Raw genomic sequence first — 115,343 nt, forward strand, 5'->3', positions numbered from 1 at the left:
TGACTATGCCTCCGGCGGCTCCTCCTACAACACCAACTCCAACACCTACACCCACACCAACACCTACAACTCCAACACCCACACCTACAACACCCACACCCACACCAACCACCCCAGTACCCACGACTCCTACCACTCCGCCACCAGCACCCAAATACCAGTTGCACACAACCGCGCTGATCATCATCGCTAACGAGGAATTAACGCGCATACAGTTGTACAAGGCAGGTGTAGCAGACATAGCAGCCATCACACCTGCTAGGTGGAAAGACCTTAATGGAACGCCCGTTAATGGGTTCCACTTAGTATTGGAACCAGACCCCGCGAAGCCCAGGCTAACCATACAGCATATTATCATAAACACGATGAGAGAGCCATTTAACATACCAGAGGTTAGGCAGGCACTTGCATGGGCCGTACCGTACGATACCATTCTTTCGCAGATATTTGGAGGACTATACACAAGGCTGTACACCATTGTACCCAAGGGGATGCTAGGATGGACTGATTATAACATTGTTAAGTACGAATATGACAGAGCAAAAGCCATGGAAATAATTAACGCGCTTAAAGGAAAGGGATTCGATCCCTCAAAATACACTATAACAGTAATTTACAATCTAGGTAACACGGCCAGAGCGCAGATCGCTGCGTTATTGCAGAACGAGTGGACGAGGCTTGGCTTTAAAGTCTACGTAGAGGTTTACAGCTGGCCAGAGTACTTGGATAAAGTAGACCACTTCAACTTTGACGTAGCATTACTAGGCTGGATACCGGACTACCTAGACCCAGATAACTACCTCATGCCGTTCGTATGGGGCGGGGCCGAGTTCAAGGATTTGAAGTACTGGGAGAACGTTACGCCGGGAGACGTTGGTAAGTACCTATCCAAGGTTGAAAGGGTTGTTGATACGCCAAACTACGTTGTAGTAATTGGACCACAAGGTACCGGAGCCGCGTACACGGGACCGACAAACAAACCGCTACTCGTGGTGGGCTATGTATTAGATGAAGAGAAGACAGCGAAGAACTGGGAGAACCCCGTATCAATGGTCACTATCGGCGCACCGGGCTGGAAAGACATACCTGCAAGTGCCCTGTGCAAGATATCCCAACAAATACTCGATCCGAAGATTAGAGAAGCTGTAATAAACGCGGCCGTCATAGTGTTCAACAACGAAGCACCGATGATAATGATGGGCCAGGCAATAACCGGGAGAAACTATGGTAGCTGGGTTCTAAACATGTACTACCCATTAACGAAGTTTGCAAGATACGATCTCGTCTACGAAGATCCCAACGCACCCGTAGTTGACACCGGTGTACTAGGCATAAAGAACGACCCCTCAACCTTCGTCCTGGCGTACTTCGGCTGGCCCGATACCTTCGACCCAGCTAAGAGCTACGAGAGCTTCGGCTGGGAGATCTTCGACCAGATCTACTCGAAACCTATAACGTACTACTATGAAAACACGGAGCCCGAACCTGAACTGGCAGTAGCGTGGGCTTTCAGCAAGGATGGCATGGAGCTCTACCTCGTAATTAGGGGTAACGTCGTAGCGTACGATCCATGGAACAAGAGAACCTACCCGATCGACGCCACTGACGTGCTATTCAGCTTGTGGAGAGCCGTGAGACTAAACCTGCCCGGAGGACCTCAATGGATGATTAACAATTTCGTTGACGTTAACGCATCGCAGGTACTAACCGAAGACGAGTTCTCGCGGATACTTCCACAGGGATTAATTGCAGTATACCACGGTAGAAGCGTCGAAGTTAAAAGCATACAAGAACTACTCTCCGTGTTCGGTTACAGCGGCCCCACAGCTGGTGTTGTTAAACTACAAATGTTATTCCCATACTCACCTATACTACACATATTAACAACAGCTGTGGCAAGCGTCATTCCAATGGAGTACGCGCTTGCTGAAAACTATGAGGCAGCTATAAGGGAATCCAACTACGGCAAGAATCCGGCCGCATGGGCTAAATACGTTATCGAAGGCGAAGAGGACGCAACATATAGGAGGCTAAAAGACTACCCAGTGTCAACCGGTCCGTACTACGTTGAAACGTACATGGAAGACGCGTACATAGTCCTGCGAATTAACCCGTACTACTGGAACGCGACACTCTGGGAGCAACTATACGGGTATAAGCCTTAGATTTTGGCTTTTTCATCTGTACCTATTTTCTCCCTTCCACCTCTACTCCAGTTCAATTTAGATAAACCGGCCCCAAAACCCCCTCTTCGTACCTTTATAAACTGTCATGTCAATTAGGTATAAGCAGATATCGGTAAAGGTATGCAGAGGTGGCGTTGTAGGTGGGGTTGGGGAGGTTCATTGCAAGGAGAATAGTCACGTTTATACCAACCCTGATAGGGGTCCTGCTTCTCACTTACATGATCGCATATGCCATTCCAACCGACCCCGTCAGGGCGTGGGTTGGGGAGAAACTACTAAATCCCGAAACCCTCGAACGCGTGAGGGAGAAGTATAAGTTTAACGCGCCGTGGTACGAGCAGTTTACCTTCTTCGTGCAACAACTACTTACAGGGCAGCTGGAAGACCCCGTAAGGCACAGAAACGTGTTTACAGAAATATATTCGAGGTTCACGGTTACTGTTGAAATAGCGGTGATCGGGTTCTTATTCCTGGTGGCGATAGGGCTTCCACTGGGTGTACTGGCGGCCGTTAAAAAGGACTCACCAATAGACTTCGCCGTGAGAGTAATGGCGCTCGTAGGTAGCTCGCTCCCCGCATTCGTACTCTACTACTTCTTGATACTATTACTATTCGTTTACTTCAGGACGACGTACCTTGCAGGTATACCGAACGTTTCCCTCGCCTGCAGGGAATTCATATCAGGGATACCGAACAGTGTGCCCGTGCTCGGAAACGTAGTATCGGCCATAGGGTCCGTACCAATGTTCGGGGCCATGATGTGCAACGAGTGGTGGGTTGTCGGAGAAACATTCAAGCGCTTCTACCTGCCGGGCCTAGCACTAGGCCTTTTAAATGGAGGCTTCATCGCGAGAATTACGAGAAACAGCCTCCTCGACGCCCTTAGCTCCGAGTACATACTATTCGCAAAGGCCCGGGGACTGCGCAAACTCACAGTCTGGAAGCACGCTCTTAAAAACGCCATGGTACCCGTCGTAACGGTGCTCGGGCTAAACTTCGGCGGCCTCCTGTCCGGCGCGATCATAGCCGAGACGGTCTTCAACATTCCGGGTATAGGCAGGTACATGTACGAGTCCATTACGAGGCTAAACTTCCCCGTGATCATAGCGTGCACGTTCCTGATAGCGTTGATTTACGTTACGGTAAACTTAATCGTAGACATCCTGTACGCCGTGATAGACCCGAGAATCAGGTATTAGGTGGTAGAAAATGCTTGTGTACAGGATCTTTAAGAGCCTTATATGGCTGTACGCGGGGCTCAGAGAGAGGGTATCACCAGGCTGGATGCAGAAGAACTCATCTAGAATAAGGGAATGGGAGCTAATGGCCTATGCCTACAGCAAATCCCCGGTTGGCGTGCTTGGAGGTACAATGGTATTCGTAGTATTCATACTAGCCGCTATAGGCCCGTTTATATCGTGGGAGCCTTACTGGGAGTACAAGATAATATATGACGAGTCTCTACGATATCAGCCTCCATGCTTGCCACCGTGGTGCACAGATAGACCAATCTTCGGCACAGACGAGTGGGGTAGAGACGTGGCAGCGATGTCGCTCTACGGGTTCAGGATCTCGTTCGTAATATCAATAGTAGTGGTGTTGCTCGGGGCCCCGCTAGGCATAGTTCTTGGGCTCATAGCCGGCTACAAAGGCGGCATAGTAGACGAAATCGTCATGAGAGTAACGGATATATTTCTCGCGTTCCCAGGACTGGTACTGGCCATAGCGTTCGCGTCCGTGCTTCCACATAGAATTAGGGGCTTCTTAGAGGAGAATGTCGTGGCGAGAACGGTGTTATCGGCCCTCTTCGGCCTTAGGGAAAAGGAGTACGGACAGCTGGCCGCGCTGATCTCCATCTGGTTCGCCATGGTCATAGTATGGTGGCCGGGCTACGCGCGAATAATACGTGGTAGCGTCTTATCAGTTAGAGAAATGCCGTTCATAGAGGCGGCGAAGCTATCGGGGCTATCCACGTGGAGCATACTCTTCAAGCACATCCTGCCAAACGTGCTGTCTCCCGTAATAGTCATGATGACGTTTGATATTGCCACGGCAACGCTATTTGCAGCCGCCTTATCGTTCCTCGGGCTTGGACCGCAAGAACCGGTCCCGGAGCTGGGGTTCTTGATCTCCAAGGCAGGTCAGTTCTTCCCGGAAAGAAGTACGCACGTCGTAGTGTACTTAGGCCTAATACTTCTAACAATGGCGCTTGGCTGGAACCTGCTAGGAGATGCCCTGAGAGACATCTTGGACCCCCGAACCAGGAGGGCTATAGAGTACCGCGAGGAGAAGGAGAAGAAGGGGTGATGCCTCGGTGTCCGAGGCGTTTAGCCTAGGCGAAAACGAGGTCTTAAGAGTGGTAGACCTGGAGGTGAGGTTTTACACCTATGCCGGAGTAGTACACGCCGTCTCCGGCGTATCTTTTTACGTCAAGGAAGGTGAAGCGGTTGCCCTAGTAGGGGAGACAGGCTGCGGTAAAACAGTTACCACCAGGGCTATTACGAGGCTCATAGAGTCCCCCGGTAGAATAGAGCGTGGCATGGTTTTATTTAGGCGTAGGAATAAAAAAGTCGTAGACCTCCTCAAGATCAGCGATGAGGAGCTGAGGGAAATTAGGGGTAATGAAATAGCGTACGTGTTCCAAGACCCCACCTCGGCATTAGACCCTCTCTACACCATTGGCTTTCACATACACGAAACGGTTACCGCGCACAAGTCCAAGATCAGTAGAAAGGAGACCTTGAAGTACGCTGTAGAATTACTGAGGAAAGTACTAATACCGAGCCCGGAGGTCAGGGTCAAGAACTACCCCCACGAAATGTCTGGGGGTATGAGGCAGAGAAGCGTAATTGCAATAAGCCTGTCGAACATGCCCAAGCTACTAATAGCGGACGAGCCAACGACAAATCTCGACGTAACTATCCAGGCACAAATCCTAGACTTGGTGAGAAGGCTTCAAGGGGAGTTTAAGATGGGCATAATACTGATTACCCATAACCTAGGCATAGTGGCCGAGACCGCTAACAGGGTGTACGTCATGTACGCTGGTAAAGTGGTGGAAGAAGGGCTTGTAGACCAGGTTTTCTACAACCCGCAACACCCATATACAAGATTACTTCTACGTTCTGTTCCAAACCCGCTAAGGAGGATCGAGAAACTCGAATCCATTCCAGGAGTAGTACCGTCGCTCATAAATCCCCCGAAGGGGTGTAGGTTCCACCCGCGCTGTCCATTTGCCACCGGAAAGTGTATAGTCGAGGACCCACCAGGATTCGATATAGAGAAGGATCACAAGACTTTTTGCTGGCTCTTGGAGAAGAGGTAGATAGGTGTAGCAGGTGAGCTCGCCGGATACATTAATTCAAACCATTGACTTGAAGAAGTACTTCGGCGTCAGGGGATCTTTTAGGAAAAAGGTTAAGGCCGTTGACGGCGTGTCCCTCAACATTAAGAGAGGTGAAACGCTAGGAGTCGTCGGCGAGAGCGGTTGCGGTAAGTCCACCTTAGGCAAGACGATCCTTAGGTTACTAGACCCCACTTCCGGTAAGGTGATCTTCGAGAGTAGGGACGTCACGAAGGTCAAGGGTGGGGCTCTTCGAGAATACTGGAGAAATGCGCAAATGGTCTTCCAGGATCCCCACACGAGCTTAGATCCGAGGATGACTATTGCTAGCACGCTGCTAGAGCCGATCAGGCAGTTTAAAATTGACGTGGGGGATGAAGAAGAGTTCCTCGTTAAGCAGATGGAAGTGGTGGGTCTTGGAAGAGAACACCTATACCGGTATCCCCACGAATTGTCAGGTGGGCAGAAACAACGAGTCGCGATCTTGAGGGCCATCATCACTAGGCCCAAGTTCATCGTCTTGGACGAGCCAACATCGTCTCTAGACGTGTCCGTGCAGGCGCAGATCTTAGAGCTGTTGAAAGACCTGCAGAAGAAGTTTAACTTAACGTACTTGTTCATATCGCACGACATAGCCGTAGTAAAATACATGAGCAATAGAATGGCTGTAATGTATCTTGGTAAAGTAGTGGAGCTGGGGCCTGCAGACACCGTTTTCGAAAGCCCGCAACACCCGTACACGCAGTTCCTACTAGCAGCCGTCCCGGTACCGGACCCCAACATTACTAGAAGCAGGAAGAAAATGCTAATACAAGGAGAACCACCGTCACCAATTAATCCGCCACCTGGTTGTAGATTTCACCCGAGATGCCCACATGCAATGGACATATGTAAGAGATCTGAGCCACCATTGGCTATGATAGGAAATAGTCACTGCGTTTACTGCTGGCTTTACGCAAAGAAATGAGTACCCCATACAGTCATCAGGCACATCGGCTAGCCTAAAGCTAGGTGAATTTTGCCATTCTAATACAGTTTTTTTAACTGACCGCTACACGGCTCCCCGCTCTTCTGCGGCTGAGTAGTGAAGGACCCACTATGATCGTGAACACTATTAGCGTTACCGCCAACCCCACCCACCAGTACCTTGGCGTCCTGGCTGGTCTACCAACTTGACTAGCTTGAGGCGTGAGGGTAATTCGGGGTTGCTGCGTAGTCAACTCGGTATAGCTGGTTGTGACGGGTGGCTTGGTTGTCGGGGCCTCGGGGCTGGCTGTAAACGTGCTTGTAAGGTTCTCGAACTCCACGGGCTTTAGTGCGAGTATTGCCCAGCCCGTGAACTGAGCATACTGGTACCAGCCTGCAAAGTAGAGGACACCTCCACTGCACGCTAATTCTCCGGGTTCTAGATACACCTCGGTTCCCCTCGCGCTACGCAATGGCGAGGACCCCGCTAATTCTAGGTCTCCACTATATGCCTCGACGTAGTAGTAATGGTAGCCCGTCACCGGGTATTTCTGCACCCGATTGACCGCGAAGATGTATCCATCCATGTAGCAGATATCTAGGAGCTTACCGGGCCCTTCACGCTTCGGGGCCTCTTTGATCACCAAACCCTCGGGACTAACCTTAGCTAAACTATCGCTTCTAACTATGTACGCGTAACCCCCTTCACTGAAATCCACGGTAAGCCCTCCAACATTAAAAGCAATTAAGGTGTTAAGGTCCTCGTTAAACAAGGTGGTCCTGTTATATCCTAGTACCCACAAATGCCTGGTAACAGGGTTCAGCCTTACGGCGTTGCCTTCATGAGGTAGATTGACGCCTTTAACCACTTCCAGCTCGGCAGGGTCTACTACTTCGAGCCGGTACTCCACGTTGTTACCGGTACGTACGTACGTGGTTACGTATACCCTTTCACCGTCAGCCTCCACGGCTAATACACCGCTTTCAACACCATAGTCGAACAGTGCTTTCTTCAACAGCGTGAGGTTCGAGCTCAAGGCCATTAAGAACCCCACACTCCTGGTGAGGTCTGGGCGCTGGAATACGCCGGCAACGTACAACGTGCTTCCGCGTAATATGCACCTCGAACTGGTAACTCGGGCCTCTTCTTCCCAGTAGCCAAGTAAAATCCCAGTGCCTCTCTCCCTCATTTCAACCCTCAGGTAGTGTTTGAAACCCACACTCTTACCTTCAGGTACCGTCTTGTTACCGACCACGTAGAGCACCTCACTGGATATTGCCGTGCAGTGTACGTAGGCAGAGTAGCTTTCCCTATCTAACTGAGCCCACAGCTCCTCGAAAACCACGCCTTTAGTAGCGCTCAGAGTAGGCATAAGTAATAGCAGTACGAGCGTAGCGGTGATTGTTTCAGCGAGCTTCACTTTCAACGAGACACCGTGCTCCATGTCTAAAAGTACGTAAAGATGCTATAAAGCCTAGTGCGCTTAAAGCCTGTTAACTAAGCAATCAACGTGCATAGCTGGCCGCTACTAGTTCAAGTTCTTACCGAATTTCATCTCCTTCACCCAGCTCGGTAATCTCCCGACCTCTATGACGTAATCTACTTCGATGTTCAGGTCCTTGTTGAACTCGTGTCTAATGAGTACACTAACATCTGCTTCCGCGAAAGCGGGTATATCGCTGGCAGTATCGCCGAAATATACTACCGTGTCAACCTCTAAGAGAGCTTTTAATACCCTAACTGCTTCGCGCTTACTTCTCCTAGCCACGTGCACGTCAACGTATTCTGCGAAGTTACCCCACTCCGCGATGTCGTAAACCACTAAACCTCTAGCAAGTGCTTCACTAATGAACACTTCGAGGTTGGCTGGTTTTCCCGCATCCTTAAACCAGTAAACACTCATACCCAACGGGACACCAGTTAGCGTCCTGCCGAAGATGGCTCCTACTCTATCGCCTAGAATGGTCTTAACCTTAGATGCGAGATCCTCGATTGCCCTCGGCTTAACCCCTCTGTACACCTCTTCGTCCAGGACAACGTAGCCTCCTCCGTGCACTTCTAGCCCAAATACACATGCATAGCCATCTAAACCCGGTACCTTTTCGTAGAGGAATGGGCAATCCCTTCCACTTATAACAGCTACTTTAAAGCCCTCGTTTTGAAGACTTTTAATAACCGATATCAGCTCTGGGTAAACACCACTACTTAGGGGGCTCGGCGTTATTGGGGCCAGCACGCCATCGTAGTCGAAAAACAACGCTATGTTTTTCAAACAGGCTTCACCTCCCTATTTAATGTAGCGGGTGGTGCATTACTTGTCGCCGCCTCTTCAGACACGCCATTAAGCTACTTCAAGTAGCAGTTTCTTTACAAGCCTTCTCAGCGCTTCCTTGCCAACGCCGAGTACCGGCTCTCCGTGACTCGGCATAACGTTTTCAAAAGCTAGATCTAATAGAGACGCTATTGCGATTCTGTTCTTGTAGGGATCATGAGAATACTGGTGTGGTATTTCGTTAAGCTCGCCGCGCTCCTCGTACACTAGGTCACCGACAAACAAAGACTTTGTTTCGGCATCGTAAAGACAGATACTGCCTGGTGTGTGACCGGGAGTATGCACAACCCTGAGAGGGCCTATAAGGGCCCCCTCCTCCACCACTAAATCGGCCTTGATGCCGGTGGCACCTTCAATCGCCGGTACTTCAGCTCTATGTGCTACTACCAGCGCCTTTGTCTTGCCCTTTAACGGGTAAAGCCCGCCCACGTGATCTCTGTGAGCGTGAGTTACGATTATGTACTCCACGTCGTTAAGGCTCCTGTTCATGTCCTTGATGTACTCCACTAAAACATCGGAGTCGCCATTCATCCCGGCATCGACTACTATGAGGCCACCTCCATACTCAACAATGTAAATGTTGGATACCCTTCCGCGGACTAGGTGAATGCCTTTTAAAACACGCCTACCGGTAACCATGGAGCATACCCCGTGCTTTGTTTAAATTTAAATCACCCGGAATAATTAAACGTAACCGAACCACCAGACCCTTCGAGCAGCTCGCATCCGCTGTCACAACGTTAATTACCGCTTCAAACAATGTAACAACATCGGTGATGTGAGTGCCCATAGTAGTGGTCTACATGTGGAGTGGTATTTCAGAAGACGCCAAGAAGAAGATCATCAGTGGAATCACGGAGATATTCGAAAAACTAGGCATACCGAGAAATGCCGTTGAAGTGGTGGTAGTCGAGGTGCCAAAGGAGAACTGGGGTATAGGTGGAGAGCCTGCAAGCGAGAAGTTTAGACAAGTACAGCCCCCCTGATGCCGTAGGCTAATTAGTAAAAACTCCTGCACGGAAAAGAGTATTAGGAGTAGAAAGCAACGTGTTTAAAACGTCCTGAAATGACTTGGCCATTACAGGTTTTGCTTCAAGACCCTTACTACATTTTCGTATGCTATTTTGGATAGGTCCCTCTCCGTGAAGCCCTTCTCCGAGAGCTTTTGGTAGAGTGCCGGTAGCTTATCTATGCTTTCAAAGCCCTCCGGTGCCGGCAAACCCAGTAGCCCGAGAAAGTCTGTCCCGATCGCCAGTATGTCGGTGCCGAATGTCTCTCCGACATACGAGAAGTGCTCTACGAGGTCATCTATCGTTGGCCTGGGCTTAGTGGATACCAGGCTACCTATTGCGGAGATCCCCAGTACCCCCCTATTCCTGTACAATAGCTCTAAAACCTCGTCGTCGACGTTACGGGGCTTGTTAACTATTTTGCGGACGTTCGCGTGGCTTATTATAACGGGCTTCTTCGTCGTGTTCAGTACGTCAATCATCGTTTTCTTGCTCGCATGCGCGAGGTCTATGATGATTCCCAACTTGTTTGCCATCTTTACGAGCTCTTCGCCATCGGTGGTCAACCCTACGTCTTTACCAACGGCACAGCCAGTGGCGTATTTGTTCATGTAGTTCCATGTTAACCCAAGGCTTCTCAATCCGAGTTTCTTAAATAGTGTCAGGTCGTAGGGGTCGTCTACGGCTTCCGCGCCTTCGAGGTGCAGTACAAAGCACAACCCCTCTCCAGCTAGACATCTTTCAATGTCCTCGACGCTTTCAGCTATTTTAACGCCATAAACTTCGCTCATCTTATAGTACACTGTAAAGTGCTCCCATACAACACCTTGAGGTATGCGGTACTTCGTTGCCGGTAGCCACTTACCGTACAGCTCCATGAGTTTTCTGGATTCTTCCGGGCTAAAACTCTCAATGCCTGGAAAAACCGCGGCGAATACCACACGCACGTTGCCTTTGCGGTACTTTGGTAAGTCTGCCTCTCGTCGAGGTAGGTCTTCGCCAAAATCACCAAGTGGCAGACCACCACCGTGGTAGAGGTAGTAGGCGGAAATATCCTCGTGGAGGTCTATCGAAGGAGGTAATGAGGTTTCTCCACTCACGCGAACCACCCACCATACAATATAACTTTAAACGCCGTTCACCTTATTAAACCACTTAGCTAGGCGATCCAGCCCTAGTTGTCGCCGATTTCGCAGGGAAGCCCACTATGTTGTAGTCGCTGCTCGCACATGTGTTGCTAGTGTTGTCTTAACAACGAGCTACTTCGAAGCCTCCTTAAGAGCGCATAGTAGGCTGCTACTGTTAACCGCGAGAGCGGTATAGCTAGGCACAGCTTCACGGCATCCCACAATACAAAGGGCATTATTCCAGTCACTACGGCTGTTAAGAACGCCTGTAAGGGGCTAATACCCCTTACGAGCACATACCACGTTGCAAGCCATGAAGCGCCTAAGGCATATATGGTCATTAATTGAGCTGAGCCTGCGAGTAGCCCTCGCCTGGCCGATAGTGTCCCTTCCGGTAGTAGTTTACCAGCTATTAATGTTCCCACCACGAAGCCGGCGATGTACCCAAATGTCGGTGACAGCACATATGCTAAGCCTCCGCCATATGCGAAAACGGGTAGCCCTGCTAAACCCAGCAAGATATATGTAGCTATGTACCTCCACGCCCGTGCACCGTGCATAAACAACAGGTAGTGGAGGGCCATTGTCTGGAGAGTGAAGGGCACAGGAGTGAATGGGGCTATTACCTTGATCCGGGCACTTAAGGAGAGCGCTAGCACGCTTGTAGCGGCGTACACCAATTCTCTCAGGGTAGCTCTCAGGCGACCGCGGCTCCTCGCAGTAATTACGGGAACTACCAGTTGCTTTTTTCTCTGCACAGATTACCACCACCAAGCCCGTATCGTAGCAGAGGCTATAAAGTACCGTGGGTTATGGTAGCCCGGTCTAATCCACGTGTTCGCCCGGCTCTACGTGCACCGTTGCCTCGTAGCCCAGTTTCTTTTTAATAGCTTTTTCAACCGATGTGGCTATGTCATGTGCCTCTTTTAGCGTCATGTTACCTGGTAAGTTCATGTGTAATGTGACCTCTACGTGATTTCCATACCTGTGGAAGTGGACGTGGTGAACCCTCTCAGCAAGAGGATGCGCTTTACGGATAACTTCTGCAAGTTTGTCCAGCTCTACTCTGCTCGGAGCTTTACCTAACAGCTCGCTTGAAGCATCATAAATTACCTTACCAGCTGTCACGAAGATTAATACCGATATAGCGATGCCAAGGACCCCGTCAAGCCACCAATAGTTTTTACCAAGGTATATCGATAGCGCTAGTAGACCCGTGGCGGCGGAGTCGCTTGCGTGGTGCCACGCATCGGCTACGATGGGGCGGCTTTCGCGGCTAGTACCGAGCCTATATGCCCACATTGTCAGGCCGGCTTTGGCGAGTGTGAAGGCTACGAGTGCTATTACAAGCAAGTCTGAGTACTCGAGAGGGATACCCGACACTAGTTTTTCATAGCTCGCCGTCATGAAATTGTACGCCACTACGCCGAGTAGTACGCCTATGATTACTCCGCTTATGAGCTCTGCACGCCCATGTCCAAATGGGTGCTCCCCGTCCGGCGGCTTATCGGCTATTCTATAGCCAATGATTAGCACCATGGAGGTAAGAGAGTCCGAGAGCGTGTGGAAAGCGTCTGCCGTAACTGCTATGGAGTTGTACAATGTACCTAAGTAGTATTTCACGAAGAAGAAGATGGTGTTTACTACTGTCGATACTACGCCCTCGGCATATGCAGCCCTCTTCTTAGAACTCCACTCTGTGGTATGCAAATGTACACGCCTCCGGACACGCTTCTACTAGTTTAATAGCCTATAAATCCTTTAGAATTAGTTTAGAATAGTCAAATTCTATTACAGTAATAAGGTAATAAAAGTGTTATATAGAATATGATTGCGGGATCTCCGCACGCTGCCTCATACGTCTATGTAGTAAAAGACTTCGGAGGGGGTTGGGTAAGACGATACTCTCCTCGATTCTTCTCTCTTCAGCTCTATGTACGCTTCCAATAGTTCATCTACGAATACCGGTTTAAGCCACTCATTATCGCATTCAAGCTCATCTAATGCCTCGTCAAGGCTCCGTGGCAGTTCCCGTATACCTAGCTCTTTTCTCTTACTCTTTGGCATTTTGTAAACGTTTTCTTCTACGGGGTCTCCTGGGTCTATTTTCTTCTTAACTCCATCTAGCCCTGCGAGCACGATTGCCGGGACAGCTATGTAGGGGTTCGCGCCTGGGTCTGGCGGCCTATACTCTATTCTCGTAGAGTTTTCAGTCACCGCGTAACCCGGTATTCTTATAGCTGCGCTCCTATTACCCTTACCCCACACTAAGTATACTGGCGCTTCATAACCGGGTACGAGTCTCTTATAACTATTAACGGTGGGGTTGGTGAGCGCGGCCAGTGCTCTGGCGTGCTCGAGTAAACCACCAATAAAATACCTTGCTTCTTGACTTAAACGGTATGTGTCACTAGGGTCGTAAAAAATGTTTCTTTCACCATGCCACAGACTTACATGTACATGCATTCCGCAACCGTTATCCCCGTGTATGGGCTTAGGCATGAAGGATGCGACATATCCTTTTTTATGTGCTAATGCTTTAATGACGTACTTCACGGTCTGAACGGAGTCCCCCAAGTATGTCGCGGAACCACCTCGAAATATCACTTCGTGTTGCGAGGAACCCGCCACTTCGTGGTGTATTGCCTCGATGACCACGCCAAAAATCTTTTCAAGCATCTCAGCAACTTCTATTTTGAAGTCTTCGAACCTGTCCTTGGGGTATGGTGCGTAATATCCCTCTTTAAGCCTATTGAATGGGGCAGTGCAACTCCAATGAGCTTCAGAACTCGTGAACTCTAAGCTCTGTTTCCAGGCGTCAAGGACCACCGTAACCTTGTCGAACAGGAAGTATTCTAGTTCAGCTGAAACGAAGAGCCTTAAACCCGTGTCGGCAAGTAGCTTGTCTAGTTTTTCCGCTGTGTACCTAGGATCTCTACTAAACCTTTCACCGCCAAGGTAGACAGCGCATATAAGTCTGCCCGCCCGGTTCTGCCATGGTACCTTGGCAAACGTCTCGGGCACGGGCCTCAGGACTAGGTCACTTTCTTCTACGCCCGTGAATCCCTTAACACTGCTACCATCTAACTTTACAGCAATACCGTTGGAGAGGATCTTTGCTGGCATTGTTATATGCCTCAGGTAGCCTGAGAGGTCTGTGAATTGAAAGTGGACCCAGTCAACCCCGCTATCTTCTACTTTACGAATCAACATTTCGCTGTATTTTCCAACCCTATCACCTAGTTCAATATTACACCGCTGTTATATACAGGTGTGGGTTTTTAAGCGCTCCGAGTTATAGGCTTTATAAAGAATTAGAGGGCACTACTCCACAGTGCTCCTCGCATTGCCTTGCTGTGTCTTTGCCTCCAGCTTCGTAATTAAAGCCGTTAACTTTTGTATTTGCTGGTTTAACGAGTGTAGCGTACCCTGAAGAGCTTTAAACTGGTCTTCGAGCGCTCTAACCACTTCGACAAGCTTTCTGCTTTCTTCGAGCGCGCTGGTAATGCTCTGCCTGTGTAACAGTATTTGCGCCACGCGCTTAACGGTATTGTACTTACTGGCCCACCTGGGTACGATGTTCTGCTTTTTCAGCTCCTCTATTCTCTTGGCGAATACCGATACATCTACACCTAGCTTCCCCGCGGCCTCGTCTACTGTTGTAGACGTGTAAATAGCATTCAGTATTTCGAAATGCTCCGGTTTTAGCTGTGGGCTGTAGCCATAGAAGACTTCGAGGTAATCTGTGAGAGTTTCCTCAATGACTTCTCTAACAATGGTGTATATCTCTTCGCTCTCTACGAGGAAGACGTCGGAGAGTTGAATTACCCTCACGCCAAGCCTTTCGGCAAGCTCCTTCGCGGCGTCGTCCGCAAACCCCTTACACACGACCATGGGCCTAGTCCCCACGAGCAGTGCATTGACGTAGGCTTGCCTTATACCGCTTACATCTATTTTACCGGCCTTGACCTCGACCGCGTACAGCTCACCAGCGCTGTCGGCCACTATTACGTCGATCTCCCCGACCTCTACACCCCCCAGCTCTATTTTCTTACCCACCTCGAGAACCCTGTACCCAAGTTCCTCGAGAACCCCTAAAGCTATTTTCTCGCTCGCAATCCACTTCCTCCGCGGCGAAAGCCCGGTGCCCATAAGCTCTCAAGCCCAGCACACAAGTAGGTATTCACCACATCCCTAATATAGACCCGATCCAGCACTACGGGATCTTGAAAATGCTTATTAGACAGCGCCATCCATTACTGTTTCCGATGCATTTCAAAGGGGGGATCGTGTACGGGGAGGTGCTGCATTGATCTATTGTCAGCGCTGGTACTGTTAATACTGGTGATCCCACCGATCCAGGCATCTGCGAGCTCCCTACCGAGTCTTAATTACTATGTGGTTTACGACCCGGTCGAAGACGAGGGCTTGATCGTAGTAGATTCCACAATAAACATTACAGGCTGCGAATTCGTAACGATCCCAGTAGCGATTATTGGTGAAAGCGCGGAGTTTAGGCTATTAAACTACACCGTAAAGGGAGATCTACTAGTAGACGGCGTGGACTACAACGAAGCTGGTTATGTGGAGTTGCTGGGATGCGGTAGTGGTATGGTCTCGCTACTGCTAAGCGCCAGGAGCGTCTTCGAAGAACACGGCGTTTTATCGTACAGCACGCTCGTTGATACCAACTCACTAGAGGAGCTGGGGGCTCAAGTAAAGATTGTGGTTAGAGTAACTGGTAACTACTCGATGGCATCCGAGCAGGTGGGTAACGTGAAAGTGTACGTGAATGAGTCCGAAGGGATGGTGGAAATAGTTGGCTACGGGTTAGTGTTCTTAACGTTCCACGCCGTACTTGAGGAGACTACGCTGACAACGGCGCCGACGCCTTTAACGTCGTTAATTACGGTAAAGCCATCACCACACACCACTCCATTAACGGAGGCTACTAAGCCCCCGGAAACACTGGGCCCTCGTGAATCTCCATTAAACTCGCTAGTAGCCGGAATACTCGTGGCCGTGATAGTAGCTGCCGTGGTAGTATTTATTAGGAAGAGGAAGAAATAGGTGCGAGCAATTCAAATCCTCAGGAATCTGTTACCTCCTACAACCAGTTGACACACCGCCCTTTAAACTGCATTTTCCTCTAAGTAGTGGGGTTGCTAGGGGTTAAAAATAGCTCCTTTTACCATGTTACGTAAGTTATCTTAATGGATTTACTCACTTCATCCAATAGTCTCCAGTCTTCGTACGACAGCTCCCAGCCCGCTGCACCGGCGTTTTCCTCAACCTGTCTCGGGTCCTTGGCACCTGGTATCGGTACTACCGTGGGGCTAAATTTTAGTAGCCAGTTTAGGGCAACCTGTGCAGGGGTTTTACCGTATTTCTCTGCGAGTTGTTTAAGGGCGTTAATGAGGTTTCCGGCCTTCTTAAAGTTCTCTGGGTGGAAAACTGCGTCTCCACTCCTTAGGTCGGTAAACTGTGGTGGGTTCTCGGGCACGTACTTGCCCGTTAGAGCGCCCTTAGCTAGCGGGCTCCACGCCATGAACGTTAAGTCATTCGCCTCCGCGTACGGTATCAGCTCCGCTTCCGCCCAGCGTTCTAGCAAGTTAAACCTGTACTGCATGCTAACGATGTCCGTGAATGAGAAGTACGATCTCAGCTCTTCGACCAGCACAACCGGGTAGTTACTTACCCCGATATAACTGACTTTACCCACGGCAACTAGGCGTTCCAGTGCCCTAGCGTAAGATGCCGTGGGGTAGTTGTGCCAGCATGGTGGCCAATGTAGCTGCAACAAGTCTATGGAATTGACACCGAGCCTCTTGAGAGACCTATCAACAGCCCGGAAAACATCGTCGGGGTTTAAGAACTCTCCCGGTATTTTAGTTGCTATCACTAGCTCGTCCCTCTTCAAGCCGAGGTCTCTGAGGGCCCTTCCAATGAACTCCTCGCTCAGCCCTCTACCGTAAACCATTGCTGTATCTATAAGGTTCATACCGAGCTCAGCCGCCTTGGCTATAACGGCCTTGGCAACCTCGTAGTTTACAACACCCCAGGACTCACTAAATTGCCACGTACCTAAGCCGACTCTAGAGATCTTCACATCGCTCCAACCGAGGTTTACGTAATCCATGGCGAGTCAACCCGTGAAAACAGTAAGGTGTTGAGAGCAAATAAACTCGTACTGATCAGCTCTTGGGGGACTACCGCGTCTTAAACCTCTCCTCGAGCTGGACCATTCCTCGGGGGTGATAGCCCAAAGCCTCCCAGTAACCTTCACTATAGTCTCTCGTGAACACCATTCTAGTAATCCACTTAGCGCTTTTCCAGCCGTAGAGGTGAGGTATGACGAGCCTTGCTGGGTACCCGTGTAGCACGTCAAGGGGCTTACCGTTCATCTCCAGTGCGACGATCGCATCCGATGCGTAAACCTCGATATACGGAAACACTGTCGAGTAACCATCAGCCCCTTCCACGTAGACCCAGTTAACGCCTTCTTTCGGTACAACTAATTCCGCTATCCTGGCCAGTGGTACGCCTGCGAACTTAACAGACTTTACACTCCAACCAGTCACGCAGTGGAAATCGGTTTCGACGTCTACTACACCGAGCTTGTAGAGGTCGAGTAAGGAAAGCTCTACGGCATTTCCCACTTCACCTTCCACCCTCAAAGTCCACTTCGAGACGTCTACTCGCGGAACACCCAAGATCGCGTAAACCACTGGAATGTCGATGTAAACTTGGCCGGGGGGAATGCCTTCACCGCCTCCACACGTACCTTTACCCAGCTTCTCGATTACGGGATCGTACTTTCCAACGCGGCTTTTAATCTCAACATCCGTCCCGATAGGTATCGTGAAGAGAATTCTAATGAGCTTTTTACCCCTGACAACCGCTCTAATGCCAATGTACTGCCTACCGTTGATGAATAACCTGAATTTGTGTAAGCTATGGGTATAGCCTATCGGCTCGCTGGATTCGAAAACAATGTCGTAATAATGTATTCCCTGAAAGCTCAGAACACGTGCTATAACTCTAGAAATGAGGTCGCGCAATTCATTAACGCCGCTTACAGCTAGGCCTTCCACGGGACAGTCAACGACCTTGCTAATGCCTTTCATTAATAGCCCACTACTACTAGTCTCATAACAAAAGCCTATGCTCAAACGTGGACACCACGGGCCAGTTGTACTGGGGTGCACCTGGTCCCACGTATTAATTGACAGCGCGGACACTAAATAGTGTTACCAGTTACCTTGAACACGCCTCTAGAGCCTGCTGGGCCTCCAACTAGCTACTTAGATGCTTTAACGCGCCTAGAGGGTGGGGCCTGAAGGGCTTCCTACTGAGAGGTGTTCCACGATTTTCCAGGATAGCTGGAGGTTGAAACCTCGTTTTGACTATTCTACCCCTAAATCGCGAGCCTTTCTCCATGCACTGAACGCCGTGAAGGCCTTACACACGTGTCCCCTAAAAATCCGACGCGCCCTCTACAAGCACTCTACTACATTGACTTAGATTACTGCTTAGGTGTTTAACCATCTCCAAGTCGTCCTGTAACCGCCTCTCTGCACTGTCTATCATTTCCCCCAGCACCTCTTCTACGGGCTTTAGCTTGTACAACATCCATGCATTTACCCAGTCAACGCCGTACTTAGCGAGGAATTCCTCCAGCTGCTCGGCATGCTCCGTCATACTTACCTGGAGCACCCTGGCTAGTTCCATGTAAAGCTCCCTTACCGGTATGCCCGTATCGATAGCTATGTACTCTATTAAGTCGCTACTCCAACAAGGCTTATCGATGAGGGAGGCCTTTATTCCCTCCTCATCCAGTTCTAATCCGCCAACGAAGTCCTTGACTACATCGAGGGTGTTCGTGACATCGTTCAAGGCTTCAAAGAAGTAGATGTTCATTTCCTGGAAATCGAGATTGTAGCCGTAGGGTACGGATTTATACGCTGCAAGTAGAGACGTTAACACACCTATGACTTTAGATGCCTTGGCACGGGCGATTTCTAGGGTTACGAGGTTTCTTTTATGGGGCATTATGCTACTAGTCGATATGTGGTTTCTCGGTATCCTAACCCCTCGCTGGATCGTGGTCGTGAGTAGCATCGAATCTTCCGCGAACCTGCCGACCTCGGCCATTACCATGGCCAGTAAGGACGCCATATAGAGGAGGAAAAGCCTCGAGCCCGTGGCGTAATAGGGAGGCAGGGGCTCAGGAGAGAAGCACAGGTTCTTTGAAAGTTCACCTGTGTTAAGTTTAACGATGGTTCCAGCAGCCGCTCCGGAGCCAAGGGGGTTTTGGTTTAGCAGGTTCAAGCCCTGGGTCATTAGCGCACATATATCGGCAAAGGCCTTTTCATATGAGAGAAAATATATTGAGGCGTTACCACACTGAGCTACCTGCCCATGAGTGAAGAAGGGGAAAAGAACGCCCCTATACTCTAGTGCCTTGCCGACTAATATACCCCTGAGCTCTAAGAGCTTTACCAGTATTTCGAGCAACTTGTCTCTTAGCGCAAGCCTCAAGGCGGCTGCAACGTGGTCGTTTCTGCTTCTACCTATAGCTATGCGTCCCGCCTCGGGACCCACCGCGTCGTGAAGGTACGCTTCGAGAGCCTCAAACACGTCTTCGTACATCTCGCCCTTGCTCTTCACCCAGCTATAAAGCTTTTCACCATTGCTCCTGGCAATGTCCACTAGCTCCTTTGCCACGCGCTTGGCCGGCTCTACTCCTACCACTCCCTTTTTAGCTAGTTCCTTAACGTGAGCGAGCATGACCATGGCTACATACTTGGCTAGGACTTTGTCGAAGTCGAGACTAGACACGTACCTGTCTGTGACTTCCTTCGATTCTCCACCTACGAAGAACTTATACTTCCTCATTGCGGCTAAGACCTCTGACACTCAGCGCCGTCAAGGCGTAAAGCCCGTGAATATTTATGAAGCCCCGGGCCTCCTCGTTGCTTGGATACCATCCCGTATCATAGTCTATCAGTTCTCTCGAGTATAGCGAGTAGTCACTTTTCCTCCCTACGACTATTAGGGAGCCTTTAAGCACCTTAACCCTCACTTCTCCCGACACGTAGCGGTTCATGGAGTCTATAACCTTCTCTAGATGACTCCTCATCGGATCGATCCACAGTCCCTGGTAGACCAGGTCACACCACATCCCATCAACCATTCGCTTAAATCGAAGTTCTCTAGGCGTTAAGACCATTCTTTCGAGGTCTTCGTGGGCCTCGATCAAAGCCAGCGCAGCGGGGGCCTCGTACACCTCTCTACTCTTCAACCCCACAACCCGGCTCTCGATGAGGTCTATTCTACCGAACCCGCGGCTACCGATCGCCTTGTTCAGGTACGTGACCATTTCCACGGGGCTTACCTTCTCTCCGTTGATCTTCGTGGGAATGCCCTTATCGAATTCTATGGTCAAGTATAGAGGTTCGTTGGGAGATTTCTCTGGCGACACGGTCCACTCGAATACGTATTCCGGGGGCTCAGCGTATGGGTCGTCTAGTTCTCCCCCTTCTATGCTCCTAGACCACAGGTTTTCGTCAATGCTGTACTTCTTGTGCGTTACTGGAACATCGAATCCGTTCTCCAGTAGAATTTTAATGCTATCTTTTCTCGTGAGCTTAAACTCTCTCACCGGCGCGATGATCTTCATATCGGGTTTTAGTAGCGCTTTCAGCGATAAGTCAAACCTGACCTGGTCATTGCCTTTACCTGTACACCCGTGAGCTACGGCATTTGCGCCCTCCTTTACGGCTATTTCTGCGACTTTCTCGGCTATGAGGGGTCTTGCAAGTGCTGTTCCCAGAGGATACTTGCCTTCATAAAGGGCATTGGCCTTCACGGCCTTGAACGCGTAGTTCTCGACGAACTCTTTTTTCGCGTCTATTGTGTAGTGTTTAGCGGACCCGAGCTTGTACGCCCTTTCCTCGACTCCCTTTAATTCCCCCTCCTGGCCGACGTCAACGGTCACTGTGATCACCTCTGCACCATACTTCCTCCTCAACAAGACTAGTATCGCGGATGTGTCCAACCCTCCCGAATACGCTAATACGACTTTCATGCACTACAACCTGCCATTGTACAGTTTAAAAGGTACTAGCAAGGTAACAGTATTTTATACCTAGCGAAACGGATGTAACGCCAGTACGCGTAGGTGTTCTAAGCGTGAGTCCTCCCGCTTAGCGTACAAGCAACCTTCACGCCACAAGTATCGCTGAGCTTACTTCGGTTACCTTCAGGTAGCTCACCGCCCTCTCAAATTATTGAGGTCGGGAGCGTTAGTACCTATTAACTGGAATGCTGTCTCGCGCTAGCGTGTATAGAGAACTAGAAGTACTTTGAACCTGGCTCCGCGCCCTCTCCATCACTAGAACGCTATAACGGCGTACTCTAGTGAATTTATATGATACTTCAACTATGCGATGAAGGGGCTTTTAAGGAGATGGGCGTGGACTACAAGCTCGCGGGAATCGTTGCTACCGGATTTGGAACAACTAATTCTACGTGTACTTATCCCGGGACGCTGTCAGCCTAGCGGTAGTCAGCCACGACGACAGGCACAGGATCTACTCGGAGGCTAGCTTTAAGCGGGGCTGGAAAATGCTCCATGGCATTGTAAAGAACTACGACGAGAGGGTAGTAGTGGAGGGTAGAGAAGTGGAAGTGATGGAGCCACCAAACCCGGTAGAAGTACTAAAAGGCTTCGAAAAGTCCTAGAATACGTTGAAATGGCCCCAGTAGTGGAGACTGAAAAGGAGTTGAAAAGAGTAAAGGGCGTAGGGTGCTACACGGCTAGACCGACCTTGGCGCCTGCCACGGGGAGGTACGAGTTCCCGCCCGTGAACAGGTGGCTTAAAGGGATGGTAAGTGTCGTTTATGGGATTGACGAGCATCTCGTCAAGGAGTACTGGGTTAAGAAGTAGGGCAGGTAGTTTGCACTAGCAGCAATAGCTACAACTGTGGTGCTGAACGCGAAGCCGCTGACAGCCACCCTTAAGAGGATCAGAAGGTATGAGCTTCTACCCAAGCTCAGCGTTATGCCCTCACCGGTCAATATGACCGCGTTTTGTGAAGTTACTTGAGCTCTGAGAGCACTACGCCTTTGCCCGGTACAATGTCCAGCTTGAATGCTGTCTTCTTGTGGTTGGTCACCCTCATCTTCTTGATGATCATGTATCGCCTCACTTCCCTGGTAGACTCGACGTCTTCCATCCAGAGGTGGAAGACGCCATCAGCTATGTGTTCTAAGCCAAAGCCGAAGGTAGACCTAGTCGTCATCGCGTACTGGGATACCAGGTAAGCAGTAACGTTTTCTCTGTGGGTAGCTATTTTCAGGTCATAACTGTACTTCCTGGCCATCGCCGGCTTATCGGCCCAGAACGCGCTTAGAGAATCTACTATTAACCTAACGTGCTTGTATGGGGACTTCGCTTTTTCGTCTCTCAGAGCGCCGAGTACCCTGTAGGCCTCATGTATGGCCGCAATGAGCGTCTGAATGTCCAGTGCAGCGTAACGCCTCTTTTTAGTCGTCTCTGCTTCCTGTTGTGCTTGCTCGGTTATCTGCCTTGCTATTTTAAGCAATCCGAAGATGTCCACTACCACTATGTCCGGGGTCTCGGTGAGCTCCTGCCTGCTCGATATGTCGTGCACTCTATACGACTCGAAGTCCATGTTGAACATCTTCGCCTGCCTCACTATATCACGGAACTCCGCCTCGGTGGTTACGTACACGACGGGGTCGCCTGCGAGGAGGCCAGCCCACGCGAAGTGCATGCACACGATGGACTTACCTGTACCCGGTTCACCGGTTACGGCAACCCAGCTTCCCTTAGGTACCCCTCCCTCCAGGGCCTCGTCCAGGGTACTTATACCCGTCGATACTCTTGCTAGACTACTAATCATTGCAAAACCACACCTATACTAAATTATAGCGAATGCGGCTGAAAAGCACAGTGCACCGGGATACGGCGCTAACCGGTGTACTCGTAGACCGGCCTCGCGGGGTAAGCTCAAGCGTGAGTGCCTTTGCCGCCACGGCATGCTAGTGCCGTTCTCATACTAGTCGTAGCCGATAGCGCTATACGCCTCTATCAACTAGCACGCTACCCCCTTACCCTACCGGTTTCTCGCAAGAACTGCGTGGTTAGTGCTTGGCTTTCTTCCTACTCTTCGGAAATAAGGGGTATATTTTAACGTCGACGTGGTATATGAGCTGGGACTCTGCTTGTATGATCTTGACCACTTTCTTTCTAATCCTGTGTACGGTGGAGATCCTCGTACTCGGTTTTACGCCTATCTTGGCCTCTACTACGTAAAACGAACCTATCTTCCTAGCAGCAACGTCGTTTACGACCACGTCATGGCACTCCTCGACTAGCTTCTTGTACAACTTCATGCTTAGCCCGTGATCCACATTTGCCCCTGTAACAGTCTTTGCGACGTCCTTCAGCACCTCGACGAGGCTGTGCACTATGAACATCATTAAGATGAACACAAATAGTATTTCCAGGTTAGCGCTATGGGTGTAGGCGACAACGGCTATGCCGAGCGTTGACACGGCCGAAGCCACTAGGTCTAGGAGTGCATGGACGTAGTCCACTTTGAGGACTTCGAGGCCGTACCTCTCGTAGTTTCTCTTCTGCACCAGGAATGCCAGCAGTGTGAAGACTCCGCCGATAGCCGTGCCAACGGCCGGTAACGAGTTCACTGTGGTTATGGAGCTCGCGGAGTACTCTATCACTAGGTAGTTCGCGAAGGATACCACGTAGATGCCAAGCGCGATCGTTATGGAGAGCAACATCACTGCGCTTTCAAGCACGAGCACGCCCCAAGGAAAGCTCTTCCTAACCCGTATGGCGTAGTAGACCGCTACTAAGGCAAACACTTCGAAGACCGTGTCCACCGCCCAGTGCACGATATCGGTTAGCAGTATTATGCTACCCCACACCGCGAATACTACTAGTTCGAGTACTAATCCCGTTACTGAAAACAACACTGAAAATGTGAACCCCCTGTAGGCGCCCTTTAACCCGGAAACCACGTCCGCGTTCAAGGCGTACCACCTACTATGAGCTTGAACGTTAAGTATGGCGTGGTAGAGCGTGCGGGTAAGCCGGTTATGGCTAGTGCGAGGTGAGCTAATGACTACTCGTACTCGTTTTATTGAAATTTTCCCTATTAAACGCTTTAAGCCCTTAATGAGGTAGAAATTAGACCTTGGGAAAGAAGTGCTTGCACCTGCATGCGCGATCTCTAATGCACTTTCTGAATATGAGCTCCGCTATGGTTGAAGCGTAGTGTTGTATTTCAGGGGGCATCCTATCCAGCTTGATCAGCGTGCTACTGGCTATTCTCACGGCATGGTCTAGGTCCTTCGCGTAGTACTGCTCTACCAGGATGGCCAACGCATCTATTACTTCCTCATCTAGGTTACTGCCCCTCTCGAGCACACTGCTCGCAAGCTCTCCCAGGATCTTCGCGAAGAGGACTACGTCAAGGGCGTCAGCTACGTCTATTGCCTCCTCGTACAGTTTCATCTTAAGAGACCTAACGAGGAGTAACTGAGTGTAATTGAAGTCCATGGCCAGGTCATGGAGCTCCCCTTCACGCCTCATCATTTTCTTGAACAGCTCGCAAAGCTTGACGAGCAGGGAGGCATGGTCTATGCCAATATCCGGGAACACCACTGTGTGGTACTGGCCTTCCGGGCTTGCTATGAACACCATCGAGGGTAGTTCCTCCTTCAATGACTGCAACAGCTTGATGGCCTCGTCGTAGCTCGCCTTCAACTTAATGTTTGTTATGCCCTCCAGGAACGCGGCTTTCAGTTTCGCGGATGCGACGGTATTAGCGCCCTCGATCATGATCTGACCCCTTGCCAGCTCGTCCTCCTTGAGAGGGGTGATTATGATCTTCGCGCCGCTGTAAAACAGCTTAACCCTGTCTCCGTGCTTCAGCCCCAGCTCCCTGATCCACTTGGATGGCAGGACAACCGCACTGGAACGAGGGCCTATTCTCATAATCTTCCTAGTTTCCGACTCCATAAATAGTGGTCCCTGCACCACGCTTGAGTTTAAATACAAGCCGTTATTATACTTGCTCTGCCCGTAATTACATGTAACCATGCGTATAGACCGCTTTGAACGTTACCGAGACCAGTACTAATCGTTACCTCGGCGTGCAGCGCCTTTCACGCTAATAACGAGATTTTAGGAGTTCTCCTGCAAGGATACTACTCAACACTTCCCGCCGTTAATGCATGCCAAGAGTGTGAAGGTGAGAGAAGAGAAAAATGTCTTGTGTGCTCCGGGCACTTCTACGGGGCTATTACCATCCTGCCTACGTACTTTCCCCTATGCATGGTTTCGAATGCTTCGTTTATCTCGTCTAGTTTCCACCGCTTGGTTACCATTTCCTTGTACTTTATGAGGTTTTTCTTGGCCAATTGAACGACTTCCCTGAGATCTGCTACGGAGCCCCAGTAGCTACCCATAATTATCCACTCTCTTAGTACGAGGTCAGGTATTGAGAATGAGCCCTTAATCCCACCGAGGCCTACTAGCACGTATGCTCCGTTTGGGGCGAGTACATTCACGTACGTCGATACGGTGGTCTCTGCACCCACGAAGTCAACTACCGCTACTACCTTCCTCCCGCCCGTAGCCTTCCTCACGGCTTCAACGGGGTTTTCCTTCTTAGCGTTAATTGATGTGTGTATTTTGGGGACTACCTTGTGGGCAAACTCTAAGGCCTCTTCTTTAACGTCTACTACCACCAGGTTCAGGTGCGGTGTTAGTACGTTAACGTACTGTGCTCCGAAGGTCCCTAAACCCCCAACACCTACCACCACTACGAAGTCGTCTGGTTCAGTGAAGTGCCTGGTAGCCTCCACGGCCTTCTTGACAGCCCTGTAAGGCGTTAAGCCAGCATCAGTCAGTGAAGATGCCGCTACGAGGTCTTCAAGTCCTTCAGCCGGTACCAGGTACCTGTAGCTAGGTACTAGGAAGTACTCGGAGTAGCAACCACCGTGAAGGCCCAAAGACCCATCCCACATAGGTGATGCCTTAGTGGCTAGAACGTTTTCACCCCTTAAGGTATAGATGTCCTCTTCTACGTAGTACGCTCCCTGGACTAGCACGGGCAATCCGATCTTGATATAGTCTGGAACGGCGTCTCCCCTATCTACTACAATGCCGGAGGGCTCGTGACCTAGAACACAGGGCTTTACCTTGGGTATTCCCGGTAGTTCTCCAAGCCATATGTGGAGGTCCGAGTGGCAGAGGCCGCAACCAGCCGTCTTGACCAGGACCTCTTCACCGCTTATTTTAGGAGCCCTCACTACCTCGATCCTAAACGGTTGTTTATATTCGTAGAACACAGCTGCCCTATACTCCTTCACTACCTGGGTGGAACCCATGTCCACCCACCATAACCCTAATGTACTTCTTCATTATAAATGTACCGTTATTGCCGGTACATATACATACATACAAGTACATATAAGCTGGCACGGTTAATTTAGCTTAAAGCGAGGACGCGAAATCCGCCCAGCCCCTCCTGGAATAGCATTAGGAGGCGGTACCCAACCCTCCACCACTCTACACGAACTCGTCTACCACGCCATTACTAGTGGAGTTATTAATACTCCTCTAAGTAATTTCTTACCATGTAGCCAGGCACTTAGGGCCCGTCGCCTAGCCAGGATAGGGCGCCGGCCTCCGGAGCCGGAGGACCCGGGTTCAAATCCCGGCGGGCCCGCAACCCTTTACTCCACTTGATTAAAGATCGCTCCAGCGTTCCCGGACTCGCCGAATCCCGGAAATTCACCCGTGGGAGACCCCTGCTGCGTTTCAACGCACCAGCAACATCACTCACCTCTATAGGCACTGTTAAGGTGTAGATCAAAGCCAACAGCTCTGGTAGAAGCGTACTCTTGCTCTATCTGATAGCTATCCTACTAGCTATGAAGTCTCACAAGATTTTTTGAAAATAGTGAATATCTCTCTAGGTTAAAACCAAAGTCCCTGATTCTCTACTCACACCAATAGCTTAATTTAGGGGAAGAGCGTCTTCATAATCTCGAAGCTCCCCATTTAAAAGCTAATTGCTTTACTCCGGCTCTCCGTACTTACAATGGGTTACCCTGCATTATTGCATGCTAGGTGATCGATGCAGTAATTAGATACACATATTAAAGTCATGTTAAAGTCGTGTACCAATGATATATCTAGGCATCAGCAATGAAAAGGTGAGTAGAATAAGTATGTATAAAGGTTTAACGAGTGAAGAGGTCCTCGTGAGGCTTAAAACTTACGGTCCTAACAAAGTACCTGAGAGGAAAGAGAACATAGTGTTAATTTTCTTAAAGAAATTTACAGGGTTAACACCATATACTATAGAAATAGCAGCTTTGATCTCTTTTATCTTGGGGAAATACGTCGATTTCGCTATTATGGTTTCACTGCTTCTCGTAAACTCTGTTATCGGCATCTTCCATGAGTATAGGGCCGGTAAAGCCGTTGAGATGCTTAAATCAAAATTGAAGGTAGCCGTGAAGGCTTTGAGAGATGGTAGATGGATCGACGTTATCGCTGAAGACATTGTTCCAGATGATATCGTGAAGATCTCCATGGGCGATATAGTACCCGCTGATGGTGTTATCATGGAGGGCTCTGTAGTTGTCGATGAGTCAGCGTTAACAGGGGAGTCTATACCGGTTGAGAAAAACGTTAACGACACCGTTTACGCTGGAACTACTGTTGTTAGAGGCGAAGCCTTAGTTAAAATAACTGCAACAGGTGTTAGAACCCGTTTCGGCAGAACAGTAGAATTAGTTCAAATAGCGAAGCCTAGGCTTTTAATAGAAAAGATTACTAATAGTATAACCAAGTGGCTTCTATTCATGGACTCTTTCTTCATAATTCTAGTTTTAGTCAAACTTATCCTAGTAGGGCTTAGCGTACTGGATATTCTACCTTTCACTTTAACACTACTACTAGCCTCAATACCCATAGCTTTACCAGCTATGACTACGATAACCCTTGCTCTTGGAAGTGTTGAGCTCGCTAAAAATGGCATAATTGCTAGAAGACTTGAAGCAGTAGAAGCGGCTTCCATGATGAATATTATATGCTTAGATAAAACAGGCACAATAACTGAGAACAGAATAGCGGTAAGTAAAGTAATACCATTGAGTAGTGAGTATAACGAGAAAGATATTGTTCTATACGCTGCTCTAGTATCCGAAGAAGTTACAAAAGACCCCATAGATAACGCTATAAGACAGAAAGCCAGGGAGATGAGTATTGATGTAGGTATCGCTAAAATTCTAGAGTTTAAGCCGTTCATGCCGGAAACAAAGAGAAGTGAAGCAATTATTCAGTTAGGAAATAGAAAAATAAGGAAGGAGCACCCCAAGCACTTCTTCAACTAGCAAGTAACAGTGATAAAGAAAGTATTGAAAGAGTTGTAAAAGCGCTTGGTGATGAAGGTTTTAGACCATTAGCAGTCGCATTAGAGACTCAACAAAGTGATGTTAAGATTATTGGTTTACTAGGACTCTACGATAAACCCCGTAAAGACTCTCAGCACTTTATAAAAATCATGAAGGATCTAGGTGTAAATCCAAAGATGATTACGGGGGATAACATACACGTAGCTAAGGCTATAGCGAGAAAAGTCGGTATTGGAGATAAAGCTGTAAGCTTAAGAGAGATCTCGAAAGATCAGCTGGACAGGATCATTGAAGATATCGATGTTTTCGCAGAAGTCACTCCTGAAGATAAATACAAAATTGTAGAAGCCTTGCAGAGGAAAGGGCATGTAGTTGGTATGACAGGTGATGGTGTTAATGATGCACCTGCGCTTAAGAAAGCTGAACTCGGTATAGCTGTCAGCGGAGCTACAGATGTAGCTAAATCAGCGGCTTCGGTAGTGCTCTTATCTCCTGGATTGAAAGTAATCGTCGATATTATAAGTCTCGGGAGAACCGCCTATAGGAAAATAGTTGTTTGGGCTATGAATAAGATTGTTAAGACATTCAGCATAGTGTACTTCGTAGCATTATCGACACTAATTCTCGGGCTTCCAATATTAACACCTACTCATATGATACTAATGTTGTTTCTCTACGACTTCCTAACGCTATCTATAAGCGTTGACGTAGTAAAACCAAGTAAAAAACCAGAGAAATGGAATATAAGAAAACTAACAATAATATCGACTATTCTTGGTATCGTAAAACTCGTGGAGCTATTTACGGCACTATACATAGCAAAACTCGTAAATTTACCATATCCGCAAATGCAGAGCTTCATCTTCTACATACTTCTCCTCGCCGGGCTTTTGAACATATTGAACTTTAGGGAGACAGGGCCATTTTGGAGTTCAAGACCAGGTAAGTACGTGTTATTAGCTATAACAGTAGACGGCGCGATAGCAACGATCCTCATATGGAAAGGGATAATAATACCAGCGTTACCTTTAAATATTATAGCATTAGCGTTAACCTATATTGTAGCTACATTTCTAGTTACAGATGCAGCTAAGATCGCTGTATTCAAAGCCTTTAACTATACATGAAGTTTTCATAACGCATACTATTCACACGATCTTTCGAGACCCTATCTACAAAGGAGTAGAAAAGCTATTCTTCTACGACATCAGGAGAAATGTAAATTTTACACTATTGAGGAGGTTACATAAGGGTTTAAACAAAGTGAACTCTATGTGGTGTTTACACGGAGTCTATTTTCGCCACAAAGAGGTCTCCTTTCGAGCAGCTCACCGTTCTCCCAGTATATTCAGGGTAATATTTCATCCATAGATCACCGCTCTCATCGAATGGAATTAATTGTACATTAAAGGAGTCAAATGTTTTTGAAATAAGCACAGGACCTGCTGGACAAGGAGATTGGAGAACAGGAGCTTGGATAAAGCAAAACACTTAATTTACTTCATTTTCTTTTCTTGTGGGTTGTTGTGATAAGGTGTCTAACGCGTGGAAAACATTGATGAATAATAGGGGTAACTCGAGTATAAGTGAAACCCAGATCAGGTTCTACCAAGTACTGAGGAAATACTAATTTTGTCCGTTGAAAAGCTTCTTTTACGTTTGAAGTCACCGTTAAATGGGCTTACCTCTGAGGAGGCGAAAAGATGCCTCGAGCTTTTTAGCTATAACGAGCTCCCTACGAGAAAAGGAGAACCATTATAGTTGATTTTCTATTTCATTTCAAAAACCCGCTAGTAGTAATCCTCCTTATTACTGGTCTAATTTCTGGCTTTCTCGCAGACATGACAGATATGGTCATCATATACACCATAGTATTGTTCAGCATAATCGTAGATTTCTATCAAGAACATAAAGCTGAAAGAGAGGCTGAAATGCTCAGACAAAGGGTGGCCAGAAAGACCACAGCCCTGAGAGATAGAGTCAAGAATGAGATAAAGATCGAGGGGATTGTTCCAGGAGATGCTGTACTTCTCTCAGCAGGTGACATAGTGCCTGCGGACGCCAGAGTCATAAGTGCGAAAGATCTGCTCACGGATGAATCCGTGTTAACTGGGGAATCTTACCTCGTTGAGAAAACAGATCAGCCGCTAAAGTCCTACGAACAATTGATAACGAAGTGACGTAACTACCTTTTCATGACTACCTTCGTCGTGAGCAGGACAACAATGGCCCTTGTTGCGAAGACAGGTAGTTCAACGAAGTATGGGAAAATCGGAAGAGACTTGCAAGGAGAAAGAGTGAGATGGGATTCGAGAAAATTAAGAGAACCCAGCGTGTATATCCTAGGAACATCTTCGAGGAGCTAGAGATACAGGGGCTCCAGGTGAATTTGCTTTCGAGAACCAATGGTAGAGCTGAACTATTCTACTTTTACCAGTTTTGATCTCTGTTTATACAGGCTTAGCATATCCTTCTTTACCACGTGTACTTCGAAAGGGTCCTTTATTCCTTTCTCCCACAGTTTCACTAGTACCTTCTCCGGTGATTGATCCGTGACTACTAGTATGTCTATATCGCTCGACAGCGTGTACGTACCCTCAGCAACGCTACCGAAGAGGTAGACTTCGGCTTTTTCATCCAGTTCCTTGATTACCTCCACGATTACCTTAAGGTAGTGCTCGAGGTTTCTAAAGACTTCAGCTCTATGCTTAGCTAACTTCACTAAGAGCCTCTCTGACAACCCTGAACACCTTATCCACTACTTCTCTGACCCTCACCACTTCTTCGGCTCTGAAATCTCTCGGCACGTACCTTGAGGTTATGTAGGCGTCTTCGAGTAAAGCTAGTTCTACGCTATGCTCCACCCACAGCTCTTTAACGTCTTCGTCACCCGTAAGCTCGTGCACCAGTTCGAGTAGCCTTCTAATGCTGTGCGTTCTCGGATAGTCTACGCCCAGAGAGAGTAGAGCCGCCTTCAAGAGCAATTGGAGGCTTTGCTCGAAACTAAACATCGCTAAGTCATAAAACCCCTTCTCGATCTGAAAGAGGGCAGACTCGTAGAAACGCCTAGATCTCTCTAAGAGACTATTTACTTCATCTCGTTTGGTCAACAGTATACACCTCACATGCCTAATACTAATGACTTAGTATTCCTTTCTTAAGCTTACTACCCACTCCCAGCGCTAATTCAAACACACGAGGTCTTTGCATATCAATGTAGTTCATTTAATGACTAACAGTAGAAGAACACGTATTCGTCGAAGCCGTTCCAATACACTACGAGAACCTACAACTGTTTTAAAACACACACCACTCTTACCGCCTTGTAGATGAAGCAATCCACCAGAGTGATTAGCGTTTTGGTAAGCGCTTCCCGCTTGAGCTTGCCAGTTAGGAGGGGTTTACGTAGACTGGCGCAAAGAGGTGATGAAAGATATCGATTCGCAACAAACCTTCCCGAGCTTATCGTTGAGGAGGCTAGGAGGCAAGCTTTGGAATAAGGGAGAGCAACGTGTTTGTTGCAACGCCAAAGATAGTCTTGAAAGTTGATGGTAGAGTCCATTCCCCTAACGCAAAGCTAAGGGCTAAGCTAGCTTGAAGGCCAGCTAGAAGTAGAACGACAAACATACATGATAACAGTTTTACCTATCACAACTGGATAAACCACTCTTCAACTCTTCACCGACTAGATCGGTTTTAAAGTTGAGAAAAGAGCTAGATCTTGAAATCTCCACTCTGACCTCCTCCCCGCCCTAAAGTACGGGGGTTCCGGGGAGGTTTAGGGCTACATTCCAGGCTCTCGCCGGGTTCGGCTCTGCACCCGAGACCGGGCGCACTACTCCTACCCCGCATGGTGCTGGCACCTGGGCGGAGCCAGAAGCAAGCCCTGGCTTATCAAGCTTCAAGCAACTCGATATACCCACTGCGGCTACGGCCATAGAGTAACCATGACTGAGCGCTACAGCAAAAGACTCTAGTAACACCAGTAGAACTAAACCCACCAGAATGCAATCCGCAGACTTAGAGTACAGTAGTTTTACCCACGGATACGCTAGCCAGTTCTCACATATTGACGTCTGGAGGTACATCGGGAGGTTGAGCTCTGCTTGCAAAGACTACCGCTCCACCACTGCTTTAAGCCCCACTGAAGGCCATTAGCGTGGTTTTAGAGGCTGACTCGCCGAGCACCAAGGTGTTTACGCGCTAAGAGCTTGTTCTCGAAGCCGCTCGATAGAATATAGCTTCCAGGAGGTTTAAGTAGGGGAGATCATAGTCCACGTTCTCCCCTGCCTAGCATACCTGCTCCTCACTTCCTTATAGATGTTCATCACCTCCTTCAGAAAATCTGTGTCTTCGAACAGTATCTTTCCTTCTTCTAGTATCTCGATAATGAAAGTGCTACCTTCTCTAAGCTTTTTAAGAAAGCTTTCTGTGTTAAAGCCGATTGGATGTACTCTCGCGAAGCCGATGTCGCGAAGTACTGCGAAGCAGTCTCTCGGGTCTCTGGGGAGGTCGTCAGCAACTACGAGGACGTCTATATCGCTCCAGTCTGTGTAGTCTCCTCGCGCTCTAGACCCAAACAACACTACTAGTCTCAGCTTTAACTTGCTCCTATAGCTTTCTACTAGGTTACTTAACTCACTTAACAGTAGACTTCACCCAATCAATTATCTTACTCATGCACGAAAGACACCTTTCCGCATCTTCCTTCGTGTAGTAATCTGATGGAGTCCCTTCATCATAGACGTCTGGGTACCTTGATGGAATGTAGTGCTTGTCTAGGTATAGAACACACTGCTTAATCTCTTCTGGAACCTCAACTAGTGCTTCAGATAGGAGGAACAGTAGCGAGTGACCTCTCCTCTCTTTGTGAAGGTAGTTTAGAAGGGCTTTAATAGCCTTCTCGGCAGCTTGGTGAGACTCAAAGCATGCTTCTTCAAATATGCCTTCACGGTAATTAGCTAAAGCTGACATGGCGTTTCTCTCTGACTGCTTCAACCAATCCCTAAATCGAGAAACCATATTTACCGCCGCTTAAGCTACTCAATGTTTAATAACCTGGATAGCTATTAAACTAAACCGTTCTGCGGCCTCTAACATCTTTATCGCCGACTAATCGGTTTCGCAGAAGGATCCATCATCTTTACAGCCCCTGAATGCCAGACCTCTACTGGAGCAAATAATCTAAGGATCATCTATGGCTAAATGTGGTTAGCAAGTCTTATATTATTCGAAAAATAGCCTTTAAACAGGGTGGTTATCGGAATGTCCAAGAAGCTTTGCGAACCCTACGCCCTTCTACTTCGTAGACTTCTCGATGTAGCTATAGAGAGATTTGGTAGCGAGCTTATCTCATTTGTCGTGTACGGCTCTGTTGCTAGGTGCGAAGCTGGTAAGGAGAGCGATATAGACGTTCTTATAGTTTTGGAGAACCCCCCTAAGAGCAGGTTGAAGAGGCAGGAGCTGTTTATGTGGGTAGAAGAAGGCGTTGAGGAGGAGGTCGAGAGACTTAGGTCCCAAGGGTATAGTGTTGATTTTTCGCCTATTATAAAAAGTGTTAACGAGGCGAAGAAAGTATCGCCGGTTTATCTAGACATGGTTGAAGATGCTGTGGTACTGTATGATAAAGAGAACTTCTTTACAAACATCTTGAACAACCTCAGAGAGAAACTTAAAGAGCTTGGAGCAGAGAGAGTAAGATGTGGTAGAAAATGGTATTGGAGACTTAAGAGAGACTACAAATTTGGTGAGGTAATAGAACTGTGAACAACGTATCTATGGCGCAATCCTACTTAAAGCAGGCTGAGGAGAGAATCCGGCACGCAAAGGAAGCACTTGAAGGAGGCAACTATCCGTACGTAATTAGGCAGTGTCAAGAGTCGGTTGAACTACTTCTTAAAGCAGCGCTAAGATTAGTTGGTGTTGAGGTGCCGAAATGGCATGATGTAGGACCTGTTCTCAGAAGAGAAGCGCAGAGGTTCCCCGAATGGTTTCAAGTTGAGATACCCATATTAGCGCGCATATCAAGGAAGCTACGCAGAGAAAGAGAACCCTCTATGTATGGAGATGAGGAAAGCGGCATTCCACCTGACGAGCTCTATGATAGATTCGACGCGGAAGAAGCACTTAACTACGCGTCAAAGGTTTACAGCATAGTACTTAAGCTAATCCAGCAACACAAAACCTAAACCGCATTTGCTTATCCTAAAGACTGCCTGCATGTTGTTTAGTTTTTGGTTTTTCTGGTTATCTGGGTTACTTTAAGGGATTTCAGGTTTAATCCTAGGTATTTTGCTGTGAGCATGTATGCAGATGCTGTGTGCTTGTCTAATCCCAGCTCTCTTGATAAGTAGCCACCGGTTAGGTCTACTGAGTAGCCTTCTAGTGCTGGCGCTGGTAGACCGGCTATTCCTCACCCAGTAGAGACTAGTGAGTAGTTAGATGTTTTACGCCGAGCTTCAGCATAACTTTTACTTGGAAATAAGCCCAGCTTCTTATTCTTAATAAGCGGAGGTGGTTGAATGACTTCTACAACTGGAGGATTCTTCGTGGGATTCGGGCTTTGTCTACTCCTAGTCAGCCTTGGAGCTTCAGCAGCCTTAGGTCAGTATTATAGCCAAATCATGGAATGGAGAGGTGAGGTTGAACGGGTATACAATATCACACACTCTCCAGATTATCGGAGTGCGATAGATGCTTTGGACGCCTTGTCGCCGTATGCAACCCAAATAGCAGACGCGCTACCCTGGATTGGACTAGGATGGCTCGCTGACTATATTAGGCGGATCCCAAGGGCTGCCACCTTCATGAGGCAGGTTTACAATTCAAGCGAATCCGCTTACTACGCCATGCAAGCTGTTGAGGTGACACCAGTATACTTGCAGTACGGTATGATCTCTGGCCTCTTCCTGATAATCGTAGGCATAATCCTTGTAGTGAGGACGAGAAGAAAAGGTCGGACCTTAAGATAACCCATTATGCTTACAACATTACTATGAGCCTCAGTAATCTTTCAGAATTTCGGGATGCTCCTCAAGGACTTTTAAAAATCCCTTGCTAGCGATATCGTGAACACTTATGCCCTTCTCGAGGAAGAATTTTTCAATAGTCCTTTTATCCAATCCAAGAACCCTCGCTTTAGCCCATACCTTCCATGGATTATCTTTATGGGCTTTAGCGAAAGCCAACCATAGCTTGATCCTCATATTCAGGTTTAGGTTTTTCATCGAGCTCAACGCTCAATGGTTATGCCTTAAATGTTTATTTATTTAACATTAAACAAATATTTCCCTTCATTTATGCCAATTTTTAAGCCTTAAGCGTGCTACCTGTCTCGGAAAGAGCCTTATTCTGAGTACTTTAACAAGCTCTTCCTCCAGCTTTGGGTAACTCCCTCGCATTAGAAAGTATAGATAAGCCTGTAAGCTTTTCTATCAGCATTAACTTTAGGGTGATGGTTTGGCTGACAAGTTCTATTTTGTAAAGTGTAGTGTAATGGGATATAGGTATGGAGCACCAGTATTCTGCCCGCTAGGAAAAGACAAGGATAAGATAAAACAGCTACACGGAAAAAGAGTCTACGCGTTAATCATAGCGGAAGAGTAAGTATCAGGTGATGTAAATTAATATGAAACTCAAAACAGTTGCACGAAGCGATGGATTTAATTAAGGCGGGATTCATGCTCGGGAGAGCTCTACACCACATCCAGGATGGAGCGCCTCAAACACATCTGACTGAGGAATCTATACACCTACCACATCTAACCAGGCTTAAAGAGGCTACGAAAGAATTAAAGGCGCTGGAATTCCTCCTGCTCGTCTCCATAATACTTGATTGCTGATGAGGGGCAGATTTTCTGGCAACCCCTGCACAGCTCAACGCAGTTATCCGGTTTAACCACCACCGGCTTCCCGTCAGCGCCTATATCGAACACCCCGTGCGGGCAGAAGTTATAGCAGGTTAAGCACCCACTGCACTTCTCGTAGTCTATTACTGGATACCAGTTCCTAGTCAAACCTAAACACCTCACGTACTCAGAGCATCCTCAATAGCCTTGATGGCTTCCTCAGTACTCATGTTCCTTATTTCAACACCTCTAAACTTAGACTCATCGAAACCTAATTCTCGGAAAACCCATCCAAACATCTTCCGCTGCATTACTGGATCGCAGCCAGCCACTATAACCCTCTCAACGTCCCGGTTACCGCTCAGCAACGCCCTCCAAAAGTTATCGCCATCGGTTGCGCAGAGTTGCGGGTGAATCACTACGAAGTCAACTTTCTTATTCCTTCTGAAGTGGTTAATTACTTCAAAAACATTCATCTTATGAAACGACGGACACGTGCCTTGACAAACGCAAACGATTAAACCCTTCATGTGTACCGCCATTTATACGGATACATGGTATACTCATATATAAACCTTCCACACCGTAGTACTCTATCTGAGATTGAGTTATGAAATAGCCTCCTGCGCTTCTAACGATTAAACCAGCTATCACTAACGCTATTGAGATCTTTGAAGCATCTACTTTCAAAAAATACTAAGAAGTACGTAAAGTAGTGATACAGAGGGGGTTTGAATGAGGAGAAACCCGGTTCAGTCTTAGTTATGCTGACCTTAGCTTTAGGTTTAATGGTGCCCTCCGGATCGCTCAGCTTAGGCGATCCACGCAACCGATTCTCGCTCCAGAAAACTTCACAGTTACTTCAGGCGATAGCCTTACGTTTACAGCCACCTTGCTTTTGGATGGCGTATCCCTGGCTGGTAAAACCATCATCTTCTCGGCTACTCTTGGGATCATTAATCCATCCGTAGGTGTGACGGACGCCAACGGTAAGGCTTCGTTTGTCTACACGGCTCCGCAAACTAGTTGGGATCTACGTGAACATCACAGCCACCTTTGCTGGCTCTTCGCAATACGAGGGCAGTACTGCGGTTGCCTCAGGAATTGTTGAGCCTGCGCCTTCGCTAACACCTCTACCAACACTTCCGTCGATAACCCTTATAGGGACTTCATTCGCCGCTCCTGAAACGCTGGAGGATGATATATCCTCATACAGGAACTCCACTCCAAGTGATATTATGAAGGCACTGCCAACCAGTTTACCTTCAGAAGCCTTCCCGCTGGCAACTAATGAAAGCCTCTACTTGGTTTTTGCTGAGCAAAGCGGTAAGGGCTCAGCCAAAGTGGATGGTTGGCTTTTGCCGACGCACATTCAGCTTGCAGGTTTAAACATAGCTGCTGTTGCTGCTAAACAGGTCACCTTTGTGAAAGAAGGTCCACCAACAACTCTTAGTAAAATCTTAGCAAATCCAGAAGGTTTTCATATTCCAACATTGTTTGTACAACACACCACAAAGCTTATAAAGTTCACCGAACTAGCGGAGCCATCCCACTAATTATGGCGATGACGCCTAAGACTGTGAAGGCTACCGGAATAACTATAGGCGCCAGCATACAAACCCCAAGCAAGAACAGTCCAGCTAAAGCCAGCAGGGGCATCTTAGGATTCCAACGACAAAAATGAGGATTTCCTTCAGCATTTCTTAGCCTCCTTTTAGGTATAAGTTTCTGAAGCCTACACACGCATTTAGACGGTGGTTTAGAGCTGGGCAATCGCAGGAGCAATCTACTGGCTTAGAAGAAGGAAGGAGAAGTAGGGTAATCCCTCCTTCAATTGAAGCGATCGCTTGTTACATGTTCATTTTTCTTTTAATATTCTGGGTAATTTTTCGATTTTGTTTTCATTTTTGCCACGTATGATGGATGAAAAAGATGATATCCTTTCATTTCGTTTAATAGCTGTTAACCGAAATATCATCGAACACGCAATGAAGAGGTCTCAAATCATAGTCTCATAGGTTTCAAAGTCTCAAATGAAAATCGTAGCGCGTTACAATGATGTCGCAATGTGCTATCAAGGTAGTTCAATGTAGCATCATGTTCTAAATGGTACTGAGTACCATGTAGCTCTATGCAGTACTGAGTAAAGCCTGGTGAGGCTAGGGAAAGGGGTTTACGAGCTCGAGCTCAGTAGCTCCAAGACGAGTTCATATACTCTCTTGAGTTCTCTCGCTAAGAGTTGCCTAACCATGTTACGCGCGCTCGCCGTGTTAATCCCTCTTAAAGCCATCGATAAGACCTTTTCATGACAAGTCTTACTTATTCTAGCTAAACAATAATGTCTCAATTACTTTTCCTAAGGTGATGCGCTTACTAAACTTTTTCCCCTCTACCCCCTTTAAATCATACTAGAACATGTAGGAAAATATCTAGAAAAACTAGCAGTGGGAAGTACAGTCCTTCACCATTATACGCGTCTCTTCCTATACACATGTATAATCCTATGCCCAGGCCCAGAGCTCCCAACGCGATCGCTACTGCACCTTTTCCGAGCGTGGTGTTAAATCCCATAGGAGCGGGGAGTGCAGCATCGGAATCTATGAGAAAAGACTAGAAGAGTACAATGGAGGGAGTCAGTTCTACACTTCTACGTAGACGTCTATGAACTTCTTGTACCATTTCTCATATTCTTCTGGAGTTACAATATGTACCTGGAAGATGTACTCAAAGCCCGGGTCCTCGAATATCTTCTTGTATAATTTCGCTCTCATCCACGGGTCCCTTGCAAGCTCCGTTACGAGGAGAACATCAATATCGCTATCAGGCCTCATTTTGCCACGCACGTAGCTACCAAAGAGCATGGTTCTGCAAGTGGAGTCCGCAGATACGCATATCTCTTTGATCTTACCTATATGTGTCATAATGCTCTCTAAGCACCTCTTCCTGGCGAGGTACTTGTGGTAGAGGAAGTCTATGAAGCCTTCTCGAGCCATTTAAACACCTCTAAAAGCCTTTTACCAAGTTCTAAAGCCCGTGTAGCAATCTCGGGATCGTACTCTCTAGGAATATATCTTGACGTAATGTATGACTCCTCTAGAAGGTATAGTAGCTCTATGTGAGAACCTATAACGCTCTCAAGTTCTTTACTTCCATAGATCTTCACAAGATCTTTAAGTAGACCAACGATCGAGTGGGTCTTTGGAAAATCCCCCAGCCTTCTATACAATAAATACTTTGCGTAAAGCTGTATAGCCTGCTCTACGTGGAAGAGAACTAAGTCGTAGTCCCTCCGATCAAAATCATCAATAGCATGCCTCAAGAATGACTCAGCTCTTCTACGTAAGATCTCGTAGCTCACTCGAAACCGCCCTCCTGAAAGTTCTCACAAACACGCTTATAGTCCTCTGTTTATATATCGAGGCTCATAACTATATAATCACGTTATTGCAACGGGGCCCGCTTTTAATCGAGGATTTCCCGAGAAAAAGCATATTGTAAAGGCGAAGAAAACTCTCTATGTACAGCACTTTTTAAAGTTCAGATAGTTATTCATGTAGCCGAGAGATTAAAACGAAGAGGTGCAGTAATAAAGCACGTGAAGAAGGGGTACTTAATAAACTCTGAAAGATCGGTAACGCAAGCGAGATTGCAGGTGCATTAAATTAAATGATCAGCGGGCTTGAGGATCTTGGTGAATCCTCAAACTACATGTGGTGATCAGAGTGTTTAAGCCGGGATCCCGGCTCCCCTCACGGCAGTTAAATAATAGTAGCTATGAGTCATTTTCTTTGATTAGCCGATTCCCGCAGAGTTCTTGATCCACCCGCCTGGTAGTATAGTAGAGGCCTCGTTTACACGGGTACTAGCTGAGGGCTTGTGCCAGGTCTTCTAATATGTCTTCGAGGTTTTCTAGCCCTAGTGATAGTCTAACTAGGTTTTCCGTTATGCCGAGCTTTCTCCTGGCCTCTTCCGGTATGAATGCTGATACCGATTTATATGGTAGTACGGCCATCGTTTCCGTGGCGCCCAGGCTCGGGGACCTCCTGATCACCTTCAATCTGGATAGGAAGGCTACTGTATCCTGGTACGTTGATGCCTTGACCTTGAAGCTGAGGACCCCACCATAATACTGCCCGCCGAAAAGCTTCTTAGCTAAGTCGTGGTAAGGGCTTGACTGTAAACCTGGGTAATAGACCTCTTCTACTTTGGGATGGTCTTCGAGGAATTCGGCTACGGCTCTAGCGTTTTCACATGACCTCTTAAACCTCAAATGCAGTGTCTTCAACCCTCTAACCGCCAAGTAGGCTTCAAAAGGGCTCATTATAGTTCCCAGAACCCTCCTATACTCCCAAAGCTCCGATGCAAGCTTCTTACTCGAGGCAACAACGCCTCCCACTACGTCATTATGCCCCGCAATGTACTTCGTAACGCTGTGGACGACCGCTGTCACCCCGTACTTCAAGGGCTTCAGCATGATCGGCGTAGTGAAAGTGCTATCTACTACGATCACCACACTCTCATCGATACCCTTCACCAGTGACTCAAGGTCGATGACCTTAACGGTGGGGTTAGTGAGCACTTCTAAAAACACTACTGAAGTGCTTCTATCCACGGCTTCGAGGATGGCCTCGGCTGAGGGCCACACGAGCTGGTAGCGTACGCCAGCCTTCTCTCTCAGCACCTCAAGAAACCTTACTGTGGCGCTGTAAACCTCATAGGGTACAATCACCTTTAAACCCGGCTTCATAAGTAGTAGAAGGGTGTTTGTTATAGCTGCCATACCGCTAGAAAACGCCAACGCGTCTTCAGCACCTTCAATCGTGGCGATGACCTTCTCGAAGTACCTCACCGTCGGGTTGGATTCCCTGCCGTACTTTAAGACCCTACCAGCATCATCGAGCTTCGCCAACCCCAAATCCTGGTCAATGTAACCGTACACGACACTGGTGTATATTGGAAAAACACCTGAATCGTACGGGTCCTCGAATAACGGACCTTTAGAGTAAATGGTTTCATCCCGCATATCCACGCGCATTCACCAAGTGCGCACAAACTACTCCACGGGGAGAGTACACATTACCAGGAACTAATAAAGCTGACACGGCACCGTGACGGCGCGCCAGTAACCTAGTAGAGCTTCACCAAGTACACTGAGTATGTACTGCTATTACATGATAGAAAGATTTTTAAAGCCTGCCTCCAAGTGATTAAACAAAACCGTGTATGTGCATCTGAATACCGGGGTGATGGAGGTGCACCCGATGTATTCCATGGCGTAGAGGCAAGACGCGTTACAGTAAGAGCGCCGGCATCAATAGCTAACTTAGGCCCGGGTTTCGACATACTAGCTATGGCAATAGGTGGGCTTTACGATACCGTTAGCGTAACGGTAAGGCCTGGCCCCGGAGCAATACACGTCACCTCCGTGGGCTTCAACGTTCCTTCAGGAGAGCTTAACGTTGCCTACGCGGTTACAAGGGAGTTCATCTCTAAGTACGGTATACGTGGAGTAGACGTGTATGTTGACGTCGTGAAGGGTGTTCCCCCCGCGTGCGGGCTAGGAAGCTCGGGTGCAACGGCTGCAGCTGTGGCATACGCCCTTTCCAGGGTATTCAACCTCAGCATTAGAGAGGAAGACCTCCTACATTTGGCCGGTATAGGGGAACTGCACGTTGCGGGTTCACTCCACTACGACAACGTAGCGGCAAGCCTGTTCGGAGGAGTTGTCATCGTTGATCCAGAGTCTAGAGAGGTTTTGAAGTACACTCCTAGAGTGCAGATACCGGTAGCGGTCGTCGCACCACTAATTCCCGGGCTACGCTGCGTGAGGAAGACAGAGTATGCGAGGTCCCTACTACCCGAGCACGTAGAGCTCAGCACGCACGTAAGGCAGACCTCGGCGCTGGCGAGGCTGATCTACGCCTTACTCACGGATAACATAGAGCTTCTGGGGAAGTCCATATCGGTAGACTACATTGCCGAGCCTCACAGGTCGAAGCTTATACCGTACTATTGCGAGCTAAAGGAACTTGCACTGAGAAACGGGGCACTAGGCTTCAACATCTCGGGCGCCGGCCCCTCAGTATTCTTCATGCACAGAAACACCGAAGAGGCCAGGACAACCGGCGAACTACTAGTAGAGTTCTTGAAGTCCAAGGGCGTAGACGCCTCCCTCTACGTTTCCACCGTATCTCCAGACGGCGCGAAGCCCCTAGGTGAGAGCCATGATAAGAGCTAAGCTAGTGGTAGTCGGGTTTGGGAGCGTAGGGAGGTCGCTGGTAAAAATCGTAGCTTATAGGGGTAGAGCTCTAGCTAACAAGTACTCATTAATGCTAAGAGTAGTTGGAGTAGTAGACTCCAAGGGCATGGCCTTCAAGGCCGGTGGCTTTGAAGAACACGAACTACTAAAACTCTGCGAGCTACCGAGGTCTGGCGTGCCTTTGTTCAAACCTTACGCCAGGGACTACGTAGACTTGGAGGAGCTATACTCCGTGACCCAGCCGGATGTGCACGTCGAGTTAACGCCGTCAAATTACGAAACCGGCGAACCCGGGTTGTCAAACATACTGCGTGCTCTAAGCCGCGGGATACACGTAGTTACCGCCAATAAGGCACCAATAGCCCTGCACTACGGCGAACTGATGAGCCTTGTAAGGAGTAGAAAAACCGCGTTGAAATTTGGGGCGACTGTGATGGGTGGGACGCCTTTCATCGAAATGCTTTCCCACATGAAAACCCACGAGATCGAGCGCGTTGCAGGAATACTCAACGCGACGACGAACTACATACTTACAGAAATGCACAAAAACCTAGTAGACTTCGAAGATGCATTAAACAGGGCAAAAGCCATAGGCGTTGCCGAGGCGGATCCCTCACTAGATATCGAAGGCGTAGACGCGGCTGCCAAGTTGACGATAATATCACATGTCGTAGGGCGTTCCGTGAAAATGAGTGACGTCGAACGAGAGAGCCTTACCACGGTTAAACTCAAAGACGTTGTCGAGGCGCTTAGACACGGTTACGTCTTGAAGTACGTGGCTTCACTAGACTTCGAGAAAGGTAAAGCGTCTGTAAAAGTTCTACGCGTGCCCCGAGAGGACTTGCTGGCTACGGTTGAAGGTACACTGAACTGCGTTAAGGTGAAAACCAGCGTATCCGACCTAGTGCTCGTGGGGAAGGGTGGAGGTGGTTCAGAGACGGCGCACACCGTTCTAAACGACGTGTTATCGGTCATCTACGCGCACCCTCCAGGTGATCTTCTGTGAACGGGGCCAAGCTCTCCGTACTGAAAGTGGGGGGATCGCTACTCAGAGACGCGAAGTCCTACATCACAGTAGCCGAGTACACTAAGCGCGCATTCCTCGAAAACGGGTTAAAGCCCATAGTAGTTGTGTCGGCTATGAAGGGCGTCACGGATCTCCTAATAGGCGTTTCCGAGGGTAATATGGAGGCGATTAAAGAAGTTTCCTACAAGTATGTTGAAGTCGCCAAGGAGCTGAATTCTAGTTACCTCATTAGAAAAGTGAACGAAGAAATCGAAGACCTAGAGAAGGCTGCCAGGAACCTCGAAACTAGCACGCCCGCTACAAGAGACCTGATACTATCTTATGGTGAAAGGCTGAGTAAGAACGTGTTCGCGGAGGCGCTCGAAATAGTAGGCGTTAATGCCTACGGGCTTGACGCAAGAGAACTTATCGTGACAAACGATGTCCACGGAGATGCCACAGTAGACTACAATGCCACAAAAAAGCACCTAGAGGAGGTATACCCGGTGATAGTTGAAAAGCCCGCCATACCCGTGATCGAGGGGTTTGTGGGAAAGTCACGTAACGGGAAAATAACAACTCTCGGCAGAGGAGGATCAGACTACACCGCCACGACAATAGCCTCCTTACTCTCAATAGAGGACGTATACCTCGTCACGGAAGTGGATGGCATCCTGTCCGCGGACCCGAGGTTGATTTCCTCGGCGCGGATTGTGCCCGTAATGGACTACGATGAGGCCGCGGAGGCCTCATGTCACGGAGTTAAGGGAATTAACCCCAAGACCTTTGAACCACTCAAGGAATTCTACGGCTCAACCGTGCACATCGGCTCGTTGAAGCGCTTTGGTACTAGAATAGTGAAACAGCTACGAGAAGACGTGGCACAGCCCAAGATACTGGTTTACAGGAACCTTGGAGACCGCCCCTACTTAGCCGTTATAGGCAGGTGCGTGTGTAGAGCGAGATTTCTAGTCAGTGTGCTAGAGCTCTTAGCTGAAGAAGGTATCGAATTTGCCGGTTTAGAAGTACACGTGAATAAGCCATCTCTACTCGTTTACTTGAAAACCAGCTTAAAGCCGGGTACCCTAATACATCTACATAAAAAGCTACTTGAGGGAGGTAATGGAGTTGAAGCGTAGAGTAGCAGTACTTGGAGCCACCGGCATCGTAGGCCAGCGATTCGTGTCACTACTAGTTGGGCACCCCTGGTTCGACCTCGTGCTCTTAACGGGATCCGAGAAAAGCGCTGGTAAGAGCTACTACGAAAGCGTTAAGTGGGTGCTCGAAAAGCCGATGCCCCGTGAGTTAATGGACTACAAGCTCGCGCCGCTTGACGCAGATGCTATCGTCAAGGAGTCAGTAGACATAGCGTTCATAGCGCTTCCCCCCGAGGTTGCTCATTCAGTCGAGATCGAGCTCGCTAAGCGCGGTGTTATAGTCGTGTCTAACGCCAGCCCCATGAGGATGGAGCCCGACATACCCCTCCTAAACCCCGAGGTAAACGCCGACCACGTTGAAGTCGTGGAGTACCAGCGTACACGGAGGGGTTGGAATGGCTACATAGCCAAGGTACCAAACTGCACAACGTCGATCCTTACTCTCTCCCTGAAGCCTCTAATTGACGAGTTCGGCGTTAAAAGAGTAGTCGCGTCAACGATGCAAGCGCTCTCTGGGGCAGGGTTAACAGGAATTCCTTCCGTTCTAATACTGGACAACTTAATACCCTACATCGAGGGCGAAGAAGAGAAGGTGGAAATGGAAAGTCTTAAGATACTTGGCGAGTTAACAGGAAACGGTATAGTGCCTAGCACGAAGCTCGCTGTCTCGGCCAGTTGCCATAGGGTGATGGTATTAGAAGGCCACACCATCGCCACTTTTGTGGAACTCGAGAAAGGTGTATCTGTCAAGGATGTCGCTGAGGCGATGATGTCGTTTAGAACAAACAAGATCAGGGGCCTCGGGCTCCCAACCGCGCCTGAAAAACCGATTGTAGTTAAAAAGGAAGTAGATAGGCCGCAACCCCGCTTCGACAGGCTCGAGGGAAACGGCATGAGCATTGTTGTCGGTAGGATTAGAGAGGACAAGGTACTCGGGGGCGTGAAGTACGTTGTTCTAGGTCACAACACAGTGCGCGGAGCCGCTGGAACGGGCGTCCTCATAGCAGAGCTACTAGTAGCTAGGAAGCTGGCATAGCGTGTATGCTACATCTGGAAAACCTTCTGCTTCGAGAGAATTTAAAACTCAGCACTTTTTATAATGAACCAACCACCTACCCCTCCAACGCGAGTAAATAGGGTACTCGGGTTTTACGGGCTACTAGTCAATGGGTTAGAGCCACTACGCAGCGCTTGCTCCTCGACTACTTTAGGGAACCCTACGGCTCCTCTTAGGCTATGAGCACCGGTACACGTGTTTTTCACCTAGTGCTCTTTTCAAGGAGTGCTCTAGCCAACTCATTGTGCTTTACGAGTATGTTGAATGCCTTTAAAAGGTCTTTCTTAGAAACAACTATTACCGTATCGGTATAGCACGACTCTATGTGAACGATATTAACTCCGTTCTGAGCCAGCACGCTCGTAATGTACGCGACCACGCCAGGTATCCACATAACTTCTGGGGGGCTCACGACCACTATTGCTGCATGATCCTCCTGGACTTCTATGATGCCCTCTTCTCCTAGAGCTCTTATGAGCTCTCTCGCAGACTCATCGTCAAGGACTATCGTTGTAACGGGACCGCTCTGCATAACAGCTAGAAATCTCGCCTTCGAAGAGATCTTCGCAACAGCTGACATTGCGTCTTGGAAGCGGCCGGCACCCACAATGACTATCACTACGCCCGTTCGCACCTCAATGCGGGATTCTGCGAGGATCTTTAAAACCCCCTTGCTCGGGAAGAACGTCTTCTCCTCCATTCTAGAGCGTAGCCTTATTAAGGCCATTTTAATAGACTCTTCCGAAACATCGCGGCCAATGAGCTTCGATACTACGGGCTTTAACCTAGTAGCTACTCTAGAGTAATTTATGATGCCCATTTCAAGGCATTTATACAGTGAAGGATCGCCCAGTAGTACTTCCCTGACGAGACGGGCTACACTATCTTGTTCCAATCATAACGCACCTTTCATTATTTGTTTCATATATGGTACAAAGTTAAAAATACTGTTGCGAACGTAGGAAATCGAGTCGTATGTGTCAGGACGCGGTGTATAAGAGTGAAGTGCAGGCATGTGAAAAGGCCTAAAACCCGGCCGGGAACAGGTAATAGGAAGCGTGCACGAAAACTCCACGTACCATATGCAACTGCATGTCGTTGAAACGCCATGCCAATGTAGCGATCTCGGCATTCAACCTGCCTATGAAAAATGCTTTTTCATCTCTTCATTTCCTGGCATGTTCAATATGGCATCAATGACGTCTTCGACCTGCTTAGCATTCTTGGTTCTTGCATCATATAATAGCCAGTTCTCCAGGTGATCCCTTCCACCCTCTAAGAAAGATGAAAGCGCCCATTCCATCCTCATCATTCTAGGTAGGATAACCCTCTTCATGACTTTCCCCGGTAGTGGGGTTAGTGGCTTTCTGTGAACGCCTTTACCATCGATCCTTACGGGTATTTCAACTACGACGTTGCCGGGCACGTCTGGCACTGCATCGAGGTTAGGGATATTTACCTGGAGCGGCACTGGTACTCTAACGACCTTGCCAGCGATTTGTAGCTGTAGTAGGTAACATTCTTTGGGTTTGTCGTTAACTATGGCATCAATTATCTCGGCTATGGACTCGCCGCTGGGCCTTGGCGCGTATTTACTCGTTAACGGCGTGGTCACGTCTAAAACGGCCTCTCTCAGTTCCCTGAGCTTCATGGTTAAGTGAGCTAAGTACATCGCCCAGCCAATTTCAGAATCGGGGCCACCGTAAGGGCCGTACCAGTACTGCTTGGTCTTTAAATCCCAGTGATATTTCCAAGTGCCCCCTCTAACCGTGTCGCCCACGGGCAGGACCCCGAACTCCCTGTACATGTCTATTGCTGCAGGTGACAGGTCTACGTCGAAGGGGTTGTACGTATATGCCCTCCACGTATCTATGTATTCCTCGGAGAGCGTCCTAGTCCACTCATCGAAGTACCCATAAGCGTCTTCCCCGGAGTACTTGAACTTAGTAAGCCATATTACGTGGTTGAAACCACTCATTTCTACTTCGAGCTCGCCTAGATTAATTGAATTAAGCACCGCTAAATAGCATTCGTAAGCGTCCGCGGCGCATGCCTTATTAATGTCCTTACCAAGCCGTTCACGTGCTAGCATTATTCCCAATACCTTTACAGCCTTTAAGAAACCGAGATGTCCGTGACAGAGTCCTATGTACTTGACTTTGGTTTTCCTCGTCACCAGCGTTGAGAGCTCGAAGATCGGGTTCGCCACGTTTATTAGCCACGAGTTATCTGCGAGCTCTTCGACATCTCTAGCCAGATTTAACACTAACTTAAACTGGTAGTAGCCCCAAATGGTGTGGTAATCCGAGACCATGTTCCACTCAACGCTATTAATGCCCCTGTAGTAACCGTGACGTTCCGAGACCTCTCTCATGCGTTCATAGTACCAGTGGCCACCTGCCATGGCCGAGTTAATTACGAAATCAGCGTCTTTAACCGCCTCCTCACGGTTCTGTGTCCTGTAGACTCTCACATCGCTCCTCCCGAGCTCTTCAACGTACCTCCTGGCGAAGCCGTAGATCGTGGCGAGCCTATCTTCGTCTATGTCCATGAGCCATATATCGAGGTTACGTAGACTGTCCTTAATTAGCAGGTCCACAATGACCCCGCTCGACCACACGGCACTTCCAGCACCTATGAACGCTACCTTGATTCGCTCCATAGAACACCACTACGGTAGCATAATTGGTAGCAACTCTATTAAAAACATTAATGCTTATTGCCTTAACCAGGTACAGGGATTGGCTTTGAATGACCCATATAACTGGCTAGAGGACCTAAGGGATCCACGTGTTTTAGAGTTCATCAACAGGAAGAATGCAATTTTTCGAAGCAGGTTTTGTGAGCTTTCAAGTAAGCTGTCCGGCAGAGTGCTTAAATACTACGAAGTGCCCGTCTTGGTGAACGTTCAGGGTAGCTATAGTGGGATATTCGCGTTGTTCAGGGAGAGGAAGGGGTACACAGTATACCTGTATAGGAACTTCGAGAAAACCCGCCTTCTCGACTCCAAGAGCCTGGGTAATGATGTTATCATCCAGTGGATTAAGCCGAGTACTGATGGAAGGCTACTAGCATACGCCTATTCGCGGGGGACAGATGTAGCTACCGTTAGGTTAATAGATGTCGAAGCGGGCGAAGAGGTCGACAGGCTTGAGGGATCCATTAACGACATTACCTGGATAAACAAGTACGAGTACTACTACACTAGGTTTTACCGTGAAGGTAGAACACCCGATGGTATCGAGGCACCGGCTGAGAGGGTCTTCTTGAGGGAAGCTGGTGGTAAGGAGGAACTAGTGTTCGGAGAGGGCCTTCCAACGCGGTATATGGTCAGCTTGGAGAGGAGCATTTACAGCGACAGGGTTTTCATCACAGTTCACTACGGGTGGATCAGGAGTAGTGTTTATGCCGGGAGACTACGCGATCCCTCGACATGGAGACTGGTGCACGATCCCGGAGAGACCACCGTCTATCCCGTGGAGCACGTTGGCGGGAAGTACGTCTTGATCGTTTATGACGGGAACGGGCTCGGCAGAATCATTAGTGTAGGTGAAAACGGCGAGGTAGAAGAGGTCGTAAGAGAGGACTCCAAGTATCCTCTCGAAGACGCGGTAATTTACCGCGATTACATTATAGCGAACTACCTAGTTGAAGCATCATCTGCGCTGAGGTTTTACGACCTAAACGGTAAGCTAGTTAAGGAAATGCGCTTTGATAAACCCGGTAATGTAACGTACTTGCAGAGCCTCGGCGAATATTGCCTGTTTAGGTACGTCTCTTTTAACATACCTTACCGGTTGTACGAGATCAGGGGCGGTGAACTACGCGTAGTTGACGAGAAGGTTGTGGGGGATGTATGCGTAGAAGAGCTCCTCATAGAGTCGTTTGATAAGACACCAATACACGTATTCCACGTTTACAACTGCTGTAAGAGAACAAATAAGGCGCTTTTAACCGGTTATGGGGGATTCGGGATCTCACACACTCCAAGGTTTCTAGACTACATGTTAGCATTCGTCGAGGACGGTGGAGAGTACTTCGTGGCGAACATCAGGGGTGGAGGTGAATATGGCCGTGCATGGCACGAAGCCGGTAGACGAGAAAAGAGGGAAAATGCGTATGGGGACTTCATATATGTTATAAAGTGGCTGAGAGAGCAGGGCTATGAAGTAGTTATCCACGGTAGAAGCAATGGGGGATTGCTCTGCGGAGTGATGTACACAAGGATACCAGAACTCATTAAGGGTGCTATAATAGGCTACCCGCTACTAGACATGCTGACGTACCACAAGTTCTACATAGGTAAATTGTGGACTCCCGAATACGGTGATCCCGACGACCCCAAGGACAGGGAATACTTATTGAAAGTATCGCCATATCACAACTTAAAACTAGGTGTAAGATACCCGCCGTGCCTCATATACACGGGTTTAAACGACGACAGGGTGCACCCGGGCCACGCCCTGAAGTTCTCTGCAAAGCTCGAGGACATGGGCGTTGAGCATTACCTGAGAGTAGAAACCGCCAGCGGCCACATAGGATCGGACCCTGAGATCCTTGCCAGAGAAGGGGCAGACATCCTGGCATTCGCGTACAGTATCTTAGAGTTGAACCCAGGATGACGTGCTTTCCATCACCGCTACACACGGCAAGCTTTTTACCCCGGCGGGGTGTAAGTATTCCACGGAAAACTAGTCGAAATAAGTAATTTACCGTGCCCAGCACTGCCTAGTCTGCGAGAGGTGATGCACTAAATTGACGTCAATAGTAAGCCTGCTCTTAGAAGTCATGATGGTGGTATACATGACGTCCGCAGTTCTATTCGTACTTAGAACAATTAGAGGGCCCACGGTATTTGACAGGGTGATAGCAGTTGACTCCCTAAGCTACGACTTAGTGGTGTTCATGGCAATGATAGCGCTCTATACGGGTAGATACGTCCTGGCTGTCTGCATGGTCCCAATAGCTCTCTGGGCGTATGCGCTGGACATTTACGTTTCCTGGTATGTAGAGCAGAAAGTAAAGGGTGAAGTACGCTGTGACCTATGAAGTGCTTGTAGAGGTGGCGAGGTACTTTGGTCTATCACTGCTCGTAGTGGGAGGGGTTTTCGAGATCATAGGTGCGATAGGTGTTTTAAAATTACCATCTTTTTACCTCAGGGCTCATGCAGTAACAATGACGGTTGTCGGAGGATCGATAACCCCTCTCATAGGTCTAGCTTCGATCTCCATAGCTGAAGGAGGTGCGGAGGGGGCATACTTGGCTACCCTATGCGTCATAGTAGCTATCTTAATACTAATTACCGCGCCCACCGGTTCACACGCGTTAGTTAAGGCATCCATTCTAGTTAACTCCGCTACAAGGAGGTGTTTAGAGAAGAAGGGCAGCGAGGACGGAGATTGGAGGCGAAAGAATTGATCTTTACGCTCATCGTCGTCCTAGTAGCCTCTGCGCTTTCCGTGATTACGGCGTATCTCATCGTAGCGGAGGACGATCTCTTAGTATCGTGTGTATACCTTGCGCTGTTCGGAGTGTTCTATGCGTTAATATATTACGCGTTCATGGCACCGGATGTCGTGCTGGCCTACATACCGATATCCTCGATAATCGTTCCAGCAATGTTCTTTACTGTTCTCAGTAAACTAGGGAAACGGCAGGGGAGGCCGAGAGTTGGACAGCGCTGAGAAAAGGAAAAACATGTTAATCGCGGTGTCTTTGAGTATACTCATGCTTACACTTAGCTCAGCGCTTTACATAGGTGGTATTTGGTTTCAACCCCTTATTCGTGTAAGGGCGCTTGCAGAGATCGTTCTCCGTAATGCGTACAACCCCTGGAATACCACTTTAACAAGCTACTCCTTAAACGCAGTATCTGCGATCATATGGGATTATAGGGGGTTAGACACTATTTTCGAAACTGCAGTGCTATTGGTTTCAATTACTGGCGTTACGGTCCTACTAGGTGGAGGGAGGTACACGGGTAACGGTGGAAATCACGGCATGGGTCCAGTAGTAGGGTTTTCCACTAAGTTGGTCGTGTTAATTACCTTGCTCATAGCCTTTTCCACCGCTATTCACGGCCACTTAACACCTGGAGGGGGATTCCAGGCGGGCGTGATGCTGGCTGCCGTTGCCGCGCTCTCCATACCCGTCTTCTCCGTTAAAGCTATTTATGCGAAGGGCTTGAAGAAAGAGGCTTTACTGTATTCGAGGTATCTCATGCTGGTGCTGATCATCGCTGTCGCCTTACTACCGCTAATGGTTACTCTAAAAGCCGGTAATGCCTACATAATGCAGAACCAGGTCAAGGACGCTTCCACGTTTTCGCTACCCGCGTGGTTTATTGACACGCCACTCGCGGGATCCGTTTTCTTCTACAATTTGCTGGAAGCGCTTGCAGTTGCTTTAGCGCTTTCATACGCGATGCTACTACTAATCGAGCTAGGTTCGAGGAGGTGACCTGGTGGAGCATCTAGTAGGGTTCGCCCTCGTGACTATACTAATAACGTTTATTGTTAACATTGGAATAGCCCTTTATGGTATTTTCGCGAAGCGCTCCCTGATAAAGAAAATCATGGCCCTTGTGATATTCAGCGACTCGATTAACGTACTAGCGATAGCCTTAGGCTACAGGTCTCCAGCTCGTGCTAGTCCTTCACCGCCCATATTAACCAGCATTCCTAGTAGCCCCAGCGACATAGAAGTCTTCACGAGTACCAGCGTAGACCCCCTCCCCCAGGCACTCGTCATAACTGCCGTAGTGATAGGGCTTTCCGTCATAGTGTTTCTGATCAGCTTAGTCGTCAAGTACTACGAACACTACAATACTGTGGATTTAATACTGCGCTCAGAGGAGGGTGCAGATGAAGAAGTTATCTAGTGCACTAGCATTGTCACTAACACTGCTAGTAGTATATACGGCGTACACAGGGCGGATAAGCTCAATCACCCTCGTAACTGGTTTAATCATCTCAGTAACGATTTCGCTACTTCTAGCCAAGGAGCAGACCGTCGGTGTCTCTTTTAAGCCTAGAAGCATCTTGAAGGCCATTTACCTATTCAAATACTCCTACCACTTCCTGATCACGGAAATCAAGGAACACGCGGAGGTGGCCAAGATCATTCTAGGCACTGAGACACGTATTAGGCCCGGGCTCGTGGAGATACCTCTCGAAATAGAGTCGGGTACTGCGATGGCTATACTGGCGTTGACGATCACCAATACCCCCGGTACAATAGCTGTGCACCTAGATGTTAACAAGAAATCCATGATTGTGCACTGGATTAATGTGAAGGTAGACGATCCTTCCAAAGCCAAGGAAATCATCGTGGGAAAATTCGAGAATCTTGCTAAAAGGGTTCTCGAACAATGATCATAGAGCTCCTCGAGCTCGGGCTCATGCCTTTTATCTGCCTGTTCGTGGCTATAATGGTACCGCTATTAAACAGGTTTGCGCTGGGGAGACGTATAAACCCGTATCTAGCTACGTTTTGCTCTGCCCTCTTACCGCTTCTAGCTCTAAGGGTACACCTAGTTGTACACGAACACGGAGCCGTTACATACAGGTTCGGCGGATTCCCACCACCAATAGGAGTAGTCTATATAGTCGACGAGGTAAGCTCCACTCTCGCATTACTAGCATCGTTTGTACTATTCGCATGTATCCTGTACTCTACTTGGATTATTGACCGAGATAGATTATATCTCTTTCACTCCCTCGCGTTTCTACTGGCTATGGGTGTTTACGGGTGCCTCTATACCGGGGACTTGTTTAACTTCTACGTGTCAGTGGAGCTGGTAGCTGTAGCCAGTTACGCGTTAACCACCTTTAACAGCGAGAAGGGAAGAGCGGTGAAGGCAGCCTTCATCTACGGGGTTTTCGGAACGGTAATGACTTCTACGTACTTTCTTGCCGTTTTAATAATTTACGGCTCATATGGCACTCTAAACATGGCTGATGTTCGGGTGAAGGTCTGTAGCCCCCACACCATTACCTCATTCTCCAGCGGAATTTACGGTGACATAACGCTGACTACCAAGATCTCCATGGCGCTGATTACCTGGGTGCTTTTCTTTAAGTCGGGCATTATGCCGAACCACTTCTGGTTACCGGAAGTATATAGATACGCGCCGCTTCCCGCCGTAGTCCTATTCTCGGCGGCTGCAGACATGCTCGGCGTGTACGGGCTGATCAGGCTGTACTACACCATCTTCACGGAAGAGAGCATTGTGGGGGGTTTCAGGGCCTCAATGATCTCTATCATGCTAATCCTAGGCGCCATTTCCACGGTCTTCGCCTCTACAGTGGTCATGAGGCAGAGGAATTTAAGGAGCCTGGTAGCCTACAGCTCTATAGTGCAGTATAGTCTGGCTCTGCTAGGAATGACCACTGGAGTGCCTGAGGGCATTGCGGGCGCCATACTACACCTGGCTACCAATGCGCTCGGAGACATGCTCGTACTGTTTAGTGCCGGCTTGCTACTAAGCGCTTCCCATATTGTTACAAACAAGGTTATGAGGCTGTTAATGTACGCTAGTTTCATTACAGGGCTACTAAACCTCTTCGGGGTAATTCCCATACTACCCGGTTTTTGGAGCAAGGCGTTTCTTACACTGGGCTTCATGAAGGCTAACATACCGGTAGGAGTAGTAGTGGTGCTTGCATCCTCCGGTCTCTGCGCACTAGGTTACTTTACCCTGATAATGCTTCTTCTCAGTAAACGGCCCGAAGGGATCGCGCTTGCGCGGGGACAACGCAGTAGAAGCTACGTTCCCGTAGTCGTGGTCGTTATCACCCAAATTGCTACAATAGGTCTAGGCCTGGCATTAACGTTAGGCGGGTTCAGAGATTTGGTGCTAAGCTACGGTAGAAGCGTTTTTGATAGGAGTAAGTTCTTAGAAGTACTGCCGTAAGATTGGTGGAATGCGTCAAAGAGTTTATTAGTACTGGGTTGTAATATTAGGAGTGGTCTGGCGGGATGGAACTGTACTGGAAGGCGCTACCAGTAGTTATCATATTAACCGGCCACATACCTAGAATAGAGGGCTCTGTAACCGGTATCCTGCTTAGAGTCTTCGGATATGCTCTTTTAGGGCTAAACGTAACGTTAGCCGACCCCTTTGCAGACCTACTACTGGTTTTAACCATTATAATAGGGGCCATAACGACCACCTACACGGTGCACTACTCTCGCTTAAAGTACAATAATCTCAACCTAGTCCCAGCAGTAGATCTGTTCGCGGTTTCGATGATCCTGGTATTCGCGTCGAAGAGTTTAATAGAGCTAATAACTTTCTGGTTACTAACGGAGTTGGTAGGGTTCTTCTTGATCGCGTACGACTACATTACGGCGAGAAGCGGCCCAGCCCTTTCCGCGGCCGTTAAGTACTTACTGTTTTCAATGATACCTACAGATATATCCCTTTTCATAATACTAGCCTTAACGGGGTTTACCGAGGCCTTTGAAGTAGGATTAAAGGCGCTGTCACCGGCGCTTTCACACCCCTTAATCTCCTTCATGGTGATAATGGGCTTCTTCGCAAAAGCGGCGATTTTTCCATTACACTTCTGGCTCCCAGATGCGCACTCCGTTGCGCCTTCACCTGCTTCAGCTCTCTTATCGGGGTTAATGGTGAAGATGGGCGTATATGCACTATACTTGATGTCACACTACCCACTGAATGTAGACGTAGTAGTCACCGCAATGATCGTCTCTGGTGGCTTCACTGTCGTGTATGGTGCGCTTCAAGCCATTGTACAGGGGGATATTAAGAGGCTACTAGCGTATAGCACGACATCTAATACGGCGCTAATAGTATTGCTACTGGGTCTATACATGTACTCGAAGGACGCCTTATTCCTCGAGGCCTCATTGCTTTACACGCTTACACACGGTGTTTACAAGGCGTCGCTCTTCCTTGACTCGGGCTTCATTGAGACACTGACCCATGAACGTAACGTTAAAAATCTAGGTTACATCGCGAAGATAAGCCCATTCGAGACCACAACGGTAATTCTCTCGGTCTTAGTGATGTTTGGGCTTCCTCCATCGGTGGGGTTTCTTGCAAAAGTTTTCCTGTTCAGTTCTATATCGAAGTACCTTGAAAAATCATGGATCTATTTTCTAGCGTTACTTATCGCATCCACTAAGGTATTCCTTTCCGTGATCTACAATGTGACCTACCTAAAAGCCCACATGAACTCGGGAAGTGGAGAGGCTACCGAGATCAATGCGAAGGCCCTCACCATGCAACCATACGTCTTCACTACCGTGTCGGTGTCCTTCGTACTCACATTTGTACTCTTACTGTTAAGTTACTCCAACTACGTTGAGTTCATTTTATTAAGGAAAATAACCCCCGTTTTGCTCGCCTCACTCGCACTATTCACATTCATCCTCTTCTTCGCGATCGGCCTCCTAAAGAGAGGCCCAATACGCGAAGAACGGTGAACCCCGTATTGTTGTGTTCCGCAAGCCTCTAGACTTGCCGTTTGGAGTATTTTTAAGCTACTCAGTTACAGCTGTATCGGTTTTTACAGCACTGCTAGGTGCATTTCTCGGCGAATTTCTCCTCGTCGAGTGCGGGTTCAAGGTATTTACAACTCTCCTAGTTCTAAAGATCATCACGAGTAAGCTCAAGACGGTCTTTTATACAGCTACTTTAATGCTAATATTACTTCTACTGTTCTATACATCGGCTACGAATGGCTACCTCGCCGTGTTCGTCTGCGTGTTGTCCTGCGTTCTTGTATCTACTTATAGTAGTAAAGTGGGAAGTAGGGCGGATGCTTTCCTAGTTCTCTTCAGCTGGTGTTCCGTAGCCACAGGTATTTTGTGGCTATCAGTGCCCGATACCATAGTAAAGTACGTGCTCATACCGGTCATACTAGTAACTGCTGTTTTACCTTGCTTAAAGTGTGTGACATGGCGTGAATCAAGGTTATTACGCGTCAGGTTTCCCCAATTACAGGGCATTGAAACCTGGCTCGCTAGAATTAGTTCCATACCCGAACACGTGCATGGAAGGATCGCAAAAACTAGACTCGCCAGGGTACCTAGGTGGAAGCCTCTAAAAGTAGGGATCAGTGGAGAAGTCGCGAAGATCCTCAATAAGCTGTCATCCCCGAAAACCGGCCTCCTCGTAAGACCCGTGAGGATAGCACATGCAGTATTTAACGCTATGTTCGAGGGCTCCGTGGCCATGGAGACTTACGTAAACTCCCTCGTAGGAAGTATCGTAGCTCTCTTAATCGGGTCCACTACTAGGTTTTCTACGGTTGAGAGAAGGATCAGCAATATATTCCACGCCATATCTCTCCATGTAGAGAGGCTACAGCACGAAGTAGAACGCGCACTACTCTTTTTACTTTCCCTAATGAGTATTTTGCTCCTGGCCGCGATAATTTTCTACATATTATACACCACGCGGTTAGCACCACCATGACTTAGAGGCCTCACAGCGATTACTACCTAGTGCTAGTTTACCGGCTGGCTCTTAACCTACCTATAGGGAGGGGTTACCCAGCTTCAAGCGCTCTATGCAGTAGGGATCCCCCACATCACCCTTTTCTAGATGTAAAAAGAACCGGCGATAGGAGCAAATTCTACATGAAGAGGGCACTATTGGCCCCTTATCTCAGAGGAGGCCGTAATCTTCTAACAACGACTTAAGTCTTCGAAGTTCCCGTAGAAGATTTGCACCTTTAGGTGTGAGGGCTATTACCACGGAGCCCTTACGTTCATCAGAGGGCACGGTCATCAGCAATCCCTTCTCCGCTAGTTCGTTAAGAATCCTCTTTACTCTGTCGTAAGACAAGTTCACCTTCAATGAAAGCTTAGTGGGGTTTATTTCTCCCTCTTCATTAATCACCTCTAGCATCTCTAGGACCAGTTCCAGTCGATTACGTTTCTTCATGCCTTAATGACCTTGCCCAAGTGGTACACTGCAAACAGCAGCGTTACGAGCATCTTAGAAAGCTCCGAGGCTAGGAGCATGTACACTCCAATACCCAGTGGTATTAGCAGGCTACTAAGACCTCTCACGAGGTATGCTAGGGATAAAACAGCTAGATAACCCTTCAAGTACCTTCCACGCGCCAAGATGGTAACTAGTAGGGATAACATAAACGCCACCATGTCGGGTAACACAATTAGTATTAGAGGAGGAACCAGCGCGAACACCCTTTCCTTACTAGCATATAGAATTGAGCACAGTAACACGAAGAACCCGCTTGAGGCTAAGGACGATGAAAGCGTATATAGCGTTAATGAAAGCCTCGGTTCAGGCACTAAGACTGATAGCGACGAAGCCACGTGCCCCGTAGCTAGCATGGCGAAAGTCATGGAGAATAAAACTACATACCCCACCTTAATTCTCAGGTAAAGAGTGAGGAACTTGAACGAGATGTAAAAGAACAGCGCGGAGCACACCGCGTTCAAGGCAACTAGTAGAAGCTGATACGCGTCCAAGACATTCACCTAAATTTCTTTACCGCATAGTACACTTCACCGTCAATTCTTGCCTCAACGATGACGTACACTTTACCTTTGTGCGTTTCGAAGACCTCCGCTAGCACCACAACATTTTCCCGTGAAATTAACTGTCTTAACTGGTTCCTAGTCACCACTCTACCAGTATTTTCCTCCCGGTAGAGTGGTAATAGAACGAAAAGAGCAGGCTCATTTCTATCTAGCCTGTGAACATAAACTACGTGGTTGAATCCTTTAACCGTGAACCTGTTAATGAGCTCCTTGCCACGATGCATGCAGTATCCCATAGAGCCCACGAGAAATGGAGGAGGTTTAACGAGCATGTCCTCTAGAATGTTTTCTAACCCTACTTCACTTTCATTAGTAGCGGGGTAGGTGTAATACACGAGGAGGGGGAAGAGGAGCGCAATTACTGCGGAAACCGCTATTAGCAGAACGAGTTCAGGCTTATTCGTAGGCACACCTAGCACCTACACGTTATTCTAAAGAAATAAAGGGAGTTACTTAAAAACAATAATTGCACAGATGTTACGTACACGAACACCTACAACTGGGCATTTCCAGTACCACGTGATATGCTAGTAGCATTGCACTACCGTTCTCTATGTCTACCAAATAAGCGTAGATCTCCGTACTGTTAGTTAACGTAACTATGGCCTGCGTGGCTTTTAGTGTAACATCGCCGTTACCGGCTACATGCACCTTTATTAGCGGTTTAATGCCCATAACGCTAAAACCTTGACTTAGTAGTTGTACTGTCCCCAAGTTGGACTCCAGCGTACTCATTATGGTTGAATTATACGCGTTAGGTTCATAACCGCTTTTAAGAGTAGCTCTCTAAATGAGAGTCTCCAAGAGAGCTAGCATACATCCTGCACTGTATTTGACGATAAGGCTAGGTGGAAAGTATAAAATCGGCCAGGTAGAAGAATATAGTGAGAAATCATGCCTGGGCCCCGCGTATCCCTAATCCCCGTGGGAGGGGAGGCTATCAGGCTTCGGCCCCTCTCCGTTGGTACATCGAAGGCCTTAATCCGCGTTCTTAATAGACCTATCCTAGAGTTCATAGTTCTCGAACTCGTAGTAAACAACGTTGAAGAGGTGTACGTCGGGGTCAGAGGGTATTATAACTACAAAACAGTATACGACTACTTTAGGGAAGGCTACTGGATCAAGGCTAAGTACCCTTTCGTAGGCCGTGATGTCAGGATCAGGTACATGCCCAGGTACGAGACGTCGGGGAATGCGGAGGCCGTGAAAATCCTCGTAGACTACTACGACATTAGAGAGCCGTTCCTCGTTGTACAATGTGATAACTTGTTTAAACTAGATATTGGTAAGGTGTACGAGCTCCACAGGAGCGTGGGAGCCGACATGACCATAGTACTCAAAGAAGTCGAGGACATCACCGGGTTCGGAGTGGCCGTGCTCGGCGCTGACAGTAGGATTGTAAAGTTCGTGGAGAAGCCCGAACCAGAGGAAGCTCCCAGCAAGTTAGTTAATACCGGGATCTACATAGTAGAACCCACGGTAGTGGAGTTCTTCGATGACGCCCGTGGACGGGAACTATTGAAAGCGGGTAAAACGGATTTTGGAAAGGACATCATTCCAAAGTTAATAGAACTCGGCTATAAGGTTTACGGCTACATCATGAAGGAGGGCTACTGGTTTGACGTAGGGACGCCGGAAAGGTACCTGGATGCCATGAAGTACCTGTTATACAACGGCGACCGCAGGATCCTCGAAGCGGAGGAAAAGCTACCGGGGGTCTTCATGCAGGGTAAGTCTAACAAGTCTAAGACGTTGCACGAGGCTATCATTAACAAGGTGGGCAAAGGCCTAGTGCGGCTCTCGGGTAGGCTACTGATAGGGAGGCACACGATCATCGGCGAAAAGGTCTCCATAGAGGACTCCAGTATTGACAACTACTGCATAATAGGCTCCAACGTTCATATATCCGGCTCGGCCATAATGGACCGGAGCTTCATTGAAGACAACGTGATGGTATTAAACTCAATTATCGGTAGACACGTTCACGTGGAAAGGGGCGCAGTCCTAGTTAACAGCTATATAGGGGACAACGTTCACATCGGTGCTAATAGCAAGTTAGTAAACGTGAAGGTGTGGCCTCATGAAAAGGTGCCACCAAGTGTTCACATAGAGAACTACGAAATTAAGTCGTGGTTATTCAAGGAGGTACTGTAAGTAGTCTCGTGAGAGGCCCCGGTAGTGACGGGTTAAGTATCAAGCACCACTATCATTCACATAATATATACTTGCTCGCGGGATTACTTTTTGGTGGTTCCATGAAGGTTGCACTAGTCTATTACTCCAAAACGGGTAATACGGAGCTCGTGGTTCACGTGCTGAGAAAGGCCCTTGGTGAACGGGGTCTCCAAGTTGACGTGTACAGGGTTCGGCCGGTTGAAGAGTATTCTAGGCCCCTCCACGTCAACCTCAGGTTACTGTACGATACCATTATGCGTAAAGGTACAGATGTGCTTTACGAGCCGGAAAGGCCCAGACTGGAGGACTACGACGTGGTAATAGTTGCCTCCCCAGTATGGTACTTCACACTTGCCCCTCCCATCCAAGAGTTCTTGAAGGGGTGTGGGTCTAGGAGGCCCTTGATCGTAGTAACTACGAGCGTGTTAGGGGTTAGCCCCGAGAGAATTGGGGAGGTTGTCCGCGAACTATACGGTTTTAAGCCATTAATGTCTCTGAACATAAGGATACCGGTACTTCGTGATGCCGAGAAATTAAAAGAGCACGTTAACTACGTTGTCGAGTTACTCATCGAAATGAAAGGTAAACCTGTAAATTAACCGGTAATGGGGCGTATTCCCACGCCTTGACGTGGAAAGGGGTTGCTGTTTTATATGCATTGTCTCCAAAGAAACTAGGTGGGAGTGAAGCGTGCATGTAGTGTTTGTTTCTAGGATGCCGCCAGTAGCTTGCGGCATAGCTGAGTACTCTAGTATGCTTTTAACCGAGCTGGTAAAGCTACCGGGATTAAGTGTTATTGCGTTAGGCGGAGATATGATTGAATATCCATTAGGGTACACGTATAAGGATGTCTACTCGGGTATAAGTGTGAAAAACTGCTTTAAGGGAGGAGATCTCTCTTACGTGGATAATTGCCTCGAAAACCAGGATCGCCTAGACGTCGTCCATATACAGCACGAACTGGGTATTTTCCCCGATGCCATTGCACTTGCATCGTTCATGAAAAACGTAAAATCGCGCGGTGTAAAACTAGTGCTAACAATGCACACGGTAATCCACGCGCTGGGTGGCGAGAACTTAGTAGGTATTCAAAGACTCCTAACCGGTAATAGTGATGCCGTAGTGGTTCACAGCGTAATTCAAGAGCAAGAATTGCTGAGGCAGGGTACCCCGCCTGAAAAGATCTACATGATACCGCACGGTACGCTAATAAACCCTTACTTAAAGGAGCCTAGATCGAGGCTACTGGAAGAGCTACCGCTACCTCGGGATGTTGAAAACAAAAAGTTGGTATCGGTAATAGGCTTCGTTAGAAGCCGTGACAAGGACTACATTCAGGTGATCAAAGCTGTCGACACTCTCGCGCAGAGGTACGACGTTAAACTAGTAGTCGCGGGCATGCCTAGAAGAAAAGACGCGGGAGACGTGCTTCTCGAGGAAAAAATAGAGCAGGTAGCGAGGAAAGGCGGTAATGTTTACTTTTTAGAGGGTTTTCTCGACAGAGCACTTCTACTTAAACTATTAGCAGTTTCAGACATCGTCACCATACCTATCGTAGAGCAGCGCAGTTACCCGATCAGCGTGAGCGGCGTGTTCCACCTAGCAATCGGTAGCCGGAAACCGGTAATCTGTACCAGGGCACACAAGCTCGTTGAGTGCAACTTACTCGCACCAGAACTAACGTTGCGCGTGTTCACAGTGGAATACCTCGTGAAGAAGCTCGAGGAAGTCCTGGAGGAGTCCGAGGGGGTTAAGCGGGCTATTAACAGGTTGTGGAACTATGCTCTTGAAACGCGCTGGGACGTCATTGCGCGGAAACACTACGAGCTTTATAGAGAGCTGGTGCCTGAGCGTTAGTAGAGTCTACCCCTATCGAGGGCGCTCATGAGCTCCGAGAAATCCACTAACCCAAACCCGATCATGTAGTCCGCAGCCCCATAGGAGATCACGACGTTACCATCTACGATCTGTGCACCTGCGGGAAACACCGTAAAAGGCCTGTCACCGTAGAGTTCGTAGGGTGTTCTAGGCTCCATTATGTAAAATGGCGTAACGGCATTTACGACAACGCCGTCACCGGCGTAAGTCAGTTCTACCCCGAGGACTCTATACGCGCCTATATCCCTGTCAACTCCGTGCACCAGTAAGACTGCTCTACTACTGCTTATGGTGATGGGCACTGCCCATCCAAGCTTCGATTCGAAGCTCGCTGGGGGCATTACCTCGATAGTGTTCTCAGAGACTGCCTTGCATGGCGTGCTCTCACATTTACTCGGTAGAACCACCTCGCTCACCGCTAGGTGGTAGGTGTTAGTCACTAACCTCGGGCGGTGGAACAGTAGTAACCTTCCAGCGAGCCTCGCCATGAATGCGTCTTTATCGTGGACAACCCACTTCCTCTCTTCATCCTTTAATACGTGCACGTACTGCTTAGACCAATATCTATGGTTGTTTTCGGGAGTCGCTGTTATTGGTAAAACGCTTTCAGGTGCGGCGGGCTTCTGGAAGTAGTTTACATTTCTGCCAGCGTACGTCATGTATATCTTGCCGTTCAGAGCGTAGACGCGCGGATCCTCGCAACCCCATATATCGTACCTAGTTGAGGGGTATACTGCTAGTTCCGACGAGTAATAGTTTATGCTTATGGTCCCCTCAAGTATGTCACTTAGCGGTACTTCCATTCTGGTAATCGCCGATACGTAAAGGTAGTAGCCTACGATGATCCTCGCATAGATTTCCGCGATGTCGCCACTTTTCACTATGAACGAGGGGTTAAAGATTGCCACCGGGTTAGCTATGGGGTGATTATTTATGAACACTTTAATGGGAGGAAGCGTTCCAAGCCTCTTGACCATGTCTTTGGTCTCAAACTTCCTAATTTCAACGACTTCACGGTAACCTATAGCTTTATGCCACAACTCCAAGTATAGCACCCTACATTCTACTTGTCTCATTTACAGGTTTTAGGGAATAGAGCGAGAGGGTTTACGTGTTGGTAATGCAGTAGCGTCGACGGGTAAGCCCGGTCCAGGTCGCGCATCTATGCGTACCTCGCAAATTCACCGGCATACTGGAATAGCACTGGTATACCCCCTGTGTGCAGAAACATGACTGTTCCCCTAATCTCACCTTTTTCGGCAAGGTCGATGAGCCCATACATGGCTTTAGCCGTATACACCGGGTCCAGTATTAGCCCTTCAAGCAAGCCTACGGTTTTAATGGTTTCCACGACCTCTTTCGTTATTACACCATAACCACCAAATGTGTAGTCTTCGTACACCACTACGTCATCGTCGCGTACCTTGATGTCTACGCCCAGTAACCTTGCAGTTGAAGCCGTTAGCTCTAGGATGCGTTCATGCATGGTTTTAGCACTACGGCCTACTGATATGCCTAATACTCTAACGTCTTCGGCGCCTGCCAGCCTCAAGCCGAGCACCAACCCAGCCTGGGTAGCCGTCGTCCCTGACGCGTGCACTATGTAGTGCGGTTTAATTCCATGCATGTAGGCCTGCTCCAGTATCTCGAAGGCAGCGAGGACATAACCCAACATACCGTACTCGTTAGCACCACCTGCCGGTATGACGTAGGGCCTCTTACCTCGTGCTTTCAGGTCGTTCACCAGCCTCTCTGTAAGTTCCTGGACACCGCTTTGAGACTCCGCATAGAACACGTTTCCCCCGAATACGCTGTTCAGCAGTATATTGCCCTGTAATGCGGGTTCAACGTAGGGTAAGTGCTTGTAGAGGACTGCGTATGCACCTAAACCGGCTTTCCTAGCAGCAGCCATCGTTAACCTTACGTGGTTCGAGTGTAGCGCGCCGGTTGTCACCACGGTATCGTATCCCTGCGAGAGCACGTGCCCAATTATGAATTCGAGCTTCCTGGCTTTATTGCCGCCTAGAGCGAGCTCCATAACGTCGTCTCTTTTAATCCAGAGGTCTATACCTAGTTTTTCGCCGAGTCTAGAGGCCCTTTCAAGCGGGGTGGGTAATGTTATTAGTCTAAATCGCGGAAAAGCCAGCACTCTCCATAGCATGTTCCCAGCCACTTGGAGTAGGGAGCCCGAGAGGCAATTATAACTTTTACGCTTTAATGCTACGACTTTGTACCCCGCTACGACTTTAGTGCTAGGAGCCGTTCACGGTAAGTGTTAATATTTAGAGTGGCTGCTCTTATTTTACCACATCGAGATCGTTTTGAAACCCTCTCTTACGGCCCTCTTCAACTGGTACTTGAAGTAGATGACCCCCAGTACTAGGAAAACCAATACGTACAATGTCCCCGCCAAGATAGTAACCTTCAGTTCGAGGACCGGTTCTACGCCGAGCATCGAGTACCTCACAAGTTCGGCCGGGTAGCTGAAGGGGGTTAATAGAGCAAATAGCTGTAGTGGTTCTGGCATTAGTCTAAGCGGGAGTAACCCCCCCGTCGCTATTGGCAGTATGAAGCTGATTACCTCCACTACGGACCCTGTAACGCCTGAGGATATCATTGTCCCACCTAAAATGAGGGCGTAGGCTATTAGACAGGTTAGCAATAGCGTGAACCCGTAAAGGAATATTAGAGGGTCGACGATCCTTATGCTCGGCGGGGACCACAATAGGGACAGCACTAAGTAGTTCACTGAAAGGGCTATTCCGAGCCACATAAAGGAGACTGGTAATATGCCGACGTAGTGCGGCGTAAAGCCACTGCCACTAGCGATGTAGTATTCTATCCTCCCATCGTTTATCATCCAGCGGAGTTCGGCCGCCCAGTCCCACGAAGCCGTACCGTAAAACATGAACAGTATTATGCCGACAAAGATCCTCGCCGCTACTTCGTCTGCGTTAACGTCGTCCCCGGCGAACAGTGCTATGGGCATCGTGAACACTGTGATCCAGAGTGCCATCCCTACTAATCCGTATATGAACCCTCTAGACCTTGCAAACTCGGACAAGAAGTAAGCCTTAAACACCGCGTACGCCCTTCTAAGAAGTCTTGACACCCTCTTTCACCTTCTTATGTTCCCATGCCTTAAGAGTGAACTGACCTAGGGGGGTGTACGTGAACGCGAGGATGAATGCTATTACGAACAGGGTGAACAGGTTACCCTGCATACCAGTTAGTAACCTCTGTACAACTTCAACTACGTGGGATGAGGGTATGAGTGAGCTGATGATGTAGCCTACAAGAGGCATATATGTTCTCGGGTAGTACACGCCGAGAAGCACCATCATTAGGGGTCTAACGATATTTAGTGCTCTCCAAGACTCTCCTACTCTGTGAACCGTCGTGGTTACAACTATGGCGAAGGGTATCATAACTAAGCAACCCACGACTAGCACGGCCACGACTACTAAGCCCAGGACAAGGCCGCTAAGCCCGTAATAGACGGTGTAGACGGGTACTATGCTCGTAAACCCCATGAAAGCCAGTAAGGTTAACCTCGGTATTGGTATTGCAGAGTACAGCTTAAGCCTGCTAATCGGTGAGGCTAGTATGTACGTGATCGTACCTATGTAAGTGTCAAAGAGGGGCCTCCAGAGCAGTTCATCTATACTCACTAGGATGGACATTAACATGAAACTAGCTGTAATCATGTACACAACGGGGTCCACACCCACTCTCTCAACGAACATTCTGGGAGAGCCCGCCGCGTACCCCACAAAAAGCGTGAATGCGGTGAAGATGTAAGGATATAGGACTAGCGTTACGAGAGCGGTCTTTCTCCTGAATACCTCGCTGTACACCAGCTTGTACTCAGCCTTGAGGACATCAACATAGCTCATGTAAAGCCCTCACTAAAGTAAATGAACACATCCTCCAGCGTCGGCTCCTCCATCTTAATTGATACTATTTCGAACCCACGCTTAATGTACTTCTTGAGTATCTCGTCTAGCACCTCTTCGGGCTTCTTTAAATGCAATTTAATGCTGTAAAGCCCGTTTTCTTCTACCTTAACCTCGTACTTAGCGTCTATGTCCTTCAAGGGCGCATACACGTCACCCGTTTCGCTCTTCAGGATCAAGTTGACGACTTTTAACTTAGGTATCCTTTCTTTTAACTCCGCTGGTGTGCCTTCTGCGACAATCACCCCTCTGTTGATCAGCAGTATTACGTCGCAGACGATTTCAGCTTCGAACATGTTGTGAGTGGTGTAGAGTATTGCCTTGCCCCCATGGTGTGCAAGTTCTTTTACGAGTTCTCTAATTTTACGCGCACTAGGCGGATCTAAGCCCAGCGTTGGTTCATCCAGTAGGAGTATTGGCGCATCACTTAGTAACGCCCTAGCAAGGCTCAACCTAGCCTTCATTCCCAAACTAAACTCCTCGTAGAGCTTATAGTCTCCTCCAAGCCTATCCAGTTCTAGGAGTTTAATCAAGTAGTTTATTCTCTCCTTAGCTTTCCCCCCGCTCATACCGTAGAGCGTGGCGAAGTACTCTAAGTTCTCGCGGCCTGTTAGTTTACCGTAAAAGCCCCTTTCGACCGTGAGCATAAGTCCAATGTTTTTCCTAACCTTATCTGCTTCTTTTACAACGTCGTAGCCAGCTACGCGTGCTTCACCGCTATCTGGTAGTAGAAGTGTTGCCAAGATCTTGATCGTGGTGGTCTTGCCTGCACCGTTAGGTCCGAGTAATCCCACGACTTCGCCGTACCCAGCTTTGAAGCTTACACCACGAAGTGCTTCCACGACTTCAACGGCGGACTTGAAGAGACCTAGCCTTTTCTTCGTCCTGTACTTCTTAACCAGGTTTACTGCTTCAACGGCATAGTCCACCGCTCAAGCACCAGATCGAGCCCAGCTATCCTCTACCGAGGGAATAATCTCTCCGGTAGTAATAATACTTTCAAATCACTAAGCACTTAGTATCACCGTACACTAGCCTAGTGTTGCTCCCGCCCCTCTACAGTAATCCCCCGTTGAGTGTCCTCTCATTGACGCAAACTTGGATCATTGATCTACGCTGTGACCTGATCGCTACCCCTAACTTACCACAAATGGCTATTCTATATTCATTACCTCTTATCTTTATTCCCATAATAGCAGTCTCTACTGATGGCAAACAGAAGTTAGAACCAGGTTTTCCAGCTCCTGCGTTTAGCAGTAATTTCCTTATGACTCGCTCACCCTTAAAGCACGCATATTTTAAACACGTTGTAAGTAAGTGCAAGTAGTACCGGGTTGAGCCATGAAGTACGCTTACTACTTGCTACTGGTATTCGCGTTCGTGGCGGCGCTCTACGTACTGTACGGTCTTCTCCCGGAGGATTACAGGGCATACATGGAGATCAAGGCTGTCCAGGCTGCGATTGCCCTCGTTGTTGGAGTGCTGTTTATCGAGTACCTGGCTAGGATGATAATGCGGTATGCCAGGAAGATCGGTGCCGAAGCGCTGTTGGTTAGGAACGTTATACTAGTGCTTGGCTATATAGTCTTAGGCGTGGTCGTACTGGTGCTCGTAGGCGTTGGTGGCGAACCGCTAATCGCGAGCGCGACCTTTTCGGGCCTCGTAGTTGGCCTCGGCATGCAACCGATCCTCGCGAACTTCTTCGCGGGCCTGATTATACTGGGAACGGGCTTCCTTAAACCCGGTAAGAGGGTTAGAATAGCAAGTACAGCCATACCGGTGACAACCATTAGCTTCCCAGCGTATAAGTCGTTCAGCAGGGATACGTTCATACCCACTGTTAAGGGGACCGTAGTGGAGGTCGGCTTAATGTACACGAAAATACTCCTAGAAACAGGCGAGCTGATAAAGGTCTCAAACTCCATGCTCTTCAGCAGTACGGTTGTCTTCGAAGAGGATGAGCTACTTGAACTCCCACGTATACAGGTCAGATACGAGTTCCCAGTAGACTACGATCCGGGACTAGTACTAGAAAACGTTAAAAAAGCATTATCAAACCTGGCTGACAACGTAGAAGTGTACATTGAAGAGCAGAGCGACAAGAACTACTACATAGTCCTCGTAGTGGCCCAAACGCCACCAGGCCTTAAGATAAGGGAGTTTAGGAGCCAGATATTAGCCAGGCTAATAGCCGTTCAAAGAGGACTGAAAAGCGGGGTGAACGCCAACGGGTGAAGGCCTTTAACGGCTACTCTGCATTTATAAGCACACCACACAGTATACGGTAAAGTGACATTTGCAGTCGGTGTCGTGAATGGGTGATCTAAGCAAGCGCTGGCACTCCATGAACATAGAGGAAGTAATAAATACCCTTGGCGTAGACCCCTCCCGCGGCCTCGAAATAGGTGATGTCGAAGAGAGAATAAAGAAATACGGATTAAACGAGATTACCGCTAAGAGGAAAACCCCACTGACAATACTTGCTAGGCAGTTCGCTAATTTCCTCATTGGAATGCTATTAGTGGCGACAGCCATTTCAGCCGCTCTGGGCGAGGTCGCAGACGCCATAGCGATATTCGTCATCATAATGATTATGGGTGGGTTCGGTTTCCTTCAAGAATACAGGGCGGAGAAGGTCCTTGAAGCATTGAAAAGACTAGCCACACCACGATGTCGGGTACTCAGAGGTGGCGTCGAAGTTGAAATAGAGGCCTCCAAGCTCGTGCCCGGCGACATAGTGTTACTAAGGGAGGGAGATCGTGTGCCAGCGGACCTAAGACTGATCGAGGCCGAGAACCTCGAGGTAGACGAGTCGCCTCTTACCGGAGAGAGCACCCCCGTGGAGAAAGACCCTGACACCGTACTCGACCACGACACGCCCGTTAGCGAGAGAAAAAACATGGCATTTCTCGGCACGTACGTGGTGAAGGGCAGGGGAAAGGGTATCGTAGTCGCAACAGGCATGAACACTGTGCTAGGAGGAATCGCTAAGGCCGTGGCGGAGATTAAAGAGGAGAAAACTCCTCTTGAAGTAGAACTCGATTATCTCGGAAAGAGGATAGGCGCGATCGTGCTCGCCATAGCAACGCTGGTTTTTGCCATATCCCTCGCGGAGGGCTACGCCGGAATAGTAGAGTCGATGATGATTGCAGTGGCCTTGGCGGTTGCAGCCGTGCCGGAGGGACTGCCCGCGATAGCCACAGCAGTACTCGCTATCGGAGCCTATAGGATGGCGAAGAAAAATGCGCTCGTGAAGAGGCTCGCAGCCGTGGAGGCACTCGGCTCAGTAGACATCATCTGCGCAGACAAGACGGGAACCTTGACCAAGGGCGAGATGACAGTCAAAGTCATACACGCCCTTGGAGCAGAGTGCAACGTGGATGGTTCCGGGTACGTGCCTCGAGGTAGAATTACCTGCAAGGGCACGGAAGATCTCTCACTTCTCTACGAGGCGGTAGCAGCCCACACGGTACCGGATGCCAAGCTCGTAAAAGACAAGGGCCACTGGACCATTAAGGGATCCCCCACGGAAGGGGCGGCACTCGTACTTGCCTACAAAGCTCTCGGTGAAAGGGGCGTTGAAGAGGCTATAAAGAAGCTAGAGCTCGTGAGGGTATACCCGTTTGATCGGTTTAGGAAGCGTAAGAGCACAGTGCATAGATACGGCAATCGTTTTCTCGTGTTGGTTACCGGTGCGCCCGAAATAGTGCTCGAGCTGTCCGTCAAGGCATGGTCTCCCGGTGGCGAGGTCGAGCTGACAGGTGAACTTAGGGATAGGCTCAAGAACGACATTGAAAAACTAGCTGCACAGGGCTACAGGACACTCGGCGTTGCCTACAAGTTACTAAATCATTACGATGCTGACCAAAGCGTGGAAAGCGTTGAAAAAGATCTCGTCTTTTACGCAGTGCTCGGGATCATCGATTCCCCGCGGGAGGGGGTCAGGGAAGCCGTGGAGACAGCCAGGAGGGCCGGGATCAGGACTATCATGGTAACAGGTGATCATAAGCTCACGGCCATCGCCGTGGCGAGGATGATCGGCCTAGACGTGAACGAGGGGTCGGTGCTTGAAGGCAGGGACCTTGACACCCTGAGCGATGAAGAACTCTTAAAAATCGTGGACAAGGTCGCGGTTTACGCTCGCGTCACACCAGAGCACAAAGCTAGAATAGTGAAGCTCTTAAAAGCAAAAGGCTATAGGGTGGCTATGACGGGAGACGGTGTAAACGATGCACCTGCACTAAAAGAAGCGCACGTCGGCATAGCGATGGGTATCCGCGGAACGGATGCCGCGAGAGAGGCGTCTCAGCTGGTATTGATGGACGACAACTACGTCACAATAGTTGAAGCCGTGAGGGAAGGCAGAATTATTTTCGAGAACCTGAAAAAACCAATAAACTACCTGCTATCCTGTAACATGGGTGAGGTGGCTACAGTATTCGGCTCGCAACTACTAATGATGCCACCACCGCTTGAACCGGTACACTTACTGTGGATAAACGTCGTAACAGATGCGCTTCCAGCGGCCGCGCTAGGCGTCGAGCCCCCCGAACCAGGGATCATGGATAGACCTCCACGTAGAGCGGGAGAGAGGTTTATAACTAGGAGGAAGCTGATGTTTTACACTATCATGGGTACTGTGATCGCGTTCGTAACCCTCTGGATATACTTGCTATACTATAGGGTTTCCTTGGTGCTTGCAAGAACAGCTGCTTTCACGGCTATAGTCCTCTCGGAGTTCGGTCGAGGACTGGCCTCTCGAAGCGAAAACACCCCGTTCTGGAAACTACCGATCAATAAGTGGCTTATACTGGCGCTCTTCACATCCTTGGCCCTGCAACTAGTAACCCTATACACACCCCTCTCTGTAGTATTTCACACGACTCCACTAGGTCTCGATACGTGGGCGGTGCTGGTGATCTCACCACTACTGGTATTGCTAGTTGACGAGGCCAGGAAGGTTCTAGGTATAAGCATATAGGTCAGATCGGTGGGAGGACTATCACTTCCTCAACTCGACGTGCACTCATCACCTAAGTAATAATTTGGGAGAGGGGGTTAAAACTTGTAATGGTTACCAGTTCTACGGTATAGTACTTTATTTACCCTTCTCCGAGTAGAGTTTATGAGGGGTGTCGCCTATTGTCGAGTGTTCAGCACGCGTACGAAATAAAAACACCGCAGATTACCTTAAAAATAACAGTAAAGGAGGTTGACAGGCTTCACATACACGAAGAGATAATACCCGGTATATTGTACTGGCTCGTCGAGAAGATCAAGCAAGACAATGCTTTCAAAGACCCCATAATCGTCGATGAAAAAACACTAGTCGTTCTCGACGGCATGCACAGGGTAGCGGCAGTTAAAGAACTGGGCTTCAAGTACATACCCGTGTGCCTAGTAGACTATGACAATCCAAGCATAGGCCTTTACTCGTGGAGCCGGATAATTAAGATCAGAAGTAAAGAAGCCTATAAGGACTTAGGCGAGGCGAGAAGGGTGGTGCTTGACGTTCTGAGTAAGCTAGGACACAGGCTCGTTAGCGTTCCTGGCCTAGATGCAGGTTCCGAGATGCTTGCAAAGAGGGAACTCGTGGGCTTACTGGTGCTGGGTAAGTCGTTAATGGGAGTGAAGTCCGGTACCAGGAGCATCAAGTTAATATACGATAGCATTAAGCGAATTGAAGAGGCTTTAACGCATAGAGGGTTCGAGATAGGTTACTATACCGAGAAAGATTCGCTGGGGCTCGTCGAGAAAGGCGAGGCCGCTGCTACCCTCATACCTCCAACAATAACTAAAAGCGAGGTTAGAGCAGTGGCGTTGCGCGGTGAGGTGTTTATACACAAGGCAACCAGACACGTCATACCAGCGCGCCCGCTGGGCATTAATATCCCGCTAGACTGGCTCACGGGCTCTTACAGCTTAAGTGAAGTTGAAAAAATGCTTGTGGAGCACTTGTCAAGAAGGAGAATTAAGAAACTCCCACCGGGAACTATTCTTGACAGGCGCTACGAAGAAGAACTCTATGTTTTCGAGTAACCGGCATGATAGCCAACCCGCATGTGGTGTTTTCAACTTTGAGAATGAAGGCCGCTTATGCCACAGCTGCGACAATAAGCTCAATTGGCTGGGGCCTGTATTTTGCCTTCGCAACTAGGTACATTGCCGTGGAGCTCGGAGGAGGGCCCACGGCGACGGTTGCTTTCGTAGGGTTTGGCTGGGTCTTCACCCTACTGGGGATATTTGCCGGAAAGATAGCGAGCATCCTAGGGGAGAGGAGTACGATTTTGATCGGATTGCTTCAAGCACTACCAATTACTGCCGGCCTCTATGTCAAGGACCCACTACTACTTGCATTCTTGCTGTCAACGGTTAACTTTCCATGGGTCATACATTGGTCCATAGTGTTGAAAGTAGTGTTCTCTAGGGCTAGCGAGAAACCGGGACGCGAGTACAGCGAAGTGACCATCGGAACAGGCGTGGGCTTCGCGGCCGGTTCCGTGGCCTCGGGTCTCATTTACGCTAATTGGGGTGCTAGTGGTGTATTTTTGCTTGATGCCGCGCTTCTACTCGTACCCCCGCTGGTGTATTATTTATCGTACCCTGAGATCCCGCGCGCAGACCTCGGCAGTGGAGGGTCTAGCGTTCATAGCGTTATCGAGAAAATACTCCCAGCGTTGATCTCGCTGATGCTGGTCGTTTTCGGTAGAGAGCTACTATACTCTCTCGCACCGGTGAAGCTTAACGTTAGCATAGAGAGGGTTTTGCCGGCCCTATCCGAGTGGGCGAAGTATGCGGTCTACGGTTTGGTGTTCTCGGGAGGAGCAATCATATCTCCGCTGGTGAGGCTTCTAGCCGGGTACCTGGTGGATTCCCGTGGCCCCGTTAAGGTCTACGCGTACACTACTCTAGGCTACGCGTTACTTTACTGGTTGTTCATGAAGACAAGCGGTCTAATACCCATTGTACTCTGGCAAATGCCCCTATTCCCCTTCCTCGACACGGCGTTTAACGTATATATTGCCAAGAAGCTAGAACGGGAGGAACTGGTAACGGGTTTCGGGGCATCTTACACGTTCACCGCCATCGGGGGGGCATCCATAATACCACTATTACTCATGGGGGAGGTGAACGTCGACTATGCAGGATCACTGGTTACGGCCGCGTGTATAACATCGATCATACTGATGGTCAAAAACGGTAGTAGAAGGTCGTAGCCTGCGTCTTAGAGGCCCTTTCAGTAAGCTTTACGTAGTTTAGTATGATGTCTCTGTAGATCCTCACACCGAAGAACAGCTCTTCGAGGCTTATCGCTTCAAACTCGCCATGGGACAGCTCTGACTTGCCGGGACCGTAGGCTACGATGTTTCCGCCTGACAGCGGGTGTAGAAGGTTCATATCACTTGTCCCAAGCTTGTAGGTGAGCCGGGGTTTTACGCCCTGCATCAGCAGAGACCTCATAGTTGCTCTGACGATCGGCGCGTTAGGTGAAACCTTAACAGGTGGTGCCGAATCTATTATCTTTACGGTACACCCCAGCCTGTTTACAGCCTTGACCAGCTCTTCGAGCACGCTATTGGCACGGCCGTTAACGGAGACCCTCACATCAATAAGCATCCTACCTTCACTGGGGTACACGCTCTGCGCTGTACTACTGCCGCACGATAAGTACAAGAGAGTTGCTGAGTTCCCGTGCGCACTGAAACTGCTACAAGTAGACCTTATAGTGCTCCATAAGCATATGAGCTTTTCACACGCAGACATCTCAAAGCTCGGAGAAGACGCGTGACCTCTTCTAGAACTACACGTAATTTCAACCTTCAAGCTACCCCTGTAACCGATAACAACGAAACGCGTGTTACTTGGCTCCGCTACCACTACTCCATTCGCGCTGAACCCGCTACGTACTAGCTCTCGCGCTCCTCTACTGTCCCCCTCCTCTCCAACGGCCGCAATTGCGTATATTCTCCATTTCGAGGGATCCACCACGCCCTTGGCCATAGCTACTCCTACAAACATTGCTGCAAGGGGCCCTTTGGCGTCGACGGCTCCCCGCCCGGTAACAATACCTCTGTCGACACTGACCGGTAGCTCACCATCGACTGTGTCTATGTGCCCCACGAATGCTACTGTCTCATCTCCAGATCCGTAGTGCGCTATGAGATTACCCACTCTATCTACGTGCACGTCCTCGTAGCCCAGGGACCACGCGTACTTTTCTAAAACCTCTACTGCAGGCTTTTCGCGGTTAGTAGGGCTATAGGTTTTCAAAAGTTCTATTAGCAGTAGCCTAGCCGTATCCTCCAAGGCACTTACCAATAGTTGCCACCGCGTAATTTACATCTTCCCGGGTCACTAAGTAGGGTGGTAGCAGTCTGACGACAGTGATGCCCGCCTTTAGCGCCAATAACCCCCTTTCCTGAAGGCACTTCAATACGCTGGTAGGTTCCACTCTCAGCTCCACGCCGATCATTAGTCCATGCCCGCGCACATCCCTAACGACCTTTAGGTCTTTTAACGTGCTTCTAAGCTCTTCGAGTAGCCACTTCCCCTTCTCACGGGCCTGTAGATGAACGGATTCTTCCAAGAGCACCTCCACCGATGCCTTCACGGATGCGCAAGCCAATGGGTTACCTCCATAAGTTGAACCATGTGCTCCTGTACCGAGTTTTGCTACAAAGTCTCCCGGTAGGAAAACCACACTAACGGGAAACCCCCCTCCGATAGCCTTACCTGCTACCAGTATGTCTGGCACAATGCCGTACTGCTCGAAGAGCCATACACTCCCCGTCCTACCGAAACCCGTTTGCACCTCGTCAACTATTAAGAGAGCTCCCGTAGCCTCTGTTCTCTCCCGAAGAGCCTTTATGAAATCGCGCGAAGCTACGTTAACACCACCTTCACCTTGAATAAGCTCAATTATGACTCCGGCGACTTCATCCGTTATGCCCCTTTCAACGCCTTCAACGTCGTTAAATCGCAGTTGATAGACATCTGACAGCAAAGGTTCCGCTCCTTTCCTGTACTTTGGATTAGATGTCACGGATAGGGACCCCACCGTCCTGCCGTGAAAGGACCCGGTAAAGTAGACTAGCTTCTTCCTGCCCGTGATCCTCCTAGACGCGGTTAGCGCAAAATCCACAGCTTCACTCCCGCTGTTCAGCAGGTACACGTACTCATACGTGCTTGGCACCACCTTTGAGAGCACACTCAGCATCTCCTCTCTAATTCTAGTGTTAAAAGATGTTGAAACAGCCATGGCCTTGCCGAGCTGCTCTATTAGTGCTTCAACTACGTGGGGGTGCTTGTGGCCGAGAAACGCCACCCCGTGACCAGTATGCATGTCTAGGTACCTATTTCCTGCTAAGTCCCACACGTACTGCCCTTCCGCGCGTTCTATCCAAATGCCACGGTCCTCGTAAAACCTAAGGTACTTTAGCACCACTCTAAGCCCCTCCACGACGCGGGTTATTTCTTGAGTAAGTTCTTCACGTATTCGACTAGTCTCACGTGCACTTTACACCCCGTAGCGATCACCGTGTTCTTAAACTCGGGTATCGAGTTAACCTCGTTCACCACGTAGCCTCTATGCTTATCTTCGAACACATCTATGCCCGCGAACTCCACGCCTAAGACCCTGGCAGTCTTCAGCGCTATGTCTTCGAGCTCGTGATCGACCCTTGCCGGCTCGGCCCTACCGCCTCTCGCAGTATTCGTTATCCAGTGCTCGCTCACTCTATAAATTGCCGTTACGACCTCGTCCCCTATTGTGAATACCCTTATGTCCCTGCCAGGCTTCTCTACGTATTCCTGGATCAGGTGTATTTTCATGTTCGGACTCTGGATGTAAGCTCTGTGTTCCAAGATCGTTCTAAGCTCTTCGTTGTCCCTGATAAGCGCTACCAGCCTACCCCAGCTACCGTCAATGGGCTTGATCACCAGGGGGTAATTCAGTAAACTCGTTAACTTGTAGCCCGCTTCCTCGCTGAAGACTACTGCTGATCGTGGGGTTTGGATGCCCGCCTTGGCTAGAAGTGAGAGGGTCCACACCTTGTTCAATGCCCTTGCGAGCGCTGCAGAGTTGTTAATAACCCGTAAACCCGCGGATTCGAGTACCAGCGTGGAGTTGAGGGCAACTGCGTGGCTGATCGCACGTTGAATCACCACTGTTTCACCAGGATTAAAGGGGTCTTTGAACTGGCTACCTCCACCTATAAGTAGAAACGAGGTATGTAGGTGAAAAGGCGTGATGGAAAGTCCCAATTCTCTCGCGGCATCTATGATCGCCTTCTCCTCCCATCTCATCACTTCGTAGGATACCACCAGCTCTTGCATTAGACATTAACCCTCTTACTCGCCCCAGTCCTCGCTAATACCCTCTGCGGGCTTCACCTTGACACCGTTCTCATCAATGACTACTTCAAGCACTACGCCGCAATCGTGTTCTATTACCTCGCCCGGTAAGGCATCTTCCGGTACTTCTACTTCACCTCCACAAATTGGACACTTCGTTTTCACCATGCTCTACACCACGGACGAGCAACCACGCTCTCATCTTGAAGGGGTGCAGGGAAAATATAGCTATATTTTTGTAGTATGTGCAGGTTCGTGTACTGCTCCACGTGCGAAACCGTACTTTGCAAGTTCATTAAAGTACGGATTTTGAACCAGTTATGGGAGAAAGTTTAATTAGCTCTGCTCAGTGCACCAATAGCACCCGGAGCTACCCGGTGAGCTTGTTTGAATGGAGTAGTTAGGGTGTGCATTGCAGGTGCATCCGGCTACACCGGCGGAGAATTACTGAGGCTACTCTCGAATCACCCACACATAGAAGTCTCCGCGGTGACGTCTAGGGAGTACGTTGGCAAGCCCGTTTACTTCGTGCACTTTAACTTGAGAGGCATATACAGGAACCTAAAGTTCAGCTCGCTGAACGTAGATGAATTCTCGGAGAAGTGCGATACTGTTTTCCTTTCGCTACCTCACGGCGTCTCCCTAAGCTACGTACCTAAGCTGGTGGAAATGGGGCTGATGGTCGTCGATCTCAGCAGCGACTTTAGGCTAAAAGACCCGGAAATGTACAGGGTATGGTACGGTTACGAACACCCATACCCGGACCTCCTCAAAAAAGCAGTGTACGGGCTACCGGAAATACACCGCGATGAGTTACGAAGCGCTAAGCTAATAGCAACACCTGGCTGTAATGCAACAGCTACCCTGCTATCGCTCCTACCTCTGGTTAAGGGAAGGATAGGACTGGAGAAGGTTATAGTTGATGTTAAGGCCGGAAGCAGCGAAGCCGGTTCAAGGCCTTCGCTCGCAGACCACCACCCAGAAAGAGAGGGTTGCATTAGGCCTTACGAAGCAGAAGGACACAGGCACGTGGCTGAAGTAGAACAGGAGTTAAGCTCACTTGCAGGTAAAAGGATCTTGGTCTCCATGATACCGCACGCGGTTGGAAGCGTGCGGGGCGTGCTGGCGTCCTCGCATACATGGATTGACGGCGAGTTAGAAGAGCTCGACGTATTAAGACTCTACGTGTCAACTTACAGGAACGAGCCATTTGTCAGGGTAGTATATAGCATGCCTCCGGGTTATCCGGATCCCAAGTACGTGGTTGGAAGCAACTACGCGGACGTTGGCTTTGCGTGGGAGAAGCGGGTAAGAAGGCTTACTGCGTTCGCAGCAATAGACAACTTGGTTAAAGGAGCGGCAGGCCAGGCTATTCAGGCATTTAACATTGCAGCAGGCTTCGAAGAGACCGCGGGACTGGAGGCAGTACCGTTAAAGCCCATTTAGTGAGGGTGCTAGACGTGGTTCTAGTAGTGAAAGCCGGGGGTAGGGTGATCAACACGAATATAAACAACGTTGCGAGAGACCTTGTCGAGATCTCCAAAGTAGAAGAGGTGGTATTTGTTCACGGTGGAGGGGATAGCGTCACGGAAATGTGCATGAGGTTGGGAGTAGAGCCGAGGTTCGTCGTTTCACCGGAAGGCATTAAAAGTAGGTATACCGATGAAAAAGAGCTCGAAGTCTACGTGATGGTCATCGCAGGCAAGGTAAACAAGCAGGTGGTATCAAGCATAGTACGTGCAGGTGGAAAGGCCGTAGGGGTTTCCGGGGCCGACGGCTTAATACTCCTAGCGGAGAGAAAGAAGAGGATTGTAGTAGTCGACGAGAGGGGAAGACGAAGAATCGTTGATGGAGGATACACTGGTAGAATACTAAAAGTTGATACACAACTTCTTTCGACGCTTTTATCGCTCGGCTACATAGTCGTCGTAGCACCGTTAGCTATAGATAGCGAAGGGACCTTGCTCAACATTGACGGAGACCAGGTAGCCTACTCTATTGCAACGGCGCTTAAAGCCTCCAAGATCGTTTATTTGACAGACGTTGACGGCGTTTTACTAGATGGCTCCCTGGTAGAGGAGATAAAGACTTCGCGGTACGGCGAACTCGCAAGCAGAATTGGGGCAGGCATGAACAGGAAAGCCATGTTAGCCGTTAAGGCGGTCGAGGAAGGTGTCGGAGAAGCTGTAATAGGATCGGGCCTCGGAGAGAGGCCTATAACAAGTATATTAAGTGGTTCTGGAACGCGTATTAGGGCAGGGTAGGAGGGGTAATTCATGGTACTCGATGAGCTCGACTTAAAGCTTCTTCATCTGCTCAAGGAAAACGCGAGAATGCCCTATTCAAGGCTCGCTAGAGAACTCGGGATTAGCGAATCCGCCGTGCGTAAGAGGATCTCGAAGCTGATAAAGACTGGGATTATAAAGAAAATGACAATAGAATACGATCTGCAGAACGAAGTAAAGGCTGTTGTCCTCGTGAAGACGCAACCACCAATACCCGTTCCTGAGGTTTCTAAAAGCATTAAGAGGATCATTGGGATAGACGCCGTGTACGAGGTCACCGGGGAATACGACATAGTTGCGATACTGAGAGCACCCGGCGTTGACATGATAAACAAGTTCATAGACGATATAAGGTCTATTCGCGGAGTAGTGAGCACGTATACTATGATAGTTTTAAGGACGTGGGTTTGAGGCTACTTCGTGTGGATTTCCCCGATAACATCCTTTAACACCGTAACAACATCTCTCGTGCCTTTATTGCCGCCGAGGTCTGGTGTAAGGATCCTTCTATCCTCGATCAGGATATCTATTGCCCGTTCCAGCACGAACGCCTGCCTTGAGAGCACCTCATCACTATACTTCTTGGAGAGGTATTCGAGCATCATCTTTGCGGCAGTAATTTCTCCAAGAGGGTTAGCGACGCCTCTACCGGCAATATCGGGCGCTGTACCGTGTACGGGCTCAAATACGGCCACTGTATCACCGATCTGCGCAGAACCGCAAAGCCCGAGACTGCCGACCATTCCAGCGGCCAGGTCTGAGAGGATATCTCCGTAGAGATTAGGCATTACGAGAACTTGGAGGTTTTCCGGGTTCTTGACCATTACGTACGCTGCTGCATCCACGATTAGCTCCCCGGGTGTTACGTCGCTATAACCAGACACTATACTGTAAAAAACCTCCCGGAAGAGCCCATCTGTGAGCTTTAAAATGTTCGCTTTATGGACGACCGTGACTCTACTAAACCCGCGAAGCCTGGCAATATCTATAGCGAGCCTTACCACCTTCTCCGTTGACTGTCTACTAATGATTCTTAATGCTACCGCGTAGTCCCCGTGTAGGCCTTCTATCCCTACGTAAACGTCCTCTGTGTTCTCTCTGACGATCACGAAGTTGAACTTCTTCGTAGAAATGCCTTTGAAGCTCTTGAACGGCCTCACGTTAGCGTAGAGGCCCAGCTCCCTCCTGATCAGTACGTTCACGCTCTTGAACTCCTTGTCATCCAGCGGTGTATGTAGAGGACCCTTAAGAATGGCATCAATTTCCCGAACCTTATCGAAGAAGTTGTCTTCTATGGGCTTACCGCGTTTCTTATAGTACTCATAGCCTGCTTCGAGGTCTACGAACTCTAAGTTCGGATTCAGGTACGATAGCGTTTCCAGCGCAGCCGATACTACTTCGGGCCCTATGCCATCCCCCCAAATGACGCCTATCTTGTAGCGCCTCGCCACGGTAGTGCACCATGCTTTTTCACGTACTCGATTATGCCGCCGGATACCAGTACTAATCTTACCTCAGGTGGAAACGGTTTGAACCTTTCCTCCACGTTCTTCGTGAGGTTTCTAATGTAGCCGCCTTCTAGGTCCACTTCTACCAAGTCCCCGGTATCCGTAAACCTCGGAATGACCTTAGCTACGATCACCGGCAACCCCACGTTTATCGCGTTCCTGTAGAATATGTGCGCGAAGCTTTCCGCCACGACAGCTCCTACACCGACAAGCTTCAGTAGTCTTGGAGCATGCTCCCTACTCGAGCCTTTGCCGAAATTTCTACCCGCGACTATCACGTCTCCTGGCAGTACCTTTTCGTAGAACCCGGGTATGACTTCTTCTAGCACGTGAACAGTCATTTTTCCGAGGTCGTTTATTGCTTCAAATTTGTACTTACCCGATATTATGTGGTCCGTGCTAATGTTGTCTCCGAGCTTCCAGCACCTGCCGCGCACGATCACAATTAACACCCCGGGTGTATGTGCTTTCTGGGATCAGCTATCTTACCTTCTATGGCTGTGGCCGCCGCGACCGCCGGCGAGGCTAAGTACACTTTGCTGTCCTTGTGGCCCATTCTTCCGGGGAAGTTCCTGTTAGATGTCGACACCGCGACCTCCCCCTCGGCCAGTATTCCCATGTGCGCGCCAACGCAAGGCCCGCAAGTGGGTGGGCCAATAATGCAACCAGCCCGTAATAGGATCTCCGCGTAACCTCTCCTAATAGACTCCAAGTATACCTTCCTAGAAGCCGGTATAACTATGCACCTGACTCTTACTTTCTTCCCTTTCAACATACTAGCCACTACTTTGATGTCTTCTAAGCGCCCATTGGTACAGGACCCCACGAACACCTGATCTACCTCGATGCCTTCAAGCTCTGTTACGGCTTTTACATTGTCTACGTCAGGGGGTTCAGCTACAAGCGGCTCTAGCCTGTTAACCTCAACCACGAGCTCGTCCCCAAATTCCCCTGGGTCATTCCATTCGACTTCCCGGAACACGCCGTAGCCATTACTAGCAAGCCACTCGCGCGTTACCTCGTCTACCGGCATTATGGCGGATTCCGCGCCCATCTCCGTGGACATGTTTGTAAGTGTCATTCTAGAGTCCATGCTTAAATGCTTTAAAAAGTCCCCTCGATACTCCACGACTTTTCCCAACATTCCGTCTGACTTTACTTCGCCCAGTACATATAGCGCGATGTCCTTGCTAGTTACGCCTTCAGGAGCGTGCCCCGTCAAGCGCACCAAGTGGGTTTCCGGCACTCTGAGCCACGTCTCACCATATACTAATGCTATTGCAGCGTCTGTGCTACCAACACCCGTGGCGTACACGCCGAAGGCGCCGATCGTGGGGGCGTGGCTGTCCGTCGCGATCACGATCATGCCCGGCCTCACGAGCCCCTCTTCGACGACTACTTGATGGCATATCCCCCAGCCGGCTTCGAACAGCCTCACGTTGTACTTTGCACTAAACTCTCTCATTAACTTGTGAACGCTTGCCACCGCTATGTGGGGCGCGGGGGCGGCATGGTCTATGAAGAAGTGCGCGCTATCTCTAAGTTTCAGTTGAGTAGTGGTTTCGAGCTCCCTGTCTATGGCCTCCACCACGAGGTGTGCTGTACCGTCATGCGCGTACAGAGCATCTACGTTAACTACTACGATCTCTCCTGGAAACACTGTTCTGCCGAGGGCTTTGGACACTATCTTGTCCACTAAACCCATGGCAATCGCCTTCACGCGTCGAAGTACCTCTTGACGATTTCGAGCAGTTCCTCGTCGCTTAGAGGTCTTGCCTTGACATCGCCTTTAAAAGCGCTAATCACTTCCCTGTAAACGACCTCTACTCTAGGATCGGTTTTATCAACGTCTATTCCGAGGTTTTTCTTTATCCAGGCTACCACGGCGGAACGCCCGGAGTAAGGGGTTACTTCCATAGAGTATGGTATACCGAGCACCTCTAACGGGTCGAATGGTAAGTAGACTCTAGGGTTCTTCAGCAACCCATCAACGTGTATACCCGCCTTTGTCCTGAAGGCGTTTCTACCCACTAGGGGATAGTGCTCCGGTACGGAGAATCCAAGTTTACCAAACAATTCAGGCATCCGCGATATGGCTTTCAAATTTATACTGCCCTCTCCACGGATCCCAGCGTAGTGAATTGCCATGACTTCCAGCGGACAGTTGCCGGCCCTTTCACCTATACCGAGAAGTGTGCAGTTAGATCCGGCAGCGCCGTGGAGCCATGCAGCTAAGTGATTCGCAACTACAAGGCCGAAATCGTTGTGTCCGTGGAATTCCAGTTGCTCCGGCCTTAAGCCTGTCTCACTAATTATGGTTTCTACTAGTGCCGGTATGCCTCTAGGTAACGGGATCTCGGGAAACGGTAAACCTAGGCCAAGGGTGTCAGGGAGCTTTATGATCAGGGGTGTCGCGTACCTTTCGCTGAGCCGTAAGAGGCTCTTAATGAACGGGATCACCACGCCACGTACATTAGCACGAGTTACGTCTTCGAGAGAGGCCCTTACCGCGATCCCCCTGCTTAGTAGAAGCTCAGCGACTTCGAGGTATTTGCTCACGACTCTCGACCTGGTGGAGTTGAACTTATACTTCACGTGGTAATCCGATATAGACATCAACACAACTGTTTCATCTAGACCGGTGTCCAGTAACAACTGTACGTCCTCGCGAGTAGCCCTTATCCACCCTATAACCTTGGGGTACCTGTATCCGTATTCTCTAAGGCTCTTCACAGCCGTTTTATCTTTCTCAGTATATAGAAACAGCTCTGTGCTGTATATTGCGCCGTCTTTGCCAATATCTGCGAGCAGCTCGTAAATCAGCTCACACTCCTTAACCGTGAAGGGCCTACTACCTTGTTGCCCGTCTCGAAGAGTCGTGTCCGTTAAGTAGATCTTTTCCAGGTTACCCGCTATCTTGGTGTCTGCCGCTAAGACCCGCGGCACACCCCTATACGGGTACACGTCCTCGTAGAATGCCTCGCCGTCTTCAATTTCAACTACCGGGTTAGGCATTAAACCTCCCGCTTAACTGGTTGTGTATCTTCCTCAAGGGGGTACAAGAGTAATATACTGCTCCATTCGATCAGGGTACTGGTTCATGGAACCACCACGTAACGAAGTCCACCACAACTAGCTACTACGAGCTATGTTTCCACACCGGCTGGTGGTTGCGCGACCATTGCGGTCTACGGCAAACGAGGACAATACTTAAACCCGGAGATCGCCTTCTGCCACGGAAACAAGCCCGCTTCGCCGCAAACGCTGGAACAGCTCGTACTAATAAAGAAAACTGCGAGTAGAGGGCTTAGAGGACTTCTAATATTTTTTCTAAGAAGGTGTTCATGTCGTCTGGCTTACCAACGGTTACTCTCAGGTAGTTGCCGTAGTCTACGAGGTCTTTCACGAGCTCGAGGCATAGGGTTAATATACCGTGCTCGCTGAGTTTTTCCCAAGCCTCCCTACAGGGTTTACCTAGGTCTACCAGGATGAAGTTCGCCCTGCTCTCGGGGCTCCAAAGCCCAACTTCCAGTAGCTTGCGCCTAACGTAATCCCTCGTAGATTTAACCTCCTCTACGATCTTCTCCACGTATTTTCTGTCCCTTAGAGCCCCTAATGCAGCCGCTTGGGTCATTATTGGGGTTTCAAACCCTATTCTAAGGGAGTTCAGGTGTTCCTTAACGCGCTTACCGGCTAGTAGGTAACCGAACCTTGCACCGGCTAGGCTGAAGGCCTTTGAAAGGCTTCTTAAGACGGCAACATTTTCGTGTTCCACTACCAGGTCCTTGACCGTTGATCCCGAGAACTCATAGTAAGCTTCATCCACGAACACGTACCTCGCCACCTGCGCGAGCTTAGATATATAACTAGGATCCTCTACGAGGAGATTTCCCGTGGGGTTATTAGGGTTCGCCAAGTAGACAAGCCTGTTCTCGGCCGATCTCAAGAACACCTGTTTGTCGAGCTCGAATCTTTGGGTAAGCTTCACGTACGCGTAGTTGGCGTTAAAACTTCGAAGTACTGGGTAAAGTGCATGGAATGTTGGATGAGGTAGTACCACCTCGATATTTTGTGCTTTTGCGAGCGCGACCATGAGTAGCAATATGTACGAAGACCCTGGAAAGAATTCTATGTGTTCGCGTGGTAGATTAGTGTACTTTTCGAGCTCCACTATCAGTTCTTCCCTTAACCCCTCCACATCGTAGATGTTCATGTACTCCACATATTTACGAGCGTACTCTACTGCTAACGCGGAGGGTGGATAAGGTGACTCATTCATGTGTAGACGAAGCAAAGCCCTCACCATGTATTTAAAGAGTGAAAGTGCTTGAAAACTGGTGGCCGGTGGTTGTCTTTGAGCCCGCGTGGATGCATATATCGTTTAATATGCATGCACCACACCGCGGCCTCCTAGCAGTACACACTTTCCTGGCGAAATCCAATACCCCGTAGTTAAAGCACTTCGCGAGCTCAGGATTTCCGGGTACGAGGTATTTTACAAACTCGCGGTATTCACCATCTCTGTAAGGAGGTAGTTTAGCTGGTTTAACACCGAAAACCCTAAACAGAACCCTAACCATGTTGGTGTCTAGTAGGGGAACTGGTTCATTACAGTATGCCAGTAATACCTCTGAAAGAGCGTAGTCACCTATACCGGGAAGCCTCTTCAGTACCTCTCTAGAACAAGGTATTTTCCCTCCGAGCTTCTTAACGATGTAACCTGCTAGCTCGACGAGCTGCCTGGTTCTGCTACGCAGTCCCAGGGGTCTTATGAGGAGCTCTATCTCGGCTAGGTTAGTATTCAAAAGCAACTCTGGTTGAGGATACCTCTTAATGAATTCATCGTACACCCGTAAAACCTGCCTCGTAGTAGTTCTGCGCAACATAACGGCCGCTACAAGTATCGCCCATGGATCCCCGGTACTTCTCCAGGGCAATTCACGCTGACCGTGTTTCCAGTACCACTCAATGATCCTCCCCCTAAACACGTCAACCAAGCTGTTCAACGCGGACAACCAATTGATTCGTTTTCTCGTCTATGGTAATCTTGCTAACGCCAGGACAATATTAACCCCTCTCAGCTCGGTAAGCCTATTAGGCCGTACGCTGCATAACTGTTGGTTAGGGTGCATCTCAGCATAAGGTGTTCTCCGTTGGGTATTTTTAGGAGGCGGAAGTACCCCATTCTACCGAAAAAGCCTGTACCACTAGCAGTGAAAATCACCATAATGCTCGTTCTAGTTTTCCTTGCCACGTCGCTATCGCTAGTTGTCCACTACAACCAGGTAATAGCGGCAAGGGACATCACAATAGTGGAGTTGATGGTAGAGAATAGTAAGCTTCGAGATACGCTTAGAAAGCTTAACCTATCGCTAGCCGAGGTCGTCAGGGTACTGGAGCAGAGATGCTGCCTTCCAGAAGCACTTGCACACGTACTTATAAAGAACGAAGTGCTCGCTGTAGGTAAACTCGTAGTCGAGTTAAACACGGACCTTAATGACGTTTACGAAACCGTGGAAAGCATATACACGTGGATTATAAATAACGTAAAGGATATCAGTGACCCGGAAATACCGGCTCCACTACCCGACAAGACCAGGTGCGTTAGGATCGTTGAGGAAAAGTACTGTTACTACGAAGTCACGCTCGTGCAGAACTATATACAAACACCCTGGTTTACCGCGAAACACCGTCAAGGCGATTGTGAGGATCAGGCGATACTAGCGTACGCGATGATCTACTTTTACCTCGGGTATGTACGCGGAGAGAAAGTGGCAGATAAGTTGCTGTTTGCAATCATAGATCTAAATAGTGGCAGAAAGCATGCAGCAATCATCATGTTAAACAAAAATGACGTGATAATAGTTGATCCTGGGGGAAAGTACATAACAAGGAGCGGCTTGAGTAAGGTGTTTCCCAGGGGTATCTACGAGGAGCTCATTAATTACAGCAATTACTGGTTTGAAGAGGGCGGAATAGCGTACATGCACTTGTATAGAGTTGACGTCGAGAACGGCACATACCAGAAAGTCGCGGGAGGCGACATACTCGCAGTGATTTCGCAGATCAGTTCCAGCGAGTAAACCACGAACTTTAAACGCTACTCCCATTCCTAGTTTTAAATTAAAAAATTAAATAAAGAAGTTAAATTAAGTTACGATCTCTCGATGCTGCAACGGGCTAGGGTTAAGGTTCCACGTCTCGGGCACAGCCTTCCATGATACATTACGCTCAACGCGGGTTTAGGCCCCACGGATCGGCGTGCTTAGGAGAAGATACACTACATATAGTTTTATGCCTCAGAGAAGGCTTTTTCGAGGTATTCGACCACTTTTCTTCTTAAGTATTCCGGGCTACTGGGCGGTACGGCCCACTTGTGTAACGTGGAATCTTCTTTAAGCTTACCTCGTATTTTCCTAAACACTCTTCTCGTTTTTCCCGTGAACGTGCACACCCGGTTCTAAACTTCTAGTTGCACACTAGTAGTTTTCATAATAGCCCTTAATAAACACAAATAATATCAATGTCGTGTTCTAAAGTACACGTGACAGCTCGTTTTTACAAGCATCATAGTTTTCCACGGTGCAACTGTACACTACGTAATCATAATGCTTTAAGAGCCTCTCCCGCTCCTGAAGGTCCAGCTCTCGGGGCGTTAAGAGGACTAGTGCTGCTGGTATTAGTAGCTTGTATCCTTTAGCCTGCTTAATTGCCTTGGTAAGCCACGTTACAGGTGGCCCCTGCTTACACTCAATTACAGTACTCCCACGGGGAGTGGTTATTAGGAGGTCTGGTACAACCCATCCCACGCGCCTTTCCAGGCTTACATTCACGTTTAAGCCGCCGTTAGTGTAATTAATGACAACCCCCCTCCATCTAGGTTCGTTGACGCGTTCTGCGAAACCGCAGACCTCTTCAAGCTGGGTCTCTACAGGTGCAAAACCACGTTCTCCGAGGATGCTATGGAGTAGAGCGTACGCGAACCCGAGGTACTCGCTAGAGTATGTGAGCCAGGTTTCCTTAAGCCTCTTAAACAGGAAATAGTCCAGTGCTGCGCGGGCTTTTAGCACGGCGTCGTAAGCCTTTAAAGTACCCGCTGGGGCCTCGCAGAGCTTCGTAGACCAGAAGGCCCTGTATTTTACCACTTCACCTACTAACTCGTCCAGCTTCTTGTTTCCCGTTGAGGTATCCACGATGGTGCAATAATCGTCAAGGCGTTTTAGGTGGCCGTTAACGAGTTGGTAGCATTTTACATGTAGCGCTCTATGAAAGTATACGACTTCGTAGATGTAGAGTTCGCGGACCCCACTAGCATCTAGTAGGTACTCTACGTTACCGCTTTGGAGCACTACTTCGCGTATGGCGCTGTCATGTAGGCTTGAAACGTGTACTGGTTTACTTAGACCAGTGTAGTGTACGTAAACTCTGCTCACGTAGTCAGGCGAAGTGACTTCTCTGAGTGTAATGATGTTGCTGGTGCTACTCATGGTTTTTATCTCAGCTCTGAGAGTGCGTTTAGCAGGTTTTCTAAGGAGATTAAGGATGTAGGTATCCTAGTCCACGCCGTCTTCCTCGGGTCTACTAACTGGCTAATACCAACGTCTACTGCGAGGCTTGCAAGCATGTACGCGTCATGCCAGTTCAGCTTTAAACCGCGCGAGAGGGCCTCCACGGACACGTTTACAGCTTCTTCAATGGCGCCTTCAATTTTATCGTGTGAGACAAGAATGTAGAAGGAGCCGTTGTGTTGCACTACTGGCCACGCAGGTGCAAGGTTTTTAGCGACGTCGAGCTCGATCGTCACCTTGCCCGGCACTTCGCACGCTGCCACGCACACCTCACCATCACCCATCACTGCGTGGAGGTCTCCGAGGCCTAGAAGCGCTCCCGGGTGCTCTACCGGTAGGATTACCAAGGACCCTTCAGTGATGAACCTGGTATCTAGGTTACCTCCATGCCTGCCAGGAACCCCTGTAGGTGCTTTTTCACTAGTAGCAACGCCTATAACTCCAATCATCTTTCTAGCCGGCAACTTGAAGCCGAGGAACTCCACGGAGTCGCCGTACACGTAGCAAGTCCTCGTTCTCGCTTCGCGTACAAGGCGTGGCAATGCACCGGCACCTGGAGCCGTCACGACAAAGCCTCGTCCAGCCACCTCGACGGATACTACCCTAACTAGAAGCGCGTCACCCGGTTGAGCATCCTCAACGTATATAGGTCCCGTCGCCGGGTTTACTTTTGAGAAGTCCATAGAGGTGACAACGTTCTCCTCGCTCGTGATCTGGCCGCCTAACGCGTCTTTGGTGTAAACGATCAATCTATCGCCTCGTTTAACGCGTACAACAGGTTTCACGTCCGGGCTGAAAACGTAGAATACCTGAGTGTCGGGCACGATCACCGTACTCAAAACAACCACCTGCCGTTTAAGTAAAATGACTCGGCAACGCTATTAAGGTTATGCTGTTTATACCCCAACCGCGCCGGGCTTAAATAGCGTACCCCGTCGCTTAAAGCACTATCTACTTCTCGAATCTTGCCACGAAGAATCCTTCACACATGTCTAGATGCGGCATTGTCCTGTGCACGTGGTTCCAAATACTATACTTCGCGTAGCCTTTCCGCGTCTTTATTCCCGCATCCCTTACTCTCTGCTCAACGCCTCTCCTTAGCACATCCTCAACGACCTCCTCGCCTTCCTCGGGTAGGAGAGAGCACGTCGCGTAGACCACCCTATCAACCTGCCTAAGCGCATTGTGTAGGAGTCCTACTTGGACGCTTTTTGCCGCGTAAACCAGCTCCCTATTGTTCAAGAAGATCTTAATTGCTGGGTCCTTAGACACCGCACCACTACTAGTACACGGGGCATCAACGAGCGCGAGGTCCGCCCTTCTTTCTAACTTCAAGTCCCTACTATCAGCGATCGTTAACACCACCCTGCTCCTATCCACCCCGTAAAGCTTTAGCATCCTTTCCATCGCTTCAAGCCTTTTCTGCGAAATGTCAGCCGCAACTATGCGCGCCCTGTTCTCCGTTAGTTGCATTATAAGCGATGCTTTAACGCCAGGTGCGGCAGCGTAGTCATATATTAGCATCCCCGGCTCAGGCCTTAACGCCATAACGGCCAGGACGCTTGCCTTGTCCTGTAGAATAATTACGCCTTCCTTGAACAAACTAAGCGTCCTCAAAGGCTTACTGGTCTTTGAGATCCTAATTAGGAACGGTATTTCGGGATCCTGCTCGCCTTCTACGCCCTCCTTCTCTAGTGTTCTAAGTACCTTATCAACGTCTGCTTTTAAAGTGTTAACTCGAATCCAGAAGACGCGTTTATTCATCGCTTCAAGTAGCTCTTCAACTTCGTGTTTAGGAATTAAAGAGGCCAGCTCGTTATAAAACCACTCGGGGTACGATAACCTAGCCCACCCCTCCATGAATTCTGCGAGCACGCTATTGAGTGCAGGGAAGTCCCGTCTAACTGCCTTCTCGAGCCTCGAAGCATGTTTAATCCCATACTCTTCGCCGTGTAGGTGAAGGTAAAGCCTTGCCAAGAGCCTGTAGCTAGGTTTGCGCTTACCACATTTCTCGGCTATATACTTGACCCTATAGTAGTTAGAAATGAAGCTCCTTGCGAGCTGAAAGACAGTTTCACGCGGTAACTCGGGACCACTACACCTAAGTCTCCTACAAGTACTTGTAAATGCCTTACGCACGGATACGTGTTTATTCATCACTGTGTACAACGTGCTCGCTAGTACGGAGACCAGCTCGTCATAGTTCAACTTCAAGCACCTGTAAATAGCCCTTTATCCGTGTTCATCTCTCAGCTTTATTACATCATCCACAAGCACAGGGCTTGAAATAGTTGAGTCATATCCCTGTTTCGGGGCCGTGTTCACCCCGAGAACCGGCCAACCTCAACTTCAGCGTTAGTATCTTAAACGGCTCAACTTCAACTTCCACGACACCTTCTTGAACTTCGAATTCGCGTAATACGTTTAGCTCCGGTATATCCACCTCGAACGCGCTGAGAACCCTAACTACCGGGTTGATTCTTACCTTAATCCTAATCGCTTTACTACATGGATTGAATAGTCTTAACACGTAACCATCTAGGTCCTCGGCTGGTTTAAATGCGCTGAGGACTAGTCTAGGCGGCTCGATTTCGAGTAGTGACATGTCTTCGGTGCCCCTGATAATGGCGTAGAACGCCTTATGTAGAACTTCTTGTGTTATTTTAGGTACTGCTGCTTCTTCGTAATTACCGGTGTGCGGGTACAGGTAATACGTGGTTTCGAACACCCCGAGATCGCTCCAGGGGTTCGGAAACGCCGGCGACCTTATCAAACTAAGACCTAGTCTATTGCCGTGAACAGCGTATCCGTGCCTCGATGGCGCTATCACGGCTAAGCTGACACTCTCGCCTTCCAGATCAGCCCAGCGAAGAGCCGGGACCTCGTACCTAGCTTCATCCCACGTAGAATTCACTCTAGTGGGCCTTTCTAGAACGCCGTAGGGCACTTCGAAGAAGGCCCTCGTCTTCTCCGCGTTGATCGTGAACCACGTTTTAACCAGTACACCTTTCGAGCGCCATAAGAGCCTATTCCTGATCTCAACTAGCGGCGAATCCTTATAGAGGCATATTTCCTGGTCTACGGTTGATTTCTCGAAACCACGTATAACGCCAATACAAGATACCAGTGGTCCTCGAATGGTTACTCGGGGTTCGCCGAGAGCCACTAACTCTACACCTTCATGGAGAAAATCTCTGCGTATATCCCACGCGTCCCAAGTACCCGGCTTGTCTATGTGAGCTACCAACTTGTTAGATGGCTCGCTAAACACTTCCACCCCCTCGTTCTTGAGGATCGCCGATACGATGTCACCTCCCTTACCCACTTCAAGAGTGATGTGCTCGTTTTCCAGCACAATTCCGCCACTACTTTCGCGAACTAAGACGCCGGGGCCCGCCGTACACCTTGCCTTCATCAACTTTAACGCCTTAAACCCCAGCGGGATCAACTCGACGCTAACGTAGTACCTATCACCTGCATCTTGACACTCAACCGTGTTGTAGGTGACTGGTATTCCGTGTTCTTTGCCCATCTCGATTATGACTTTTCTGCGCCAAGGTAAGGTATTCAGTACGACTAGCTTAGCGTCACCGCTGGATTTACTCGCTGACCGGAGAGCACGGCCGATGACCTCCTCCGAGCTCCTAATAACGTACTCTAAATCCCTATAGGCATCGTCGTACACCTCTTTAACGGAGCTACCCGGTAGCACGTCATGAAATTGGTTGAACAGTAGTAGTTTCCATAAGGAGTTAATGAGTTCCTTGTTCGGCTTCTCTAGACCTAAAATGTCTGCGAGTGTCGATGCTATTTCAGCCTGTAGGAGGTTAACTTCTGCCCTTGCCATTAGTTCCTTTACTTTGAAATTAGTCGTGTAAGTCCCTCTGTGCGCCTCTACGTATATTTCTCCGTTCCATACGGGAAGCTTAGACCGCGCTTTTCTGAGTTCGTTAATGTACTTCTCCTCGTCGAAGTGTTCTACTCGCGGTATACCGGGCACGATCTTGTCGAGTTCTAGGAGTTCCAGCATTTCACGTGTAGGTCCTCCACCGCCATCGCTGTAACCGTAAGCATATACTATGAAGGGTGTGACTTCCTTGCTCTTATACCTTTCCCAGTACCTGTGAACAGATGCCGGCGTCGATGGTTCACCGTATGATGGCACGATAATGTGTACCTGGATCTCTGTACCGTCAATACCACGCCACCTGAACGCGTGATACGGAAACTCGTTCGTGTCGTTCCACATGACTTTATGCGTCACGAAAACCTCTATGCCGCTGAGCTTCATGATCTGAGGTAAGTTACCCGAGAAGCCGAAACTGTCTGGTAGCCACCCAACTCTCGCCAACCTGTTAAACCTCGACTTAAAGTACCTTTGACCGTGGAGAAACTGCCTCGCAATAGACTCCCCGTCGACTAGCTGGGTATCGCTTTCAACCCACATCCCGCCGACAACAATCCACCTCTTCTCCTCAACCAGTTTCCTTACTTCTTCAAATAGGTGAGGAGCCCTCTCCTCGACCCACTCATAGTACTGTGCTGAGCTCTGAAGGTATGTGAATTTATATTCTCTCATCAGGCTTACGATCGTGGAAAACGTCCTGAGGACCTTTTCCACGGTTTCAGCTCGCGGCCATAACCATGCGGCGTCAATATGGCTGTGCCCTGCGGCGAACGCCAAGCCGGGCTTACCATACCTTGCTGAGAGCTCTTGAAGGCCTGTATACAGAGCCCTTTCAAGGGCTTTTGAGGCTTCAATGGCCTTACATACGTCTTCATCCTCTATATCCGGCAAGGCACCCTTCAGCACGCCGAGGCCATATACCCCGGTTAGCCATAAGTAGTCTCCATAAGGCCTTGGCAGGTCTTCCCTTCCTTTAAAATAGGGTACCGGTGCTGTGCTGTACAGTAGAATGTTAGTTAACGCTATTTGCCTTAGGCTCGGGTTAAATCGCACTTTACTAAAAACTCCGTAGAGGAGCTCTTCGAAGTCGGCTCTGAGTTTACCAGGCATGAGGCTTTCCACGAACTCCACTAGCTTTAATGCCCTTAACGCAAAGCTAAAAGCGTTCCAGACCACTTCAACTAAGTATGCGCTCTCAAATACGAGGTTCCACTTGTGGTATCCGAAAAGGCTCCGCGGGGAGGCAGTAACCTTCACTGCGTGCTTGCCCGGTTCCAGGGGACTGTAGGTATGTGCCTCGTCCACGCCGGCGAGTGGTTTACCGTCTACTTCAAGCAATGCATTACCGCTAATTGCGAGCTTTAACAACCACACTAGGTTGCTATCCGGTACATCAACCCGCGTTTCGAATACGTGAAACACATCTCCCGTAGACTCTACTGTAAAAGGCAATTCAACTACTTTATTCAAAGTGGAGTAAACCCACCTGTTGACATGTACGTGCCTTCCAATAGAAGAGGCCAGGAGATCGAATAGTCTTCTCTTAACGTCAACCAGGTTCACGTGACTCCTCCTCCGCCTCTGGGAAGCCAAGCCTTCAGCTGTAATTGAGTTAAAGTGGGAGTTTCACACCTACACCACGTTTGATTGCTTTATCGTATATGAGCTTGGCCACTACAACGTCGTGTGAAGCTATCCCCATGAGTAACGCCATTTTTCTAGCCTTAACCCTCAAATCACCCGCTCTACCCGCTACGACGTCCCCCATGTCGAACTCAACGATGTCCGGGTACCCCTTAAAGTACTTTTCCTTGCCCTTGGTCACTAAATACTGCTCCTTGTCGTCTACCACGAAGACGTCTACTGCGCGTGCAACATCCTCCTCGAAGGCCGCATCGTAATCTACTGGTATAGCTAGAAATTCTTCCCTTAGGTCTTTAAGTGCAATAAACCTCTTAGGCCTTTCAACGATGTACGTAGCCGTTACAACTACATCGGAGTTCCGTGTCACGCACTTGTAGTCTTCACACGGCACAATCTCGGCTTCGGGGCACTGAGGCGACATCTCTTCAATGTAAGCTTTAACTTTCTGTTTAATAACGTCATGTACGTAGACCCGCCTCAGTCTTAAGACCTCCCTTATTGCGAGTAAATGTGTTCTTCCCTGAACGCCGAGGCCTACTATACCGAGAGATTCTGCTCCCGGTGACGCCATGTACTTTACCGCTACAGCTGAGGCAGCTGCTGTCCTCACCGCCGTTATCCAGGTGGCATCCATTACAGCTACTGGAAGCCCTGTTTCCGGGTCATTTAATATGAGTATCGCGTTGATGTAGGGTAGACCCCTTGCCGGGTTTCCGAGGTACCCTGAAACCCACTTCACACCAACAACGTCTACTTCGCCCACGTAGGCAGGCATAGCGTGAATGAAGGAATTAGGCCTGGGATTAACTCCAGGTTTGGGAGGCAACTGAACCTTACCCTCACCTTTGAGTTTAAATGACAGCTCGACGGCGTTGATGACTTCGTTATAGGAGATATTCAGCGATTCAACATCCCTCCTACTGAGGTAGAGAAGTTCCAATAAACCACCCGTAGTTAAAATCTAAGTAGCCTTTACTTTTATCCTTGCCGCTCAACGTTCGGCTCGAGCTCTTTACACCCGGCTTAGAGGCTGAGATCGGCTTCTCACACGTGTAGGTTTAGTTTAATAGCTAGAAACGCTAATGCTGTATGACGGTGATGAAAGCGTCCTAGGCAGACCCGTGAAGAAGGTTACGGGGCTGAACCACGCACGTGCATCGTAGCTGAAGGCTTGGCTCCCCAGAGGCGGAGGAGGAGTCAGTAGTACTTCACGGCCACGTATCCTAGGGCATCCTCATCATAGTAGAGTACTCGTAAACCGGCCTCCTCGAGCCTTCTCTTGATGCCTTTTAATATGCTTGGACCCCCGTGCCTGTGTGGTTCACCAGTGTAGTGGAAGAGCTTTCCCCTCGGCTTCATGACCCTGTACAGCTCTCTGTAAAACTCCAAACCGTATAAACTACCGGTCGATTTAGTGAAGCGTGGGGGATCGTGAATCACCCTATCGAAGTAGGCGTCGGGTAATGAGTGTACGTACTCTACTACATCTCCGAGGAAGATGCTGACGTTTGTGCTCCCAAGTTTCCGGCTCCACGGGTTTCTTTCGGCAATCCACACGACGTTCTCGTCGACTTCGAAAGTGTAAACCCATTTAGCGCCGCGCATTAGCGAGGCAATGGCCGTATAACCTAAACCCATACACGTGTCTAGGACGAAGTTGTTCCGTGTAATTCCCGCCGCGCGTACTTTCAGGAGAGCATCTTTCCACGGGTCTACGCCAGTTATTCTGTGCATGTGTATGCCATTAATTTCCAGTGTAGGCGCTTTATCAAGTGCTACCGCTTTGAGCTTGTAGAAGCTCGTAGGTGTGTAACGGGCCACCTCGTAGGCTACGTCTCGAGCAGTCTCGTAGATAACTACCCTGTCCTCTTCGCTCGGTGCAATATTGTCCAGGTCCAAGGAGACGCCGTCTACTCTAAGAGCTCTTCCTTCGATACATACCGTGCTCCTGCTCAAACCGAGATCTAGGGTTGCCTCAAAACACCCGCTTCTATTTTCTAGGCCCTTTAATAGGAAGGAGGTGATCCAGTACCCCTTGATGGGGTTGAACGCGTACCTGCGCTCTTCCAGCACCAAGAACGCTACCTCCTATAAGAGCAGTACAGTGGGATGTACCTCGTCAACTCCGCTTTCTTAGCTTCTTTCGAAAGAGACTCTCTCAACAAGGTTATGTGCTTAAATGACCCCTCAACGAAGAGCACCGTTACATATCCTCCACTTAATTTAACTGTACATAGCGATTTAACCAGGGCTCTCAGCTCTTCTCCTTTAATACCACTAAGTGCTAGTTCACCGAAGTACACAATGATCCCAGAACATGGGTGCTCGATTTCGCCGTGAAGGTCCTCGTGAAGGTACTCTTCGAGGGCTTTTGTGACGATACTCGACCTGTCCTTACCAGTCGATATCACTACTTTCTCCAATTGATTAACTACGTTTATAGGTATGCTGATACCGAACCTCTTCTTGCTCGTCACTTAAACCCCCCTCTTTACGTGCCCTATAACGAGCACGACGAAGAGCAGTATTCCAGTTAATCCTGTAGGGGCCGTGTTTAATACGTATGAGAGCGCGTAGCCAAGGGCCGTGAGAGATGTACCCAGTAAAACCGTGTTCATGTAGTGCGCCTTCACGCCAGTAGAGTAGGAAGAGGCCGTGATAGCTGGTAGTAGCAGTAGTACGTGTTCCATAACGTAGCCTGCAAGCTTCAGCAAGCCTACAGATGCCACACCTATGGCCGTGTACGCTACAAAGTCGTAAAGCCTTACCCGAATGCCTAGTAGTGAAGCCGATTCCGCGTCTATGCTCGTCTCCACGACTTCCTGGAATGTAAGGGTAACAACTATGAAGAGCCCCAATGAGATTGCCAGCGCTGTTACCGCATCCACGCGTGTTAGAAGTAGCGGATCTCCGAGTATGAGCCCTGAAAGGGAGTACCTTACGGGTGCGCTGGTCAAGGCATAATGTATGGTAATGACCGAGAGCGCGGATGTCAGCGATACGATTACCGCGGAGGCCTTTTCTTGCGAGAAGCCGCGCCTGATCATTATCGCGGTAGCGTATACCGGTAGTAGCCCGGTTATCACTGCGTAGGCCATGTAAGTTAACCCTGTATAGTACTCTAGTAACGTGCCAAGCGTCACGGCCAGCAAGCTCACGTGAACCGCTTCAGCCGCCAGGAATTCCAGCCTTCTGTAATACGTGAGTGTGCTAATGGAGCTCAGCGCGAGGCCCATGAACACGTATGCAAGGACTCTTAACGGGTCAGCGGGCAGTACGTACGTTAACGATAACAGTAGTAGCAGGGCAAGTACAAGTGTTAACGTATTCATGTCACCACCTCCTAGCCCTATTTACCAGTATTCCGGCGATGAAGCCTACGGTAAAAGATGCAACTACGGGAACGATGTAATACAGATACGCCAGCCAGCTACCTTTGTCCCCGGCCACGGGCTTCAACGTGACCGTGGTCGTTAGGTTCAACTCCTTTACCTGCATTACCACGTCTAGCAGAGAGTCGTATACACCTACACTGCTTGTCGGGCTATATACCTCTACTACTGGCACACCATACTCTTCAGCCAGCTCCACGAGAAGTCGTGACTCTGGCAACACCTTAGGCTTAGTCACGAACACTGCCACTACACCCCCACTTTTAATTAGCTCTTTAGCCTTTTCGACGTTCTCGGGCGTTACTTGAACACCTTCTTCGGGTTTCACGATCCAGGCAACTCTAAGCCCGAGCCACTCCGCACAGTACTGTACGTGAGGGCCATCAGCCACCACGCTCCCGTTGAACTGGTTTCTATAGACTAGTATTTCCCTTGCCAGCCTCTCTGCGAGGCCGTGAAATCTACCGTAATAGCATTTCTCGTTATTGGGATCGGCTTCGGCCAGAACACGGGCGAGGGCGCTCATGAATACTAGGTAGTTCACCGGGTCCCTTACGGGTAGGTGGTAGTTCGGTTGTTTCGTGACGGGGTTAACAAGTAACTTGACTTCCGGGGTCGAGGATAGGTCTACGAGCTTGGCACTAAGTTCACCTTGCTTTACCAGGTTGCGTATTTCAAGCTCAAAATGCGTATGACCCGTTGATACGATGACATCTGCTCTCCTCAATACCTCAATATCACTGGGCTTCAGCTGGTAGTCGTGAGGATCTATGCTGGGGGGGACCAATGCATACACCACCCCATTACACAGAAGCAGTTCTACATCTGGCTTCAAGTGGCTGAACGTTACCACGATTACCGGTTGAAGCCCGTTGTCTCGGGCGTGAACGGGCTTGCACGCGGTCTGCGCAACCATTATTAATAATAGTAGCATTATAATCAATGACCTCACAGAACGCACCCCTGTGCACAGTATATATAGGCCTCTTTATATAGTCGTGCACAGGGCTAGGACTTGAAGATAGTGCTGGATTCTTTGACGGTTAAGCGAGGCGGTAAAGTAGTACTAAGTAATCTAAGCGCCGTGATGGAGGGGCCTGGACTCTACCAAGTCATGGGACCAAACGGTTCGGGGAAGACAACGCTATTACTAACAATACTCGGTAGTATCAGGCCTGTTTCAGGTAAAGCCTACATCGAAGCACCAGTACCTAAAAGCGGTGGCCGTGCCATTGCGTACATGCCCCAGTCATATAGCATTCCACGCGACGCACCTATAACGGTGTACGAGTTTGTAGAGGGCCCATTAAAACTCGAGAGGCCGTGGCCGCGGGTTTTGAAAGGGGTTTCTGGGAGGTTAGTTGAGGAGGCATTAGAGCTCGTGAGGGTGCAAAGATCTCTTTGGAGGGAGAAGCTGTCCAATCTTTCTAGCGGAATACTACAGCGCGTTTTCTTGGCGAGAATACTTGTAACTAGTGCTCAGATACTTCTCCTTGATGAGCCCTTTTCGAACATAGATCCCGAAGGAAAAGTCGAAATGGCCGAACTCGTAGGTAGGCTATCTCGTGAAAAGCTAGTAATAGTGACAAGCCATGACCCCATACTCCTGTTAGAGTACACCAAGAAGATATTGTTATTGGGCCACGGATATTACGCTTATGGAGGTGTAGGCGAGATCTTGAGGTATGAGGTTCTGAGTAAATTCTATAAGAAGTGCGCCATGGAATTAGAAAAACACGTACACGTCGCGGACTGGCACTAAGCTCTCATAGCAGCTTATACAAGCCGGCATTACTGCCTCATTCCCCCAGCTCATCGCGGTTAACCGCTATACCTGGAAGCTCTGCCTCTTAAGGCGGAGAATGAATAAGAGTGCGATTAAAACGCGCAGTTATTAATAACCTTTACTATATTATCAATACTGGTGGTTGAGTGTCGATAACCGTTGAGCCTCGGCTCGCCAAGCTATTTATCGTCGAGGAAAACGAAGATGTTGTTCCATTTATTATTCGCATCAGGGGGATCAAGGCGGCTAGAACAAGGTCCGTATATCTAGTTGCCGTTGATAATAGCTGGTCTATGGATGGCGCAAAGATATTTTACGCCAAGCAGGCAGTTCTACAAATGCTCAAGCACCTCAACCCCGAAGACTACATAAACGTGTATAAATTCAACCGCAACGTCACTAGAGTAATATTCATGGAGAACATTAATAACGCTGAAAGAATAGCCGAGGCCGTTACCGATATAAAGCTTGGCGGAGGCACGGACATATACAGGGTTCTAGAGCATATGTTGAACGACTGCGTGAGAATTCCCGTAGAACTTAAGAGAAACGAGAAAGTACAGCAACTGGAAAGCTTCAAGATGATCTTGATAACGGACGGCAACCCCACCGTAGGTGTGAAAGATGAGAGTAGAATCGTAAACATGGCGGAGAGGCTCGGAAAACACATATCGCTATCCCTCGTTATAGGTGTGGGTGATGACTACAACGAGAAGCTCCTCATGGAGGTGGCCGCTAAGACGAACGGCTTCTTCGAGCATTTAAGCGACCCCACCAACATGCCTCAAATAGTTGAGAGAATGGTATCTAGGTATAAAGAGCTTAGTGCTGGGAATACGAAGTTATTCGTACGTACAGCGCCCGGAATAGGGATCTACGTGTACAACCGGCCTACTTTCAATATCGCGGGAGGCGTTGAAATTGACGTGGGCGACGTGTACGGGGGTGATGTCATAGACGTTATCGGAGAATTCATAGTTCCCCCTCAAAAGAGGGGAAAGGTGTACCTTGCTTCCATTTCCGCTAGTTACGTAACCAGCGAGGGTAAATCATCAATGACGGAGACGGTGTCCCTATCAATACCCTGTCTACACAGTATATCCCCAGATTTACTCGAAGTAGACGAGACTACATACAAAGCAGTCAACGCGATGAGAATGGCTTCCGCGCTCGCTAAAGACCTATACGGTGACCTGTCCGCTGAGAAGCTGGAAAAAGCTGTTGAAGAACTATTGAATACCACTATTTCAATCGATCGAAGAGACCTGTATGCCAGGACAATAGACTTAAAGTCTCAACTCGAAAGGGAGGGTTTATCGCCGGAAGTGGTTAAAAAACTCGTAGCATTAATATCGAAGATCCTCAGCGGAAGATACGGTTAGGGTGGAAAAATGAGCAAGAAAAATGCTGGAAGGGCAAACAAGCAGGCTAAACGAATCGAGGAGTCTCCCACCACGAATATGCAAATACTGGTCCTCATAGTGAGAAGCATGTCGGGGCCAACACAGCAGGTCGTAAAGTTCAAGCCCGGAGACTACACTGTAGGTAGAGATCCCACCTGCGACGTCGTCATCCTAGACCCTTATGTTTCTAGAAAGCACATGAGGATATTCAATAGAGAGGGTACGTGGTTTGTTGAAGACCTGGGTAGCAGAAATGGGACTTTCGTGAACGGCGAGAACATTCAAGGTAGAGGCCCCGTGGAGCTCAGAGCGGGTATGGAAATTGTTTTAGGGTTTTCTGTACTCGTAGTCAAGGGTTTTGAACAGGGCTAATTTAGACGTATTAGCCTTGCTTAAAAGCATACAATGCGGAATAGTAGAATACAGGTACAGCGCTACACTACTTATAACTCATTGGTGCTATCTATGTTTTTATACGTGTGCAGAGGTATAGACAAGGCTAGCGTGTACATCTCGGATCCCCTTGTTCTTTCGTCACTACTACTAGTTAAAAACAGGAAATTTCTTCTAAGCATTTCTGGCAGGTATAAAGAGATAGTGGGACACATTATGAACGCGATCAAAGCTACTTCGAAAGACTGCCTAATACACCTTAGGTTCAGCGTCGCCGATAACATTTACCGGGTCTTTGCCTTGGGAAACGTAGCGGTTGCGGCCATACGAGAGAGCGGGGTGGGAGAGGTGGTTAAATATGGCGCTGAAGCACTCGAAGAGCTTTCATCCTCATTGAGTACAGACATGGCGGTATGGGTTTTTCTCGAAGAAATACCCATAGCGGGGCTTGATCCTGGCCTCGTGAGCGTCGTCAGCGCCTGCGCCGAAGAGGTGGATAAACCTCACATAGCTCTGTGGAAGAGGAAAGGATTGTACTGGTTCACTATTGAGGAATTAATAAGCGATAAAGGCAACTACACCTACGTTTTCAGGGCCCGAGATGCCCGGGGTAACGTGTACGCGCTGAAAGTGCTCAAAGAAGATACCATCACTACTAAAAGCTACGTGGACGCGTTCAAGGGGTGTCTACACGGGCTGATGATCAGCACCTTGAGTGAAAGGGAGTTCTACGAGTTCGTGGAGCTTAAGGGATACGATCGAGATGCCCTAAGAGATCTCTACGTTTACAGGAATTACGTTGTACCGGTCAGGGCCACACTTATTCCGAGAAACGCTCTAGATACCGACACCTACTTAGCGTACCCACCGGTAATCGTTGAGGATCTGGCATCTCTGGGAGACTTAGAGACCTTCATCCAAAGAAACGGCGCCAGAGGCCTAGAAGAAGCACTATACATAGCCACGAGGATCTCGGGGGCTCTGGCCTTAGCCCACCTCGTGAACATAGCGCACCTCGACGTAAAACCAAGAAACATCCTACTGTACCGGGATGAACATGCGGCGTACAAGTATGTGCCAAAGCTCGGCGACTTTAGTGGTGCTTTGGGAGACCCTGCTCGCGGATATAAGCTGACGAAATTGACGCCCGCCTACGCGGACCCAGTGGCACTCGCAAAGGGAGTTGCGGACTTTAAGTACGACGTATATAGCGTAGCCATGGTGGTTGCATTCATGCTAGCTAGTAGTATACCCAAGCACAGACTCATTCTAAATCTCATACTACTTCGTGTAGTTCACGAGTATCCGATACCCATGGAGGACATAAAAGACGATGAAAAGTCATTAAAGGAGTTCGAGGTAAAGGCGCTAGACGCCGCTACGCAGTTAAAAAACAGAGCATTATCCCTTCAGGATTTCATATACGTCGTTGAGCGGGATCTAGAACGCTTGGATGACGACTACATGCCATGGTTAAATGACATACCCAGACCTATAGCCAAAGTACTCAGAAAGGCGCTGGTACTGAAAAGCGAAGAAAGGTATGGAAGCTGCGTAGAGATGTGGTTAGACCTCAGAAAAGCACTAATTGAGGAGAAACTGGAAAGCTTACTACCGAGATAACTTGACCCGGGATCTCGCTACAAATCGTACCTGTCCAATCCCGGCTACAGAGACGTAGGGAACGACCAATCTAAGTCCTTCAAGTATTAAAGCTAGCTAATCAATAGACTGCGCGTGGAGAGCATAATGGGACATCAGTTAGAACTCGCAGCTATAGTGTGAGGCCCGTGGCTAGGCTACTTGAAGGTGAACCCTACCTATACCGCGGTGTATTGTACTTGGCTAAGGGGTATCAGCACCCAGTAGGGCTCGTGATAGCTTACCCTAAGTACACCGCCATTAAGCGGAGCAAGCTAGGTGACCATGAGAAGCTAGTATACTCAAGCACCGTTTACTGGGACTGTATTAAGCAAGGTGTAACAACCGTGCCTCTAGATGCTGCATACACATGCGTCAACTACGCGGTTTCACCTAGGGTACTCTACATTAAGAGCCTACTAGGGCCCCTCCTCGAAGCAGAGTTGCACTTAACGGGCTCAGCGATGATCTCGGAAAGCTTTAACGACGTTGACTTCGTAGTATATGGTGCGAGCGATGTCGTCGTAGAAAAGCTTAGAGCTATATTTGACCGGGGCATCCTAGATAGGCCCGTATCGCTGTTAATTGAAGAGTACTCTAAAAAGCACCGTGGCAGGCTGAGATTGGAAGAGTACTTATACCTGAAGAAAAACACCATTTTACATTGTTCTTTCAAAGGGATACACATCAACTTCAAGCTAGTAGAACTGAGTAGGGGGTATGAAGGCTGTATAGAGCCCGTGGAGGACTACTCCTACTACTCCGGTCCCGTGGAAGTCGTTAATGCCCTGAACCCCCATAGAATACCCGCTAGGTATAAGGCATTTGCAGGGAGCCAGGAAGTCGTCATAGAGTCCCTGAGGGAACTATACGCTGAACTCCCAGCTGGAAGGTACTACGCCATAGACTCGAGGATTGAGAAAAGAAAAAGCGGCTTGTACCTGGTACCTGATCATGGGGTTCTCAGGCCGTTTGTTTAGTCGCAAACAGTCTTCTACCCGACCACCTCATCGACAGATACTCCTCCACGTTAAAACCACAAGCCTTAATTATTTCTTCATGTAAGTTTCTGTAAAGGCTGTATGAGAGCGCGAGCTCGTACTTATGCATGGCCGGACACACAATGCAACCTATTCTGCTGAGCCCTTTATCGTATAGTGGGTTAAGCTCTACTTCACGGGAATGTAAGTAGAGTTGTACCAACAACCTGGGCCATGACTTAATGGGTAAGGCCCTGTAAACACGAGGTAGTGCTGGGTTCTCGGCTATTCTGCGTGTTCTAGCTCTTAACGCGCTCTCGTAATCCCTAGCCCCGTCTAGATATAGCCTCACGCCCCGGTTTTCATACAGCTTCTTTAAAGGATACAGCTTTAAGAGCAGTGTACACCACCTATTTTCAACGCTCATCAGCCCGCGTTTCCTTATCTCCTCCAAGAACGCTGTTTTGGGCTCTAGGACGAGTAGTTCAACGCCGAGCTTCGACGAGATTTTCTTAACGTATTCTTGGGTCTCAGGGTATTCTAGGCCCGTATCACTGTAAGCTGCTACTACTTTCTCGGCCCCTAGCTCCTCTACGGCTAGTAGAAGAACGGCGGTTGAATCCGCTCCGCCACTAAAAGACACGTGTATTTTACCCGGTGCAACGTACTTCTCATAGATCCTTCTTATAAAGCCCTTAGCCTCTTCAGCCGCTTCTTCTATTGTAGCCTTATTTAACTCCACGAGGTCACCCGGTGAAGGCTCTGCGAGGAGCTTAAAGCCGCGGACTACCAGGTCCTTCACTTTTACAACGCACCTGTCTGCGTCGAGCACCTTGCCGACCCCTGCGTACTTCTCCGTGGAAATCAACACGTATTCTCGCCCTCTACACCCTCTTCCGAGCTCAACGCGCTTGTTCTTCAGCCAGTGCTCATCCCGCTTACCAGCAATATCGGTAGCCTCGGCTCCGAGCCCTATGAGGATGCTGGCTAGAGCCCCCGAGGGTATTATGTGCCATTTGTTATCGGTCCCGTAGTATAGGATTCCGAGCCTGCTCGCCTCGCCGAAGACTTCTACAGCGTATTCTACTTTACTTTCCCACGCGGGGACCCTATGGAAGACTATGTGCCTCTTATCAAGTTCCACTTTTACGCCTGACAAACCATGAATAGTACTGCTAAGTACCTCCTTTTCATACCTGCCAGCAAGCCAAACATCGCTTCTAACCTTCCACCCCTTACCACTGCTTCTCAGTATCACTGGGACATTCTGCTTAGTGAGCCAGATCAGTGAGTGCATTAGACCACTCTAAACCCTACAATGCAAGTACCGTGTTAATAGCTGTCACCATTCAACTACGCTGTACGGGCATTATGGTGCCGAGTGCACTATTTTTAGCACAAGAATTCGTAGCCTAAGGGAACCGGTATTGCCCCCTCTGTTTGGGTATTACATTGACGGGTGCTTGATAAACGTTTTACAATATACCGAGGCATGTAGAGAAGTTTAACCAAGCTGAGATACGTTGAGGCCTCTACATATAGTCTCTCAACCACTCGTCACTAGGCCTGGCAAATGCTTTTATGATAAAGACGCGTTGGAGCAGTTATAACGACATCTACCGGTGGTATGTACACCGTGCTCATGACATCGACCCCTCTCCGTGCATTAATAGCTACTATCACTTACAGGGTCTTGCCAGAAGTGAATGATGAAGAGAAAAGAGGTAACAGCGGACAATTTGCGTGTAGGTGTAAAGTACGAGTAGAGCACCTCACTTAGGGCATGTTCTCGGTGGTATTATACGTCATTACGCGTAATAACAAAACTCTTTTAGGAGCATTATTCGACTAATATGGCAGTTACGAGGTGTTTATGGTATTCCAGCCAGTATGCTATATGTGGGTTCAAAGGAAGACATTAGCAGGCTCTTCCATTACATCAAAGAGCTGACACCTCCAAGTAGTATTATTGGTTATAAAGTCCAAGAAGGGAGTGTTGTTTTCGGCGCCCTCGAAAGGCCGGAGGAGCTGGTATTGGGGCTTCCTCCGAGGATACCCCAGTTTTCACCGAAGTACATACTACTACCGCCAGAACACGTGCTCGTCCACGTGAACAGGGACTACGCGGTAACCACGAAGCACCAGGTAGCAGGCTCAATAGTGCTTTTCGGTATAAAGCCCTGCGACCTCTTAGCCATGAGAATACTCGACTGCATTTTAATGGCGAGGCACCCGGTATATACTTCTACGAGAGGTTCTCTCAAATTAATTGTGGCGGAAGAGTGCTTAAGGCCCTTGGAAACATGTTTTTGCGGTGACGTTAAAGCAGGGCCTTTAATTGAAGATCACTGCGATATTGCCTACGCGATCGTAGGTGACACCGTGTTCTTCAAGGCACTTAGCGGGGCGGGGTTGGGGATTCTCAGGGACCTCAGGCTCTCAACTCCTGGTGAGAAAGAACTAGAAAAGTACATGGAAGCATCTAGAATAGCTACTGAAAGGGCTTCGGGTAAAATACCGGTGCCTCTCGCCTTGCGGAAAGAGCTGGTAGACAAGACGGCAAGAGTGGATCTGTGGAGAGACGTCTCTAGGAAGTGCCTAGCCTGCGGATCGTGTAATTACGTCTGTCCAACTTGCTTCTGTATAGAGCTGGAAGACATGCTACAAGGTGATGGCGAGGCCGCGCGGGTTGCTAAGTGGATTGGGTGCAGGACCTATACATACGGGTTAGTAGCAGGCGGCCACTTTAGGCGCGAGCTCTATACCCGTTACAGGCACTTTGTGCTTCACAAATTCGTTTTTTACGAAAAGCAGGTCGGAAGAACGGGTTGCGTGGGGTGTGGTAGGTGTACCACGTGGTGCCCAGCCGGAATAGACCTAAAGGAGTCCCTCCGAGAGGTGTCTAGATGGAAGTGACCAAGTTATTCTCGTATAGAAAGGCCACTGTTCTCAGAGACGTCGTCGAAACACCTGATACGAAGACCTTTACCCTAGCCGTTGAAGGGATATATAGCGCCGAGCCCGGGCAATTCAACATGGTGTACATGTGGGGCCTGGGAGAAGTCCCCATATCAGTTTCAGGGCTTCCGAGGAAACTGGGCGACTTCACGGTAATAGATCACACTATTAGAGTTGTGGGAGCCGTTACACGGGGTATCGTGAAAAGTGTATCTATAGGCTCTGTGCTTGGTGTCCGGGGGCCCTATGGAAGGGGCTGGCCGCTCAGGAAAAGCGAGAACTTGGACATCGTCGTGGTGGCTGGTGGCATTGGGCTAGCACCCCTCAGGCCCGCTATACAGTTCGTGCTTGAAAATAGAGATAAGTATGGTGAGCTAGTAGTGCTTTACGGCGCGAGAACGCCCTCGTTACTGCTTTACAAAGACGAGCTAAAAGGATATGGTAGGGAAGATCGCCTGAGGCTACTAGTATCCGTGGACATGGCCGAAGGTTTCATCCCCGATGTACCGATAAACTATCAAGGTTTCGTTACGGACCTGATACAGCACATCAATATAAACCCGAAGAATGCTGCTGCCTTCGTTTGCGGGCCCGAAGTGATGATCAAGACAGCGTGCCGGAAACTCGTTGAAAGAGGGTTCAGCAAGGAAAGGATCTACGTTTCCCTTGAAAGAAGGATGAGGTGTGGAATCGGCATTTGCGGGACATGCCAACTAGGACACTACTTTATGTGTAGAGACGGCCCCGTCTTTAGCATTCAAGAAGTAGAAGACTACCTAGCCGTGGAGGGGCTTTAAAATGATCAGGGTTGCCGTGGTTAAGTTAACGTCTTGTTCCGGGTGTATAACCGAGATATTGACATCGATAGTGTCCGATGAGGAACTCGCTAGAGAAGTTAGCACCCTGTATTTCCCAGAACTAGGCTTTCACGACGCGCTCAGTGAATATGACGTAGTGCTTGTAGAAGGCTCCGTAACGACCAACGAGCAGAGGAACTTCATTAAGGCAGTGAGGGAAAGGAGCAGTATTCTAGTGGCGGTGGGGACGTGTGCAACACTCGGTGGTGTGCAAGCACTTCGAACGTGCATGAACTCCCTAGACCTCATCACGGAAACGTACGGAGAGGGCTTCAAGCACCGAATTTACGGCTCTCCAATACCACTAGACGAGCTTGTTGAGGTCGATTACCACCTTCCAGGATGCCCTGTTAATGCCGAAGCCGTTAAAAACCTCCTAAAAAAACTACTTCTCGGCGGTTTTCCGGTTAAAATAGTAGAAAGCGTTTGTGGAGACTGTAAGAGGAAGGGTAATAGATGTCTACTAGTAGAGCTGGGAGAGCCTTGCCTAGGCCCGATAACACTCAGTGGTTGCGGGGCTCTCTGTCCTTCGAGAAGACGGGGTTGTTACGGCTGCTATGGGCTTAGAATACAAGACCTCTCCGCAGAGAACCTGAAGCACTTCATTGAGAGGACCGGTAAGCCGGAACACATGACATGGCTTCTAAAAGCCTATGGTTATAAACACATTAAAGTGCTCGGGGTGTGAAAGTGGAGAGGAGGTTGCTCCGCGTTGAAGGTGAAGGCGAGGTAGTCATAGAAGTAGAGAACAGCCTCGTTAAGAGAGTGCGCTTTAAGGTCGTAGAGGCGCCGAGATTCTTCAACTATATAGTACGTAACCTGCATTACTCCCAGATACCGGACTTAGTTAGCAGAATTTGTGGCTTTTGTGGAGTCTCATATGTTCTCGTCGCTACTAAGGCGTTTGAGAGGTGTCTCGGTTTAAATGTACCGGAAGATGTTGAGGCCCTGAGAACTGCTCTCCACCTAGCTGAAAGAGTGAAGAGCCACGTACTACACGTGCTTTTCATGTCTTTACCCGACATTACGAGGGCTAAAAATATCGGCGTACTAGCATCCCGTAACCCGAAAATAGTGAACTACGGTTTAAAGGTATTGCAGTGGGCCCGAGACGCGATGACCGTCCTTGGCGGTAGATTCCACAATGCCGTTACCATTAGACCTGGTGGTGTCTACTTTACCCCAGTAGAAGATGAGGTGCGGAAATTATCGGAAGTGCTGGCGAGGGAGATATTGCCGCTTGCCAGTGAATTCACTAAGTTCGTGCTGTCTCTAAAAAGTATACCCGACGAAGTTCACAAGTATAGCCTGGTCACGGTGAATGACGCGAAAAATGATTACCCCCACCTGGGCACGGGGGTTTGCATGAACGGGGATGTCTATGATGCCGTTAAGTTTTACGAAGAGCTCGTAAAAGAAGAAGTGGTACCGGACTCTACATCGTTACAGTACAGCATCAAGGGAAAAGGCTTCTTGGTGGGACCGCTGGCGAGGTATAACACTTCGTTTAGCAAGCTTGTAGGCGAAGCACAGGACTTAGCGAAAATCTACTCGTGGACTCCGCCTCTGAAGAACATTCACCAGGGCGTAATCGCCAGAGTACTTGAGCTACTAGACGCGTTATTAAGGCTTAAGGAGTTCCTTAGTAACTACAGGAAGCCGCTAAATCAATACGTAGAGCCAGTAGCGTACGTGGATGATGTCTGTGCTTTCGTGGTCGAGGCACCTCGTGGAGTGCTATATCACTACTACGAGCTTGACGATAACTTAAAAGTTAAGAAGGCGAGGATTGTGACGCCGACCGCACAGAACATCGCTACAGCACAGGAACTGGCGAAGGCGCTCATCAATAGACCTTACAGCGAGGCGGTAGTCGAAGAAGCTAATAGATTAATAACAGCATTTGACCCGTGTTTATCGTGTGCAGTGCACGTAGAAGTCTTAAGGTGAGCCATTGGTACTGGGTCTAGGTATATTCTTAGGCTATTGATACCGGCACCGCGTAAAATTGGTTTTTATAAACTATTTCACAATATTATTTTTAAAGTGCCAGTTACTTAATAAGGGTGCTAGCTTCGTGGATCATAACTTGACTACATTCACTGCTGGTTCTCGAGAACTAGATGAAATTATTGGTGAAATTAAACCGCGTACAATGCTCCTCGTTGTTGGTCATCCCGGTGCGGGTAAAACGTCTTTCGCGTCACAGGTTTGCTACGCGAACACGTTGAAAGGCAAGAAATGCCTCTACATGACGTTCTACGAGGATAAGGAGAAGTTATTTCGACACATGGAGAGGCTTGGAATAAAGCTATTTGAGGCGGAGAGTAAAGGGCTCTTCGAGTACTTAAAACTCCCCGTGGCTTCAACGGATGAGATTTTGAAAATAATTGCGGATAAACTATCGAAGACCCCCTACGACGTGGTCGTAGTAGACTCGGTAAACGCGGCGATAGAGCTAATCGAGAATACCCGTGCTCAGAGAGCCGTTCTCCTGAACTTCTTCTACCAGCTGGTAAACGCCATAAACGGGCTACTCGTAGTCATCGCCGAAATCCCCCTCGGGAAGGAGGCAGTGGAGCTAGGCGCTATAGAGTTTATAGCGGACATAGTGATATACCTGAAGCACCGTATAACGCGTGGGCTCATCACGAGGATGATGGAGTTGAGGAAAATCCGCGGAGCGCCACTTATGGTAGCCGAGATACCTTTCTCGATCGTGGAGAGCCAGGGGTTTAAGGTGTACATGCCACCGAGACCTCAAAGGGTCATAGGAGGGGGCGAGCTTCTAAGAACTACGTTGAGGTTCACGAAAAGCACTATCGGGTACGTGAGGCGCGGTGATGTGGTCTACGTGGTGTACCCGCCCAAGGCACGGGTTCCAGTAGTTCTCTTACCGTTCGTGGACCTATTGATTTCAAACAATATACGTGGAGTGTTCATATCCTATAGATTCTCCACTGACGAGAGTAGGGAAGCATTCATTAACGCACTAACTAAGTTTACGGGGTTATCCCGCGAAGATAGCAGTCGCGTCGTAGATAGATACCTGCACTTAGAGTCATTAAACCCCACGAGTGCAACCATAACGCACCTCCACGCCATCACGGTGGAGCTGCTCGAAGCCTTAAACGTGGATGTTGTGATGTTTCACGGTGTGGAGATATTCAGTGTTTTGGGGGCCCCCGAAGAGTACTGGACGTCGCTGATAAATGAGCTATACTGGCTTAAAAACAAAGGTAAGCTTGTGGTGAGGTTTAGCTCTAAGCCCTCACACCACTGGTACCGCACAAACGTTTCGTTATCGGATGTTATTTTCGAGTTAAACTACAAGCACGTAGATGGCAAACTAATACCATTAATCTACAGCTGGGGTCGTGGAAGGGATCCAGTAATGTTTGAGCTCAGCGATGCCGTTATAGCGGAGTTAAAGGAAGACTTCAAGAAGCTTTTAGCCATTCTTCAACCATCGAAACCCGGTTAGCATTTCCATAATAGTTATTACTAGGTTTTGAGAACGCGTGATGGCTGAAGGTACCGTCATTTGAGGGTGGAAGCCGGCTATTCACGATTTAAGCAGTTTTAGCAGTATATGAGTTTGGGTTAAGTGCTTGAAGGTTAACCCATCTCTCTGCGTGCTTTGTAGGGGCAGAGGGCTTTGCGACCTCGCATACTGCCCAATCATAGCCCGGGCTCGCGCGTTCACTAGACTTAGTCGAGTGAGGTTATCTAACATCATTGAAGGATCTACCCCTCCGGCAGTCTTCGTCGGTAGAATGGGCTACCCGTACGTGCGGGCGGGGCCTTCTACGCCGCCTATTTTAGGTGATACCAGTATATTCGACTACCCTGAAAAGTGGAGTAGCCTTAGGGTAGAGGACATTTTAGAGTATAGGTGGAGCCTGGTAACAGGGTATAGAGTTTACAACGTGAAAAGAGTCGAAGACAGGTTTTTAGAGGAAGTAAGGCTTCTAGTTCTTAGCGATAAGCCGGTTGATGTACAGGCCGTTTTTGAAAAACCACCTAGGCCAGTAATAACTTTTAACGAGCATGAACCACCTCAAGGGCCGAGAGCCCCTTTAAGCTCTTTCCGCGTAATTGGGAACCCAAGTATACCTAGGCCTCTGGAAAAAGCGTACTACGACACGGATTTACCAGCAGCTGAGGCCGTTGCCAGCCTCTACGAAACCGGTATACCGGTATCACACATCCAGAAGGCATTCAGCCTCGGCTCCTTTGGTTTAAAGGGGCAGAGAAAGCTCGTTCCCACTAGGTGGAGTATAACTGCTGTTGACAACATGATTTGTAGGCATATCCTCCGCGAAGTCAAGGGTTACAAGCCCATTAACGAGGTAATGGTGTTTGAACACGAGATACACGATAACCTGTTCATAGGCGTACTGTACCCGGCCAAATGGAGCTACGAGTGGATGGAAGCCTGGTGGCCTGGCTCGACTTGGAACCCCGTAGGCTTAAACGTTGTCGTTGAGGGAGATTACGAGGATTACTTCGGTAGGACAACTTACCCCGGCATTGGTGGATGTTACTACGCGAGTATGCTGGCTACGCTAGAGTACCTTAAGTACGTCAAGAGGCAGGCAACAGCAGTACTAATACGCGAAATATACCCGGGCTTCAACCTCCCAATAGGAGTATGGTTTGTGCGTGAATCGTGTAGAGAGATGTTTAAGAAGGGCCCAGCGATGAAGGCGGATAGCCTTAGAGAGGTCTGCGACTACCTGGACAGGGTAACTAAGCTTGGTTGTAAAAAGTGGTTTTCTTCCTCGAGGCTACTCCGAAGAATCCTATCCACTAGGAAAATAGAAGAGTACTTTAAGAGGCTTGAATAGGCTTGGTGACTTTTCGCGGCATCAAGGTGTATTACACCACCGTGCATACCGCGTTATCGAAAAGCAAGCTACCGGATCTAGACTACGCCTTGAATCCCTACCTAGGCTGCGGACATGGTTGCGTGTACTGCTACGCACGGCTCTATACTAAAGATAGACGTGCGTCGGAAAACTGGGGCTTTGTGGTTGTTTTAAAGACGAATATAGTAAACGTGCTTTCACGCGAAGTCAAAAAGCTCAAGCCAGGCGTTGTCGGCGTAGGTACGATCACAGATGCCTACCAGCCCGTGGAGGCCGTTTACAAGCTTACTAGTAGATGCCTTAAAATACTACTTGAACACGGGTTTCGTGTTAGCATTCAAACGAAGAACCCGCTTGTGCTCAGGGACCTTAACCTATTGGCGATGCGCAAGGAGCTCGTAGATGTTGGCTTCACGATAACCACGCTAAATGGTAAATTAGCTGAGATCGTCGAACCGCGCTCCCCGCCACCGGGTGCGCGAGTTCAAGCTCTAAGAAAGCTTAGCGACCTCGGCATTAAGACGTGGATCTTCTATGGCCCGATAGTACCAGGACTTAACGACGATGAGGAAACCGTGGAGAGAATAGCGAAGCTCGCACACGAAACGGCGTCTACGCTCTACTACGATCCTCTAAACATTAAACCCTTCATGAAAAACCCCACGCACCCGCTACGAGGCTACATTTCGATGAAAAATACCAGCTGGTGGGTTAGCGTTAAGGGTACTATACTAAAGTACTGTGATGAGTACGCCTTAACGTGTAAGCCCGGATTTCTCGGCAACTCCGAGTCCAAATGCAACTCGCCCCTCAGCTCGTTCAGCCACGCCCTGGCCAACTCGAATAAGCGTCCTCGTCAAGCACATCGGTGAGCGCTTTAACCACGTCGCAGGTTACCGCAGTAGCTCGTTGGGAGACCGGCCGCGCCGCAAAATACCCCTCCGACGGTGAGGGCTTGATCTAGTAAAAATATTTCCTGGTAGAGCTACTCATTTAATTACCTGGAACGCGTTGGTGCTGCTCGTGGATGGTAACATGTACGTTGAAGTACACGGTAATGTCCCACGAGATTTTATAAGCACCGTGAAGGCTATCCTCACAGAGCTGTACAGTAGCTTGGCACAGCAACCCGAGCTGGTAGAAGTGCACGTTTACGAGTCAACGGAGGATAAGTTAAGGCACTTAACCGGAGCTGCTTTAGCCATTGACATATCCGTCATCGGTGACTACCCAGTCTCGCACGAAGCTTGGATGGGCTGGCCGCGCATACACGTTGACTATGAAAAGTGTAAACGGCTGGACTACGATGTTCTGAGAGCGCTACTATTCCACGAGGGTGTTCACAGCCTACTTCACGGTAACATATCAAGCTACGTTATACTAGTGAAGGGTAATCTCGTAGAAGGACTGGGCGGAAATGCCATGGAAGTGGTTTACGTAGCTTCTACCGTAATTAAGGACGTCGAAGTGCATGGCTTCCTCGCTTCGAGAGGGCTGGGTAACGTCGTTGAACTCTACTACAAGTACGTATCTCGCGACCTGCCTAGTATGCGTTGTAACGACCTAGTAGGCGTTCTCGAGCTACTTAAGCTTGTATCCCCCTGCATATATGTCGAGTGCTCACCTAACCCAGCGAGCATCGTGAGCGGTGACTGTAGAGCCGTATGCGAGAAAATCACTAAAATCGCGCGTAAAGTCGCAGAGGCTCAAGGAGACCTTAACTCAAAGGTTAATATGCTCATCGAGGAGTTGCTTAGACTGCCGAAGAATGAACAAGGTGACCAAGTTGCATGAAATAAGGTGGAATCCCTTAATAAAGCAGTGGATCATAGTGGCTGAGCACAGGTCTATGAGGCCGTGGAGGCCCGAGGAGAAACGAGAAGCCTTCAAGTGCCCGTTCTGTCCCGGTGCACCGGAGCTAGCCTACCTGGAATCCTGGAATACCGTTTCCCTGCCGAACAAGTACCCAGCACTGCTCGAAAGCCCGCCATCACCTAGCAGAGAGGAATTGAAAAGCCTTAAAGCCGGAAAAGCCAAGGGTGAGTGCCGAGTAGTCATCGAGACGCCTGAGCATGAAGGAGACCTGCACACTTTAAGCCTAGAACACGCCGTAAAGGTGATCGAGCTGTTCAAAGAGGAGTACGTTAAGCTGTCATCAAGAAGCTATGTACGCTATGTGGCGATATTTAGGAACAAAGGCAAGGAGATCGGCGTTTCGCTAACACACCCCCACTCACAAATATACGCACTGCCCTTCACACCCCCCCGAATAAAGGTCGAGCTCGAGTCTATGAGAGAGTACCACGAGAGCGAGGGTGGGTGCATGATCTGCGATATAGCAAAGTACGAACTAAGCAGAGGAAGGAGAACAATTTACGAAAATGAACACTACGTCGCCTTACTACCATTTTACGCTATGTGGCCCTACGAAGTACACGTATACCCGAAAAGGCACATAAACTCCATAAAGGACTTGAGCGAAGAGGAGTGCATTTATCTAGCAGACGTGTTAAGAGTTGTCACAGCGACATATACTGCACTACTAGAACGGGATGCCCCATACATAATGGTCTTCCACAACCCGCCGGTTAAAGGCAGGTACGAACATTACCATTTCCACGTGGAGTTTTATCAGCCCTATAGGGAGAAGGACAAGTTTAAGCACGCCGCCGGCATTGAATGGGGCTTTTGGGTGTTCACTTATGATGGCCTACCCGAGAAAAAGGCCGGGGAACTGCGAGAAGCATGTAAAAAGGCTGTAGGTGGGCTGGGAGATGTACTCGGAAAGTGCAAGTAGAGTAGATTACGTTGTCAAGGAGTTTGAAAAGGTGTTTGGTACTAGGCCGCAGGTAGTAGCCTCTGCTCCAGGTAGGTTAGATCTACTAAACACGCACCAGGACTACAAAGGACTACCGGTAGTCTCCGTTGCTATAAACAAGAGAACGTACGTTGCACTCTCAGAATCTAAAGGGAAAAGCAATGTCTTATCTGTAAACCTTTGCATGGAAAACATCGAGTGCGTGGACACTTTTTCGGCTAAGGAGCCTGTGTTAAGGGAAAGAGGGTTCTTTGGCAACTACATCCGGTCAATCGTTTACACGCTTAGAGGAAATGGGCTTGGAATTGGGGATTTCAACATGCTAGTATACAGCGAGATACCCATGGCTTCGGGCTTAGCCAGTAGTGCCGCGTTACAGGTAGCAACATTAACCGGGCTGAACGAGCTGTACGGTTTAAGCCTCGAAAGAAAGCTAATCGCGGAGCTGGCCTACCAGAGTGAACACGACGTCGTTGGCGTACCTTGTGGGAGACTAGACCAATACGGATCGGTCATGGGTGGCGTGACAAAAATTGAAACGAAACCACCCTACGATACGGTAACGTATAGGGATTACAACTGGACTTTCGTAGTCCTTAATTCCGGCATAAGGCGTAGTGTCGTGGAAGTACACCCGAAGAGAATTAGTGAAA

Annotated in this window: 118 protein-coding genes and 1 tRNA gene (1 of these 119 running past the window's edge); 60 read left to right on the forward strand and 59 right to left on the reverse strand. The window is 48.9% G+C overall.

The window, feature by feature from the left end:
* The first annotated feature begins 161 nt into the window (after positions 1-161).
* The 5 genes from QXU03_03035 to QXU03_03055 all read left to right on the forward strand — a co-directional run bounded on the left by QXU03_03035 (position 162) and on the right by QXU03_03055 (position 6,496).
* Positions 162-2,165, forward strand: a complete 2,004-nt coding sequence (locus tag QXU03_03035; GenBank protein MEM2170713.1) for an ABC transporter substrate-binding protein — start codon at positions 162-164, stop codon at positions 2,163-2,165.
* Between the two features lie 161 nt (positions 2,166-2,326).
* Positions 2,327-3,385: an ABC transporter permease gene (locus tag QXU03_03040; protein ID MEM2170714.1), complete on the forward strand. Its 1,059-nt coding sequence runs from the start codon at positions 2,327-2,329 to the stop codon at positions 3,383-3,385.
* 10 nt (positions 3,386-3,395) lie between these two features.
* Positions 3,396-4,493: an ABC transporter permease gene (locus QXU03_03045; GenBank protein ID MEM2170715.1), complete on the forward strand. Its 1,098-nt coding sequence runs from the start codon at positions 3,396-3,398 to the stop codon at positions 4,491-4,493.
* A gap of 7 nt (positions 4,494-4,500) precedes the next feature.
* The gene (locus QXU03_03050) at positions 4,501-5,511 is read left to right on the forward strand and encodes an ABC transporter ATP-binding protein (protein ID MEM2170716.1); all 1,011 of its coding nucleotides are present in this window, start codon (positions 4,501-4,503) and stop codon (positions 5,509-5,511) included.
* A gap of 13 nt (positions 5,512-5,524) precedes the next feature.
* Positions 5,525-6,496, forward strand: a complete 972-nt coding sequence (locus QXU03_03055; GenBank protein MEM2170717.1) for an ABC transporter ATP-binding protein — start codon at positions 5,525-5,527, stop codon at positions 6,494-6,496.
* A gap of 73 nt (positions 6,497-6,569) precedes the next feature.
* Here QXU03_03055 and QXU03_03060 read toward each other — a convergent pair whose 3' ends face one another.
* The 3 genes from QXU03_03060 to QXU03_03070 all read right to left on the reverse strand — a co-directional run bounded on the left by QXU03_03060 (position 6,570) and on the right by QXU03_03070 (position 9,467).
* The gene (locus QXU03_03060; GenBank protein MEM2170718.1) at positions 6,570-7,922 is read right to left on the reverse strand and encodes a hypothetical protein; all 1,353 of its coding nucleotides are present in this window, start codon (positions 7,920-7,922) and stop codon (positions 6,570-6,572) included.
* A gap of 102 nt (positions 7,923-8,024) precedes the next feature.
* Positions 8,025-8,768, reverse strand: a complete 744-nt coding sequence (locus QXU03_03065) for a hypothetical protein (protein ID MEM2170719.1) — start codon at positions 8,766-8,768, stop codon at positions 8,025-8,027.
* 69 nt (positions 8,769-8,837) lie between these two features.
* A complete protein-coding gene (locus tag QXU03_03070) occupies positions 8,838-9,467 on the reverse strand; it encodes an MBL fold metallo-hydrolase (GenBank protein ID MEM2170720.1) in 630 nt (209 codons plus the stop codon).
* A 143-nt stretch (positions 9,468-9,610) separates the two neighbouring features.
* Here QXU03_03070 and QXU03_03075 point away from each other — a divergent pair, with 143 nt between their 5' ends.
* Complete coding sequence (locus tag QXU03_03075; GenBank protein MEM2170721.1) at positions 9,611-9,814, forward strand: tautomerase family protein; 204 nt, start codon at positions 9,611-9,613, stop codon at positions 9,812-9,814.
* A gap of 92 nt (positions 9,815-9,906) precedes the next feature.
* On the opposite strand, the gene QXU03_03080 is transcribed toward QXU03_03075, so the two are convergent.
* The 5 genes from QXU03_03080 to QXU03_03100 all read right to left on the reverse strand — a co-directional run bounded on the left by QXU03_03080 (position 9,907) and on the right by QXU03_03100 (position 15,117).
* A complete protein-coding gene (locus QXU03_03080) occupies positions 9,907-10,938 on the reverse strand; it encodes a dipeptidase (protein MEM2170722.1) in 1,032 nt (343 codons plus the stop codon).
* Between the two features lie 137 nt (positions 10,939-11,075).
* On the reverse strand, positions 11,076-11,723 hold the full coding sequence (locus QXU03_03085) for a biotin transporter BioY (GenBank protein ID MEM2170723.1): 648 nt from the start codon (positions 11,721-11,723) through the stop codon (positions 11,076-11,078).
* Between the two features lie 67 nt (positions 11,724-11,790).
* On the reverse strand, positions 11,791-12,675 hold the full coding sequence (locus tag QXU03_03090; GenBank protein ID MEM2170724.1) for a cation diffusion facilitator family transporter: 885 nt from the start codon (positions 12,673-12,675) through the stop codon (positions 11,791-11,793).
* A gap of 144 nt (positions 12,676-12,819) precedes the next feature.
* A complete protein-coding gene (gene glnA, locus QXU03_03095; protein MEM2170725.1) occupies positions 12,820-14,178 on the reverse strand; it encodes a type I glutamate--ammonia ligase in 1,359 nt (452 codons plus the stop codon).
* A 111-nt stretch (positions 14,179-14,289) separates the two neighbouring features.
* Complete coding sequence (locus tag QXU03_03100; GenBank protein MEM2170726.1) at positions 14,290-15,117, reverse strand: restriction endonuclease; 828 nt, start codon at positions 15,115-15,117, stop codon at positions 14,290-14,292.
* A gap of 165 nt (positions 15,118-15,282) precedes the next feature.
* On the opposite strand from QXU03_03100, the gene QXU03_03105 reads away from it, so the two are divergent.
* A complete protein-coding gene (locus QXU03_03105) occupies positions 15,283-16,035 on the forward strand; it encodes a hypothetical protein (protein ID MEM2170727.1) in 753 nt (250 codons plus the stop codon).
* A gap of 118 nt (positions 16,036-16,153) precedes the next feature.
* Here the strand turns inward: QXU03_03105 and QXU03_03110 are convergent, their stop codons facing one another.
* The 4 genes from QXU03_03110 to QXU03_03125 form a co-directional block, all read right to left on the reverse strand.
* Positions 16,154-17,104 (reverse strand): aldo/keto reductase, encoded by a 951-nt coding sequence (locus QXU03_03110; protein MEM2170728.1) that lies wholly within the window; start codon positions 17,102-17,104, stop codon positions 16,154-16,156.
* Positions 17,105-17,174: 70 nt separating this feature from the next.
* A complete protein-coding gene (locus tag QXU03_03115) occupies positions 17,175-18,137 on the reverse strand; it encodes a molybdopterin-dependent oxidoreductase (GenBank protein ID MEM2170729.1) in 963 nt (320 codons plus the stop codon).
* A gap of 304 nt (positions 18,138-18,441) precedes the next feature.
* The gene (locus tag QXU03_03120) at positions 18,442-19,884 is read right to left on the reverse strand and encodes a lyase family protein (protein ID MEM2170730.1); all 1,443 of its coding nucleotides are present in this window, start codon (positions 19,882-19,884) and stop codon (positions 18,442-18,444) included.
* On the reverse strand, positions 19,850-21,055 hold the full coding sequence (locus QXU03_03125) for an argininosuccinate synthase (GenBank protein ID MEM2170731.1): 1,206 nt from the start codon (positions 21,053-21,055) through the stop codon (positions 19,850-19,852). Before QXU03_03125 ends, QXU03_03120 begins: the two co-directional genes overlap by 35 nt.
* A gap of 342 nt (positions 21,056-21,397) precedes the next feature.
* Here QXU03_03125 and QXU03_03130 point away from each other — a divergent pair, with 342 nt between their 5' ends.
* The 3 genes from QXU03_03130 to QXU03_03140 are packed head-to-tail and all read left to right on the forward strand — an operon-like array spanning position 21,398 to position 21,917.
* Complete coding sequence (locus QXU03_03130; GenBank protein MEM2170732.1) at positions 21,398-21,529, forward strand: hypothetical protein; 132 nt, start codon at positions 21,398-21,400, stop codon at positions 21,527-21,529.
* On the forward strand, positions 21,499-21,711 hold the full coding sequence (locus QXU03_03135) for a hypothetical protein (protein ID MEM2170733.1): 213 nt from the start codon (positions 21,499-21,501) through the stop codon (positions 21,709-21,711). The genes QXU03_03130 and QXU03_03135 overlap by 31 nt, the downstream gene beginning before the upstream one ends.
* Positions 21,712-21,722: 11 nt before the next feature.
* Positions 21,723-21,917, forward strand: coding sequence for a hypothetical protein (locus tag QXU03_03140; protein MEM2170734.1), 195 nt, complete (start codon positions 21,723-21,725; stop codon positions 21,915-21,917).
* A 151-nt stretch (positions 21,918-22,068) separates the two neighbouring features.
* Here the strand turns inward: QXU03_03140 and QXU03_03145 are convergent, their stop codons facing one another.
* The 4 genes from QXU03_03145 to QXU03_03160 form a co-directional block, all read right to left on the reverse strand.
* Entirely contained in the window at positions 22,069-22,896 is an 828-nt protein-coding gene (locus QXU03_03145) for a KaiC domain-containing protein (protein ID MEM2170735.1), read from the reverse strand.
* A 241-nt stretch (positions 22,897-23,137) separates the two neighbouring features.
* Positions 23,138-24,046: a cation transporter gene (locus QXU03_03150; protein ID MEM2170736.1), complete on the reverse strand. Its 909-nt coding sequence runs from the start codon at positions 24,044-24,046 to the stop codon at positions 23,138-23,140.
* 157 nt (positions 24,047-24,203) lie between these two features.
* Complete coding sequence (locus tag QXU03_03155) at positions 24,204-25,058, reverse strand: AbrB/MazE/SpoVT family DNA-binding domain-containing protein (protein MEM2170737.1); 855 nt, start codon at positions 25,056-25,058, stop codon at positions 24,204-24,206.
* Between the two features lie 251 nt (positions 25,059-25,309).
* The gene (locus QXU03_03160) at positions 25,310-26,410 is read right to left on the reverse strand and encodes a zinc-binding dehydrogenase (GenBank protein MEM2170738.1); all 1,101 of its coding nucleotides are present in this window, start codon (positions 26,408-26,410) and stop codon (positions 25,310-25,312) included.
* 266 nt (positions 26,411-26,676) lie between these two features.
* Between QXU03_03160 and QXU03_03165 the strand changes: the two genes are divergently transcribed.
* The 5 genes from QXU03_03165 to QXU03_03185 all read left to right on the forward strand — a co-directional run bounded on the left by QXU03_03165 (position 26,677) and on the right by QXU03_03185 (position 30,813).
* Positions 26,677-26,751: transfer RNA gene (locus QXU03_03165), tRNA-Arg, on the forward strand.
* 490 nt (positions 26,752-27,241) lie between these two features.
* Positions 27,242-28,426, forward strand: coding sequence for an HAD-IC family P-type ATPase (locus QXU03_03170; protein MEM2170739.1), 1,185 nt, complete (start codon positions 27,242-27,244; stop codon positions 28,424-28,426).
* 110 nt (positions 28,427-28,536) lie between these two features.
* The gene (locus tag QXU03_03175; protein MEM2170740.1) at positions 28,537-29,574 is read left to right on the forward strand and encodes an HAD-IC family P-type ATPase; all 1,038 of its coding nucleotides are present in this window, start codon (positions 28,537-28,539) and stop codon (positions 29,572-29,574) included.
* A gap of 723 nt (positions 29,575-30,297) precedes the next feature.
* Positions 30,298-30,627 carry an HAD-IC family P-type ATPase gene (locus QXU03_03180; GenBank protein MEM2170741.1) on the forward strand — a complete coding sequence of 110 codons (330 nt, stop codon included), beginning with the start codon at positions 30,298-30,300 and terminating at the stop codon, positions 30,625-30,627.
* 15 nt (positions 30,628-30,642) lie between these two features.
* Positions 30,643-30,813: a hypothetical protein gene (locus QXU03_03185; protein ID MEM2170742.1), complete on the forward strand. Its 171-nt coding sequence runs from the start codon at positions 30,643-30,645 to the stop codon at positions 30,811-30,813.
* A 53-nt stretch (positions 30,814-30,866) separates the two neighbouring features.
* On the opposite strand, the gene QXU03_03190 is transcribed toward QXU03_03185, so the two are convergent.
* From QXU03_03190 to QXU03_03205, 4 genes are all read right to left on the reverse strand, one after another.
* A complete protein-coding gene (locus QXU03_03190; GenBank protein MEM2170743.1) occupies positions 30,867-31,187 on the reverse strand; it encodes a nucleotidyltransferase domain-containing protein in 321 nt (106 codons plus the stop codon).
* Positions 31,156-31,557 (reverse strand): HEPN domain-containing protein, encoded by a 402-nt coding sequence (locus tag QXU03_03195; GenBank protein MEM2170744.1) that lies wholly within the window; start codon positions 31,555-31,557, stop codon positions 31,156-31,158. Before QXU03_03195 ends, QXU03_03190 begins: the two co-directional genes overlap by 32 nt.
* Positions 31,558-32,700: 1,143 nt before the next feature.
* Positions 32,701-33,096: a nucleotidyltransferase domain-containing protein gene (locus QXU03_03200; GenBank protein MEM2170745.1), complete on the reverse strand. Its 396-nt coding sequence runs from the start codon at positions 33,094-33,096 to the stop codon at positions 32,701-32,703.
* Complete coding sequence (locus QXU03_03205) at positions 33,086-33,469, reverse strand: HEPN domain-containing protein (protein MEM2170746.1); 384 nt, start codon at positions 33,467-33,469, stop codon at positions 33,086-33,088. Before QXU03_03205 ends, QXU03_03200 begins: the two co-directional genes overlap by 11 nt.
* Before the next feature lie 243 nt (positions 33,470-33,712).
* Here QXU03_03205 and QXU03_03210 point away from each other — a divergent pair, with 243 nt between their 5' ends.
* From QXU03_03210 to QXU03_03220, 3 genes are all read left to right on the forward strand, one after another.
* A complete protein-coding gene (locus QXU03_03210; protein MEM2170747.1) occupies positions 33,713-34,213 on the forward strand; it encodes a nucleotidyltransferase domain-containing protein in 501 nt (166 codons plus the stop codon).
* Positions 34,210-34,635, forward strand: coding sequence for a HEPN domain-containing protein (locus QXU03_03215; protein ID MEM2170748.1), 426 nt, complete (start codon positions 34,210-34,212; stop codon positions 34,633-34,635). The genes QXU03_03210 and QXU03_03215 overlap by 4 nt, the downstream gene beginning before the upstream one ends.
* Before the next feature lie 510 nt (positions 34,636-35,145).
* Complete coding sequence (locus QXU03_03220; protein MEM2170749.1) at positions 35,146-35,418, forward strand: hypothetical protein; 273 nt, start codon at positions 35,146-35,148, stop codon at positions 35,416-35,418.
* Between the two features lie 30 nt (positions 35,419-35,448).
* Here QXU03_03220 and QXU03_03225 read toward each other — a convergent pair whose 3' ends face one another.
* Positions 35,449-35,682, reverse strand: coding sequence for a hypothetical protein (locus tag QXU03_03225; protein ID MEM2170750.1), 234 nt, complete (start codon positions 35,680-35,682; stop codon positions 35,449-35,451).
* A 223-nt stretch (positions 35,683-35,905) separates the two neighbouring features.
* Between QXU03_03225 and QXU03_03230 the strand changes: the two genes are divergently transcribed.
* Positions 35,906-36,052: a hypothetical protein gene (locus tag QXU03_03230; GenBank protein MEM2170751.1), complete on the forward strand. Its 147-nt coding sequence runs from the start codon at positions 35,906-35,908 to the stop codon at positions 36,050-36,052.
* A 185-nt stretch (positions 36,053-36,237) separates the two neighbouring features.
* Here the strand turns inward: QXU03_03230 and QXU03_03235 are convergent, their stop codons facing one another.
* The 3 genes from QXU03_03235 to QXU03_03245 form a co-directional block, all read right to left on the reverse strand.
* Positions 36,238-36,462, reverse strand: coding sequence for a ferredoxin family protein (locus QXU03_03235; protein ID MEM2170752.1), 225 nt, complete (start codon positions 36,460-36,462; stop codon positions 36,238-36,240).
* An 11-nt stretch (positions 36,463-36,473) separates the two neighbouring features.
* On the reverse strand, positions 36,474-36,836 hold the full coding sequence (locus QXU03_03240) for a heterodisulfide reductase subunit A-like protein (GenBank protein ID MEM2170753.1): 363 nt from the start codon (positions 36,834-36,836) through the stop codon (positions 36,474-36,476).
* 265 nt (positions 36,837-37,101) lie between these two features.
* Positions 37,102-37,281 (reverse strand): hypothetical protein, encoded by a 180-nt coding sequence (locus QXU03_03245; protein ID MEM2170754.1) that lies wholly within the window; start codon positions 37,279-37,281, stop codon positions 37,102-37,104.
* A 50-nt stretch (positions 37,282-37,331) separates the two neighbouring features.
* Here QXU03_03245 and QXU03_03250 point away from each other — a divergent pair, with 50 nt between their 5' ends.
* A complete protein-coding gene (locus QXU03_03250) occupies positions 37,332-37,850 on the forward strand; it encodes a hypothetical protein (protein MEM2170755.1) in 519 nt (172 codons plus the stop codon).
* A 617-nt stretch (positions 37,851-38,467) separates the two neighbouring features.
* On the opposite strand, the gene QXU03_03255 is transcribed toward QXU03_03250, so the two are convergent.
* The 4 genes from QXU03_03255 to QXU03_03270 form a co-directional block, all read right to left on the reverse strand.
* Positions 38,468-38,641 carry a hypothetical protein gene (locus QXU03_03255; GenBank protein ID MEM2170756.1) on the reverse strand — a complete coding sequence of 58 codons (174 nt, stop codon included), beginning with the start codon at positions 38,639-38,641 and terminating at the stop codon, positions 38,468-38,470.
* Between the two features lie 292 nt (positions 38,642-38,933).
* Positions 38,934-39,287 carry a nucleotidyltransferase domain-containing protein gene (locus QXU03_03260; GenBank protein MEM2170757.1) on the reverse strand — a complete coding sequence of 118 codons (354 nt, stop codon included), beginning with the start codon at positions 39,285-39,287 and terminating at the stop codon, positions 38,934-38,936.
* Positions 39,266-39,652, reverse strand: a complete 387-nt coding sequence (locus QXU03_03265; GenBank protein ID MEM2170758.1) for a HEPN domain-containing protein — start codon at positions 39,650-39,652, stop codon at positions 39,266-39,268. Before QXU03_03265 ends, QXU03_03260 begins: the two co-directional genes overlap by 22 nt.
* Before the next feature lie 504 nt (positions 39,653-40,156).
* Positions 40,157-41,317: a cystathionine gamma-synthase family protein gene (locus QXU03_03270; GenBank protein ID MEM2170759.1), complete on the reverse strand. Its 1,161-nt coding sequence runs from the start codon at positions 41,315-41,317 to the stop codon at positions 40,157-40,159.
* A gap of 180 nt (positions 41,318-41,497) precedes the next feature.
* Between QXU03_03270 and QXU03_03275 the strand changes: the two genes are divergently transcribed.
* Genes QXU03_03275 through asd form a run of 4 tightly spaced genes read left to right on the forward strand, consistent with a single transcriptional unit; the run spans position 41,498 to position 45,752 of the window.
* Complete coding sequence (locus tag QXU03_03275; protein ID MEM2170760.1) at positions 41,498-42,532, forward strand: homoserine kinase; 1,035 nt, start codon at positions 41,498-41,500, stop codon at positions 42,530-42,532.
* On the forward strand, positions 42,519-43,559 hold the full coding sequence (locus tag QXU03_03280) for a homoserine dehydrogenase (GenBank protein MEM2170761.1): 1,041 nt from the start codon (positions 42,519-42,521) through the stop codon (positions 43,557-43,559). The genes QXU03_03275 and QXU03_03280 overlap by 14 nt, the downstream gene beginning before the upstream one ends.
* Positions 43,556-44,698 (forward strand): aspartate kinase, encoded by a 1,143-nt coding sequence (locus tag QXU03_03285; protein MEM2170762.1) that lies wholly within the window; start codon positions 43,556-43,558, stop codon positions 44,696-44,698. Before QXU03_03280 ends, QXU03_03285 begins: the two co-directional genes overlap by 4 nt.
* A complete protein-coding gene (gene asd / locus QXU03_03290) occupies positions 44,682-45,752 on the forward strand; it encodes an aspartate-semialdehyde dehydrogenase (protein MEM2170763.1) in 1,071 nt (356 codons plus the stop codon). The genes QXU03_03285 and asd overlap by 17 nt, the downstream gene beginning before the upstream one ends.
* Before the next feature lie 223 nt (positions 45,753-45,975).
* Here the strand turns inward: asd and QXU03_03295 are convergent, their stop codons facing one another.
* Positions 45,976-46,668 carry an ACT domain-containing protein gene (locus QXU03_03295; protein MEM2170764.1) on the reverse strand — a complete coding sequence of 231 codons (693 nt, stop codon included), beginning with the start codon at positions 46,666-46,668 and terminating at the stop codon, positions 45,976-45,978.
* A 246-nt stretch (positions 46,669-46,914) separates the two neighbouring features.
* Positions 46,915-48,435 (reverse strand): alpha-glucosidase/alpha-galactosidase, encoded by a 1,521-nt coding sequence (locus QXU03_03300; protein MEM2170765.1) that lies wholly within the window; start codon positions 48,433-48,435, stop codon positions 46,915-46,917.
* A gap of 79 nt (positions 48,436-48,514) precedes the next feature.
* Between QXU03_03300 and QXU03_03305 the strand changes: the two genes are divergently transcribed.
* The 10 genes from QXU03_03305 (at position 48,515) to QXU03_03350 (ending at position 57,220) form a co-directional block, all read left to right on the forward strand.
* A complete protein-coding gene (locus tag QXU03_03305) occupies positions 48,515-50,395 on the forward strand; it encodes a prolyl oligopeptidase family serine peptidase (GenBank protein MEM2170766.1) in 1,881 nt (626 codons plus the stop codon).
* 133 nt (positions 50,396-50,528) lie between these two features.
* On the forward strand, positions 50,529-50,822 hold the full coding sequence (locus tag QXU03_03310) for a monovalent cation/H+ antiporter complex subunit F (protein MEM2170767.1): 294 nt from the start codon (positions 50,529-50,531) through the stop codon (positions 50,820-50,822).
* Entirely contained in the window at positions 50,812-51,192 is a 381-nt protein-coding gene (locus QXU03_03315; protein MEM2170768.1) for a monovalent cation/H(+) antiporter subunit G, read from the forward strand. Before QXU03_03310 ends, QXU03_03315 begins: the two co-directional genes overlap by 11 nt.
* The gene (locus QXU03_03320) at positions 51,189-51,458 is read left to right on the forward strand and encodes a hydrogenase subunit MbhD domain-containing protein (GenBank protein ID MEM2170769.1); all 270 of its coding nucleotides are present in this window, start codon (positions 51,189-51,191) and stop codon (positions 51,456-51,458) included. The genes QXU03_03315 and QXU03_03320 overlap by 4 nt, the downstream gene beginning before the upstream one ends.
* Positions 51,445-52,233, forward strand: coding sequence for an MnhB domain-containing protein (locus tag QXU03_03325; GenBank protein MEM2170770.1), 789 nt, complete (start codon positions 51,445-51,447; stop codon positions 52,231-52,233). Before QXU03_03320 ends, QXU03_03325 begins: the two co-directional genes overlap by 14 nt.
* Positions 52,234-52,237: 4 nt before the next feature.
* A complete protein-coding gene (locus QXU03_03330; protein MEM2170771.1) occupies positions 52,238-52,654 on the forward strand; it encodes a cation:proton antiporter subunit C in 417 nt (138 codons plus the stop codon).
* Positions 52,638-53,147, forward strand: a complete 510-nt coding sequence (locus QXU03_03335) for a Na+/H+ antiporter subunit E (GenBank protein ID MEM2170772.1) — start codon at positions 52,638-52,640, stop codon at positions 53,145-53,147. Before QXU03_03330 ends, QXU03_03335 begins: the two co-directional genes overlap by 17 nt.
* Entirely contained in the window at positions 53,144-54,688 is a 1,545-nt protein-coding gene (locus QXU03_03340; GenBank protein ID MEM2170773.1) for a proton-conducting transporter membrane subunit, read from the forward strand. The genes QXU03_03335 and QXU03_03340 overlap by 4 nt, the downstream gene beginning before the upstream one ends.
* Before the next feature lie 65 nt (positions 54,689-54,753).
* Complete coding sequence (locus tag QXU03_03345) at positions 54,754-56,226, forward strand: complex I subunit 5 family protein (GenBank protein ID MEM2170774.1); 1,473 nt, start codon at positions 54,754-54,756, stop codon at positions 56,224-56,226.
* A gap of 13 nt (positions 56,227-56,239) precedes the next feature.
* The gene (locus QXU03_03350; GenBank protein ID MEM2170775.1) at positions 56,240-57,220 is read left to right on the forward strand and encodes a hypothetical protein; all 981 of its coding nucleotides are present in this window, start codon (positions 56,240-56,242) and stop codon (positions 57,218-57,220) included.
* 192 nt (positions 57,221-57,412) lie between these two features.
* On the opposite strand, the gene QXU03_03355 is transcribed toward QXU03_03350, so the two are convergent.
* From QXU03_03355 to QXU03_03370, 4 genes are all read right to left on the reverse strand, one after another.
* Positions 57,413-57,691 carry a winged helix-turn-helix domain-containing protein gene (locus QXU03_03355; protein ID MEM2170776.1) on the reverse strand — a complete coding sequence of 93 codons (279 nt, stop codon included), beginning with the start codon at positions 57,689-57,691 and terminating at the stop codon, positions 57,413-57,415.
* Positions 57,688-58,245: a hypothetical protein gene (locus QXU03_03360; protein ID MEM2170777.1), complete on the reverse strand. Its 558-nt coding sequence runs from the start codon at positions 58,243-58,245 to the stop codon at positions 57,688-57,690. Before QXU03_03360 ends, QXU03_03355 begins: the two co-directional genes overlap by 4 nt.
* Before the next feature lie 5 nt (positions 58,246-58,250).
* On the reverse strand, positions 58,251-58,727 hold the full coding sequence (locus QXU03_03365; GenBank protein ID MEM2170778.1) for a hypothetical protein: 477 nt from the start codon (positions 58,725-58,727) through the stop codon (positions 58,251-58,253).
* 67 nt (positions 58,728-58,794) lie between these two features.
* Positions 58,795-59,052, reverse strand: coding sequence for a hypothetical protein (locus QXU03_03370; GenBank protein MEM2170779.1), 258 nt, complete (start codon positions 59,050-59,052; stop codon positions 58,795-58,797).
* Positions 59,053-59,211: 159 nt separating this feature from the next.
* Between QXU03_03370 and QXU03_03375 the strand changes: the two genes are divergently transcribed.
* From QXU03_03375 to QXU03_03385, 3 genes are all read left to right on the forward strand, one after another.
* Positions 59,212-60,471 carry an NDP-sugar synthase gene (locus tag QXU03_03375; GenBank protein ID MEM2170780.1) on the forward strand — a complete coding sequence of 420 codons (1,260 nt, stop codon included), beginning with the start codon at positions 59,212-59,214 and terminating at the stop codon, positions 60,469-60,471.
* Between the two features lie 101 nt (positions 60,472-60,572).
* On the forward strand, positions 60,573-61,091 hold the full coding sequence (locus QXU03_03380) for a hypothetical protein (protein ID MEM2170781.1): 519 nt from the start codon (positions 60,573-60,575) through the stop codon (positions 61,089-61,091).
* A gap of 91 nt (positions 61,092-61,182) precedes the next feature.
* Entirely contained in the window at positions 61,183-62,349 is a 1,167-nt protein-coding gene (locus QXU03_03385) for a glycosyltransferase (GenBank protein MEM2170782.1), read from the forward strand.
* On the opposite strand, the gene QXU03_03390 is transcribed toward QXU03_03385, so the two are convergent.
* The 5 genes from QXU03_03390 to QXU03_03410 all read right to left on the reverse strand — a co-directional run bounded on the left by QXU03_03390 (position 62,346) and on the right by QXU03_03410 (position 67,255).
* Entirely contained in the window at positions 62,346-63,416 is a 1,071-nt protein-coding gene (locus tag QXU03_03390; protein MEM2170783.1) for a glycosidase, read from the reverse strand. The two genes, QXU03_03385 and QXU03_03390, sit on opposite strands and share 4 nt — an antisense overlap.
* A 116-nt stretch (positions 63,417-63,532) precedes the next feature.
* Positions 63,533-64,543, reverse strand: a complete 1,011-nt coding sequence (locus tag QXU03_03395) for a D-cysteine desulfhydrase family protein (protein MEM2170784.1) — start codon at positions 64,541-64,543, stop codon at positions 63,533-63,535.
* Between the two features lie 129 nt (positions 64,544-64,672).
* Entirely contained in the window at positions 64,673-65,482 is an 810-nt protein-coding gene (locus QXU03_03400) for an ABC transporter permease (GenBank protein MEM2170785.1), read from the reverse strand.
* Positions 65,466-66,266: an ABC transporter permease gene (locus QXU03_03405; GenBank protein MEM2170786.1), complete on the reverse strand. Its 801-nt coding sequence runs from the start codon at positions 66,264-66,266 to the stop codon at positions 65,466-65,468. Before QXU03_03405 ends, QXU03_03400 begins: the two co-directional genes overlap by 17 nt.
* A complete protein-coding gene (locus tag QXU03_03410; GenBank protein ID MEM2170787.1) occupies positions 66,263-67,255 on the reverse strand; it encodes an ABC transporter ATP-binding protein in 993 nt (330 codons plus the stop codon). Before QXU03_03410 ends, QXU03_03405 begins: the two co-directional genes overlap by 4 nt.
* Before the next feature lie 412 nt (positions 67,256-67,667).
* Between QXU03_03410 and QXU03_03415 the strand changes: the two genes are divergently transcribed.
* From QXU03_03415 to QXU03_03430, 4 genes are all read left to right on the forward strand, one after another.
* Positions 67,668-68,561, forward strand: a complete 894-nt coding sequence (locus tag QXU03_03415; GenBank protein ID MEM2170788.1) for a mechanosensitive ion channel family protein — start codon at positions 67,668-67,670, stop codon at positions 68,559-68,561.
* A 79-nt stretch (positions 68,562-68,640) separates the two neighbouring features.
* Positions 68,641-71,307 carry a cation-transporting P-type ATPase gene (locus QXU03_03420; GenBank protein ID MEM2170789.1) on the forward strand — a complete coding sequence of 889 codons (2,667 nt, stop codon included), beginning with the start codon at positions 68,641-68,643 and terminating at the stop codon, positions 71,305-71,307.
* Positions 71,308-71,468: 161 nt separating this feature from the next.
* The gene (locus tag QXU03_03425; protein MEM2170790.1) at positions 71,469-72,365 is read left to right on the forward strand and encodes a ParB N-terminal domain-containing protein; all 897 of its coding nucleotides are present in this window, start codon (positions 71,469-71,471) and stop codon (positions 72,363-72,365) included.
* A gap of 44 nt (positions 72,366-72,409) precedes the next feature.
* Positions 72,410-73,543, forward strand: coding sequence for an MFS transporter (locus QXU03_03430; GenBank protein ID MEM2170791.1), 1,134 nt, complete (start codon positions 72,410-72,412; stop codon positions 73,541-73,543).
* On the opposite strand, the gene QXU03_03435 is transcribed toward QXU03_03430, so the two are convergent.
* The 4 genes from QXU03_03435 to lysW/argW are packed head-to-tail and all read right to left on the reverse strand — an operon-like array spanning position 73,518 to position 76,847.
* Complete coding sequence (locus QXU03_03435) at positions 73,518-74,633, reverse strand: M20/M25/M40 family metallo-hydrolase (protein ID MEM2170792.1); 1,116 nt, start codon at positions 74,631-74,633, stop codon at positions 73,518-73,520. The two genes, QXU03_03430 and QXU03_03435, sit on opposite strands and share 26 nt — an antisense overlap.
* A complete protein-coding gene (locus tag QXU03_03440) occupies positions 74,617-75,786 on the reverse strand; it encodes an aspartate aminotransferase family protein (protein ID MEM2170793.1) in 1,170 nt (389 codons plus the stop codon). The genes QXU03_03435 and QXU03_03440 overlap by 17 nt, the downstream gene beginning before the upstream one ends.
* Positions 75,787-75,794: 8 nt before the next feature.
* On the reverse strand, positions 75,795-76,661 hold the full coding sequence (lysX, locus tag QXU03_03445; protein ID MEM2170794.1) for a lysine biosynthesis protein LysX: 867 nt from the start codon (positions 76,659-76,661) through the stop codon (positions 75,795-75,797).
* A 15-nt stretch (positions 76,662-76,676) separates the two neighbouring features.
* Positions 76,677-76,847: an alpha-aminoadipate/glutamate carrier protein LysW/ArgW gene (gene lysW/argW, locus QXU03_03450; GenBank protein ID MEM2170795.1), complete on the reverse strand. Its 171-nt coding sequence runs from the start codon at positions 76,845-76,847 to the stop codon at positions 76,677-76,679.
* A gap of 219 nt (positions 76,848-77,066) precedes the next feature.
* Here lysW/argW and argC point away from each other — a divergent pair, with 219 nt between their 5' ends.
* From argC to lysM, 3 genes are read left to right on the forward strand one after another with little or no spacing between them, the layout of a single operon-like run.
* Entirely contained in the window at positions 77,067-78,125 is a 1,059-nt protein-coding gene (argC, locus tag QXU03_03455) for an N-acetyl-gamma-glutamyl-phosphate reductase (protein MEM2170796.1), read from the forward strand.
* A gap of 14 nt (positions 78,126-78,139) precedes the next feature.
* The gene (locus tag QXU03_03460) at positions 78,140-78,943 is read left to right on the forward strand and encodes a [LysW]-aminoadipate/[LysW]-glutamate kinase (protein ID MEM2170797.1); all 804 of its coding nucleotides are present in this window, start codon (positions 78,140-78,142) and stop codon (positions 78,941-78,943) included.
* Between the two features lie 12 nt (positions 78,944-78,955).
* Positions 78,956-79,375: an HTH-type transcriptional regulator LysM gene (gene lysM, locus QXU03_03465; protein ID MEM2170798.1), complete on the forward strand. Its 420-nt coding sequence runs from the start codon at positions 78,956-78,958 to the stop codon at positions 79,373-79,375.
* A 2-nt stretch (positions 79,376-79,377) separates the two neighbouring features.
* Here lysM and QXU03_03470 read toward each other — a convergent pair whose 3' ends face one another.
* The 6 genes from QXU03_03470 to QXU03_03495 all read right to left on the reverse strand — a co-directional run bounded on the left by QXU03_03470 (position 79,378) and on the right by QXU03_03495 (position 85,478).
* Positions 79,378-80,415, reverse strand: coding sequence for an isocitrate/isopropylmalate dehydrogenase family protein (locus tag QXU03_03470; GenBank protein MEM2170799.1), 1,038 nt, complete (start codon positions 80,413-80,415; stop codon positions 79,378-79,380).
* Entirely contained in the window at positions 80,394-80,915 is a 522-nt protein-coding gene (locus QXU03_03475) for a 3-isopropylmalate dehydratase (GenBank protein MEM2170800.1), read from the reverse strand. Before QXU03_03475 ends, QXU03_03470 begins: the two co-directional genes overlap by 22 nt.
* 2 nt (positions 80,916-80,917) lie before the next feature.
* Positions 80,918-82,177 carry a 3-isopropylmalate dehydratase large subunit gene (locus QXU03_03480; GenBank protein ID MEM2170801.1) on the reverse strand — a complete coding sequence of 420 codons (1,260 nt, stop codon included), beginning with the start codon at positions 82,175-82,177 and terminating at the stop codon, positions 80,918-80,920.
* Between the two features lie 11 nt (positions 82,178-82,188).
* Positions 82,189-83,487: a 2-isopropylmalate synthase gene (locus QXU03_03485; GenBank protein MEM2170802.1), complete on the reverse strand. Its 1,299-nt coding sequence runs from the start codon at positions 83,485-83,487 to the stop codon at positions 82,189-82,191.
* A gap of 292 nt (positions 83,488-83,779) precedes the next feature.
* Positions 83,780-84,751, reverse strand: coding sequence for a histidinol-phosphate transaminase (locus QXU03_03490; GenBank protein MEM2170803.1), 972 nt, complete (start codon positions 84,749-84,751; stop codon positions 83,780-83,782).
* Between the two features lie 31 nt (positions 84,752-84,782).
* Positions 84,783-85,478, reverse strand: coding sequence for an A/G-specific adenine glycosylase (locus tag QXU03_03495; protein ID MEM2170804.1), 696 nt, complete (start codon positions 85,476-85,478; stop codon positions 84,783-84,785).
* Between the two features lie 147 nt (positions 85,479-85,625).
* On the opposite strand from QXU03_03495, the gene QXU03_03500 reads away from it, so the two are divergent.
* Positions 85,626-86,555: a hypothetical protein gene (locus QXU03_03500; GenBank protein ID MEM2170805.1), complete on the forward strand. Its 930-nt coding sequence runs from the start codon at positions 85,626-85,628 to the stop codon at positions 86,553-86,555.
* 450 nt (positions 86,556-87,005) lie between these two features.
* Here the strand turns inward: QXU03_03500 and QXU03_03505 are convergent, their stop codons facing one another.
* From QXU03_03505 to QXU03_03545, 9 genes are all read right to left on the reverse strand, one after another.
* On the reverse strand, positions 87,006-87,959 hold the full coding sequence (locus QXU03_03505; protein MEM2170806.1) for a hypothetical protein: 954 nt from the start codon (positions 87,957-87,959) through the stop codon (positions 87,006-87,008).
* Positions 87,960-87,964: 5 nt separating this feature from the next.
* Positions 87,965-88,888 (reverse strand): acetamidase/formamidase family protein, encoded by a 924-nt coding sequence (locus QXU03_03510; protein ID MEM2170807.1) that lies wholly within the window; start codon positions 88,886-88,888, stop codon positions 87,965-87,967.
* Between the two features lie 103 nt (positions 88,889-88,991).
* Positions 88,992-90,254 (reverse strand): RsmB/NOP family class I SAM-dependent RNA methyltransferase, encoded by a 1,263-nt coding sequence (locus QXU03_03515; protein MEM2170808.1) that lies wholly within the window; start codon positions 90,252-90,254, stop codon positions 88,992-88,994.
* Positions 90,255-90,336: 82 nt separating this feature from the next.
* On the reverse strand, positions 90,337-93,510 hold the full coding sequence (locus QXU03_03520) for a glycoside hydrolase family 38 C-terminal domain-containing protein (GenBank protein MEM2170809.1): 3,174 nt from the start codon (positions 93,508-93,510) through the stop codon (positions 90,337-90,339).
* 49 nt (positions 93,511-93,559) lie between these two features.
* On the reverse strand, positions 93,560-94,531 hold the full coding sequence (locus tag QXU03_03525) for an ornithine cyclodeaminase family protein (protein ID MEM2170810.1): 972 nt from the start codon (positions 94,529-94,531) through the stop codon (positions 93,560-93,562).
* A 257-nt stretch (positions 94,532-94,788) separates the two neighbouring features.
* Positions 94,789-95,664: an RsmD family RNA methyltransferase gene (locus QXU03_03530; protein MEM2170811.1), complete on the reverse strand. Its 876-nt coding sequence runs from the start codon at positions 95,662-95,664 to the stop codon at positions 94,789-94,791.
* 8 nt (positions 95,665-95,672) lie between these two features.
* Entirely contained in the window at positions 95,673-96,068 is a 396-nt protein-coding gene (locus QXU03_03535; protein MEM2170812.1) for a CopG family transcriptional regulator, read from the reverse strand.
* Positions 96,069-96,923: a metal ABC transporter permease gene (locus QXU03_03540; protein ID MEM2170813.1), complete on the reverse strand. Its 855-nt coding sequence runs from the start codon at positions 96,921-96,923 to the stop codon at positions 96,069-96,071. It lies immediately after the preceding gene.
* A gap of 1 nt (position 96,924) precedes the next feature.
* Positions 96,925-97,935: a zinc ABC transporter substrate-binding protein gene (locus QXU03_03545; GenBank protein ID MEM2170814.1), complete on the reverse strand. Its 1,011-nt coding sequence runs from the start codon at positions 97,933-97,935 to the stop codon at positions 96,925-96,927.
* Between the two features lie 72 nt (positions 97,936-98,007).
* On the opposite strand from QXU03_03545, the gene QXU03_03550 reads away from it, so the two are divergent.
* From QXU03_03550 to QXU03_03570, 5 genes are all read left to right on the forward strand, one after another.
* Positions 98,008-98,745: an ATP-binding cassette domain-containing protein gene (locus QXU03_03550; protein MEM2170815.1), complete on the forward strand. Its 738-nt coding sequence runs from the start codon at positions 98,008-98,010 to the stop codon at positions 98,743-98,745.
* 170 nt (positions 98,746-98,915) lie between these two features.
* Positions 98,916-100,151 (forward strand): VWA domain-containing protein, encoded by a 1,236-nt coding sequence (locus tag QXU03_03555; protein ID MEM2170816.1) that lies wholly within the window; start codon positions 98,916-98,918, stop codon positions 100,149-100,151.
* 9 nt (positions 100,152-100,160) lie between these two features.
* Positions 100,161-100,544 carry an FHA domain-containing protein gene (locus QXU03_03560; GenBank protein MEM2170817.1) on the forward strand — a complete coding sequence of 128 codons (384 nt, stop codon included), beginning with the start codon at positions 100,161-100,163 and terminating at the stop codon, positions 100,542-100,544.
* Between the two features lie 93 nt (positions 100,545-100,637).
* Positions 100,638-102,188, forward strand: a complete 1,551-nt coding sequence (locus QXU03_03565) for a protein kinase (GenBank protein MEM2170818.1) — start codon at positions 100,638-100,640, stop codon at positions 102,186-102,188.
* Positions 102,189-102,355: 167 nt separating this feature from the next.
* Positions 102,356-103,186 (forward strand): hypothetical protein, encoded by an 831-nt coding sequence (locus QXU03_03570; protein MEM2170819.1) that lies wholly within the window; start codon positions 102,356-102,358, stop codon positions 103,184-103,186.
* On the opposite strand, the gene QXU03_03575 is transcribed toward QXU03_03570, so the two are convergent.
* Positions 103,170-104,483 (reverse strand): phosphoadenosine phosphosulfate reductase family protein, encoded by a 1,314-nt coding sequence (locus QXU03_03575; protein ID MEM2170820.1) that lies wholly within the window; start codon positions 104,481-104,483, stop codon positions 103,170-103,172. The genes QXU03_03570 and QXU03_03575 overlap by 17 nt on opposite strands.
* 602 nt (positions 104,484-105,085) lie before the next feature.
* Between QXU03_03575 and QXU03_03580 the strand changes: the two genes are divergently transcribed.
* The 10 genes from QXU03_03580 to QXU03_03625 all read left to right on the forward strand — a co-directional run.
* A complete protein-coding gene (locus QXU03_03580; protein ID MEM2170821.1) occupies positions 105,086-106,102 on the forward strand; it encodes a 4Fe-4S dicluster domain-containing protein in 1,017 nt (338 codons plus the stop codon).
* On the forward strand, positions 106,093-106,941 hold the full coding sequence (locus QXU03_03585; protein MEM2170822.1) for an FAD/NAD(P)-binding protein: 849 nt from the start codon (positions 106,093-106,095) through the stop codon (positions 106,939-106,941). The genes QXU03_03580 and QXU03_03585 overlap by 10 nt, the downstream gene beginning before the upstream one ends.
* Position 106,942: 1 nt before the next feature.
* Positions 106,943-107,689: a hypothetical protein gene (locus tag QXU03_03590; protein ID MEM2170823.1), complete on the forward strand. Its 747-nt coding sequence runs from the start codon at positions 106,943-106,945 to the stop codon at positions 107,687-107,689.
* A 2-nt stretch (positions 107,690-107,691) separates the two neighbouring features.
* Entirely contained in the window at positions 107,692-108,951 is a 1,260-nt protein-coding gene (locus QXU03_03595) for a nickel-dependent hydrogenase large subunit (protein MEM2170824.1), read from the forward strand.
* 127 nt (positions 108,952-109,078) lie between these two features.
* Positions 109,079-110,485, forward strand: a complete 1,407-nt coding sequence (locus tag QXU03_03600; GenBank protein MEM2170825.1) for an ATPase domain-containing protein — start codon at positions 109,079-109,081, stop codon at positions 110,483-110,485.
* 127 nt (positions 110,486-110,612) lie between these two features.
* Complete coding sequence (locus tag QXU03_03605) at positions 110,613-111,851, forward strand: Nre family DNA repair protein (GenBank protein ID MEM2170826.1); 1,239 nt, start codon at positions 110,613-110,615, stop codon at positions 111,849-111,851.
* Between the two features lie 5 nt (positions 111,852-111,856).
* Positions 111,857-112,744, forward strand: a complete 888-nt coding sequence (locus QXU03_03610; GenBank protein MEM2170827.1) for a radical SAM protein — start codon at positions 111,857-111,859, stop codon at positions 112,742-112,744.
* A 151-nt stretch (positions 112,745-112,895) separates the two neighbouring features.
* On the forward strand, positions 112,896-113,666 hold the full coding sequence (locus tag QXU03_03615; GenBank protein MEM2170828.1) for a hypothetical protein: 771 nt from the start codon (positions 112,896-112,898) through the stop codon (positions 113,664-113,666).
* The gene (galT, locus tag QXU03_03620) at positions 113,650-114,669 is read left to right on the forward strand and encodes a galactose-1-phosphate uridylyltransferase (GenBank protein ID MEM2170829.1); all 1,020 of its coding nucleotides are present in this window, start codon (positions 113,650-113,652) and stop codon (positions 114,667-114,669) included. Before QXU03_03615 ends, galT begins: the two co-directional genes overlap by 17 nt.
* Positions 114,647-115,343 carry the 5' portion of a galactokinase family protein gene (locus tag QXU03_03625; GenBank protein ID MEM2170830.1) on the forward strand. The gene runs 593 nt beyond the window's last position, so only the first 697 of its 1,290 coding nucleotides appear in the window; its start codon is at positions 114,647-114,649; the stop codon falls past the right edge of the window. The genes galT and QXU03_03625 overlap by 23 nt, the downstream gene beginning before the upstream one ends.

Source organism: Desulfurococcaceae archaeon (assembly GCA_038845865.1).
In the GTDB taxonomy this organism is placed as follows: Archaea; Thermoproteota; Thermoprotei_A; order Sulfolobales; family Desulfurococcaceae; genus UBA285.

Coding starts and splice junctions, on each gene's coding strand:
- glnA (MEM2170725.1), bottom strand. CDS start 14,178: ATGTTGATTCGTAAAGTAGAAGATAGCGGGGTTGACTGGGTCCACTTT.
- QXU03_03540 (MEM2170813.1), bottom strand. CDS start 96,923: ATGAATACGTTAACACTTGTACTTGCCCTGCTACTACTGTTATCGTTA.
- QXU03_03240 (MEM2170753.1), bottom strand. CDS start 36,836: ATGGCGGTACACATGAAGGGTTTAATCGTTTGCGTTTGTCAAGGCACG.
- QXU03_03430 (MEM2170791.1), top strand. CDS start 72,410: ATGAAGGCCGCTTATGCCACAGCTGCGACAATAAGCTCAATTGGCTGG.
- QXU03_03380 (MEM2170781.1), top strand. CDS start 60,573: ATGAAGGTTGCACTAGTCTATTACTCCAAAACGGGTAATACGGAGCTC.
- asd (MEM2170763.1), top strand. CDS start 44,682: ATGGAGTTGAAGCGTAGAGTAGCAGTACTTGGAGCCACCGGCATCGTA.
- QXU03_03355 (MEM2170776.1), bottom strand. CDS start 57,691: ATGAAGAAACGTAATCGACTGGAACTGGTCCTAGAGATGCTAGAGGTG.
- QXU03_03575 (MEM2170820.1), bottom strand. CDS start 104,483: ATGCACTCACTGATCTGGCTCACTAAGCAGAATGTCCCAGTGATACTG.
- QXU03_03585 (MEM2170822.1), top strand. CDS start 106,093: ATGGAAGTGACCAAGTTATTCTCGTATAGAAAGGCCACTGTTCTCAGA.
- QXU03_03145 (MEM2170735.1), bottom strand. CDS start 22,896: ATGATTAGTAGTCTAGCAAGAGTATCGACGGGTATAAGTACCCTGGAC.
- QXU03_03345 (MEM2170774.1), top strand. CDS start 54,754: ATGGAACTGTACTGGAAGGCGCTACCAGTAGTTATCATATTAACCGGC.
- QXU03_03565 (MEM2170818.1), top strand. CDS start 100,638: ATGTTTTTATACGTGTGCAGAGGTATAGACAAGGCTAGCGTGTACATC.
- QXU03_03420 (MEM2170789.1), top strand. CDS start 68,641: ATGGGTGATCTAAGCAAGCGCTGGCACTCCATGAACATAGAGGAAGTA.
- QXU03_03270 (MEM2170759.1), bottom strand. CDS start 41,317: ATGCGGGATGAAACCATTTACTCTAAAGGTCCGTTATTCGAGGACCCG.
- QXU03_03560 (MEM2170817.1), top strand. CDS start 100,161: ATGAGCAAGAAAAATGCTGGAAGGGCAAACAAGCAGGCTAAACGAATC.
- lysX (MEM2170794.1), bottom strand. CDS start 76,661: ATGCAAGAGCTGGTGGTATCCTACGAAGTGATGAGATGGGAGGAGAAG.
- QXU03_03415 (MEM2170788.1), top strand. CDS start 67,668: ATGAAGTACGCTTACTACTTGCTACTGGTATTCGCGTTCGTGGCGGCG.
- QXU03_03340 (MEM2170773.1), top strand. CDS start 53,144: ATGATCATAGAGCTCCTCGAGCTCGGGCTCATGCCTTTTATCTGCCTG.
- QXU03_03490 (MEM2170803.1), bottom strand. CDS start 84,751: ATGAATGAGTCACCTTATCCACCCTCCGCGTTAGCAGTAGAGTACGCT.
- QXU03_03045 (MEM2170715.1), top strand. CDS start 3,396: ATGCTTGTGTACAGGATCTTTAAGAGCCTTATATGGCTGTACGCGGGG.
- QXU03_03485 (MEM2170802.1), bottom strand. CDS start 83,487: ATGCCTAACCCGGTAGTTGAAATTGAAGACGGCGAGGCATTCTACGAG.
- QXU03_03100 (MEM2170726.1), bottom strand. CDS start 15,117: ATGGGCACCGGGCTTTCGCCGCGGAGGAAGTGGATTGCGAGCGAGAAA.
- QXU03_03505 (MEM2170806.1), bottom strand. CDS start 87,959: ATGAGTAGCACCAGCAACATCATTACACTCAGAGAAGTCACTTCGCCT.
- QXU03_03110 (MEM2170728.1), bottom strand. CDS start 17,104: ATGGATTACGTAAACCTCGGTTGGAGCGATGTGAAGATCTCTAGAGTC.
- QXU03_03335 (MEM2170772.1), top strand. CDS start 52,638: ATGAAGAAGTTATCTAGTGCACTAGCATTGTCACTAACACTGCTAGTA.
- QXU03_03160 (MEM2170738.1), bottom strand. CDS start 26,410: ATGGGTTCCACCCAGGTAGTGAAGGAGTATAGGGCAGCTGTGTTCTAC.
- QXU03_03370 (MEM2170779.1), bottom strand. CDS start 59,052: ATGAGTACGCTGGAGTCCAACTTGGGGACAGTACAACTACTAAGTCAA.
- QXU03_03260 (MEM2170757.1), bottom strand. CDS start 39,287: ATGGCTCGAGAAGGCTTCATAGACTTCCTCTACCACAAGTACCTCGCC.
- QXU03_03130 (MEM2170732.1), top strand. CDS start 21,398: ATGATACTTCAACTATGCGATGAAGGGGCTTTTAAGGAGATGGGCGTG.
- QXU03_03180 (MEM2170741.1), top strand. CDS start 30,298: ATGGTCATCATATACACCATAGTATTGTTCAGCATAATCGTAGATTTC.
- QXU03_03590 (MEM2170823.1), top strand. CDS start 106,943: ATGATCAGGGTTGCCGTGGTTAAGTTAACGTCTTGTTCCGGGTGTATA.
- QXU03_03480 (MEM2170801.1), bottom strand. CDS start 82,177: ATGGGTTTAGTGGACAAGATAGTGTCCAAAGCCCTCGGCAGAACAGTG.
- QXU03_03185 (MEM2170742.1), top strand. CDS start 30,643: ATGACTACCTTCGTCGTGAGCAGGACAACAATGGCCCTTGTTGCGAAG.
- QXU03_03205 (MEM2170746.1), bottom strand. CDS start 33,469: ATGGTTTCTCGATTTAGGGATTGGTTGAAGCAGTCAGAGAGAAACGCC.
- lysM (MEM2170798.1), top strand. CDS start 78,956: ATGGTACTCGATGAGCTCGACTTAAAGCTTCTTCATCTGCTCAAGGAA.
- lysW/argW (MEM2170795.1), bottom strand. CDS start 76,847: ATGGTGAAAACGAAGTGTCCAATTTGTGGAGGTGAAGTAGAAGTACCG.
- QXU03_03210 (MEM2170747.1), top strand. CDS start 33,713: ATGTCCAAGAAGCTTTGCGAACCCTACGCCCTTCTACTTCGTAGACTT.
- QXU03_03300 (MEM2170765.1), bottom strand. CDS start 48,435: ATGGAGCGAATCAAGGTAGCGTTCATAGGTGCTGGAAGTGCCGTGTGG.
- QXU03_03070 (MEM2170720.1), bottom strand. CDS start 9,467: ATGGTTACCGGTAGGCGTGTTTTAAAAGGCATTCACCTAGTCCGCGGA.
- QXU03_03375 (MEM2170780.1), top strand. CDS start 59,212: ATGCCTGGGCCCCGCGTATCCCTAATCCCCGTGGGAGGGGAGGCTATC.
- QXU03_03280 (MEM2170761.1), top strand. CDS start 42,519: ATGATAAGAGCTAAGCTAGTGGTAGTCGGGTTTGGGAGCGTAGGGAGG.
- QXU03_03125 (MEM2170731.1), bottom strand. CDS start 21,055: ATGAAAGTCGTATTAGCGTATTCGGGAGGGTTGGACACATCCGCGATA.
- QXU03_03140 (MEM2170734.1), top strand. CDS start 21,723: ATGGCCCCAGTAGTGGAGACTGAAAAGGAGTTGAAAAGAGTAAAGGGC.
- QXU03_03405 (MEM2170786.1), bottom strand. CDS start 66,266: ATGAGCTATGTTGATGTCCTCAAGGCTGAGTACAAGCTGGTGTACAGC.